Below are 115,343 nucleotides of genomic sequence, written 5' to 3' on the forward strand. Positions count from 1 at the left end.
ACCGTCGAGGACGGCGTGGGGCGGGTCGAGCTGGCCGTCGACGTGGAGCGCTCCCGGGCCGGGGCGCCGCTCACCGTCGAGGCGAGCGTCGGCGGCGTGCGCGCCCGCGCGCGGATCGACGGGACGCGGGGCACCGTACGGCTCGAAGTGCCGGACGTACGGCTGTGGTGGCCCCGGGGGTACGGTGAACAGCCGCTGTACGAGGTGGAGTTGACGCTGCTGCGGGGTGCGGACGCGCTGGACGTGTGGCGGCGCCGGACCGGGTTCCGGACGGTGGAGCTGGACACCTCGGCCGACGCGCACGGGACCGGCTTCACCCTGGCCGTCAACGGCGAGCGGCTGTTCGCGCGGGGCGTCAACTGGATCCCCGACGACGTCTTCCCCTCCCGGATCACCCGGGACCGCTACCGGCGGCGGCTGGAACAGGCGGCCGGCGCCGGCGTGGACCTGGTCCGCGTGTGGGGCGGCGGGATCTACGAGAGCGAGGACTTCTACGACGCCTGCGACGAGCTGGGGCTGCTGGTCTGGCAGGACTTCCCCTTCGCCTGCGCGGCCTACCCCGAGGAGCAGCCGCTGCGCGGTGAGGTGGAGGCGGAGGCCCGGGAGAACGTCGTACGGCTGATGCCGCACCCCTCGCTGGTGCTGTGGAACGGCAACAACGAGAACCTGTGGGGGTTCCGGGACTGGGAGTGGGAGCCGTCGCTGGCCGGGGACTCCTGGGGCGAAGGCTACTACCTGGGCGTCCTGCCGCGCGTGGTCGCCGAGCTGGACCCGACCCGGCCGTACACGGCGGGCAGCCCCTGGTCCGGGTCCTGGCGGCACCACCCGAACGACCCGGCGCACGGCACGCACCACTCCTGGGAGGTGTGGAACCGCGCCGACTACGCCGACTACCGGCTCGACGTGCCCCGTTTCGTGGCCGAGTTCGGCTGGCAGGCGCCACCCGCGTACGCCACACTGCGCCGCGCGCTGCCCGGGGAGAATTTCGCGCCGGACTCCCCCGGTGTGCTGCACCACCAGAAGGCCGACGACGGCAACGGCAAGCTGGAGCGCGGGCTGGCCCGCCACTTCGCCCTGCCCGAGGGCGACTTCGACCGCTGGCACTATCTGACGCAGCTCAACCAGGCGCGGGCGGTCGCCGCCGGGATCGAGCACTGGCGCTCGCACTGGCCGGTGTGCGCGGGCACCGTGGTGTGGCAGCTCAACGACTGCTGGCCGGTGACCTCGTGGGCCGCGATCGACGGGGACGGGCGGGAGAAGCCGCTCTACCACGAGCTGCGGCGGCTGTACGCGGACCGGCTGCTGACCGTGCGCGCCGACGGGGACGGCCTGCTGGTGGCGGCGGTCAACCAGGCGGCCGAGGACTGGCACGGCACGCTGCGGCTGCGCCGGATGTCCGTCGGGGGCACGGTGATCGGGGAGGCGGCGCCGGTCCTGGCCGCCCGGGGCCGGGCGGTGGCCGGGATCGGGGTCCCGGCGGAGCTGGTGCCCACCGGCCCCGGGGAGTTCCTGGTCGCCGACGCGGAGGGACTGCGGGCACTGCACTTCCCCGCGCCGGACCGCGAAGTGCCTTACCCTCGGCCCGAGTTCGAGGTCGCGCTCGTCCCGGACGGGATCACGGTGACGGCCCGCACGCTGGTCCGGGACCTGCTGCTCCAGGCCGACCGGCTGGACCCGGACGCGCGGGCGGACCGGGGGCTGGTGACGCTGCTGCCCGGGGAAGAGGTGACCATCGGGGTGCGGGGCTGGAAGACTCCCGACCCGGACACCGCCCGTTCCGCCCTGTACTGCGTGGAGCCCACTCGATGACGGCAACGCCGACCCCCCGCGTCACCATCAAGGACGTCGCCGCGCGCGCCGGCGTGTCCAAGGGGGCCGTGTCCCTCGCCTTCAACCGCAAGCCCGGACTGTCGGAGGCGACCCGGGACCGGATCTTCCGGGCGGCGCGGGAGCTGGGCTGGGCCCCGAGCTCGACCGCGCGGACCCTGGCCGGGTCGCGGGTGGACGTGGTGGGGCTGGCCGTGTGCCGGCCCGCCCGGCTGCTCGGCCTGGAGCCCTTCTACATGGAGTTCATCTCCGGGGTGGAGAGCGTCCTGGTCGAGCGGTCCTGCTCGCTGCTGCTGCGGCTGGTGCGCAGCCCGGAGGAGGAGGTCGGGCTGATGGAGTCGTGGTGGCGGGGGCGGCAGATCGGCGGGTCGATCCTGGTGGACTTCCGCGCCGACGACCCGCGTCCGGCGGTGGCCGGGCGGCTCGGGCTGCCGGTGGTGGCCGTCGGGCACCCGGCGCTGACGGGCGGGCTGACGTCCGTGTGGACGGACGACGCCACGGCCGTGACGGAGGCGGTGCGCTATCTGGCGGCGCTGGGGCACCGGCGGATCGCCCGGGTGGGCGGCGCGGCGGCGCTCGGGCACACCTCGATCCGTACGACCGCGTTCGACGCGGCGGTGCGGGCGCTGGAGCGGCCCGCGCGGGCGTGGCAGGTGGCGACGGACTTCTCCGGGGACGCGGGCGCGCGGGCCACGCGCTCGCTGCTGACGGCCGCGCCGGGCGAGCGGCCGACGGCGATCGTGTACGACAACGACATCATGGCGGTGGCGGGGCTGTCGGTGGCGGCGGAGATGGGGCTGCGGGTGCCGGACGACGTGTCGCTGCTGGCGTGGGACGACTCGCAGCTGTGCCGGCTGACGCATCCGACGCTGTCGGCGATGAGCCACGATGTGCACGGGTTCGGGGCGGAGGTGGCGCGGACGCTGTTCGGGGTGATCACCGGCGAGGGGCCGGGGTCGCACCCCGTACCGACCCCGGTCCTGACCCCGCGGGGGTCCACGGCTCCGCCGTGATCTCCCCTTCCGCCCCTCCGGACCCCGCTCCGCTCGAACGCCGGAGGGGCCGAGGCACCGAGCCGGCCCCGCACGGCCGGACGTGTGATGTTCGCCGCTAAGGGCGACGGGACTGGGCAGTGACGTTACCCGCAAGTAGCATGACCCGTAAGCAAGCGCTCAGCATCCCGCACCTGGAGGAGAGCCATCGTGCCTCGTACCGTCAGGGACGTCGTCTTCGTCGACGGCGTCCGTACCCCGTTCGGCAAGGCGGGCCCGAAGGGCATCTACCACGAGACCCGCGCCGACGACCTCGTCGTGAAGGCGATCCGGGAGCTGCTGCGCCGCAACCCCGGGCTCGACCCGAAGAAGATCGACGAGGTCGCCGTCGCCGCGACCACGCAGATCGGCGACCAGGGCCTGACCATCGGCCGCACGGCCGGCATCCTCGCGGGCCTGCCCACCTCGGTCCCGGGCTACTCCATCGACCGCATGTGCGCCGGCGCGCTGACCGCCGTCACCACGGTCGCCGGCTCCGTCGCCTTCGGCGCGTACGACGTCGCCATCGCGGGCGGTGTCGAGCACATGGGCCGCCACCCGATGGGCGAGGGCGTCGACCCCAACCCGCGGTTCGTGAGCGAGAAGCTGGTCGACGAGTCCGCCCTGTTCATGGGCATGACGGCGGAGAACCTGCACGACCGCTACCCGCGGATCACCAAGCTGCGCGCGGACGAGTACGCGGTGCGCTCGCAGGAGAAGGCCGCCAAGGCGTACGCCAACGGCAGGATCCAGGCCGACCTGGTGCCGATCTCCGTACGGCGGACCAACCCCGAGAGCGGTGAGACCGGCTGGGGCCTGGTCACCGCCGACGAGCCGATGCGTCCCGGCACCACGCTGGAGAACCTGGCCGGTCTGAAGACGCCGTTCCGTGTGCACGGCCGGGTCACCGCGGGCAACGCGGCCGGTCTGAACGACGGCGCCACCGCCTCCCTCATCGCCTCCGAGGACTTCGCCCGCGAGAACGGCCTGCCGGTCAAGATGCGGCTGGTCTCCTACTCGTTCGCCGGTGTGGAGCCCGAGGTCATGGGCTACGGCCCCATCCCGGCGACGGAGAAGGCGCTCGCCCAGGCCGGCCTGTCCATCTCCGACATCGGCCTGTTCGAGATCAACGAGGCCTTCGCCGTCCAGGTCCTGGCCTTCCTGGACCACTACGGCATCGCCGACGACGACGAGCGCGTCAACCAGTACGGCGGCGCCATCGCCTTCGGCCACCCGCTGGCCTCCTCCGGCGTCCGCCTGATGACGCAGCTGGCCCGCCAGTTCGAGGAACAGCCGCACGTCCGCTACGGCCTGACCACCATGTGCGTCGGCTTCGGCATGGGCGCGACGGTCATCTGGGAGAACCCGCACTTCGAGGGGGACAAGTGAGCACCACCGCTGAGCTGTTGAAGGGCGCGGCCGAGCTGTTCCCGGGCGAGGTCGTCACGCAGGCGCACGTACGCCACTTCGACCTTCCCCTGGGCGGCGGCCGGTTCGCCCTGATCACCCTGGACAACGGTCACGACCACACCAAGCCGACCACCCTCGGCCCCCAGTCGCTGGCCAACATCGACGCGGCGATCGACCAGGTCGAGAAGGAGGCCGCGGACGGCGACATCGTCGGCGTCGGCGTCACCGGCAAGCCGTTCATCTTCGCCGTCGGCGCCGACCTCAAGGGCGTCGAGCTGCTGAAGCGGCACGAGGACGCGCTCGCCATCGGCAAGGGCGGTCACGACGTCTTCAAGCGGCTGGCGCAGCTCGCCGTGCCGACCTTCGCGTACTACAACGGCGCCGCGATGGGCGGCGGCGTCGAGATCGGCCTGCACTGCACCTACCGCACGGTGTCCGCGGCCCTCCCGGCGTTCTCCCTGCCCGAGGTCTTCCTCGGTCTGGTCCCCGGCTGGGGCGGCTGCACCCTGCTGCCGAACCTGATCGGCGCCGAGAAGGCCGTCTCGGTCATCATCGAGAACAGCCTCAACCAGAACAGGCAGCTCAAGGGCGCGCAGGTCCACGAACTCGGCATCGCCGACGCGATCTTCGAGGGCGCGGACTTCCTGGAGCAGTCGCTGATCTGGACGGCGGCCGTCCTCAAGGGCGAGATCGTCGTCGAGCGCCCGGTGATCGACCGCGGCGAGGCCTGGGACCAGGCCGTCGCCAAGGGCCGCTTCGTCGCCGACTCCAAGGTGCACGGCGCCGCCCCGGCCGCCTACCGCGCCCTGGACATCATCGCCGCCGCGAAGAACGGCGACCTCCAGCAGGGCTTCGACGCCGAGGACACCGCGCTCGCCGACCTCATCATGGGCGGCGAACTGCGCGCCGGCATCTACGCGTTCAACCTGGTGCAGAAGCGCGGCAAGCGTCCGGCGGGCGCCCCGGACAAGAGCCTGGCCCGCCCGGTCACCAAGGTCGGTGTGGTCGGCGCCGGTCTGATGGCCTCGCAGCTCGCGCTGCTGTTCCTGCGCCGCCTGGAGGTGCCGGTCGTGCTGACCGACATCGACCAGGAGCGCATCGACAAGGGTGTGGGCTACGTCCACGCCGAGATCGACAAGCTGCTCGGCAAGGGCCGTATCAACCAGGACAAGGCCAACCGCCTCAAGGCGCTGGTCACCGGTGTCCTGGACAAGGCCGAGGGCTTCTCCGACGCCGACTTCGTCATCGAAGCGGTCTTCGAGGAGATGGGCGTCAAGCAGCAGGTGTTCGCGGAGGTCGAGGCGGTCGCCCCGGCGCACGCGGTCCTCGCCACCAACACCTCCTCCCTCTCCGTGTCGGAGATGGCGTCGAAGCTGAAGCACCCCGAGCGGGTCGTCGGCTTCCACTTCTTCAACCCGGTCGCGGTCCTGCCGCTGCTGGAGATCGTCCGCGGCGAGCGGACCGACGACGCCTCGCTGGCCACGGCGTTCGGTGTCGCCAAGAAGCTGAAGAAGACCGCGGTGCTGGTCAAGGACGCCCCGGCGTTCGTCGTGAACCGCATCCTGACCCGCTTCATGGGCGAGATCCAGAACGTCATCGACGAGGGCACCCCGGTCGAGGTCGCCGAGAAGGCGGTCGAGCCGCTCGGCCTGCCGATGTCCCCGCTGGTGCTGCTGGAGCTGGTCGGCCCGGCGATCGGCCTGCACGTCTCGGAGACCCTGAACCGGGCCTTCCCCGAGCGCTTCACCGTCTCCCCGAACCTCAAGGCGGTCGTCGAGGCGGGCAAGCGCGGCTTCTACGTCCACGACTCCGGCAGGCCGGAGCTGGACCCGGAGGTCGCCGCGCTGCTCCGGCAGGGCGACACCGTCCTCACCGAGGAGCAGGTGCGGGCCCGGGTGCTGGACGCGGTGGCCCAGGAGATCGGGCTGATGCTCGACGAGGGCGTCGTCGCCGAGGCCCAGGACATCGACCTGTGCCTGATCACCGGCGCCGGCTGGCCGTTCCACCTGGGCGGCATCACGCCGTACCTGGACCGTGAGGGCGTCTCCGAGCGGGTCAACGGCAAGCGGTTCCTGGAGCCCGGGGTGGCTTCGGTTCCGGCGTGACGGCCGTACGCGACTGAGGAGGGCCTCCGCCTGCGGCGGGGGCCCTCCGCGTCGTCCGGTACGGCTCCAGGGCGCCCCGGGGGCGTGGGACCCTGGCCGTATGAACGACAGTGCCGCCCTGCTCGTGATCGTCGACGCCGCGAACGTCGTCGGGTCGGTGCCCGACGGATGGTGGCGGGACCGGCGGGGCGCCGCGGAACGGCTGCGCGACCACCTGGCCGCGCGGGGCCTGCCCGGCCGCTCCGGCCCGGTGGAGATCGTCCTGGTGGTCGAGGGCGCGGCCCGCGGGGTGGACTCCGTGCTGGGTGTCGAGGTGGCCGCGGCGCCGGGCAGCGGCGACGACCACATGGTCGCCCTGGTGGCGGAGGCGGGCGACCGCCCCGTCCTGGTCGTCACGGCCGACCGCGAACTGCGCCGCAGGGTGACCTCGCTGGGAGCGGAGGTCACCGGCCCGCGCACGGTGCGCCACGCCGGGCCGGCGGGCGGGGCTTCCCCGTCCCCGGCGTCCGACGGGCCGGGAAGCCGACGGCGAGGCGACGGGTAGGGCCGTCGCCGGCCCGGCGTGCCGCCGGCGGAGGCGGTCGGCCGGACGCGGGCGGGGAGGGGCCGGGTCGCGTCAGCCGTGACGTGTCCGACGGCTGCCGGGCATCCGCGGGCCGCGCCGTGGGCCCGGCGCGGGGCGTCGGGCGGTCGGGCGTGGCCGAGGGGAGGCCCCGTGGATCCGGCGGGGCGGGCCACGGGGCCGGGAGGATGTCGGCGCGTCAGCGGGAGGGTGGGACGGGAGCCTTGTCCCGGTCCGGGGACAGGCGGCTGTGGGTGCGGCTGTAGAGGAAGTACACGACGATGCCGATCGCCATCCAGACGCCGAACCGGACCCAGGTTTCGGCGGGCAGGTTCAGCATCAGCCACAGCGAGGCGGCCACCGACACGATCGGCAGCACCGGCACCCAGGGGGTGCGGAACGACCGGTGCAGGTCGGGCCGGGTCCGGCGGAGGATGATCACGCTGATCGCGACGATGACGAAGGCGAACAGCGTGCCGATGTTCACCAGCTCCGCGAGTTCCGTCAGCGGGGTGAAGCCGGCGACGATCGCGATGAGGACGCCGAGCAGCACGGTCGGCCGGTGCGGGGTGCGGAAGCGGGGGTGGACGCGGGAGAAGAAGCGGGGCAGCAGCCCGTCCCGGCTCATCGCGAAGAAGACGCGGGTCTGGCCGAGCAGCAGGATCATGCACACGGTGGTGAGGCCGACGGCCGCGCCGAAGCTGATGAAGCCCGCGAACCAGGGGTGCCCGGTGGCCTTGAACGCGTCCGCGAGCGGCGCGTCCACACTCAGCTCGCTGTAGTGCTGCATTCCGGTGACGACGATCGACACGGCGACGTACAGCGCGGTGCAGATGAACAGCGAACCGAGGATGCCGCGGGGCATGTCGCGCTGCGGGTTCTTGGTCTCCTCGGCGGCCGTGGCGACGATGTCGAAGCCGATGAAGGCGAAGAAGACGACCGAGGCGGCGGTGAAGATGCCCATGACGCCGAAGTTGGCCGGCGCCCAGCCGAAGATCAGCTGGATCAGCGGCGAGTCGAGGCTCTGCCCCGCCTCCACCGGCTTGGCCTCGGGCACGAACGGGTCGTAGTTGCTGCCCTTGATGAAGAACGCGCCCGCGATGATCACCACGAGGACGACGGTCACCTTGATCGCGACGACGACCGAGGTGACCCGCGCGGAGAGCTTCATGCCGAGGACGAGGATGCCGGTGAGGACCAGCACCAGCGCGGCGGAGAGGATGTCGAAGCCGAACCCCTCGGCGCCGTCCCGGGTGCCGAGCGCGGCGGGCAGCTCCCAGCCCGCGTTGTTCAGCAGCGAGTGGATGTAGCCGGACCAGCCGACCGCCACCACCGCCGTCCCGAGCGCGAACTCCAGCACCAGGTCCCAGCCGATGATCCAGGCGGGCAGCTCCCCCAGGGAGGCGTACGAGAAGGTGTACGCGGAGCCCGCCACGGGGACGGTGGAGGCGAACTCGGCGTAACAGAGCGCGGCGAGCGCGCACACGACACCGGCCACCACGAAGGCCAGGGCCACCGCGGGGCCGGCGTTGTTCTTGGCGACCGTACCGGTGAGGACGAAGATGCCGGTGCCGATGATGACACCGACGCCGAAGACGGTCAGGTCCAGCGCCGACAGGGATTTCTTGAGGGCGTGCTCGGGCTCCTCGGTGTCACGGATCGACTGCTCGACCTTCTTCGTCCGGAAGAGGGGGCTTGTCACGGGTACCTCCCACGCTTGTCGTCCTCGACATGATCGAGAGGGGGCGTAGGTCGTATGCCCCGGCGCGGCCCTTTTCACGCGAATGGGCCGCGCGCGCCACTCTTCACAGTGGCACGCGCGGCCCCTCCGGGCGACGTGGGCGCCCGGTCAGTCGCGGGCGGACTCCACCGGGTCGGCCGCCCCGGCGGCGGACCGCTCGGCGGCGCTCGCCCCGCCCTGGCGGAGCCGGGCGTGCGGGAGGCCGTCCAGCTTGGCCACCAGACCGGTGACCTGGCGGGCGATGTCGGGCACGGTCAGCCCGATCTCGGCCAGGACCTCGGCGCGGGAGGCGTGGTCGAGGAAGCGCGGCGGGATGCCGAAGTCGCGCAGCGGCACGTCGACGTCGGCGTCGCGCAGGGCCTGGGCGATCGCGGAGCCGACACCGCCGACCCGGGAGTTGTCCTCCACGGTGACGACGACGCGGTGCTTCGCGGCGAGCGGGGCCATGGCCTCGTCGACGGGCTTGACCCAGCGGGGGTCGACGACGGTGGTGGAGATGCCCTGCCGGTCGAGCAGCGCGGCGATCTCCAGGCACATCGGCGCGAGCGCGCCCACGGAGACCAGCAGCACGTCCGGGGCGTCGGTGCCGGGCTCGCGCAGTACGTCCATGCCGCCGACGCGGCCCACGGCGGGCACGGCGGGGCCGACGGCGCCCTTGGAGAAGCGCACCACGGTCGGGGCGTCGTCGACGGCGACGGCCTCGCGCAGCTGGGCGCGGACCTGGTCGGCGTCGCGCGGGGCGGCCAGCCGCAGCCCGGGGACGACCTGGAGGATCGACATGTCCCACATGCCGTTGTGGGAGGCGCCGTCGGTGCCGGTGATGCCGGCCCGGTCGAGCACGAACGTCACCCCGCACTTGTGCAGGGCCACGTCCATGAGGACCTGGTCGAAGGCGCGGTTGAGGAAGGTGGCGTACACGGCGAAGACGGGGTGCACGCCGGCGTGGGCCAGGCCGGCCGCCGAGACGGCGCCGTGCTGCTCGGCGATGCCGACGTCGTAGACCCGCTCGGGGAAGCGCTTGGCGAACTTGTCGAGGCCGACCGGCTGGAGCATCGCGGCGGTGATGGCGACGACGTCCTCGCGCTCCTCGCCGAGCCTGACCATCTCCTCGCCGAAGACGGAGGTCCAGTCGGCGCCGGAGGAGGCGATCGGCAGGCCCGTGTCGGGGTGGATCTTGCCGACGGCGTGGAAGCGGTCGGCCTCGTCGGCCAGGGCGGGCTGGTAGCCGCGGCCCTTCTCGGTGAGGCAGTGCACGATCACCGGGCCGTTGAAGCGCTTGGCGCGGGCCAGCGCGGACTCCAGGGCCTCGATGTCGTGGCCGTCGATGGGGCCGACGTACTTCAGGCCCAGGTCCTCGAACATGCCCTGCGGGGCGATGAAGTCCTTCAGGCCCTTCTTGGCGCCGTGCAGGGTGTCGTAGAGGGGGCGGCCGACGACCGGGGTGCGCTCCAGGAGGTCCCTGGTGCGGGTCAGGAAGCGCTCGTAGCCGTCGGTGGTGCGCAGGGTCGCCAGGTGGTTGGCGAGGCCACCGATGGTGGGCGAGTAGGAACGCTCGTTGTCGTTGACGACGATGACGAGGGGGCGGTCCTTGGCGTCGGCGATGTTGTTCAGCGCCTCCCAGGCCATGCCGCCGGTGAGCGCGCCGTCACCGATGACCGCGACGACGTGGCTGTCGCGTTTCCTGATCTGGTTGCCCTTGGCGATGCCGTCGGCCCAGCCGAGGACGGTGGAGGCGTGACTGTTCTCGATGACGTCGTGCTCGGACTCGGCCTGCGAGGGGTAGCCGGACAGGCCGCCCTTCATCTTCAGCTTGGAGAAGTCCTGCCGGCCGGTCAGCAGCTTGTGCACGTAGGACTGGTGGCCGGTGTCCCACAGCACCTTGTCCTTCGGGGACTCGAAGACCCGGTGCAGGGCGATGGTGAGCTCCACCACACCGAGGTTGGGGCCGAGGTGGCCGCCGGTCTTGGAGACCGCCTCGACGAGGAAGGTCCGGATCTCCCCGGCCAGCTGGTCGAGCTCCTCCAGGCTGAGCCGGTCCAGATCGCGCGGTCCCCTGATGCGGGTCAGCAGCGGCACCCGTGCCTCCTTGCAGTAGAGCTGATCGAGCTGTTGCCGGGCGTGTCGAGTCTAATGTTCCGCTCCGGTGCACGGACTCCGGGCGGTGCGTCGTGCGTCACCCGTTCGGCAGTACCCACGATCGGCCCGTCCTACGACACGGCTGTTGCCCGGCACCAGGAAGGCACCGGGCAACAGCGACGCACCCGAGGGCGCGGGGAACCGCGCGATCAGCCCCGGCGGACCGGCGGTCGGCCCCCTACGCGCGACCCGCGGTCTTCTGCGTCTTGCGGGTGACCGCGTCGATGACGACGGTCGCCAGCAGCACACCACCGGTGATCATGTACTGCACCGGGGAGGCGATGCCCTCCAGCGCCAGGCCGTAGGTGATCGAGATGATCACCATCACACCGAGCAGCGCGTCCCACGTGCGGCCGCGGCCGCCGAAGAGGGACGTACCGCCGATGACGGCCGCGGCGATGACGTTCATCAGGAACTCACCGGTGCCCGCGCCCTGGTTGGCGGAGGCGATCTTCGAGGCGACGAAGAGGCCGCCGATCGCGGCGAAGGTTCCGGCGATCGCGAAGACCGAGATCCGGACCATCTCGACGTTGATGCCGGCGCGGCGGGACGCCTCGACGCTGCCGCCGAGCGCGAAGACCTTGCGGCCGTACGCGGTGCGGCGCAGCACGAAGTCCGTCAGCACCAGGAACGCCAGGAAGATCACCACGGCCAGCGGCAGGCCCTTGTACTGGTTGAACACGATCGCGACGGCGAACGCCACGATCGCGAGCAGCACGGTGCGCACGATGATCTCGTTGAGCGGCCTGGACGGCACGCCCGCGGCCTCGCGGCGGCGGTTGTCGAAGAAGGCGGCGAGGAAGTACCCCGCGGTGGCGACGAGGGCCAGGCCGTAGGCGGCGGCGACATCGCTGAAGTAGTAGCTCGTCAGCTTGACGACCAGTCCCTCGGAGTCGAGGTTGATGGTGCCGTTGTCGCCGAGGATCTGCAGCATGAAGCCCTGCCAGAACAGCAGGCCGGCCAGGGTCACCGCGAAGGCTGGGACGCCGATGCGGGCGAAGATGAAGCCGTGGAGGGCGCCGGCCACCGTGCCGGTGAGGATCGCCAGCACCAGGGCCAGCACCTCGTTCATCCCGTTCGTGACGTTCATGACCGCGAAGGCGGCGCCCGCGACACCGCTGACCGAGCCGACCGACAGGTCGATCTCGCCGAGCAGCAGGACGAAGACGATACCGACGGCGATCATGCCCGTGCCGACCATGGCGACGGACATGTCGGAGAAGTTGCCGGCGGTGAGGAAGTTGGAGTTCAGGCTGGTGAAGATGGCCCAGATGATCAGCAGGCCGACCACGACGGGAAGGGAGCCGAGGTCACCGGCCTTCATCTTCCGCTTGAACTCGTTCCAGTAGCCCGCGAGGCCCTGCTCGCGCACCAGCAGCCGGGGGTCGACCACGGTCACCGCCGCGGCGGCCGCCTCGGGGTTGCCCACGGCGTGGTCCTCGGCGGGGGTGGAGGTCTTTTCGGTGCTCACTTCTTGATCTCCCCATTGGTGCGCGCCGCACGACGGGTCACGGCGTTGTCCGTGGCGCCCGTGATGGCGGAGATGATCTCTTCCTGCGAGGTCGACTTGACCTCGAAGACGCCGTTGTTGCGCCCGAGGCGCAGGACGGCGACCTTGTCCGCGACGGCCTTCACATCGGCCATGTTGTGGCTGATGAGGATGACCGCGTGGCCGCGCTCGCGCAGCCGCTCGACCAGGTCGAGGACCTGCGCGGTCTGCTCGACGCCGAGGGCGGCGGTGGGCTCGTCCAGGATCACCAGCTTCGGCTCGCCGAGCATGGACCGGGCGATGGCCACGACCTGGCGCTGACCGCCGGAGAGCGAGGCGATCGGGATCCGGACGCTGGGGATGCGGATCGAGAGCGTGTCGAGGAGCTCGCGGGAGCGGCGCTCCATCTCCACCTCGTCCAGGACACCGCGCCTGCGGATCTCCCGGCCCAGGTACAGGTTGCCGACGACATCGATGTTGTCGCACAGCGCGAGGTCCTGGTAGACCGTCGCGATGCCCAGGTTCTGGGCGTCGTGCGGCCTGTTGATCTGGACGGCCCTGCCGTCCCACTCGATGACGCCCTCATCGATGGGGTGCACGCCGGCGATCGTCTTGACCAGCGTGGACTTTCCGGCTCCGTTGTCGCCCACCAGGGCGACCACCTCACCGGCGTGGACCTCAAGCTCTACGTCGGTGAGCGCCTGGACGGCACCGAACCGCTTGGAGACCCCGCGCAACGCCAGCACGGGCGTAGCGGACACGTGAACCATCTCCTTCGCCGCCTGACCCGGCGGGAGGTTGTGCAGAAAGGTTGGGGGGTGTTCCGTCCGGCGCCCCGCGTAGCTTGCGGGGCTGGTGTGTGCGGGGCGCCGGCGGAGCGTGTGGCAGTCCGTCCCGTGCGGGGAGTCCGGGTCACGGACTCCCGCGTGGGTCACGGGAATCGGGGACTGCTTACTTGAGGCCGATCTTGTCGCAGGCGGCCTTGTACTTGCCGGTGCAGATCTCCTGGACGGTGTAGATGCCGTCCTTGATCACGGTGTCGTTGATGTTCTTCTGGGTCAGCGAGACGACCGGGACCAGGACGGAGGGGACACCCTTGGTGGTCGGGCTGTCGACCTTGTCCTTGGCGAGGGAGTCCAGCGACTTGCCCTGGGCCAGCAGCACGGCCATCTCGGCGGCGATGTTCGCCTCCTGCGGGTACGGCTTGTAGACGCTCATGTACTGCTCACCGGTGACGATGCGCTGCACACCCGCGAGCTCGGCGTCCTGGCCGGTGACCGGGATGTCGTCGATGCCGGCGGCCTTCAGGGCGGTGATGATGCCGCCCGCCATGCCGTCGTTGGCGGAGTAGACGCCGACGATCTTGTCCTTGCCGAGGGCGGAGATGGCGCCCTCCATGTTGGCGTTGGCGTTCTCCGGCTTCCACTCCTTGGTGTCGTACTCGCGGCCGACCTTCACCTTGCCGTCGAGGACGGAGTGGGCGCCCTCCTTGAACATGGCGGCGTTCGGGTCGGTGGAGGACCCGTTCATCATGACGATCTGGCCGTCCTTGGCCTTGTCGCCCAGCGCCTCGAGGAGGGCCTCGCCCTGGGTCTTGCCCACGGTCACGTTGTCGAACGAGGTGTAGGCGTCGATCGGGCCCTCGGCCAGGCGGTCGTAGGCGACGACCGGGATGCCGGCGTCCTTGGCCTTCTTCACCGAGCCGGCGATGGCCTTGGAGTCCACCGCGTCCACGATCAGCACGTCGACCTTGTTGGTCACCATCGTGTCGACCTGCTGGTTCTGCAGGCTGGCGTCCTGCTTGGCGTTGGCGTAGACGACCTCGCCCTTGTTGTTCGTGAGCTCCTTGACCTTCTTCTCGATCAAGGGCTTGTCGAACTTCTCGTACCGCGCGGTCTGGTTCTCCGGCAGGAGCAGACCGACCTTGATGTCGTCGCCCTTGGCGGCGGAGTCACCGGAGTCCTTCTTGTCGCCCGACTCCGCGGCGCTGCCGCAAGCGGCGAGCGAGACGGCCATCGCGCCCGCGGCAATGGCAACGGCGGCACGACGCATACGCGTGTTCACTTCTACAAACCTCCCTGACGAGGCCGCGTCGTTGCGGCCGAGGTGGCTGGAAGTCAACTCGGCCACACGTGCGACGTCAAGAAGTAAATCCTTAACGAGATGGCAACGGTGCCATCCGTTCTCTAAGTGAAGGCAGGCCCGGCCGCGGCGAGCGACCCCGTCGCGGTGCCGTCCAGAAGGGTCGAATCGCCCATCTCGCTCAGCGCGAGGGCGAGCGCTCCGAGCACCTCCGCACGACCCCCAAGTGCCCCGGGGAGAACGGACAGTTGACGCGCCGCACTGGGGATCGCATAGCGGCCGACGGACTCCCGGATCGGCCCGAGCACCAGCTCACCGGCCTCGGCGAGATCACCGCCGAGGACCACCCGGCTCGGGTTCAGCAGGTTGCAGAGATTGGCGACTCCACTGCCGATGTGGCGGCCGACGTCGGCGATCACCCGACGGCAGCCCGGGTCCCCGTCCCGCGCGAGCCGCACGACGCCCTCCATCGTCAGATCGGTGCCGTGACTGGGCTGGAGCAGCGGGAGCACGTAGCGCGCGGCCGTGAAGGTCTCCAGGCAGCCACGGTTGCCGCAGCGGCAGACCGGGCCGGATTCATCGAGTGTAATATGTCCGATTTCGCCCGCGGTGCCGCCGGGACCGCGGTAGATCTTCCCGCTGATCACCAGACCCGCGCCGACACCGCTGGCGACCTTGATGTACGCGAGGTCGCGCACGCCCCGGCCGCTGCCCCAGACCATCTCGCCGAGGGCGCCGAGGTTGGCGTCGTTGTCCACGTGCACCGGCACGCCGAGCCGCCCCCGCAGCTCCTCGGCGGGCCTGGTACCGGTCCAGCCGGGCAGGATGGCGGTCGATCCCAGGGTCCCGGACTCCACGTCGATCGGTCCGGGCACGCCGAGCCCCACGCCGGCGATCTTGGCGCGGTCCACACCGGTCGCGTCGATCAGACGGCTGACCAGCTGTTCCGCCCGGTCGAAGCCCTGTGGGGCGGACGCGTCCACGTCCAGCGGCTCGGATTCCTCGGCCAGCACCTGGTGGGCGAGGTTCCCGATCGCCACCCGCAGATGGGTGTGCCCGAAGTCGACCCCGATGACGATGCCGGCGTCCCCGCTCAGCGAGACGCTGCGGGCCCGGCGCCCGCCCGCCGAGGTCGGGGTGACCTCGACGGTTCCGCCGTCCTTCAGTTCCCGGACGATGTTGGAGACGGTGGCCGCGGACAGGCCGGTCGTCCTCGCGATCTCGGCCTGGGTGAGGGAACCGGCAAGACGTACTGCTCGGACCACCCGTTCCAGGTTGGCTCGGTGCAGCGACGACTGCGACCCCGGAGTCTCCACGACGACCTCCTGCGCGCGGGGCCGCTTCGGTGAGACCCCGTTCATGTCCAACTAGTGAACTCTAAGCTGAGCCGTTCGGGTTGCCTCCCGTCAAGAGGTTGAACCGTATCGGGGGGCTCCGGCATGTACGGACACATACACGGACGCCGCTCCCGGTGACGGGAGCGGCGTGTGCACGAGGGGTTCCGAAGCGTTACTTCAGGGTCGCGGAGGTGAGTCCCGCCTGCACCTGGCGCTGGAAGGAGAGGTAGACCACCAGCATGGGCACCATGGCGATGGTCACGCCCGCGAAGAGGACCGGGAGGTCGGAGGCGTACCCCTGCTGCTGCTGGAGCTGGATGAGCCCCTGGGTCAGCACGTAGCGCTCCGGGTCGTCACCGCTCTGCGGCTGCATCAGCACGGTCGGCAGGATGTACTGGTTCCACTGGCCCAGCGTGTTGAAGATCCCGACGCTGAGCAGGCCGGGCTTGGCCATCGGCAGCATCACCTGGAAGAAGGTCCGGGTGTGCGAGGCCCCGTCGAGGACGGCCGCCTCGAAGACCGCCGTGGGCAGGGTCCGGAAGAAGGCGTGCATGAAGAACACCGTGAACGGCATCGAGTAGGCGACGTAGACCAGGACCAGGCCCTGATAGGTGTTCAGCATGTCGAGCCGCTTGACCATGAAGAACAGCGGCACCAGGGCGAGGAACACGGGGAACATCGCGCCCGCGACGAAGAAGTAGTACAGGAACCGGTTGCCCCGGAACTCGTACCGGGCCAGCACGTACGCCGCCATGGAGCCGAGCAGCATGGTCAGCGGCACGGAGAAGACCAGCACGACGACCGTGTTCAGGAAGTAGTCCCCGATGCCCTTGTCCCAGGCGCGGGAGAAGACGTCCAGGTCCCAGTTCTGCGGCCAGCCGAAGGCCGAGCCGCCGATCTGGGCGTCGGTCCGGAAGGAGCTGAGCACCAGCCACAGCAGCGGCAGCACGATCAGCACCGCCCACAGGACGAGGAAGCCGTGCGAGAAGACGTTCAGCACGACGCCTTCGCCGCGCCGGTCGCCGGGGCGTACGGGCCCCTTGCCCACCGGCGGCGGGGGCGGGGTGGAGTCCCCGGTGGGGGCGGTTTCCTTGAGAGGTGCGCTCATCGTCGTTACTCCGCCTCAGAACTCGATGCGCTCGCGACGGGTGGCGCGCAGCATGACCACGGACACGATCAGGGTGAGGAGCAGCATGACGACGCCCATGGCGCAGGCGTAGCCGCTCCTGCCGTACAGCAGGAAGTTCCGCATCATCACGGTGGACATGACCTCGCTGTGGTGGTCGGGGCCGCCGCCGTAGTCCCCGGCGGTCATGGTGGAGACCAGGATGAACATGTCCATCGCCGCGATGCCGAGATAGACCCACGCGGTCTGCACGGAGTCCCACAGCAGCGGCAGGGTGATACGGAAGAAGGACTGGGCGCGGCCGGCGCCGTCGATGAGCGCGGCCTCGTAGATGTCCCGGGGAATGGACTGCATGGCGGCGGAGAACAGCACCAGGTAGAAGCCGACGCCGTGCCAGACGACCACCGCGATCAGCGCCCACAGCACGAAGCCGGGCTCGTTGAGCCATTCGACGGGGCTGCTCTCGTCGACCAGGCCGAGCTTGATGAGGGCGCCGTTGAGCATGCCGCCGCCGTCGCTGCGGTACACCGCGCCGAACAGCACCGCCATGATGGCCAGGGACAGTACCTGGGGGAAGAAGTAGATCACCCGGTAGTACTTGGATCCGGCGACTCCCGAGACGCCTCCGGAGCGTCCGCGTCCGCCCGCGTTCACCATGAAGGCGAAGAACAGGGCGAGCAGAATGGTGATCACCGGGATGAACACCAGGAACAGGATGTTGTGCCAGATGGCCCCCCTGAAGATGTCGTCCCGGAACAGCGCGGTGTAGTTGTCCAGGCCGACGAAATCGAAGGTCTGCGACTGGCCCTTCCAGTCGGTCAGTGAATAACCGAACGTCTGGATGTACGGCCAGATCACGAAGATCAGATAAAGCGCCACGGGAATGAGGAGAAATCCCGCGACGAACCGGTGCTGCCCTTTGCGCATGGCGTCCTGCCCCTGGGTGTGGCCGCTGCGGGCCGGGATTTCTCCCGGCCCGCATTCCGGTCGGTCGAGCGAGCGAGATCAGTCGCGGCGGTTCTGCTTCGACGCCGGGTCCTTGGCCTGCTTGTCGACCGCGGCCTGGGCCCGCTTGAGCCACTCCTTGGGCTGGATGCGCTTGGCCATGAGTTCGTTGGAGGCGTTCTCGATGGCGGTGTTCATCTCGCTGTACCACTCGGTGTAGAGGTAGCGGAAGGTGTTGTTGCCGGCCGCCTTGGATGCCTCGACGGTGGACTGGGTGCCCGGCCGCAGCTGCACGTTCGGGTCGACGCCGTCCTTGAGGATGGTCAGCGAGTTCGCCTCCTTGGCGAACAGGGTCGACCATTCCTTGGAGAGCATCATCCGCATGAACTCCTTGGCCGCGGGGAGGTTCTTGGCCTTGGACGGGATGATGAAGGGCTCACCGGAACCGGCCCGGATCGCCTCGAAGGGCAGCGCGCTGCCGGGCAGCAGCGGCATCGGCAGGAACTTCATGTCGAAGTCCTGCGGTGTCGTCTTGAGCTGCTCGTTCTCCAGCCAGGAGCCGCTGGTGATGAACGCGGCCTTGTACTGGTTCCAGCGGGTCTGCGACTCGTTGTGGGTCAGGCCGTTCGTACCGGGCATCAGATAGCCCTTCTCGACGACCTCGTAGACGGCCTCGATGGCCTCCGTGGCGGCGTCGGAGCCGACGAACGCCCTGGGGTCGAGGTTGTCGATCGCCTTCATGGCGTCGAGACCGCCCTTCTTGGCGATCAGGTCCATGATGGCGACGTTGATGTAGTACGGGTACTTGCCCTGGTGGGCGAGTCCGCCGATGCCCTGGGACTTGGCGTCCTTGCAGATGGCGAGGAAGTCGCCCCAGGTCCGGGGCGCCTCCCAGCCCTTGTCCTTGAAGAGCTTGCCGGAGTACCACAGCCCCCACACCGTGTAGATGTAGTTGAGGGCGACGACCTTGCCCTCCTGCATGCCCGCGTCGAGCGTGCCGGGGATGAGCGTGTCGCGGACCTTCTGGTCCGGGTTGTCGACCGACGGCGCGTCGAGCACCTCGGCGAGGTCGAGCAGCTGGCCGTTCTTCGCCAGTACGTCGATGGGGATCTGCTGGGCGCCGGAGTCGTCGACGATGTCCGGCGGGTTGCCGGCGTTGAAGCGGGGCTGGAGCTTGCCCGTGATCTCCTGGGTGCCGGTGTGGACGGAGGTGACGCCCCACTTCTTCTGGAAGGCGGCTTCCCACGCCTTGGCGTAGTTGTCCCCGTAGCCGCCCTTGAAGATGACGACGTCGAGTTTGCTGCCTTCCTTGACTCCGAACGGGTTGGAGTCGGACGTCCTGCCCTCGTTCTCGCCGGATTCCTCACCCCCGCCCCCGCTGGCGCAGGCGGACAGGAAGCCCATCGTCGGTACGGAAATCAGGCCGAGCGCGGCCGACCGCTTGATCAGATCGCGGCGCCCCACACCCGTGGGGGTGTGGTCACCGGTGCCGGTGTTCTCGGCGGAAGTGGATCCCATGCTCAAGTCCTCGCCTTCTCCAGGACTCAGGCGGTGAACCGGATCCTTCCCGGCACCGCGTTCGGGTCAAGCTGGGTCGTGCAGGAAGTGCGGCTGGTTCGTGGTCGGGTGCTGTGAAGATGCCCCGGAGTGCCGACAGGTATAGTCCACTTCACGCCGACGGAGCAAGATCGAATGCAAGGTTCGGCGCCGGTCTTTTCCGAGTTGAGACCTCGCGGAAATACGGGCCCGTGACACCTTCCGCCCCGGAGAAATCCGTGCCACCGGCCCGAATGCCACATTCAACCCTCTTGACACCATGGGCCACTTGGCCCACTACTGGTTCCTGCGCTGTGTAATTGACAACGTTGTCCGGCGCAGGGAGGGTCCTCACGCATGCAACACAGGGTTCGGCACAGATGGGGGACGGCGGTCGTCGCGACGACCGCCTTCGCTTTGGCCGCGGGCTCCCAGGGCGTCGCGGTCGCCCTGCCCTCGGCACCGGCCAAGGCCGACCGGGAGTTCGCTTCGTCCTTCGAGTCCGGGGAACCCGCCCCGGACTGGCTGAACACCGTCGACACGACCCCGGGCGGCGACAAGCGCGCCTCGGGCGTGGACGGCGGGTACAGCTCCGGCATACCGGGCAATGTCACCGACCACGTCACGGACGTCCGCGCCAGCGCGGAGAACACCGGCGGCGGGGAGGTGAAGGAGAACCTGGTCGACGGTGAGCCCAGCTCCAAGTGGCTGGCCTTCGCGTCCACCGGCTGGGTGGAGTTCGACCTGGACGCACCGGCCGAGGTGGTCCGTTACGCGCTCACCTCCGCCAACGACCACGCCGAGCGCGACCCGCGCGACTGGACCCTCAAGGGCTCCACCGACGGCCAGGAGTGGAAGACCCTGGACACCCGTTCCGGTGAGACCTTCTCGGAGCGGTTCCAGACCAAGCTGTACGACATCGACGCCTCCGCCGTCGCCGCGTACCGGCACTTCCGGCTGGAGATCGCCAAGAACGGCAGCGGCGGCATCATCCAGCTAGCCGACGTCCAGTTCTCCACCGGCGACAGCGAGACACCGATACCGCAGGACATGCTCTCGCTGGTCGACCGCGGCCCCTCCGGGTCGCCGACGGCCAAGGCGGGCGCCGGGTTCACCGGAAAGCGTGCCCTGCGGTACGCCGGCCGGCACACCGCCGAGGGGCGGGCGTACTCGTACAACAAGGTGTTCGACGTCGATGTGGCGGTCGGCCGGAACACCCAGTTGTCGTACCGGATCTTCCCGTCGATGGCGGACGGCGACCTCGACTACGACGCCACCAACGTCTCCGTCGACCTCGCCTTCACCGACGGCACCTATCTGAGCGACCTGCGCGCGAGCGACCAGCACGGCTTCCCGCTCACCCCGCGGGGACAGGGCACCTCGAAGATCCTCTACGTCAACCAGTGGAACAACGTGGTCTCCCGGATCGGCTCGGTGGCGGCCGGCAAGACCGTCGACCGGATCCTGGTGGCGTACGACTCCCCCAAGGGCGAGACGAAGTTCCGCGGTTGGCTGGACGACGTCGCGCTGAAGCAGGTGGCGCCCGAGCGACCCAAGGCGCACCTCTCCGACTACGCGGTGACCACCCGGGGCACCAACTCCAGCGGCGGCTTCTCGCGCGGCAACAACTTCCCCGCGACCGCCGTCCCGCACGGGTTCAACTTCTGGACCCCGGTCACCAACGCCGGCTCGCTGAGCTGGCTGTACGACTACGCGCGCGGCAACAACGCGGACAACCTGCCGACGATCCAGGCGTTCAGCGCGAGCCACGAGCCGAGCCCCTGGATGGGCGACCGGCAGACCTTCCAGGTGATGCCGTCCGTCGCCGCCGGCACCCCCGACCTCGGGCGTGACGCGCGCGAGCTGGCCTTCCGGCACGAGAACGAGACCGCGCGGCCGTACTACTACGGCGTGCGGTTCGAGAACGGCCTCAAGGCCGAGATGGCGCCGACGGACCACGCGGCGATGATGCGCTTCACCTACCCCGGTGACGACGCGAGCGTGCTGTTCGACAACGTCACCGACCAGGCGGGCCTGACCCTCGACAAGGAGAACGGCACCTTCACCGGCTACTCGGACGTCAAGTCCGGGCTGTCCACGGGCGCGACGCGGATGTTCGTCTACGGCGAGTTCGACCAGAAGGTCACCGGGGGCGACGCGAGCGGCGTCAAGGGCCACCTGCGCTTCGACGCGGGCGACGACCGCCGGGTCACGCTGCGCCTGGCCACCTCGCTGATCAGCGTGGACCAGGCGAAGGACAACCTGCGCCAGGAGATACCCGAGGGCCGGGACTTCGAGGCGGTCAAGAAGAGCGCCCAGCGCCAGTGGGACCGGATCCTGGGCAAGGTCGAGGTCGAGGGTGCCACCCCGGACCAGTTGACCACGCTCTACTCCAGCCTCTACCGGCTGTACCTGTACCCGAACGCGGGCCACGAGAAGGTCGACGGGAAGTACAAGTACGCCTCGCCGTTCTCCAAGATGCCGCAGCCGGACACCCCGACCCACACCGGCGCGAAGATCGTCGACGGCAAGGTGTACGTCAACAACGGCTTCTGGGACACCTACCGGACCACCTGGCCGGCGTACTCCTTCCTGACCCCGTCCAAGGCCGGTGAGCTGGTCGACGGGTTCGTGCAGCACTACAAGGACGGCGGCTGGACCTCGCGCTGGTCCTCCCCGGGCTACGCCGACCTGATGACCGGCACCTCCTCGGACGTCGCGTTCGCGGACGCCTACGTCAAGGGCGTCGACTTCGACGCGGAGGCCGCGTACGACGCGGCGGTGAAGAACGCCACCGTCGTGCCGCCGTCGTCCGGTGTGGGCCGCAAGGGCATGGCGACCTCGCCGTTCCTCGGCTACACCAGCACCGACACCCACGAGGGCCTGTCGTGGGCGCTGGAGGGCTACCTCAACGACTACGGCATCGCGAAGATGGGCGAGGCCCTCTACGAGAAGACGGGCGAGAAGCGGTACAAGGAGGAGTCCGCGTACTTCCTGAACCGCGCCCAGGACTACGTCAACATGTTCGACTCCGAGGCCGGCTTCTTCCAGGGCAAGAGCACCAAGGGCGACTGGCGGGTCGAGTCCTCGAAGTACGACCCGCGCGTGTGGGGTCACGACTACACCGAGACCAACGGCTGGGGCTACGCCTTCACCGCCCCGCAGGACAGCCGCGGCCTGGCCAACCTGTACGGCGGCCGGGACGGCCTCGGTGACAAGCTCGACGAGTACCTGTCCACCCCGGAGACGGCCTCCCCCGAGTTCGTCGGCTCCTACGGCGGTGTCATCCACGAGATGACCGAGGCGCGGGACGTCCGGATGGGCATGTACGGCCACTCCAACCAGGTCGCCCACCACGCGCTGTACATGTACGACGCGGCCGGGCAGCCCTGGAAGACGCAGAAGAACGTGCGCGAGGTGCTGTCCCGCCTCTACACCGGCAGCGAGATCGGGCAGGGCTACCACGGCGACGAGGACAACGGCGAGCAGTCGGCCTGGTACCTGTTCTCCTCGCTGGGCTTCTACCCGCTGGTGATGGGCAGCGGCGAGTACGCCATCGGCTCCCCGCTGTTCAAGAAGGTCACCGTGCACCTGGAGAACGGCCGCGAGCTGGTCGTCAAGGCGCCGGAGAACAGCGCGAAGAACGTCTACGTGCAGGGTCTGAAGGTCAACGGCAAGCGCTGGAACTCCACCTCGCTGCCGCACGCGCTGATCGCCAAGGGCGGGGTCCTGGAGTTCGACATGGGCTCGCGTCCGTCGTCGTGGGGCTCCGGCAAGAACGCGGCGCCGGTGTCGATCACGCGGGACGACGAGGTGCCGACGCCCCGCAAGGACGTGCTGAAGGGCGACGGCGCCCTGTTCGACGACACGTCGGCGACCGGCGCCACGGTGTCAACCGTGGAGCTGCCCGTCACCGGGGACACCGAGGCGGTGCAGTACACGCTGACGTCCTCGGACCACACCAAGGCGCCCACGGGCTGGGTGCTTCAGGGGTCGGCGGACGGACAGACCTGGAAGGACCTCGACACCCGGTCCGGCGAGTCGTTCCGCTGGGACCGGCAGACGCGGGCCTTCTCACTGGACCGGCCGGCCGCCTACGGCCACTACCGGCTGGTGCTGACCGGTGAGGCCGCGCTGGCGGAGGTGGAACTGCTGAGCTGACCTGCGCTCACCTGGCGGGCCCGGACCCTGTGTCCGGGCCCGCCTTTTCCATGGCTTCCCGCAGGCCACGGGGACCCATCCGGTCATGGATGCGCCGGAACGGGGCGTGCCCCCGTCCGGCTGGACCACCGCGTACCTCGCGGTCCACCCGGGCGCCGAGGAAGCGGCCCACCGGCCCCTGTCCCCCGTCGAGGGCGTGTCCTTCGCCCGCCGCGCCCACACCCCGGCCCACGTCTCGCGCAGGGGTGGGTGGGCGGCGAGGTGGGGGTCCCGCGGCGGGTTCCGGTCCACCGGCAAATGGGAGCGCTCCCACCTCACCGTGAGGGGAAGGTAGCGCCGGACGGCGCCTTTGTAAACGGCCGGCGCACGAAGCGGGGGTTACGGCGGTCGGCCCGTGCCGTCGATCAGGCGCGCGATGTCCTCGGCGGCCGGGTCTCCTTCGAGGATCCGGACCGCCAGCACCAACGCCTCTTCTCCCTGCGGCACTTGCAGTGCGGCCCGGACGAGGGCCACCACGTCCTCACGCATCCGGGTGCCCCGCAGATCGATCCGGCGGCCCAGTTCCTCCCCGAGCACCGACGCGAACAGCAGCCGCTCCTGCGGGTCCCGCATGCACGACAGCGCGCACATCGCCTCGGTGAGGCGCAGCAGCAGCCACGGGCCCCTCGCGGCGGAGTCCGGCCCCGGGTCGACGAACCGACGGCGGACCGGGGGCCCGTCGTCCGGATCGAGCGTCATCCACACCCGGTGGGCGGTCTTCTCCCCCTCGAAGACCGCGATCGTCATGATCAGGCCGACCGGTCCGTCGTCCTGGTCGAGTCCGGCCCGGACGAGGGCGACCACGTCCTCACGCTGCCGGACGCCCCGCAGGTCGACCGGACGGCCCACCCGGTCCCCCAGTACGGCCGCGAACCGCCGTCTGCTCTCCGCGTCCGCCATGCACGTCAGCCCGGTCATCGCCCGGGTGAGCAGGGCCAGCGGCGCGAGCGCGCTCACGGACCGCCCGGCCACGGGTGCCGGGGCGACCTCGGACGACGGGACCGGATGCGGCACCGGGGCCGGGGCTGCCGCGTCTTCCCGCACCCGGGGTTCCCCGCCTCCCCGCACCAGGGCTCCCCCGCCGCCGTGCGCGGCAGGCCCCCGGCCACCGCGGGCCGATGGCTCTCCCCCTCCCCCGACCGAGGCTCCGCCGCCTCCCTGCACCGCGGGCTCCCCGCTCTCCCGGACCGGAGGCTCCCCGCGTCTCCGGACCGGCGGTCCTCCGCTCTCGCGGCGTACCGGCGGCAGGGGGCGCAGGACCGACCGCGCCACCACCACCCGGTGCTCCAGCTCGGCCCACATCTGCGGGCGCTGCTCGGCCCCGGCGGAGTGCAGTTCCTCGTACACGTAGTCGTACAGCTCGTGCACGTCGATCAAGCCGTCCCGGTTGCCGTCCGCCTCACCGCTGCGCAGGCCCCTGACGACGGCCCCGGTGAACCGCGAGGGTTCCGGGTCCAGGGCGGTGATCCGCTCGCCCTCCCAGGCGTACTCGGTGCGGTTGGTGGCGGTGAGGACCGCGCGGCCGTGTCCGGCCAGTTCGTCGTGGACGTGGACCGTGGTGTCGCCCTTGCTCCCGGCCAGGAAGGCGCCGCTGTAGCAGCAGTCCAGGAGCAGGACGACCGACCGCGCCCGGCAGGCGTTCATCTGCCGCTGCACGAACGGGGCGGGGACGGAGGTGGAGGCGAGCAGCCGCCGGTCGGTGTCGGCGGCGGCGAAGTGCAGTTCGCCCCTGTCGTTCTTGAGGCCGTGGCACGAGAGGTGCAGCAGGAGCAGATCGTCCCGGCGCCGGTCGAGGAAGAAGCGCTCGATGGCCCGGGTCACTTCCCGGTGCCGGCCGTCGACGACCGTGCTCACCTCGAAGTCACCGATCCTCGGGTCCCCGAGCACTTCCGCCAGGGCGTGGGCGTCCCGGGCGGGCGAACGCAGCCGGCTCAGGGCCCGGTCGTCGTAGGTGCCCGTCGCGACGAGCAGGGCGTAGCGGCCCGCGGACACGGTCGTACGTCCCTCAGTGCCCCGGTTCCGGGTCCGGCCGGGGCGTGCCGTCCGCCTCCGGGGGGTGCGCGGCGAGGAAGGCGTCGATCAGCCGCTGCTGGTCGGCGGCGGAGACGGCCTCGAGTTCCAGGCTGTCCTCGCCGAGGGTGAGGGCGACCGTGCGCACCGGGCGGTTCTCGATCCAGGTCCGCACCAGGTCCAGCACCGAGCGCAGCGCGATGGGGGCCAGGGTCACCGCGAGGGCGCCCACGGCGATCGCGTCGACCGGCTTCGCCCCGTCGGGGACGTCGCCGGAGCGGACCGGTTCGACGTCGTCGACGTCCAGTTCGAGCAGCCGCTCGCGCAACTGGAGGGTCAGCTCGTCGAGTTCTTCCTGGTCGCCGTCCGCCTGCCCGGTCAGGACGACCCGCATGCGCTGTGTACCGCGGCTCACCGCCACCCCCGTCGCCTCGTGGTGCCCCAGCGTACAACGGGGACGACGGCGAGGGCCGCACCCCCGTCACCGGGGATGCGGCCCTCAACTGCCGTGCCGTACAGCTTAGTTGCGGATCAGGTTGCGCAGCACGTACTGCATGATGCCGCCGTTGCGGTAGTAGTCCGCCTCGCCGGGGGTGTCGATGCGGACGACCGCGTCGAACTCGACGCCGGTGTCGGTGGTGACCTTCACCGTGCGCGGGGTGGTGCCGTCGTTGAGCTCGGTGACGCCGGAGATGGAGAAGGTCTCCTCACCGGTCAGGCCGAGGGAGGCCGCGGACTGGCCCTCCGGGAACTGCAGCGGCAGGACGCCCATGCCGATGAGGTTGGAGCGGTGGATGCGCTCGTAGGACTCGGCGACGACGGCCTTGACGCCGAGGAGCGCGGTGCCCTTGGCCGCCCAGTCGCGGGACGAGCCGGAGCCGTACTCCTTGCCGGCCAGGACGACCAGCGGGATGCCGGCGGCCTGGTAGTTCTGCGAGGCGTCGTAGATGAAGGAGACCGGGCCGCCGTCCTGCGTGAAGTCACGCGTGTAGCCGCCCTCGGTGCCCGGCGCGATCTGGTTGCGCAGGCGGATGTTGGCGAACGTACCGCGGATCATGACCTCGTGGTTGCCGCGGCGGGAGCCGTAGCTGTTGAAGTCGCGGCGCTCGACGCCGTGCTCCGTGAGGTACTTGCCGGCCGGGGTGTCGGCCTTGATGGCACCGGCCGGGGAGATGTGGTCGGTGGTGACCGAGTCGCCCAGCTTGGCGAGCACGCGGGCGCCGGCGATGTCCTCGACCGGGGCCGGCTCCATGCGCATGCCCTCGAAGTACGGGGGCTTGCGGACGTAGGTGGACTCGCTGTCCCACTCGAAGGTGTTGCCGGTGGGGATGGACAGCGCCTGCCACTGGGCGTCGCCCGCGAAGACGTCGGCGTAGGACTTGGAGAACATGTCCTCGCCGATGGCGTTCGCCACGACGTCGTTGACCTCGGCCTCGGAGGGCCAGATGTCCTTCAGGTAGACCGGGTTGCCGTCGGTGTCGACGCCGAGGGCCTCCTTGGTGATGTCCACCTTCATGGAGCCCGCGATCGCGTAGGCGACGACCAGCGGCGGGGACGCCAGGTAGTTCATCTTGACGTCGGGGTTGATCCGGCCCTCGAAGTTGCGGTTGCCGGAGAGGACCGAGGTGACGGCGAGGTCGTGGTCGTTGACCGCCTTGGAGACCTCCTCCGGCAGCGGGCCGGAGTTGCCGATGCAGGTGGTGCAGCCGTAGCCGACCAGGTTGAAGCCGACCTTGTCGAGGTAGGGGGTCAGGCCCGCCTTCTCGAAGTAGTCGGTGACGACCTTGGAGCCCGGGGCGAGGGTGGTCTTGACCCACGGCTTGCGGGTCAGGCCCTTCTCAACCGCCTTCTTGGCCACCAGGGCGGCGGCGACCATGACGTACGGGTTGGAGGTGTTGGTGCAGGAGGTGATGGCCGCGACCGTCACCGCACCGTGGTCCAGCTCGTAGGTGGTGCCGTCGGGGGCGGTGACCGGGACCGGGTTGCTCGGCACGCCGTTGGAGACGGCCGGGGCGTCAGAGGCCGGGAAGGACTCCTGGCCCGCCTCGTCCACGCTGTCCACGTAGTTGCGGACGTCCTGCTTGAACTGCTCGGCGGCGTTCGCGAGGACGATGCGGTCCTGCGGGCGCTTCGGGCCGGCGATGGACGGCACGACCGTCGACAGGTCGAGCTCCAGCTTCTCGGAGAAGTCCGGCTCGGCCTTCGGGTCCAGCCAGAGGCCCTGCTCCTTGGCGTACGCCTCGACCAGCGCGACCTGCTGGTCGCTGCGGCCGGTCAGGCGCATGTAGTTCAGCGTCTCGTCGTCGATCGGGAAGATCGCGGCGGTGGAGCCGAACTCCGGGGACATGTTGCCGATGGTGGCGCGGTTGGCCAGGGAGGTGGCGGCCACACCCTCGCCGTAGAACTCGACGAACTTGCCGACGACGCCGTGCTTGCGCAGCATCTCGGTGATGGTGAGCACCAGGTCGGTGGCGGTGGTGCCGGGGGTCAGCTCACCGGTCAGCTTGAAGCCGACGACGCGCGGGATGAGCATGGAGACCGGCTGGCCGAGCATGGCGGCCTCGGCCTCGATGCCGCCGACGCCCCAGCCGAGCACGCCGAGGCCGTTGACCATGGTGGTGTGCGAGTCGGTGCCGACCAGGGTGTCGGGGTACGCCTTGCCGTCGCGGACCATGACGACACGGGCCAGGTGCTCGATGTTCACCTGGTGGACGATGCCGGTGCCGGGCGGGACGACCTTGAAGTCGTCGAAGGCGGTCTGGCCCCAGCGCAGGAACTGGTAGCGCTCCTTGTTGCGGCCGTACTCCAGGTCGACGTTCTGCTTGAAGGCGTCGTTGGTGCCGAACTTGTCGGCGATGACGGAGTGGTCGATGACCATCTCGGCCGGGGAGAGCGGGTTGATCTTGTTCGGGTCGCCGCCGAGCTCCTTGACGGCCTCACGCATGGTGGCGAGGTCGACGACACAGGGCACGCCGGTGAAGTCCTGCATGATCACGCGGGCCGGCGTGAACTGGATCTCCTGCGACGGCTGGGCCTGGGAGTCCCAGCCGCCGAGGGCGCGGATGTGGTCGGCGGTGATGTTCGCGCCGTCCTCGGTGCGGAGCAGGTTCTCCAGCAGCACCTTCAGGCTGTAGGGAAGGCGCGCGGAGCCCTCGACCTTGTCCAGCCGGAAGATCTCGTACGACTCGTCGCCCACCTGCAGCGTGCTGCGGGCGTCGAAGCTGTTCGCCGACACGACAGTCTCCTTCATTGATGTGCGCGTACCACCGCATCCTGCCGCCACGCCACCCTGACCGATCCGCTAAGGTAAGGCTAAGTTAGGTCACCCTTACCGGGGTGGCGGCTGCGGTGCGCCTCGGCAGATATCTCGATGTCGAGATAACTCTAGTACACGAGGGCCGAATGGTCATGCCCGGACCCGGCTGTCCGCTGCCGTCCCATCGAGGCGTTCGGCAGCGCACCCCGCCGTTCCGGCTTCCTTGCCGGCGCACCCGGTCGTACGTCACCGCCCGCGATCGGGGCGACGTCACTTCGTCGACTCCAGAATGCGGTCGAGTGTCCGGCACCCCAATCCGCTCATCGTCGGATTGCTCTCGACGTAGTACCAGACAAGCCCCATCGCCTGCTCGAAGGCCCATGCCCTGCCGCGCTCCCACTCCAGATCGTCGCAGGCCAGTGCCCGCCGGAGCACTTCCCTCGGGCCCGGTCGCAACAGGTGCCAGGCGCTGACCAGATCCAACGCGGGGTCGGCCGGGCCGAAGCCGCCGGTGTCGAGTACGCCGCCGAGCCGGTCTCCCGTGACCAGTACGTTGCCGGGAATCAGGTCACCATGGCTCATCACGTCGGCAGTCGTGCGGGGCAACTCCCGGAAGTGGCTCCACACCTGGCGCAGCCGGGGCACGTCGAGCAGCCCCTCGCTCTCCTCGAAGCACTTCGCCATCCAGTCGTCGTGGTGAGCGAGAACGCCGCCACGGTTCTCGCCGCCGAAACGCCGCCCCCGCGTCTCCGCGCCCCGCAGGCCCGCGATGAAGGCCGCGAGGTCCTCGGCGAAAGCGTCCGACCCACTCGGGTCGGCATCGAAGGCGACCGTTCCCGGCAGCCAGGTCTGGACCGACCACGGCATGGGGTACCCCGCTCCCGGCTTCCCCAGGGCGACGGGTTCCGGAACGGGGAACCGGGACACCCGTGCCAGCTCCGCGCTCGCCTCGGCTTCCCGTTCCAGAACCGCCAGCGCCTCCGCGGCGTCAGTCGGACGCAGCGGGAAACGCGCGGAGAGGCCGTCCCCGATGCGGAAGATGGCGTGGACCGTCCCGGTCGACGACAGGAGGCGGATCGCTTCGCCGCTCCACTGAGGGAACTGTTCCTGGACCAAGGCCGCGACGATGTCGGTGGTCACGTCCACTTGGTCATCGTGCATGGTCAATCTCGCGGGCCCTTCCACTGGTCCAGCTCGAAACGACGGAAGCGGTCCCGATCAACCGAGACGACAGCCAGTATTCAGGCGCCAGGTTCCAGATCACCTGAGATTTTTTCGGCCCCCAGGTGTCTCGACCGTGCGATCGTTTGCCATCGAACCCAGTCGCTCGAGGTCAGGGCATCGCAACCGACTGACTTCGCCGTCAAAGGACACCGGTGCGCCACACCCCGCCACGCCCTGCCGTCGCACCACCGCCACCGTCACCACACCGCCGCCGGGTGCCATCAGTGCGCCCGGGCGGGGTAACCGACTGAGACGAAGTCAGTTCCGGACGGGAAGGGACACGGGAATGCCGCTCACGTTTCGCAAGAGCTTCCGGATCCTGCCGGGGGTGCGCCTGAACATCAACAAGCGCTCGTGGTCCATCACCACCGGCGGCAAGAACGGCCCCCGGCACACCCGCAGCAGTACAGGACGTCGTACGACATCAGTGGATTTGCCCGGACCTTTCGGTTGGCGCCGGACTCGCCAGACCCGCCGCACCAGGGGATACTGACGTCACGTCACCCGAATGGACCCCCCGAGAGGTGCCATCTCATATCTGAGATAGCCTCAACCCCATGGCAGACGACTACCTCGTACGCATCGGCAAGCTCATCCGTGACGCCCGGCAGCACCGCGGCTGGACGCAGACCCAGCTCGCCGAGGCGCTCGGTACCAGCCAGAGCGCCGTCAACCGCATCGAGCGCGGCAACCAGAACATCAGCCTTGAGATGATCGCCCGTATCGGCGAGGCCCTGGACAGTGAGATCGTGTCCCTCGGCTACGCGGGCCCCATGCACCTGCGCGTGGTGGGCGGCCGCCGGCTCTCCGGCGCCATCGATGTGAAGACGAGCAAGAACGCGTGCGTGGCACTGCTGTGCGGCTCGCTGCTCAACAAGGGGCGCACGGTGCTGCGCCGCGTCGCCCGCATCGAGGAGGTCTACCGCCTCCTGGAGGTGCTCAACTCCATCGGCGTACGCACCCGCTGGATCAACGACGGCGTCGACCTGGAGATCGTGCCGCCCGCCGAGCTGAACCTGCCGGCCATCGACGCGGAGGCGGCCCGCCGCACCCGCTCCATCATCATGTTCCTCGGCCCGCTGCTGCACCGCCTGGACCGCTTCATGCTGCCCTACGCCGGCGGCTGCGACCTCGGTACGCGCACCGTCGAGCCGCACATGATCGCGCTGCGCCGGTTCGGCCTGGACATCGCCGCGACGGAGGGCCAGTACCACGCGGTGGTCGACCGTTCCGTCGCCCCCGACCGCCCGATCGTGCTGACCGAACGCGGCGACACCGTCACGGAGAACGCGCTGCTCGCCGCCGCCCGGCACGACGGCACCACCGTCATCCGCAACGCCTCCTCCAACTACATGGTCCAGGACCTGTGCTTCTTCCTGGAGGCCCTGGGCGTCAAGGTCGACGGCATCGGCACCACCACGCTCACCGTGCACGGCGTGCCCACCATCGACGTCGACGTGGACTACTCCCCCTCCGAGGACCCGGTCGAGGCGATGAGCCTGGTGGCCGCCGCCGTGGTGACGGAGTCGGAGCTGACGGTCCGCCGGGTCCCCATCGAGTTCCTGGAGATCGAGCTGGCGGTCCTGGAGGAGATGGGCCTCGACCACGACCGCTCCCCCGAGTACTTCGCCGACAACGGCCGTACGCGCCTGGTGGACCTGACCGTCCGGCCCTCCAAGCTGGAGGCGCCGATCGACAAGATCCACCCGATGCCGTTCCCCGGCCTGAACATCGACAACGTCCCGTTCTTCGCGGCGATCGCGGCCGTGGCCCAGGGCAAGACCCTCATCCACGACTGGGTCTACGACAACCGCGCCATCTACCTGACCGACCTCAACCGCCTCGGCGGCCGCCTCCAGTTGCTCGACCCGCACCGCGTGCTGGTCGAGGGCCCGACCCGCTGGCGCGCCGCCGAGATGATGTGCCCGCCGGCCCTGCGCCCGGCGGTGGTCGTCCTGCTGGCGATGATGGCGGCGGAGGGCACGTCGGTGCTGCGCAACGTGTACGTCATCAACCGCGGTTACGAGGACCTGGCGGAGCGGCTGAACTCGATCGGGGCGCAGATCGAGATCTTCCGGGACATCTGAGGGCTCCGGGAGGGGGTGGCGCAAGCGCCCCCTCCCGGCAGGAGGCCGGCCCGACGGGGAGCGGCCGGCGTGCCCCCCCGGCCGTGAGGCGTCTAGCGTGGGCAGGGCAGGTGCCACCGCGGAAAGGGATCCTCCATGCCGGTCGACCGCAAGCCCCTGCACGGTCGTGTCGCCGTCGTGACCGGGGCCGCCCGCGGCCTCGGGGCGGCGATGGCGGAGGTCCTGGTCGAGCGGGGCGCGCGGGTGGCGCTGCTCGGCCGGGAGGAACGCACGCTGGCCCGGGTCAGGGACTCGCTGCCGGAGGGGACTTCCGCCTGCTGGGAGGCGGATGTCACCGACGACCGCGGCATGTTCCGGGTCGGCGCCGAGATCCGTGCCCGGCTCGGGCCTCCCTCAGTGGTCGTCGCCAACGCGGGGGTGGCGGAGGGCGGTCCGTTCACCGAGTCGGATCCCGCCGTCTGGCGCCGCGTGGTCGAGGTGAACCTCATCGGCAGCGCGATCACAGCGCGCACGTTCCTGCCCGACCTGATCGACACACGCGGTTACCTCCTGCAAGTGGCGTCACTCGCGTCCATCGGTGCGGCACCCATGATGAGCGCCTACTGCGCGTCGAAGGCGGGAGTGGAGTCGTTCGCCCACGCGCTGCGGGCCGAGGTCGCCCACCGCCGGGTGGGCGTGGGAATCGCCTACATCAACTGGACGGACACCGACATGGTGCGCGACGCCGACGAGCACGCGGTGTTGCGGAAACTGCGCGGGCACATGCCGGCTCCGGCGCGCAAGGTGTTCCCTGCCGCGTACGTGGCGGGGCGGCTGGTCGCCGCCGTCGAGCGTCGCCGTGCGTCCGTGTACGTTCCCCGTTGGCTGCGCTCGACCCAGCTCGTGCGGGCCGCGATGCCGCCCGTCGTCACCTGGCTGTCACGGCGTGAACTGCCACGGCTCGCGGCAGCGGAGCCGTTCTCGGCGACGGGACTGCTCGGCGCCGGCGGCCGGGCCGACCAGGCGGCGGACCGCGGTGGTCCGCCGGTCTGAGTGTCCGACCACGCGCCGGCCGCCCGGCCACCACCGAGCGTGAGCCGTGCATCCGTCGTGGCCACCAGGCGTGAAGTATCCGGTGACGAGGTCCGGGGCCGGCCCCGAAGCCGGCCGGTGACCGCCCAGCGCGTCCCGGGCATCCGTACTCCGGTGGGCCGACCGGCGCGTAGGCCCGTACCGCGCGTACGCCCGTACCGCCGGTCCTGGAGGCCGGGCGGCCGGCGGTCCTGCGGGACAGCGGGATGGCGCAATGGCGGGTGCCCGGGGCGATCGGGTCGCGGGCGGCTGCGGCCGCACCCGTGCCGTCCCGCGGTGATCCGGCCGAACCCGGCGGAGCCGGGTGGTTCCCGGTGCCGGCCGGCCGCCTCGCCACGACGGGCGCGGTGACGCCGTGGGCCCCATGATCGGCGGTGGGACAGCGTGCGGAGGAGCGAGCCGGAGAGGCAGGGCCGTGGCGACGAGTGGAGAGCGGGGCGCGGAGCGCCTGTGCGTCGGTGACCCACTGGACCTCTGGCGCGTCAGGAGGATCGAGCCGCTACGGCTGCCGCGGCTGCGGGCCGAGACGCGGCAGCCTGGACCGGCCCGGCCGGAGGGGTACGTCGAGACGGACGCGGGAGGCCGTACCCGCTACCGGCAGCGGGTCCTGTCCCCTCCGCGGGGCCTGCCGGGCCACGCCTACTGGTGGGCCGTCCCCCCTTGCACGCCGTCGTCTCCGGCGGCCCGGCCCGCAACATCACCCGGGCGGCCGCCAAGGGCATGGCCGCCCGCGGGAATGAGCGGCGCCCTCGACGCGTCCGGCGTCGGCGTCGGCGACGGAGCGTGGAGCGCTGGGCACCCGTTCACGTACCACCGCGTACCACTGCGACAGGAGTGACACCATGACCGTCGCGGTCGTCCTGTTCACGTCGGACCTGCGTCTGCACGACCATCCTCCACTGCGCGCCGCGCTCCGAGCGGCGGACGAGGTGGTTCCGCTGTTCGTGCTGGATCCCGGCATCCACGCGGCAGGCTTCGACGCACCCAACCGGAAGGCCTTCCTCGCCGACTGCCTGAACGACCTCGACGCCTCGCTGCGACGCCGCGGTGGCCGGCTCCTGATCCGGAACGGGCCGGTCGTCCGTGAGGTCCGCTCCGTCACCGCCGAGTACCGGGCCACGGAGGTGCACATCGCCGCGGGCGTCACCGCGTACGCCCACCACCGTGAGGAGCGGCTGCGCGCGGGACTCGGCGGCAGTGGTGTGGCACTGCGCGTGCACGACGCGGTGATCACCGCTGTGGCTCCGGGGGCGGTGACCCCCTCCGGCTCCGACCACTTCGCCGTGTTCACCCCGTACTTCCGCCGCTGGTCGCAGGAGTCGCTGAGGAAGCCCCTCGCCGCGCCGCGAACCGTGCGGGTCCCCGACGGGATGCGCGGCGAGCCGCTGCCGGACCGGGCGAAGGTGGCCGGCGCCTCGCCCGGTCTGCCGGCCGGAGGGGAGTCGTCCGGGCGCGACCGGTTCTCGCGTTGGTCGCGATCCGGACTGTCCTGCTACGCGGACCGGCACGACGACCTGGCGGGTGACGCCACGTCCAGGCTGTCGCCGTACCTCCACTTCGGAGCGCTGTCACCGGTGGAGCTGGTCGACCGGGCCCGGGAACACGGCGGGCCGGGCGCGGACGCGTTCGTACGCCAGGTGTGCTGGCGGGACTTCCACCACCAGGTGCTGGCGGCGCGGCCCGAGGCGTCCACGGAGGACTACCGCACCCGCCACGACCGGTGGCGGAAGGAGGACGACGCCGTGGAGGACATCGCCGCGTGGCGGGACGGGCGTACGGGATACCCGGTCGTCGACGCGGCCATGCGCCAGCTGCGTCACGAGGGCTGGATGCACAACCGCGCGCGGCTGCTGGTGGCGAGTTTCCTGACCAAGACGCTGTACGTGGACTGGCGGATCGGCGCCCGGCATTTCCTCGACCTCCTCGTGGACGGCGACATCGTCAACAACCAGCTGAACTGGCAGTGGGTCGCCGGGACCGGCACCGACACCCGTCCCCACCGCGTCCTCAACCCCCTCGTCCAGGCCAAACGCTTCGACCCGGACGGCACCTACGTCCGCCGTTGGGTCGCCGAACTCCGCGACGTGGACGGCGCGAGGGTGCACGAGCCCTGGCGCCTGCCGGCGGACCAACGCGACGCACTCGACTATCCGGAACCGGTCATCGACCTCGCCGACGGGCTCGCGCGCTTCCAGCACGCCCGCGGCCGCGACTGAGGAGACGTCTGTCGTGCACTGGCTCTTCGGCGACCAGCTCGGCCCCCACTTCCTCACCGCGGACGAACACGGGCCCGGGAGCGACACGCCCGTGCTCATGATCGAGGCCCGCTCCGTGTTCCGACGGCGCCGGTTCCACCGGGCCAAGGCCCATCTCGTGCTGTCCGCGATGCGTCACCGCGCGACCGAGCTGGGCGACCGCGTCGCCTACGTGCGGGCCGAGACCTACCGCGACGGCCTCGACCGGGCGGCACGCGGGCGCCCGGTCGGTGTCCACCACCCCACCTCGCACGCGGCGCTCCGCCTGGTGCGGGCCCTCCCGCGGGTGACGGTGGGGCCCGCACGGGGCTTCCTCGTGCCGATGGCCGACTTCGCCGCGTGGGCGGACGGCCACGGCGGGAAGCGGCTGCGGCAGGAGGACTTCTACCACTGGGTCCGTCGCGGGCACGACCTGCTCATGGACGGCGGTCGACCGGCGGGAGACCGGTGGAACCTCGACCACGACAACCGGGAGCCCCCGCCCCGCGACACCGCCTCCCTCGCGATCGGCCGTCCGTACCGGCCGCGCGAGGACGACATCGACGAAGAGGTCCGTCACGACCTCGACCGCTGGGAACGCGACGGGGACGTCTCCTTCGTCGGACGGGACGGGCCCCGCCTGTTCCCCGCGACCCGGGCGGAGGCGCGGCGAGCCCTGCGCCGCTTCGTCGAGCACCGGCTCGCCACGTTCGGACCGTACGAGGACGCGATGCTGGCCGCCGACCCGGTCATGAGCCACAGCCTGCTCTCCTCCTCGCTCAACCTCGGTCTGCTCGATCCCGCCGAATGCGTCGAGGAGGCGGAGAGGGCGTGGCGCGCGGGGCGGGCACCCCTCAACAGCGTGGAGGGTTTCGTGCGGCAGATCGCCGGCTGGCGCGAGTACGTCTGGCAGCTGTACTGGTACTTCGGAGAGGATTACCGGCGCTCCAACGAGCTGCGGCACACCGCACCCCTGCCCGACTGGTGGAACGACCTGGACGCGGATGCCGTCCGGGCCAACTGCCTGCGCACGGTCCTGGCCCAGGTGCGCGACACGGGATGGACGCATCACATCCCCCGGCTGATGATCCTCGGCAGCCACGCCCTCCAGCGGGGCTGGGACCCCGCAGCCGTCACGGACTGGTTCCACCGCTGCTTCGTGGACGGCTACGACTGGGTCATGCTCCCCAACGTCCTCGGCATGTCCCAGTACGCCGACGGCGGACGCATGACGACCAAGCCCTACACCTCGGGCGGCGCCTACATCAACCGCATGAGCGACCTGTGCGGCCCCTGCGCCTACCGGCCGGGCGACCGGACCGGGGAGCGCGCGTGCCCGTACACCGCAGGCTACTGGGCCTTCCTCGACCGGCACCGGGAGCGGCTGGCCGGCAACCAGCGCACCGCCCGTCCGGTGCGGCAACTCGACCGGCTCACCGACCTCGCGGACGTCCGCGAACAGGAACGCAAGCGGGGCGACACACCGCCGTAGTCACACCCAGGTCGGCCACTGAGGTGACGTACGTCCGGTGAGCGGCGGGCCCGTGCCGGTGCCGGAGCGTGGCGCGCGAGCGCCCGCCGACCGGCGAGGCGGTCGTGGCCACCGGTCCGGCGGACCACGTCCTCCGGCCTCTCGGGCGCCTGGACCGCGTACCGGCGGACGGCACCGCGTCACGAGGACACCGACGGCTCCGGAGCGGTGACCGCCTCGGCACGTCCTGACGGACGCGCGAGACCGGCCACCGACTGCCCCGCCCGGCCGGGGGCTCGACCTCGGCGTACTGCTCGCCCGCGGTCTCCCCCTCTTGTTGCGGCCGACGACCTGAAGCGTCGGCACGATCACCTCCGTCCAGCCGGCGACCAGTCCGTGGTCGGCGAGCACGGCGAGCAGCAGCTCTTCCGACGCGGCGGCGTCCCAGTGCACGGCGCACGGACGGTTCCCCTCGCGGTCCTGCCGTACGCGTGCGGACCGCGGGGGGAGCCACCTCCGGACGCCGAGCCGCCTCGCCGGTGGTCTCTGCCCGCCGCCGCGCGGCCGCTGTCGCCGACTCGGTCCTCATCGCTTTCCCTCCGCGTGCTCACGCCTCCGAGGTACGACGCACAAACGACGCATGTTGTCTGCGTCGTTTGTGCGTCCAACACTGAAGGCACGCGCACGGCGGCGACCCGAGCCGCACCGGCGGACTCGCCGTGCGGGGACGGACGGCCGTCCGTCCCCGCACGGCGCACGGCGCACGGCGCACGGCAGGAGGAACGGCCATGAACACACACCCGCGTCCGACCACCGCCCTCGTCCCGCCCGTGGAGGAGACGCGGTACGAGGAGGAACTGGCCCGCGGCCTCGTCGCCGCGGACGAGGCCGCGTTCGCGGCCATCTACCGGCGCTGGGGCTCATTGGTGCACACCATGGCCACCCGGTCCCTCGGCGACACGGATGAGGCCGAGGACGTCACCCAGCAGGTGTTCATCGGCGCCTGGCGCGGGCGGCACGGCTTCCGGCCCGAGCGGGGCGCGCTCGGCGCCTGGCTGGTCGGCATCACGCGACGCAAGATCGTCGACGCGCTGGCGGCCAGGGGGCGGCGGCTGGCGCTGGCCGAATCGGCCGCGCGGGACGCCGCGCCCGCCCGGCTCGTCCGGCCGGCACCGGACGGGGTGCTCGACCGCGTGCTGCTCGTCGAGGCCCTGTCCCGATTGCCGCGCGCTCAGCGCGAGGTGCTGTGCATGGCCTTCTTCGAGGACCTGACGCAGGTCCAGATAGCGGAACGCACCGGAGTGCCGCTGGGCACGGTCAAGAGCCACACCCGTCGGGGCCTGCATCGGCTGCGTGCGTGCGTCGACCAGGGCGACGCACACGGCATCGACGAGTGACCGCGTCGAAGAAGTGCCGCCCCGGCGCATCCACGTCGCCGCCCACCCGCGAAACACGCGTGAGACTCCGCGGCAGGCGGAGACTCCTCACGAAGGGATGATCCCCATGACTTCCCGGACCACCATCGCCGTCGCCGCTTCCGCCGGGGCCTGCGCCCTGGCCCTCGGCCTGACCGCACCCGCCATGGCGGCCCCCGCACAGGCGCGGGACAAAGCCATGGTGTCCGTCTTCCACGGCATCCCCGGAATGACGGTCGACGTCTACGCCAACGGCGACGAACTGCTCAGCGACTTCGAGCCCGGCACGGTGACCGACCCGCAGTCCCTCGACGCGGGAACCTACGACATCCAGATCTTCGAAGCGGGCCGGGGCCCCGAGGGCACACCCGCCCTGGAGAAGCGGGTGAAGGTACCCGAAGGCGGCAACGCCACGGTCGCCGCCCACCTCTCCGCCGACGGCGAACCCCGGCTGGCGACGTTCACCGACGATGTCTCGACGGTGGACACCGGCCAGGCCCGCCTGACCGTCCGCCATGTCGCGGCCGCACCCGCCGTGGACGTCCGCGCCGGCGGTCAGCCCGTCTTCACCGACCTGACGAACCCCGACGAGGACACCGCGGCCGTCGACGCGGGGACCGTGAACGCGGACGTCGTCCTCGCCGGCACGGACACCGTGGCCATCGGACCGGCCGAACTCGACCTCAAGGAGGGCACGAGCAACGTCGTCTACGCCTGGGGCAGCGCCGAGGACAAGAATCTGGCCCTGGCCACCCAGGCGTTCAGCGGCATGGAGACGACGCCCAACGCGGTGCACGCCGGCGGCAGCGGTGCCGCCGTCACACCGAACTCCCCCGACCAGTGGCTCGCGTGGGCCGCAGCGGCCGGAGCGATCACGCTGACGGGCGCCATGGTGGCCCGCCAGGTCGCCGGCCGGCGTGGCTGACGCCACACGGGCGCTGACCGGGCTGACGATGGTGGCTGCCGCTCTGGCAGCCGCCCTCGCCGTTTCGGGGGAGCCGTCGGAGCAGGCACCCGCACCTCCCGGCTTCGGGACCGCGCCCGCGCGGCAGCAGCCGGCGACGGCCCGGTCGCCCAGCGGTGCGCAGTCACCGACCGACACCGCCGCCCTCGCGCCGCCCGAGCGTGTTCAGGTCCGCGACGTGGGTCTCGACGCGCGTGTACGACCGGTCGGCGTGACCGAACAGGGAGCCATGACCGTCCCCGAGGATCCCTCCGTGGCCGGGTGGTACCGCTACGGCCCGGCGCCTGGCAGCCCCGAAGGGTCGGCCGTACTCGTCGGACACGTGGACGGCGAGACGGGCGCCCTCGGTGAGTTCGCCGCACTCTACGACGTGAGGCGCGGCGATCGCGTCGAGGTCCGGCGAGCGGAGGCCGCGCCGGTCGTCTACCGCGTCGTCTCGCGCGCCACCGCGCCCAAGGACGAGCTGCCGCCTGCGGTGTTCCGCCGAACGGGCGACCCGGTCCTCACGCTGATCACTTGTGCGCCGCCGTTCGAACCCGCGCGCGGAGGCTACCTGGCCAACCTCGTCGTCACGGCGGAGCCGGTGCGCGAGTGACGGCGTCGCCTCACGCGCGACGGGCTCGTGCACACCGGGACGAGGAAGCCCGAGACACGGGAGAGCGCAGTGAGCCACGTGGAGTCGTCTCACCTGATGGAACTGGCACTCGGTCACGCGCAGGGCGACGAGGACGCCGACGCCCTGCGGCACATCGTGTGGTGTCCGCGCTGTCGCCGTGAACTGGCGCAGATGACCCGTGTGGTGGCTGCCGCGCGCGGTGCGCGGGTGGCGGACCTGCCGGCGGCGCCGCCCGAGCGTGTGTGGCGGCGCGTCGCGCGGGACGTTCTGCGGGAGGCCGACATCCCGCATCCCGGAAGGCACCCGTCCCACCGGTCTCCCGCTCGGGGTACCTCCGTGGTACGGGGCGTGCGGCCGGCCGGCGCCGGTGCGCGCGGGGGGCTCCTCGCACTCGCTCTGGCGGCCGGCGCCCTGCTTGTCCGTCGGCTGCGGGGCAGGGCCGGTCGCGGGCCTGACCGGCGGCGCCGGCCTGCGTGGTGGCGCCGCGCGTGCTGAGCCTGCCGCCGCTGGACGGATCCGGCTCAGTCGTCACCGTCCATTTCCGTGGCCCGGGTGAAGGTGCGACCTCCGCGAGAGGGTGGGGTGACCGCCCCTGTCCCGCCCGCGCCACACCCCCGGGGACGGCTGGACGGGGGTCAGCCACGGGTGCGGGGCGGGGCTCTCGGCGGCCGAGTGGGTGCCGTCGGGGAAGGGGCTGGTCACCCTGGACTCATGTCACATGTTGATCATGTGTCCGGCCAGGCCGTGCACCGCTTCCTTGACCGCTTCGCCCAGGGTCGGGTGGGCGTGGATGTTGCGGGCGACCTCGTGGACGGTGAGGTCCCACTGCTGGGCCAGGGTCAGCTCGGGCAGCAGCTCGGTGACCTCGGGGCCGATGAGGTGGGCGCCGAGGATCTCGCCGTACCGCTTGTCGCTGATCACCTTGACGAAGCCGCCGGGCTCGGCCAGGCCGTGCGCCTTGCCGTTGGCCGTGAACGGGAACTTGGCCACGTCGATGTCGTGGCCCGCCTGACGGGCCTGCTCCTCGGTGTGGCCGAAGCTGGCGATCTGCGGCTGGCAGTAGGTGGCGCGGGGCACCATCCGGAAGTCGATCTCCATCGTCTCGGCACCGGCGATGGTCTCGGCGGCGACGATGCCCATGGCCTCGGCGGCGTGCGCGAGCATCAGCTTGGCCGTCACGTCGCCGATGGCGTAGAGGTGCGGGACGCTGGTGCGGCCCCGCCCGTCGACGTCGATCGCGCCGCGCTCGGTGAGCCGTACGCCGGTGGTCTCCAGGCCGTACCCGGTGACGCGCGGGGTGAAGCCGACGGCCTGCATGACCCTGGCCGCCTCCAGCGTCCGCCGGGTGCCGTCCTGGGTGACGGTCACCCGCACGGGGGCCGCCGGATCGGTGTCGTCGATGGCTTCCACCCGGGTGGAGGTGAGCACCTCGATGCCGAGCTTGCGGTAGTTCTTGGCGAGTTCCTTGGAGACGTCGGCGTCCTCCAGGGGGACGATCCGGTCGGCGAACTCGACGAGGGTCACCTTGACGCCGTAGTTGTGCAGTACGTAGGCGAATTCGACGCCGATGGCGCCGGCGCCCGCGATGACGATGCTCTCCGGCAGTTCCTCGGCGAGGATCTGCTCCTCGTACGTGACGACGCGGTCGCTCAGCTCGGTACCGGGCAGCAGCCGGGTGGTGGCACCGGTGGCGATCACGCAGTGGTCGAAGGTGATCGTCTCGGTGCCGCCGTCACCGAGGGCGACGTGCAGGGTGTGCGCGTCGGTAAAGGTGCCCCGCCCGTCGTACTCGGTGATGCCGTTCTTGCGCATCAGGTAGTGGACGCCGGAGACGCGCCCGTCGGCGACCTTGCGGCTGCGCTTGTACGCGGCGCCGTAGTCGAAGGTGACGGCGCCCTCGGCCCGGATGCCGAACGTGCTCGCCTGGGTCGTGACGATGTGCGCCAGTTCCGCGTTGCGCAGCAGCGCCTTGGACGGGATGCAGCCCACGTTGAGGCAGACACCGCCCCAGTACTTCTCCTCCACCACCGCGACGCTCAGACCCAGTTGGGCACAGCGGACCGCAGTCGTGTAACCGCCCGGGCCGGCCCCCAGGACGACGACGGCAAAGTGCTTGCTCATGGCCCTCTCTCTCCTCTTCGGCGTTCCCCGCCGATTGTTCACCGCCCGCCGGAGCCACCCCACCATTACTCACAGGGTGTGACGGTCCTTACACCGGGACGGCGTCCCTGCCCTCGGCCGGGGATCCTCTCGAATCGGGAACCGCTCGTGCACCACGATGACCACCGGTGGGCCGGCCCGGAGGCGCCTTTCGACGACGGGGCCCGGTCGTACAGCTCGGCGCGGACCGCGATGAGTAGGCACGCGGTTGCCCCTCCGCTGCGGAGTCACCGCTTCGTCACACGGGGAACGTCACGCCGGTGAGTTCCTCGGAGACGGTCCACAGGCGCCGCTGAGCGGCCTGGTCGTGGGAGTCGGCGCTGGAACTGACCTGCTTCGGGTAGCCCCGGATCTCACCCCGGTTGCCGGGGCCGTAGTACTGGCCGCCGCGGACCGCCGGATCGGTGGCGGCGCGCAGGGTGGGCAGGGCGCCCATCTCGGCCTTCTGGGTGAGCAGCGGCGCGAGCCAGGTGACGGGTACGCGCAGCGCGGCGGGCGTGTTGCGGGCGAGTTCGGTGTTGGACACGCCGGGATGGGCGGCCACCGCGGCCGTGGTGCCGTGTGCTTCGAGCCGGCGCTGCAGTTCGTACGTGAACATCAGGTTGGCGAGTTTGGACTGGCCGTAGGCGGCGACGCGGCTGTACGAGCGCTCCCACTGGAGGTCGTCGAAGTGGAGGGCGGCCCGGATGCGGTGACCGGTGCTGCTGACCGTCACGACGCGGGAGCCGGGGACGGGCAGGAGCCGGTCCAGGAGCAGGCCGGTGAGGGCGAAGTGGCCGAGGTGATTGGTGCCGAACTGCAGCTCGAAGCCGTCGGCGGTGGTCTGCTTCGGGGTGTACATCACGCCCGCGTTGTTGATCAGGAGGTCGATGCGCGGGTGGGCGGCGCGCAGGTCGTCCGCCGCGGACCGGACCGAGTCCAGGGAGGTCAGGTCGAGGGCCTGGACCGTGACGTCGCCGGTGATGCGGGCGGCCGCCTGCTTGCCCTTCTCGATGTCGCGGACGGCCAGGACCACCGCCGCCCCGCGCGCCGCGAGCATCCGGGCGGTCTCGAAGCCCAGTCCGGTGTTGGCGCCGGTCACGATCGCCACCCGGCCGTGCTGATCGGGGATGTGCCGCTCGGTCCAGTTCTCACTCATGATGTTGTCCCGCCCCTTAAAGAACCATCGGTCTGTTACGAGCCCAACGTAAAAGACCGGCGGTCTAATGTCAACAGACCGTCGGTCTTTAAGTTAGGGTGAGGGCGTGACATTTCAGCGGGCGAGAAACGAGGAGCAACGGGAGATCCGCCGCCGGGCGATCCTGGACACGGCGGCGGCGATGCTCGACGAGATGCCCGTGGCCGAGGTGAGCCTCAACGAGCTCAGCCGGCGGGTGGGCCTGGCCAAGTCGAACGTCCTGCGGTACTTCGAGTCGCGCGAGGCCGTGCTGCTCGAACTGCTGGACGCCTTCCTGGAGAGCTGGCTCACCGAGCTGGCGGACGAACTGGCCGCGGGCGTCGAGGCGCAGGCGGCGCCGGACGTGCGGGCGGGGCAGCTGGCCGAGGTCCTCAGCCGGTCACTGGCGGAGCGGGTGGTGCTCTGCGACCTCTTCGGCGCGCAGGGCGGCGTCCTCGAACACAACGTCTCCGTCGAGGTGGCCAAGCGGCACAAGCGGTCCTCGCACGCCCGGCTCGCGACCATGACCGAGCTGGTGCGCCGCCACGTGCCCGAACTCGGCGACGGCGCCCAGATGTTCTGCCTGATGGGCCTCGTCTCGGCGGGCGCCCTGTCGGCGTACGTCCCGCCGCCGCCCAGCCTCCTCGCCGCCTACGAGGAGGAGCCCGCCCTCGGCGTGCTCCACCTGGAGCTGCGCGACGCCCTGCGGATCTCCCTCACCTCGACGCTCCTGGGCGTGCTGCCGCGCACCTGACGTGCTCCCCGAACCGCGCGGCCCCCGACTTCCCCGCGGGGCGGGCCCGGCCGTTCATTGGATCAGGTCGGTGTGCGGATGCTCGGGGGAGGCCGGGCAGACGTAGAGCTGCATGTTGTCCGTGCTGCCCACTTCGACCCTCGTCGGCTGCGTGGGGAAGTGTCCGGCGCGGCGACCGGAGGCGTGGGCGTCGGCCCGGTCCTCGTACGGCGCCCAGCCGCGCGTACCACTGTCCCATTCGAAGGAGGCGATGGTCAGCAGGGGGACCATCCGGGCGTCACAGACAGCGCAGTACCGGCGGTACGGGTCGGTGCGGCCCCACGGGGGCCAGCCGCCGACCTTCCAGCCGGGAGCATCGGCCAGATTGCCGTCGTAGAACTCCGCAGGACAGTCCGCGTACGAGCCGTCCACGTCCGCACCGGCCGCCTGCCATCTGCTCCAGTCCCCCACCGCCTGCCTCAACGCCGGGTCCAGGTCGAGGCTGTTGGGATACTCGGTGATCGCCTCCGGTGCCAGCAGACACGCCTGAGGCACATAGCCGGGGTAGTTGGCCTCGTACGGTTCCGGTGGCGTGGCGAGGACATCGACGACCGAGGCGGCGGACCGCCAGAACACCGCGGTCGAGGGCTTCCAGTCCGGCTCGTGGTCGTAGGGACACCAGAGGACCTGGAGCAGATCGGCCTCTCCCGGCGGTCGCAACAGGGGTACGTCGCGCACGTACAGCTGAGCCACGGGCAACAGGGGGACCGGGCACTCCGCGGGCCGGGGAGGACCGGCGTCCATGCGCTCCGCGAGCCTCGCGACAGCCTGTTCCATGGCCGCCTCCTCCTCGGGCCCGAACGAGGGAGCATGGGGGTCCTTCCGCGACCGGGCCATCCTGCGCCTGTCGAGCCGCACTTCCGCCGGCGACTGGCGAAATCCGCTGTCACCATGCAGGTGCGCGTCCTCGCAGTGCGGCCACGGCTCCCCGGCCGGCCACAGCAACGGCCCTCCGACCGAGCTGTCCCCGACCGAGGGCGCCCCGGGACGGGGGTGCAGCCGGATCGCGGGACGCGCCAGCGGAGCCAGCTCGGGGAAGACCGCGGTCACCTCGACGGGCCGCGGCGGAGTCGTACGGACGAGAACCATGCCGGTGATCCTGTCACCAGCCACTGACATTCCCCCGCCTCGATCGGCGTCACCGCTCAACCGGCCGCGACGCCCGCCCACCGCACCCCGGCCGATCAGAGGCGATGCGGGAAACGCCGTCCGTGTCTCCGTGCAACCTTTCGCCCCCTTGGTCGGTCTCTTCAGCGACCACCCTGGTCGCATGCACGAGGAGACCGTCATTTCCGCCATACGCAAAACCCTCACCGCCACCGCCGTCGTCACCGCGGTCCTGGCAGGCTCCGCCGCCTGCGGCACCGTGGAGAACCTGTCCGCCGGACAGAAGCTCGACCGGGCCTTCGAACAGCTCGGGAAGGAGAAGTCGCTCTCCTTCGAACTGGACCTGGACACCGACGCCGCGTCGCTGAAGGCGATGGACGACTCGGCGGAGTCCGACGACAAGATGACCGACGAGGTCGCCGAGCTGCTCAGCAGCGCCCGGATCTCCTTCTCCGTACAGTCGAAGAAGCCGCTCGAGAAGTCGGGCGAGGACGACTTCAGCGCCATGGCGATGAAGTTCAGCGGCCCCGACGGCGATCTGGTCGAGTACCGGGTGATCGGCGACTACACCTACGTCCGCGCCGACGCGGAGGCGATCGGGCAGATGATGGGCGCCCCGCTGCCGCCGGCCGAGGAACTGCCCGAGAGCGCCGAGGCGTTCAAGAAGTTCCTGGACGGCGAGTGGCTCAAGGTCTCGACGAAGGAGCTGGAGGAGACCGGCGGCGGCATGGCGGGGGCGCCCGGGGGCGAGGAGCCCGCCGCGGAGCCCACGCTCGACGCCAAGACGCAGAAGAAGATCACCAAGGCGCTGCGGCAGGTCATCGCCCAGGAGGTCGACTTCAAGACCTCCGGCGGTTCCGACGGCACCGAGCACATCGAGGCCACGGCGCCCTTCCGCACCCTGCTGACCGAGCTGTTCGACGAGCTCCGGCCGCTGTCGGACGAACTGCCCGCCGGAGCCGAGATGCCGACGGCCAAGGACTTCAAGGACGCCCCGAACGAGAAGGTCACGGCCGACTTCACGCTGAAGAACGGTGACCTGACCGAGGTGTCCGTGGACCTGGCCAAGCTCGCGGAGAACGCGAAGGTCAAGAAGTTCGCGCTGGTGCTGCGCATGGGCAAGGGCGAGAAGGTCACGGCTCCGGCCGGTGCGAACGAGGTGCGGATCGACGAGCTCATGGAGGGCTTCCTCGGCGGCGCCCCGGACGAGGCGTTCCTGGACGACGCCCCCGTGGACGTGGCTCCCCTGGAGGATCCGCAGGTCTGACGCCGGCGGGGACGCTCCCCCGGCCATCCCGCACCCGACCGCGCGCCGTCATCCCTGAGGAGGAGGCGGCGCGCCCGTCTGGTGCGAGCGCACCAGGGGAAGTGCCGGTAGGCGCACGACGCCGTGCGGGACAGCGCCCGCGAGTCTGGGAAGGCAACCGAGATCGAATGCGGAGACCCCAGACACGTGGCTACCTTCCTGTATCGCATCGGCCGTGGCGCCTTCCGGCGCCGCTGGCTCGTCGTACTGCTGTGGGCGGTGATCCTCGGCGCCGCCGGGGCCGGCGCGGCCAAGGCGCCCGCCGCCGGTGACGACGGCACCTCCTTCATGCCCGGCATCGAGGCGCAGAAGGCCTTCGACCTGATCGGCGAGCGGTTCCCGGGGCCGGACGCCGACGGCGCCGACGCGCGGGTCGTGTTCATCGCCCCCGGCGGGGAGAAGGTGACGGCCGCCGAGCACCGCGCCGCCATCGAGGAGTTCGTCGCGGAGGCCGGCGCGGGACCCCGGGTGGCCGGCACGGTGGACCCGTTCGCGGCGCGCGCGGTGAGCGAGGACGCCTCCACGGCGTACGCCACCGTCACCTTCGAGGTCGCGGCCGGTGACCTCACCGACGCCGACCGGGACGCCCTGGAGCGGGCCGTCGACGAGGTCCGGGACACGGGCCTCACGGTCGAGGTGGGCGGCAGCGCGCTCTCCTCGCAGCCGGCCGCCGGAGGCGCGGCCGAGGCCATCGGCATCGGGCTGGCCGCCGTCGTCCTGCTGATCACGTTCGGCTCGCTCGCGGCGGCCGGGCTGCCGCTGCTCACCGCCGTGATCGGGGTCGGGATCAGCATGGGGGCGATCCTCGCCCTCGGCAGCACCCTCGGCCTGTCCATGACCACCGGCACGCTCGCCTCGATGCTCGGTCTCGCGGTCGGCATCGACTACGCCCTGTTCGTGGTGTCCCGCTACCGGGAGGAGCGGGCGAACGGGCACGCGCCGCGGGAGGCGGCGGGACTCGCGGCCGGGACGGCCGGTTCCGCCGTGGTCTTCGCCGGTCTCACGGTCGTCATCGCGCTGGCCGGGCTGTCGGTGGTGGGCGTACCGATGCTGACGAAGATGGGCCTGTGCGCGGCGGGCGCGGTCGTGGTCGGCGTCCTGGTGGCGCTGACGCTGGTGCCCGCCCTGCTCGGGATGTGGCCGGACGCCGTCCTGTCCCGCACGGCGCGCGGGCGCGGCGCGGCCGCCGCCCGGCGCACCTCCGCCGCCGGCAACGGCGGCACCCGCTGGGCCCGGTTCGTGCTGCGCCGCCCCGTCGCGGTGCTGCTGGCCTGTGTCGCCGGGCTGGGCGTGCTCGCCCTGCCCGCCGCCGACCTGGAGATGGGCATGCCGGGTGCCGAGGCCAAACCGGTCTCGACGACGGAGCGCCGCGCCTACGACGCGCTCGCCGACGGCTTCGGCCCGGGCTTCAACGGTCCGCTGACGATCGTCGCCGACGTCCGGGACGCGGCCGATCCGCGGGCGGCCGCGACGGCCATCGCCGAGGGGATCCGGGGCACGGACGGTGTCGTGTCCGTCTCCCCGCCGCGGTTCAACGAGGCCGGTGACACCGCGCTGTTCTCGGCGGTCCCGGCCACCGCGCCGAACGACGGGACGACCGAGCGGCTCGTGCGGACCATCCGGGCGGAGCGTCCCGGTGTGGAGAGCGGGACGGGCGCGACCTTCGAGGTCACCGGCAGCACGGCGATGAACATCGACGTCGCCCAGGCCCTCCAGGACGCCCTGGTGCCCTACCTGGCCGTCGTCGTGCTGTTCTCGCTCGTGCTGCTGATGGTGGTCTTCCGGTCGGTGCTGGTGCCGGTCAAGGCCGCCCTCGGGTTCCTGCTGTCGGTGCTGGCGTCGCTCGGTGCGGTCGTGGCGGTGTTCCAGTGGGGCTGGGGCGCCGGGCTGCTGGGCGTCGAGCAGACCGGGCCCGTCATGAGCCTGATGCCGGTCTTCCTGGTGGGCATCGTCTTCGGCCTGGCCATGGACTACGAGGTCTTCCTGGTCTCCCGCATGCGGGAGGCGTACGTGCACGGCGAACGGCCGGCGCAGGCGGTCGTGAGCGGCTTCCGGCACAGCGCCCGGGTGGTCGCCGCCGCCGCGGTGATCATGATCGCGGTGTTCTCCGGGTTCGTGGGCTCCGGCGAGTCCATGATCAAGACCATCGGTTTCGGGCTCGCCGTCGCCGTGCTGTTCGACGCGTTCGTCGTCCGCATGGCCCTGGTGCCGGCCGTCCTCGCTCTGCTCGGGGACAGGGCGTGGTGGCTGCCCCGCCGGCTCGACGCGCTCCTGCCCCGCGTCGACATCGAGGGTGCCGGGCTCACCATGCGGCCCGTGCCGGGGGCGGCGGACGGCGACCGGCACGCGGGGGAACCGGCCGGGGAGCCGGCCCGTACCTGATCCGATGCTGTTCCGTACGTGATCCGTACGTGATCGGAACTGATCCGCTGCTGTTCCCGGCGGGCCGCGGAACCGTGTCCCCCGGTTCCGCGGCCCCCGTCTGTCACGATGTCCTTCCGCGCCCGACCCGGAGAACGCACGATGAGCACACCCTGGCAGCGACGGGTGACGAGCCGTCCCCTGGTCACCGAGGCCCTCGTCCTCGTACTGCTGTCCGCGCTCGCCCTCTTCGGCGTCCTGCTGTCCTTTTGGGTGATGCCGGGACCGCCCCCGCTGTGGCCCGGCATCGCCCTCGCGGTCCTGGCCTGCGCGGTGCTGCCCCGGCGCCACGGCCACCCCCTCGCCGTGCTGGCGGTGACCACGCTGTGCATGACGGGCGTGGCCGCGCTGGGGCACCTGGTGACGGCCATGACCATGAGCCCCCTGATGGCCGCGCAGTTCTCCGTCAGCCTGCGCACCGAGCGCCGGGCGGCCTGGTACAGCGCGCTGGTGGTCACCGCGGTCCTGGTCGTCTCCGGCCTGTTCCACAGCGAGCTGCGCCACCAGTGGCTCCTCGGCCTGGTCAATCCGGCGGCATGGGTGCCGCTGTCCGCGGCCCTCGGCGGCTATGTGCGGGTGCGCCGGGCGTACGCCGCCGCCAGGACCGAGCACCTGGCCCGCGAGCGCGAGGAGGAGGCCCGCCACCGCGTCGTCCAGGAACGGATGCGCATCGCCCGCGAACTGCACGACGTCGTCGCCCACCACCTGGCCCTGGCCAACGCCCAGGCGGGCACCGCCGCCCACCTCGCGCGGACCGATCCCGACCGGGCGTACGAGATCCTGGGCCAGCTGTCGGGGACGACCTCGGCGGCGCTGCGGGAACTCAAGGCCACCGTCGGCCTGTTGCGCCAGGACACCGACCTCGACGACGAGCTGGCGCCCGCGCCCGGCCTGGCGCGGCTGCCCGATCTGGTGGCCGCCTGCGCGGCGGCCCGGCTGGAGGTCACGGTCACCGAGGAGGGGCGGCCGCGGCCGCTGGCCCCGGGACTCGACCTGACGGCGTACCGGATCGTCCAGGAGGCGCTGACCAACGTCACCAAGCACGCGGCCACCTCCACGGCGCGGGTCCGGCTCGCCTACACCCCGCGCTTCCTCACCCTGACGGTCACCGACGACGCCCCCGCCCCTCCCGCGCCCCGGCCCGGCCCCGGCCCGGCTCCCGGCCACGGCTTCGGGCTCCTCGGGATGCGCGAGCGCGCCCTGGCCGCGGGCGGCACCTTCCACGCGGGGCCCCGGCCCGAGGGCGGCTTCGAGGTCGCCTGCACCCTGCCCCTGCACGGCCACGACGAAAGCACCGCCCCATGACCATCCGTGTCCTGCTCGCCGACGACCAGGCCCTGCTGCGCGCCACCTTCCGCATCCTCATCGACTCCGACCCCGGCCTGACCGTCGTAGCGGAGGCCGCCGACGGGCGGGAGGCGACCGAGCTGGCCCTCGCCCACACGCCCGACGTGGTCCTCATGGACATCCGGATGCCCGGCACCGACGGTCTGGCCGCCACCGCCGCCATCTGCTCCCGGCCGGAGCTGGCGGGCACCCGGGTCCTGATCCTCACCACCTTCGAGAACGATCAGAACGTCGCCAAGGCGCTGCGGGCCGGAGCGAGCGGCTTCCTCGGCAAGGACGTGGGCCCCGACGTCCTCCTGGCCGGCATCCGGACCGTGGCCGCCGGTGACTCCCTGCTCTCCCCCACGGCGACCCGGACCCTCATCACCCGCTTCCTGGCCGCCCCCGACGACGACACCCCGCTCGCCCCGCCCGAACGCCTGGCCGGCCTCACCGAACGCGAACGCGAGGTCATGGCGCTGGCCGCGCACGGCAGGTCCAACGCGGAGATCGCCGACCACCTGGTGCTCAGTCCGCTGACCGTGCGCAGCCACATCCAGCGCGCCATGACCAAGCTCCACGCCCGCGACCGGGCCCAGCTCGTCGTGATCGCCTATCAGAGCGGCCTGGTCCGGCCGCGCGCACAGGGCGGCGGCTGACCGCACCGGACCGTCCCGGACCCTTCGCAACACCGGTGCCCGGGGCGCCAGTTGACGCAAAGCCCGATCAACACCTCTTCACCTCTTCTACACTTCGGGGCGCGCGCGGTATACAAGGCGCACATGCGGCGATTTCGGGGGGGGTGAGGCGTTGTCCGGTGAGGAACCCGGTGCCCGGCGGGACCCCCGCGCGCCCAGGGTGGACCAGCGTGTCGAGACGGGTGACAACGGCTTCGTCGTCCAGGGCCGCGACATCGACGGCCGGACCTTCCACACCGTCAACACCACCATCCGCGCGGGAGGATGGGCGGCCTTCCTGGGGCTGCTCGTCGCCGCCGTCGGCGCGGTGTTCCTGTACGTCCACTTCGTCGACGACGCGGAGGCCGGCTCCGGTCCCCGGTCCTCTCTCGCGTCGGACGGCACGGCGAGCGGCGTTCCCCGGGCGGAGGGCCAGGACGACGCGGGCACCCGGTCCCCTCCCGGCGGGGCGGCCGCCGAGCCTTCCGAGCAGTGGCGGGGCACCCTGGTGCTCGACCTGTACGGCAAGGAGCTGGACGCCGATCCGCCGGCCGGCGACAGCTCGTTCCTGGGCACGAGCGACATCACCATCGGCAACCTCGGCAGCACGCAGGTGATGGCGGGGGGCGGGGTCGCGGTGGCGCAGTGGGAAGTGGCCGGGAGGACACCGGGTCACGCGGAGTGCGCCGAGGCGGCGGCCACCGCCGGATCGATCGCGGCGCCGGCCCGGCGGGGCGCCGTGCTGTGCGTGCGCACCGACGAGGGGCGCATCGCCCGGCTGGTGGTGACGGGGTTCGCGGAAGGGTTCTCACCCGCCGTGAAGTTGGACGCCGTCGTCTGGGAGCTGTCCGAGGAGGCGGCCTCCGACGGGACCCTTCCCGACACGACGTGACACCCGCGGCATCACCCGCACCGACACACGGAGGCGAACGTGGATCCACTGGTACTGGCCGCCGGAACCGCCCTGGTGGGCGCGATGGCGACCGATGCGTGGCAGCAGGCGCGCACCTCGGCGGTCGAGTTGTGGCGGCGAGTGCACCCCGAGCGGGTCCCGGCCATCGAGGCGGAGCTGGCCGAGGTGCGCGAGGAGGTGCTGACGGCGCGCGAGGCCGACGACGCCGACGCCGAGACCGGGCTCGCCCAGGACTGGCAGCGCAAGCTCCAGCGGCTGGTCCGCGACCATCCTGAGCTGGCGCGGGAGCTGCGGCGCGTGCTGGACCAGGAGCTGGCTCCGCTGCTGCCGCGGCCGGGCGGTCCGGCCGCCCCCGGCACGGTGACGATGACGGCGACGGCCGGGGACAACTCCACCGTCATTCAGGGGCGCGACATCACGCTGCGGTGACCGTGTCCCAGTGGACCGTGCGGTCGCACCAGCGGTCGAGCAGGGTCTGGTCGTGGCCCACGGCCAGCAGTCCCGCGCCCGTCGCCGCGCGGTAGTCCTCGACGACCGCGACCAGCGCGGCCGTGGTGGAGGCGTCCAGCATGGCGGTCATCTCGTCGCAGATCAGCCAGCGGGGGCGCAGCACCAGCGCGCGGGCGAGGCAGGCGCGCTGGAGCTGGCCGTCGCTGACCTCGTGGGGGCGGCGGGTGAGCAGGTCGGGGGTCAGGCCGACGGCGTCGGCGAGTTCGGTCACGCGCCCCGGGACGGCCTCGCGCCGGCCGGTCGCGCGCAGGGGTTCGGCGATCAGGTCGGTGAGGCGCAGCCGGGGGTCGGCGGAGAGGCGGGGCTGCTGGAACACGACGCCGAAGGCGGTGCGCTGTGCGCGCGGGGCGCGGTGGCGCCAGCGGCGGACCGGGGCGCCGTCGACGAGGAGGGTTCCGGAGTCGGGGCGGTGCAGGAGGGCGGCGACCCTGGCCAGGGTGGACTTGCCGCAGCCGCTGGGGCCGAGCAGGCCGACGGCCTCGCCGGGGGCGACGGTGAGGGAGGCGTCGCGGACGGCGGGGGCGCGCCGGTCGTAGCCGGCGGTGATGGCGCGCAGTTCAAGCACGGATGTCCTCCGGGGTGGCGGCCGGGACCGGGTGGTGGCAGGCGACCGACCCGGTGAAGGGCGGAAGCGCCGTGCACGCCCCGGTGGCCCGTTCGCAGCGGGGGGCGAAGGCGCAGCCGTCGGGGAGGTCGCCGAGTGCGGGGGGCAGTCCCGGAATGGGGGTGAAGGCCCGGTCGGGGAGGGCCTCCAGCAGGCCCCGGCTATAGGGGTGGCGGGGGCCCGGGGCGCCGAAGAAGGCGTCGGCGTCGGCGAGTTCGACGATCCGGCCGGCGTACATGACGGCCACGCGGTCGGCGACGCGGGCGGCCGCCGCCAGGTCGTGGGTGATCATCAGCAGCGCCCGGTCGCCGTCGGTGTCGACGTGGCGGCGCAGTTCGTCGACGGTGCGGTCCACCAGGTCGCGGTCGAGTCCCGTGGTGGGTTCGTCGGCGAGCAGCAGGGGTGCCCCGCCGACCAGGGCGAGGGCGGTGGCGGCGCGCTGGGCGAGGCCGCCGGAGAGTTCGTGCGGGTAGCGGTCGAGGTGGTCCGGCGGGAACGCGGCACGGGCGGCGGCCCGTTCGGCGGCCTCGCGCAGGGCCGCACGGCCCCGTACGCCCCTCAGTTCGGCGACCGTCTCCTCCAGTTGGGAGCGGATGGTGCGGACGGGGGTGAGGTGGGCGGCGGGGCTCTGCGGGACGAGGCCGATCCTGCGGCCCCGCACGGTGCGGGCGAGGGTGCGTTCGCCGGCGGTGAGCAGGTCGAGGTCGTCGAGCCGGGCGCTGCCCGCGGTCTGGGCGTTGGCGGGGAGCAGGCCGAGCAGGGCGGAGGCGAGGACGGACTTGCCGCAGCCGCTCTCGCCGATCAGGGCGAGGCACTCGCCGGGGCGCACGTCGAAGCGGGCGTCGGTGACGGCGGCGATCCGGCGCCCGCCGGGCAGCAGGAAGCGCACCGACAGGCCGCGCACCGACAGGACGGGGGGTCGCTCGGTCACAGCATGAGCTCCGATCGGCGGCGGGGGCTGATCCGCTCCCGCCAGACACCGGCGAGTCCGGCGACGGCGAGGGTGGGGACGATCAGGAAGAGGCCGGGGAAGAGGGTGGGCCACCACTGTCCGGCGAGCAGGGAGCCGCGGGCGCCCTGGATGAGGGTGCCGAGGCTGGCGGTGTGGGCGGGCAGGCCCAGGCCGAGGAAGGACAGCGCCGACTCGTGCCACATGGCGTGCGGCACCATGAGGACGGCGGCGAGCCCGGCCTGCGGCAGTACGGCGGGCAGCAGGTGCCGTACGGTCACCCGCCACCGGGAGGCGCCGCCTGAGACGGCCGCGTCGAGGTGGGGGCGGGAGCGCAGCGAGAGGACCTCGGCGCGGACGATGCGGGCGGTGGACAGCCAGTGGGTGAGCGCCACGGAGATCACCACCGGCCAGACGCCGGGGCGGAACATGGCCACGATGAAGACGCCGAGCAGCAGGTGCGGGACGGAGGAGAGGGTGTCGACGAGGCGCATGACCGCGCGGTCGGCCCAGCCGCCGAGCGCCCCGGCGGTGGCGCCGACGGCGGTGCCGATCACGGTGGCGGTGAGCGCGGCGACCACGCCGACCAGCAGGGAGACCCGCAGGCCGTAGACGCAGCGCAGCAGCAGGTCGCGGCCTACGTCGTCGGTGCCGAAGGGGTGGTCCCAGCTGGGCGGCAGGAGTTTGGCGGCCAGGTCCACGCTCTGCTGGTCGAGTTGGACCAGGGGCGGTACGAGCAGGACCGCGAGGACCGTCACGGCGACGAGGGTGGCGGAGACGCGCAGCCGGAGGGTGTGCGTGGAGCGGCGGGCGGTGCCGTGCGAGCGCCAGGCGGTGTGCTTGGTGTCGGCGGTGGTGTCAGCCATGGGAGTCACATCTCATTCAGCTTCACCCTCGGGTCGATCAGTCCGTAGAGCAGGTCGGCGAGCAGGTTTCCGGCGAGGACGGCGGCGGTGGCGAGGGTGGTCAGCGCGGCCAGCAGCGGGAAGTCGACGGCGGTGGCCGCCTCCACGGTGGCCGCGGCGATGCCCGGCCAGCTGAACACGGTCTCCACCAGCAGGGCGCCGGTGATGAGTTCGGGGACGCGGGAGCCGATCAGGGTGAGGACGGGCAGCAGTCCGCTGCGCAGGGCGTGGCCGAGCAGGACGGTGCGTTCGGCCAGGCCGCGGGCCCTGGCCCCGCGCACCGGGTCCTCGGCGAGGGCGTCGCCGACGCCCTGGCGGACGTACAGGATGAACCAGGGCAGTTGGGAGACGGCGAGGACGCCGGCGGGCAGGACGAGGTGGCTCACCACCTGGCCGGCGGTGACGTGGTCGCTGCCGGTGTCGGTGAGGCCGCCGGCCGGCAGGACGTCCAGGTTCAGGGCGAACAGCCAGATGGCGAGCAGGGCGATCCAGAAGACCGGGGCCGCCTCCAGGGAGTACGCGAGGGAGGTGACCGTGCGGTCGAGGAGCGAGCCGGGGCGGCGGGCGGCGAGCACGCCGAGCAGGGTGCCGAGCAGGACCGCCGCGGCGAACGCGACGGCGCACAGCAGCGTGGACCACACCAGGCGTTCGCCGATGACCTCGGCGACCGGCTGGCGCATGACGGTGGACCGGCCGAAGTCGCCGCCGAGCGCGGAGGTGAGCCAGTCCCACCAGCGGACGGCGAACGGCCGGTCCACGCCGAGGTTGTCGCGCAGCCGGTCCAGGGTCTCCTGGTCGGCGCCGAGCGCGGCGGTGCCGGCGTAGGCCTTGACGGGGTCGAAGGGGGAGGCGGCGGCCACGGCGAACACGCCGAAGGTGACGACGAGGAGGACGGGCACGGCGAACAGGGCCCGCCGTGCCGTCAGTCGTGCCATCGCCGCCCAGGGCAGGGGTGTCATGCGCGGGGCTGCCAGTCCTCGGCGTTCCACCAGGGGCCGCTGGCGAAGCCGTGCTCGTGCGGTTCGGTCTGGGTGGTCAGGCCCTCCCAGCGGTCGGCGAGGACGTAGAGGTGGTCGATGTGGGTGAGGACGGTGTAGCCGGGGTTCTTCACCAGTTCGCGCTGGAGCGTGTCGTAGGCGGCCTCGCGGGCCTTGGCGTCCTGGGCGCGGCGGCCGGTGTCGAGGGCCCGGTCGACGGCCGGGTTGTCGTAGCGGGCCATGTTGTTGAAGCCGTCGCCGGCGAGGGAGGAGTGCAGCAGGGTGTAGAGGCCGAAGTCGGGGTCGCCGGTGCTGCCGAAGCCGGCGAGCACGGCGTCGTGCTTCATCCGGGGTTCGATGACCTCCCAGGTGGCGCTCTCCACGCGGACGTCGATGCCGGCCTCCTTGGCGTCGGAGGCGTAGGCGAGGGCGTGGTCCTGGCGGACCTTGTCGCCGGAGGGGTAGTAGAGGGTGAACCGGGCGGGGCGGTTGGCCTTGGCGCGGACGCCGTCCTTGCCGGGCTTCCAGCCCGCCGCGTCGAGGATCCTGCCGGCCTCGGCGAGGTCCCGGGGGCGTTCGATGCCGTCGGCGAACCAGGGGTCGTCGACGGGCAGCGGTCCGTAGGCGGGGCGGCCGGCGCCGTCGAGGATCTTGTCGACCATGGCCTCGCGGTCCACTGCGAGGTCGAGGGCGCGGCGGATCGCGGTGTCGCCGGTGACCGGGTCGCCGGTGGGCAGGGTGACGGCGCGGAAGTCGTAGGAGGTCGCCCGGTAGGTCTTCTTGTCGTCGTCGCCCTTGAAGGTGGCGGCGAGGTTGGGCGGGAGGGTCGCTCCGTCGAGGTCGCCGGAGCGCAGCCGGGTGGCGCGGACGTCGTCGTCGGCGATGATCGCCATGGTGAGCTTTTTCACCTTCGGCGCGCCGCCCCAGTAGTCCGGATTGGCCTTGAAGGTGAGCTTTTCGCCCTTGCTCCAGCCGGTGAGGACGTACGGTCCGGTGCCGACCGGCTTCGTGTTGAAGGAGCCGGTGTTGGGGTCCTGTCCGCCGGCGACGTGCTCGGGGACGATGGGCAGGACCGTGCGGGCGGCGAAGGCCGCGTAGGGGTGGTCGAGGGTGAAGACGACCTTGCCGTCGCCCTCCGCCCGGACCTCGTCGATGACGTCCAGTTCGCTCCGGGCGGTGTTGTTCGTCCGGTCGTCCAGCACGGTGCGGTAGGTGAAGACCACGTCGTCGGCGGTGAGCGGTTCGCCGTCGCTGAACCTCACGCCCTCGCGCAGGGTGTACGTGTAGGTGCGGCCGCCGTCGGTGACCTCGGGGAGCGCCTTCGCCAGCGCGGGCTTCAGTTCCATGGCGGCGTCGCGGGCGAGGAGGCCGTCGAAGATCTTGGAGTTGCCGTCCTTGCCGTAGCCGAGCAGGGGGCTGAGGGTGTCCGGTTCGGACGGGACCCCGATCACGACGGATGCGGCGGACGCGCCGCCGTCCTCGCCGCCGCCGCCCGGCGCCGAGCAGGCGGCGACGGCGCCGGCCATGGCCATCGCCGCGGCGGCACCCCGTATTCGTCGGGTCGTCATCGGTCCTCACATCCCTGATGCCTGAAAATCGTTGTTGCATATTAAGTGCAGCAAGGCTCTACCCAGGACGGCGGCCCCTCAGTCCACGGCCTCGACGGACGGCGCCGCCCGTGTCAAGTGCGCAGGTGTGCGCCGGGGTGCGAGCCGTCGGGCGCTGTCCGCGCGCCCCCGTGGCCGCTTGTCACCGGACCGGAACCGGCACTACTGTCGCCACGCCTTGGTGACGGGAAATCGGTGCGATACCGGTGCGGCCCTCGCCACTGTGATCGGGAAGTCCGGCTCCAGTCCTCACGGACGGCCACTGGGTCCTTCGGGACCCGGGAAGGCGGAGCACGGGCGGTGGTACCCGTCAGCCAGGAGACCGGCCAAGGCGCGTCAACCATCCACGAGGTGCTGGAGAGGGTCTGCTGAGCCATGCACATAGCCGAGGGTTTTCTGCCGCCGGCGCACGCGGTCGCCTGGGGCGCCGCGTCGGCGCCGTTCGTCGTCCACGGAGCCCGGTCACTCGTCCGTGACATCAGGGAACGGCCCGAGAGCACCCTGCTGCTGGGCGCGTCGGGAGCGTTCACGTTCGTGCTGTCCGCGCTGAAGCTGCCGTCCGTCACCGGCAGTTGCTCCCACCCCACCGGCACGGGGCTCGGCGCGATCCTGTTCCGGCCGCCGGCCATGGCGGTGCTGGGCACCATCACCCTGCTGTTCCAGGCGCTGCTGCTCGCCCACGGCGGGCTGACCACGCTGGGCGCCAACGTCTTCTCGATGGCGGTCGCCGGTCCCTGGGCCGGGTACGGCGTCTACCGGCTGCTGCGCCGGTACGGCGTGCCGCTGATGCCGGCGGTGTTCTCCGGCGCGTTCGTCGCCGACCTGGCGACCTACTGCGTGACCAGTGTGCAGCTGGCGCTCGCCTTCCCCGACCCGGGCAGTGGATTCCTGGGCGCGCTCGGCAAGTTCGGCTCCATCTTCGCCGTCACCCAGATCCCGCTCGCGGTGAGCGAGGGCCTGCTGACCGTGCTGGTGATGCGCATGCTGGTGCAGTCGAGCAAGGGGGAGCTGACCCGGCTCGGGGTGCTGGTGACCTCGGCGGCCGGACGGACGACGGCCGACTCGACGGGGGCGGTGACCCGATGAGCCGCAACGCCAGGATCAACACCCTGCTGCTGGTGCTCGTGGCCGCGCTCGCGGTGCTGCCGCTCGCGCTCGGACTGGGCGACCACAAGGAGGAGCCGTTCGCGGGCGCGGACGCCGAGGCGGAGACGGCGATCACCGAGATCGACCCGGACTACGAGCCGTGGTTCTCGCCCCTGTACGAACCGCCGTCCGGGGAGATCGAGTCGGCGCTGTTCGCCCTCCAGGCGGCGATCGGCGCGGGCGTCCTCGCGTACTACTTCGGGGTGCGGCGCGGACGGCGGCAGGGCGAGGCGCGGGCACGCGCGCGGAGGGAGGAAGGACCGGGGCCCGACGCCGGGGCCGGTGAGGCCGGGGCCGGGGCCGGTGAGGCCGGGGCCGGGGCCGGCGGGGGCGTGGGCGGCGGGGCCGCGTCCCGGCGGGGGGACTGAGCCCCCCGTGCTGCCGATCGACGCGGCGGCCCACAGCAGCCGCTGGCGCCACCGTCATCCCGTGGACAAGGCCGTGCTGGGACTCGGGCTCACCCTGCTCGCGATCTCGCTGCCGCCCTGGCCGGGCGCGGCCCTGGTGCTGGTCACCGCGCTCGCGGTGCTGCTCGGCCCGGCGGGCGTGCCGGGCCGGCGGCTGTGGCGCGCCTACCGGGTGCCGCTGGGCTTCTGCCTGACCGGGGCGCTCCCGCTGCTGGTGCGGGTGGGCGGGCCGGACGGGTTCGTGTCCTGGGCCGCGGACGGGCCGCCGCGCGCCGGGGAGCTGCTGCTGCGCACGTCGGCGGCCTCCCTCGGCGTCCTGCTGTTCGCGTTCACCACCCCCATGTCCGACCTGCTGCCCCGCCTGGTCCGCGCCGGGGTGCCCGCGCCGCTCGTCGACGTGGCGCTGGTGACGTACCGGATGAGTTTCCTACTGCTCGACTCGGTGCGCCGGATCCGGCAGGCGCAGGCGGCCCGGCTCGGGCACACCACCCGGGCGGCGGCCTGGCGGTCCCTCGGCGGGCTCGGCGCGACCGCGTTCGTCCGGTCCTTCGACCGGGCGGCACGGTTGCAGAACGGGCTCGCCGGGCGCGGCTACGACGGCACCCTGCGCGTGCTGGTGCCCGAGGCCCGTGTCTCCGTCCGGTTCGCGGCGCTGAGCGTGGCGCTGCTGGCGGCGCTGGCCGCCCTGACCCTCGTACTGGAAAGGCCGTTGTCGTGAGCGAGTCCGTCCTGGTGGCCCTGCGGGGCGCGTCCTTCGCGTACGAGGACGGCCCTGCCGTGCTCAGCGGCCTGGACTTCGAGGTGCGCGAGGGGCGTGCGCTGGCCCTGCTCGGGCGCAACGGCAGCGGGAAGACGACGCTGATGCGGCTGCTGAGCGGTGGACTGCGGCCGAGCGGAGGCGAGTTGACCGTCGAGGGGCGGGCGGTGCGCTACGACCGCAGAGGGCTGACGGCGCTGCGCACCACCGTACAACTGGTGGTGCAGGACCCCGACGACCAGTTGTTCGCCGCGTCGGTCGGCCAGGACGTGTCGTTCGGACCGCTGAACCTCGGCCTGCCCGACGCGGAGGTACGCGCCCGGGTGGCGGAGTCGCTCGCCGCCCTGGACATCACCGCCCTCGCCGACCGTCCCACGCATCTGCTGTCCTACGGGCAGCGCAAGCGGACGGCGATCGCGGGCGCGGTCGCCATGCGGCCCCGCGTGCTGATCCTGGACGAGCCGACGGCGGGCCTGGACCCCGACGGCCAGGAACGCCTGCTCACCACCCTCGACGGGCTGCGGGCGGACGGCACGACGGTTGTCATGGCGACGCACGACGTGGACCTGGCCCTGCGCTGGGCCGACGACGCGGCCCTGCTCACCCCGTCGGGCGTGCACACCGGGCCGGCGACCGAGACGCTGGCCCGCACGGACCTGCTCGCGGCTGCGGGGTTGCGGCTGCCGTGGGGCGTCGCGGCGGCCCGACTGCTGCGTGCGTACGGGCTGTTGACGGACACCGGGGCGGGTCCCCGCACGGCGGAGGAGCTGGTGGCCGCGCTGGCGGGCGAATGAGCACGCCGGTGAGCCGGTGCCGGCCGTGTCCGGACCGCCCTCGGCGCGCCCGTTCCCGCGCGCGTGCCCGGAACGTGGGCATCCCCTGGCGAGGACTCCGCGACCTGCAAGTCCGCTTCCCGCAGGTCCGCTTCCGTGCGGAGCGGCGGACACCCGAGTGGAAGGCCGCGGCCGAGGAAGTGCCCCGGTCGGGGGCGTCGCTCACGCAGGGGAGTGCGGCCCGGCAGGGGTGCGTCCGACGAGGGGCCGGACGCACCCCTCGGCCGTCGGCGGGCAGGACGCGTCTTCGCCGCTGCGCCGCCGGTGCCCGCGACGCGGCTGGACGTGGTGGGGGTGGCCGTGCCCGGATGCCTGGCGGCCTCGTCGAGCGGACCCGGCCGGGCGTTGAACGGCGGGCTCAGGACTCGACGAACTTGTCCGCCAGGCCCTGTTCCAGGTAGTCGTCCGGCAGGTCCTGGACGACCAGCTCGGCTTCGGTGCGTTCGGTGTGCAGCCGCCAGTAGGCGTCGGCGATCGTCTGAGGTTGGGAGTCGTGGCCGCCTTGGCCGATGAAGGCGGCGATCGCCACGTGCGCGGCGTAGACGCCGGTACCGGAGAGCGCGGCATGCAGATTGAGGATCCAGTTGCGCATGCCGCCGGTGGCGATCTGAACGTTCGCCACGTGGGGGGCGATGATCGGCCCCGAACCCGCGCCACTGGTGACCAGGACCGTCCCCGTGCCGCGCTCCAGCATGCCGGGCAGGACGTGCTGCACCGCCGCGACACCGCCGAGCAGGTAGAGGTCCAGCTGGGCCAGAACCGAGTCGACGGTGACCTTCGTGGCCTCGACGAGCGGCGCCCGGCGCAGGTCGGCCGGGGTCGGCGCGGGCGAGTACTCGAGTACGTCGATCGGCCCCAGCCGCTCCTCGGCGGCGGTCAGCGCCGCGTGCAGAGCGGGACGATCGGTGACGTCGGCGGGAAACACCTCGACCCGGGCGCCCGTATCGGACAGATCGTCGGCCACCGCCCGGAGCGTCGTGCGGTTGCGGGCGATCAGCGCCACGTCGAACCCCTCGGCGGCGAACCGCCGGCCGATCGCCCGGCCCAGCTGCGGGCCCGCGCCGACAATCGCGATCGTGCTCAATTCGCCACCTCGTTACCATTGTTCCGGTTCACATCGGAACCGTAGGAAGGGCTTGGGCGCGGGGGCTAGGACCGGCGCGACAACCTGAACGGAAGTTTCGCGACAACGATGAACGGCACTTTCTCGGTGAGCCTGAGCGGTGCGAACGCCTTCGGCGACTTCGCACGCGAGTGGCGGACCCGGATGGGCGACACCTTCGCGCTGCCGTCCTTCAGCCGGACGACCGTCGCCGGCTTCGCCGCGCGGTCCCGTGGGTTCCGGGTGCGGGACCTGATGTTCAACCGCTTCGAGAACGCGGCCGCCCTCAGGACGGCGGGCCTGCGGGTCGGGACCGACGATCACGTACGTCTGTGGATCGTCCACCGGGGCACCTGGCGGTTCGGAGAACCGGGAGGAATCGAGCACACGGCACCGGCCGGCCGCTTGCTGGTGCAGACGGGGAAGCTTTCCCACTTCTCCGCGGCGCCACGCACCACCGCCCAGGTGCTCGTGCTGCCCGCCGCCGAGATTCGGCGCGGACGGGGCATGCCGGCAACCGGCCCGGCCGACACCGCCGAAGTGCGGCTGCTGACCGCGCACGCCACCATGGTGAGCCGGATGCTGGGCGGTCTCGGGCCGGCCGGGGTCGACGCCGCCCGCGACACCCTGGCCGAATTGGCTCGGGCCGCCGTCGGGGGTGGCCTCGACGACGTGGAGCCCCTGCTGTCGCCGGCGCTGGCCCAGGCCGCTCGGGACCTGGCCGACGGGCGGCTCACCGACCCCGCCCTCTCCCCCGCGGCTCTCGCGCGGAAACTGAACGTCTCCACGCGCACCCTTCAACGGGCCTTCGCCCGTGAAGGGCAGTCGCTGAGCGCCTACATCCGGGATCGCCGCCTCGATGAGGCGCGCCGCGCGCTCATCACACCGCACCGACGCATGACCATTTCGGACATAGCCGCCCGCTGGCAGTTCGCCGACAGCGGCCACTTCGCCCGCGCCTTCCGCAAGCGCTACGGCCGGACACCCACCGACTACGCCGCGACCGCCACTCCGGAGACGGACGTCGCATAGCCGCGTGAGGCGCCGGCGTACCCGCTCACGCGTCGCGCGCGGTCCCGGACGCCGCCTCGCAGGGCAGAGGACATCTCCCTCTCCCGCGACCGGTGGGCCCGGTGCGGGTCGAATTCAGGGGGTTTCAGGGACCCGCCCCCTCGATCCGACGGCCCGTCGGGTCGGCGGGGTCCGCCATCGGCCGACGCGGGTCCGCCGCCCGGGTGATGGCGGACTCGACGGCGGCGATGCGGTCACCGAGGAGGGCCAGGGCGGCCACCGCGCGGGTCAGGGCGTCCTCGTCGGGGCCGCCCGGGGTGAGCGTGCGGACGTGGGCGGCCTTCACCTCGTCCCAGCGGGCGGCCTGCGCGGCGGTGAGCGTGCCGCGCAGTTCCGCGAGCTTCAGCAGGTTCGCCTCGGCACCGCTGGTGAGGGTCTGGGCCTCGGCCGTGTAGTGGTCGTCGACGACGGCCGCCAGCTCGTCGTCGTTCATGACGGGCTGGATCCGCTGGGCGATCCTGTTCATGGTGCGGTAGGAGCCCTGGAGCCGGAACGGCGGTTCGGTGCGGGTGTTCTCGGACCGGGCGGCGGAGGCGATGTAGGCCGCGTTGACGGCGAGGACCGTGCGGCGGGCGGTGAGCAGGTGGCGCAACACCGCCAGGACGCGGTCCAGTTCGGTGGGGGCGTAGGGGTGGGTGAGGCGGTCGGCGCGGGCGGTGGGGTCGTTCTCGGCGAGGCGGACCAGCAGGTCCAGGTCGTCGCGGTGGCGGCCGGCGAGCGGGGCGAGCACCGGGTTGGCGGTGAGGGCGTTCTCCACGAAGCTGAGCGCGAAGACGTCCTCCTTGCCGGTGAGGACGTCGCCGAGGTTCCACACGTCGGCGCGGTTGGCCAGCATGTCGGGCACCCGGAAGACCTCGCCGGACTCGGTGTAGGGGTTGCCGGCCATGCAGACGGCGAACCGCTTGCCGCGCAGGTCGTAGGTGCGCGGCTCGCCCCGCCACACGCCCTCCACGCGGCGGGTGGCGTCGCACAGCGGGATGAACTTCTGCAGCAGTTCGGGCGAGGTGTGCTGGATGTCGTCGAGGTACAGGAGGGTGTTGCTGCCGGCGGCCAACGCGAAGTTGATCTTCTCGATCTCCTGGCGTGCGGTGGCGTTCGGCGCCTCGGCGGGGTCGAGCGAGGTGACCGCCCGCCCGAGCGCCGGGCCGCTGATCCGCACCAGGACCAGGCCGAGCCGGTGGGCCACGTACTCCATGAGGGTCGTCTTGCCGTAGCCGGGCGGGGAGATCAGCAGCAGCAGGCCGCCGGCGGCGGTGCTGCCGGACTCCCCCGTGGTGCCGAGCTGTTTGGCGAGGCCGTCCCCGACCAGGGGCAGGTAGACCTCGTCGACCAGCCGGTTGCGGACGAACGACGCCATCACGCGCGGCCGGTGGTCGTCCAGGCGCAGCCGGGTGCGCTCGGCGGTCAGCAGGGCGGTGCGGCGGCGCTGGTGGGCGCGGAAGGCGGGGACGTCGCGCTCCCTGAACTCCTCGGTGCGGTCCAGGAACTCGTCCAGGCGGAGGGTGAGGCGGCGGCTGGTGATCCGGGGGTGACTGCCGAGCAGCCCCTCCGCCGTGGCGGTCAGGGGTGCGTCCGACGCGTGGCGGGGCACCCGCGGGCAGAGTTCGGCGGCGACGGCCTCGGCGAGGTCACCGGCGTCCGCCGGGTCGCCGGTGGCGGCGGTGTACGCGGTCAGCCACGCCTCGACCAGCTGGCGGCGGGTGGTGAGGTCGCCGAGGGCGGGCAGGTCGTCGTCGTAGGCGTCGGTGGCGACGGTGCGGCGGAACTTGTCGAGCAGGGTGCGGACCCGGGTGCTGATCACGAACCCCTCGGGGCCGGTGGTCAGTTCGTCGAAGAGGTACGCGGCACAGGCCTCCGGGCGGGCGGTGGCGCCCTCGTCCCAGGCGCGCACGGCCCGGGCGATCTCCGTGCGGAGGGCGTCCAGCGCGGGCGGCGGGCCGAAGGCGTCACGGACCCGGGCCAGGGAGCGGGCCCGGCGGGTGAGGTCCGCGCGCTCCTCCGCCGTGGTGCCGTGCGCCCAGTACAGCAGGGCGTGGGCGCGGGCGGCCGCCGCGTGGCGCAGCGGTCCCGCGCCGTCGTACAGGGGCAGTACGGCGGTGAGGATGACGGTGGCGTCGTGGTCGTGGACGCCTCGCTCGTACCCCTCGTCGTACGCCTCCTCGGCGGCCCGGCGGACGAGCGCCGCGAGGTCGTCGGCGGCGGCCAGGGCGTCGGGGCCGGGCTCGTGCAGCAGGCGGGCGGCGAGGTGTTCGGCGCGGTAGACCCCGGGCAACTCGGACGGCAGGTGCCGGTGCCACAGGGGGCGGTCGGCGAGGAGGGCGGGGTCGGTGACGGGGGCGCGGTAGTCGGTGCCGGTGAGGGCGAGCGCGAGGCCGTCGCCGTGCGGGACGACGGTGAGGTCGAAGGGCTGGGTGGTGACGGCGAACCGGTGGGCGCCCAGGCGCAGGGCGCGTCCGTCGTCCGCGTAGAGGTCGTCCCGGTCGCGCAGGGCGCGGTCGGCCTCCTGCCGGGCGGAGCGCAGCCGCCCGTCGAGTTCCTCGGCGCGTACCCGGTCGCCCAGCTCGCGCAGTTCCTCGGCGGTGCGGCGGACCTTGGCGACCAGCGGGTCGGAGGCGAAGTAGGTGCTCACCGCGTCGGCGTCGGCGAGTGCGGCGGAGCGCCGGGCGATCGTCTCCAGGACGCGGTCGGCGGCGGAGGCGAGCTGCCCGGCGCGGCGGGCGCGGGCGTCGGTGAGGGACTGCTTGCGGGTGGCGAACGCCTCGTAAATCTCCGTGCGTTGGCCGGCGAGCCGGTCGAGCACCTCGTCGGACTCGGCGAACCGGGACTCCAGGGCCTCCAGCTGGGCCAGGACGCGGCTGAGGTGGTCGTCGCAGGCCTCGGGGTCGTCGGCCGCCGCGAGGGCGCCGGTGACGGTCTGGCCGAGCAGGGCGAGTTCGGCGGCGAACCCGGCGCGCGCCTCCCGGTCGAGGAGGCCGCGGCGGCGGGTGTCGAGGACGGCGCGGGCCCGGTTGACGCCGCCCAGGGCCTCGGCGACGCGCTCCAGGACGGTGGTGCGGACGGTGGCGTCGGCGATGTCGAGCCCGCCGACCACCTCGGTCACCGTGCGCAGGCCGTCGGCGAGTTCGTCCAGCCGGGCGGCGACCGGGCCGGCCCCGGCGGTGGTGGTGATCGCCCCGGCCTCGGCGACGAGCCGTTCGACGTCCGCGTGGTGGGCGGCGAAGGCGTCCTCGCGGGCCAGGAAGGCGACGGCGCGCTGCCCGAAGGAGGCGAGGTCGGAGTCGGTCTCGGCGGCCAGCGCGTCGATGCGGGCGCGGTCGGCGTACCGCAGGTCCCTCAGGGTCAGCAGATGGCCCTGGGCCTGGCGCAGTTCGGTCAGTCCGGTGACCCAGGCGGCGGCCTCACGGGGCTGCTCGCCGCGCAGTCGGCGCACCACCGACGCGATCCGGTCCGCGGTCTCGTCGAGCGCGCGGGCGGCCCGGCCGGTGAGGTCGCGTACGGTCTCGAACTCGGCCAGCACCTGCTCGGCGGTGTCCCGCATCCGCGTCAAGGGGGTGCGCAGGTCGCCGAGTTCGTCCTCCCCCAGCCAGTGGTGGGTGTCCAGGGCGCGGACGCAGGCGGCCGTCAGGGTCCGGTACCTCTCGGCCGTGGGGGTGGTCTCGGCGGCGGAGCGGGCCAGGGACAGGCAGTCGGAGATGCCGCGCACCAGGTCGGCGTTGCCGATCCGGGCGAGGCGGCCCTCGCCGGCCGGGACGGCGGCGGCGTGGGCGTCGGAGGCGTAGGGCGAGTCCCAGAGCTGGAGCGGGTGGACGCGGGCGGGGTCGTCGCCGTCGGGGCGCAGCAGGGCGAGCAGCCCGTCGTCGAAGAGGGCCCAGCCGTGGCAGGCCATCGGGGCGGCGGCCGCCTCACGGATCTGGTTGTACGACAGCAGCAGTCCGCGTCCGCGCCCGGGAGCGTGGAAGGCGTACAGCACGTCCTCGCCGTGCGGTGAGCGCACCTCGCGGGCGAACTCCATGCCGGTGGTGTCGAGTTCGTACGTCTTGTGGCTGCCGTTGGCCAGGCAGTAGCCGCCGGGGAACACGATGCCCTGGTCCTCGGGGAGCCGGCGGGCGCCCTGGCCGACGGCGTCGAGGCGGACGACGGTCCGGGTGAGGGTGTTGAAGACGAGGTGGCGGTGGGCGGTCTCCTTGTAGGGGAGGATCCGCAGCAGGATCAGGGGGCCGACGCGGGCGTGCGCGATCTCGGCGTCGGCGAGGGACTGCAAAGGTTCGTCGACCGGTTCGGTGTGGATGCCGTCGGGGGTGCCGGTGTCGTCGTCGGCCTTGACGGTGAGGGTGCCGCCGAGGGTGTCGACGAAGACCTCGCCCCGGACGGAGACGTGCGGGTGACGGCCGAGGACGTGGTCCTCGCGGGTGGTGGCCGTCCAGTGGATGTCGTCGGGCGGGGTGATCGCGTGGTCGCGGTCGCCGCGCGCGTCCAGGAAGGCGGTGCGGCCGTCCTCGGTCACCGACCAGCGCAGGACGCGGATGTCGCCGGCCTTCTCGCCGGTCTGGAAGACGGCCAGCAGTCTGCCCTCGACGCGGCGCAGCCGCAGCAGGCGTGCCTGGCGGTAGTAGCGGTGCAGGGCGGCGAACTCCCGCAGGAAGGCGGGGTCGTCGAGCAGTCCGGGCACGGCGTCGTCGGGCAGCCGGTTCAGGTCGCGGTCGTGCGCGGCGAGGACGTCACCGACCGCGGTGTCGCCGTCGGGGCGGGGCCGGGTCTCGTAGCCGAAGAGGAGCACGCCGCCCACGGCGACGATGTCGCGGGGTACGGCGGTGCGGCCGGTGCGCAGCCGCTCGGTGCCGGTCAGGCGCAGCGCGGGGGCGCCGAACTGCTGCGCCCGCAGCCCGTTCAACGCCTGGGCGCGGCGGGCGAGTTCGGCGGCCTGGGCGGAGAGGCGGTCGCGCAGCACCTGGTAGGCGCCGGCGTCGACCGTCTCCTCGGCGGCGGGGGTCCGGTGCGGGGCCGGGGCGGCGGGCTCGTGGGTACCGGTGGTCATGACTGCCTCTCGGGAAGGGTACGGCCGGGAGCCGCCGTCCCCTGTGCGGCGGCTCCCGGCCGTGGGTGGTCAGGCCCTGGCGGCGCCGTTCGGCGCGGCCGGCGGTGTGTCGGTGAGGCCCGGCTCCCCCGCCTGCTCGATCAGTTGCCGGAGCCGGCCGGCGTGCTCGCCGCCCTCCGTCATCAGCCGCGTCAGCAGCGCGGACACGGTGAGGTTCTGCACGTCGGCCGTGGAGACGGAGCCCAGCACGCGGCTCAGGTCCTCGGTGAAGTTCGCCGAGCCGTCCAGCCAGGGGCCGGCGAGGGCCTGCGCGGTCTCGGAGCTGCGGACGAAGCCGTCGACGCCCTTGCCGAGCGCGATCGAGGACACCAGCCGGTCGAAGAAGACCGACTCCCCGCCGACGATGTTGATGTCCGCGTTCTCCAGTCCGGTGGCGAGGACCGTGGCCTGCGCCTCGGCGACCTGCCGCTGCACCTCCAGTCCGGCGAGCCGGACGTCCTTCTCCGCCTCCAGCCGCAGCCGGTACTCCTCGTGGCCGCGGGACGCCTCGTCGAGGGCGGCCATGGCCGCCGCCTTCTCGGTGAGGCCGGCCGCCTCCGCGCGGAGCTTGCCGCTGATGGCCTCCGCGTCGGCGAGGGCCTTGGCCCGGGCTCCCTCGGCCTCCGCGCGCAGCCGGGCCTCGGTGGCCCCGGCCTCGGCACGGCCCGTCTTCTCGGCGACCTCGGCCTCCTTGTCGCGGACCTGCGCGGCGGCCAGTCCTTCGGCCGCGGCCTCCGCCTGGACTCCCTCGGCCAGCCGCAGCTTGGCCCGCGCGTCCAGGTCGGCGGTCTTCAACCGGGCCTCGGCGAGGGTGAGTTCCTCGGCGGCGCGGTGGGCGGCGGCCTGCTCGGCGGCCTCGGCCGCCTTGATGTCCTTGACCAGCCTCTCCTGCGCCTCGGCCTCCGCGGCGATGACGACGGCCTGCCGCTGCCGCTCGGCCTCCTCGACCGCCCGCAGCCTGAGGATCGACTCCTCCTGCTCGGCGACCGTGCGGTCCACCGCGACCCGCTCGCGGACCACCTCGGCGATCTCCCGCTTCTCCGCCTCGACCTCCTTCTCGGCGGCGATCCGCGTCAGCTGGGTCTCCCGTTCCCGGGCGATGACCTCCAGCAGGCGGTCCTTCTCGATGCGCTCGCTCTCCACGGCGATGACCCGCTCGCGGTTCTTGGCGGCGACGGCGACCTCGCGGGCCTGGTTCTCGCGCTGCACGCCGAGCTGTTCCTCGGTGCGCAGGAAGGCGCTCTGCGCGCGCAGCCGCTCCTCCTCCACCACCCGGGCGGTCTCGGCCTCCTCGCGGGCCCGTACGGTCTCGATCTCCCGGCGCTGCTTGATCTCGGCGTCGGCCTGCCGGCGTTCCAGTTCCAGGATGGCCTCGCGGGCGTCGACGTTCTGCCGGGTGATCTCCTTCTCCTCGCCGCGCTGGGCCTCGTTGGTGCGGACGTGCTCCACGGCCGTCAGTTCGGTGATCTTGCGGATGCCCTGGGCGTCGAGGACGTTGCCGGGGTCGAGCTGGGTGAGGGGCGTCTGCTCCAGGTAGTCGATGGCGGCGTCCTCGAGGTGGTAGCCGTTGAGGTCGACGCCGATGACCTCGATGATCCGGTACCGCAGTTCCTCGCGCTTGGTGTACAGGTCGGTGAAGTCCAGTTGCTTGCCGACGGTCTTCAGCGCCTCGGAGAACTTCGCGTGGAACAGTTCCTGGAGGGTGTTGCGGTCGCTGGCGCGCGCGGTGCCGACGGCCTGGGCGACCTTGATGACGTCGTCCACGGTCTTGTTGACCTTGACGAAGAACGTGATGCGGATGTCCGCGCGGATGTTGTCGCGGCAGATCAGGCCTTCCTTGCCGGCCCGGGTGATCTCGATGGTCTTCACCGAGATGTCCATGACCTCGGCCTTGTGGAGCACCGGCAGGACGACCGACCCGGTGAACGTCACGTCGACCCTGCGGGTCTTGGAGACGATCAGGGCCTTGCCCTGCTCCACCTTGCGGAACAGTCTGGAGACGACGAGCAGGCCGATGAGCAGCAGGAGCAGGGCGACGCCGACGAGTACGGCGATGCCCACGGTGGCGGCATCCATGGGACACGTCCTTCTGGGCTGGAATGTGGGCAGAAGTCGGGTGGAGAGGCGCCTCGTCGACGAGGCGGGTGGACGTCCGGTGGAGGAGGAGACGGCTCAGCCGGTGCCGCGGTTCTGCGGCAGGCGCGGACGGATGCCGTCCGCCGGCCGGGGCACCGCGCGTGACGCACCGTCACGGTCCGCGTGGGGTTCGCGCGTCGGCCGTGACGGGCCGGGTTCGTCCGGGAAGAGGCGGTGCAGCCGTCGTACGAGGCGGCGGGTGAGCCGCCAGGCGGCGAGCAGCGCGCCGCACGCGGCGGCCGGGCGCAGCAGTCCCTCGGCGGGCCCGTCCGGGAGGGTCGTGTCCAGCAGGACGCCCGTGCCGGTGGCCAGGAGCCAGGCGAGGAGCGTCAGCAGCGAGAACGCGACCGCGATCGGTACGCCGCCCATCCCGAGGGGGCGGAGGTCCGCGTCGGAGTCGAAGCTGCGGGCGGTGGTGGCCCCGACGGCCACCAGCAGCCAGAAGCAGATCACGACGACGAGGGCGGCGGTGAACAGGAGGGTGGGCGCACCCGTGGCGGACTCCACGACCCTGTGCATCGGAACCCCCTCCCCCGTTCTCCGCTCACGTCGGCGGGCAGCACGGCTCCCCTCCGGTTCCGGCGCCGGCACCTGCCGGTGCCCGGCACCGGAACCTTCCGCGGTGCTCCCCGCGGACCATGGTGCCCGGCGGACCCGCGTTCGCGCATTGCCGGATCCCGGCAGTTTTCCCTAGGGTCTGGGTGCCGGTGGGACACCATGCCGGTGTGAGGAACGCGTCAGGACTTGGGGGGACCACGTGACAGAACGCGAGATTCCGGAGGAGTATCTGAGCGGCTATGCCCACATCCTGACCGAGGTGGCGGCCACGGGCCGACGCCTCACCCGGGACGAGATCGCCTCCCGCCGGGCCCTGGGGGAACGGGCCGCGGAGGCGGGTTTCGGACTGCGCTCCCTGGTCGGCGCGCATCTGTCCGCCGCCCGGGAGGCATGGCCCCGGGGCGCGGACTCGGCCGACGGCGCGCTCGCCGCCGTACAGCAGGTCGTCGACGCGTTCGCCGCCGGGTACGAGCGCGCGCAGCGGCTGGCGGTGCGTCAGGAGGAGGCGTCCCGGCGGGAGTTCATCGACGACCTGCTCTACGGCCGCAGCGACCTGGGGCGGCTCGCCGAACGCGCCGAGCGCTTCGGCCTGCGGCTGTCCCACGCGCACGCCGTCGCCGTCGCCCGGGGTCCCGCCGCCTACGACGAGGGCGACCCGGTGCCGCGGCAGGTGGAGCGGGCCCTGCTCTCCCGGTTCGACGAGCGCAGCATCCTGCTCACCACCAAGGACGGGCGGCTGCTGTGCATCGCGCCGGGACACCAGGGCGAGGTGCTCACCCACTTCGCCAAACAGGCGTACGCCGCCACCAACGGCGGCCAGGTCGCCATCGGCCGCGCGCAGTCCGGGGCCGGGGGTGTCGTGCAGTCCTACGAGGAGGCGCTGAACACCCTGGAGATAGCCGAGCGGCTGGGGCTCGACGACCCGGTGCTGCGCGCCGCCGACCTGCTGGTCTACCCCGTACTGGCCCGCGACCGCCAGGCCATGACCGACCTGGTCCACAACACCCTGGGGCCGCTGACCGCGGCCCGGGGCGGCGCCCGGCCGCTCCTCGACACGCTCACCGCCTACTTCGACGCCGGCTGTGTCGCCGCGGAGGCGGCCCGGCGGCTCTCCCTGAGCGTGCGCGCGCTGACGTACCGCCTGGAGCGCATCCACAAGCTCACCGGCGCCGACCCGTCGGACCCGGCCCACCGCTACATGCTCCAGACGGCGGTCATCGGGGCCCGGCTGCTGGACTGGCCGGCCGGCGGGCGGTGATCCGCCGGCCGGTGCCGGTCAGCCCTCGGCCAGGGTGATGTCCTGGTGGCGGACGGCGTGCGGGACGGGCAGCAGGATCAGGCCGCTGGGGCGCAGCTCCAGGAGGGTTGCCTCGACGTGCGCCCCGCCCGCCTTCAGCGCGCCGGCGGGCACCTTCCCGGTGTTCTCCCAGCGGTGTTCCTTGCCGTCGCACACCGCGCGGGTGCCGCCGATGGCGTAGCGGATGGAGGACGAGGCCTGGTTCACCGAGGAGGCGACGTAGACCTCTCCGGTGTCGACGGTGCAGCGGTAGGTGCCGGAGAGGGTGACGGTGTCGCCGGCGATCCGCCCCTCGGCGTCCACGGTCATGGAGGCCGTGGGGGCGAGGGGGGCGGCGGGCGCCGCCACCGAGGGGGCCGCCGCGGCGGCGCCGAGCAGCAGTGCCGCACCGGCCACGGCGCCGAGCAGGGGACGTACGGGCATGGGGGAACCTCCCGAAATGAGCGGAATGGAGCTTTCCACCAGTACCCGGCGCACGGGCCCGCGGCCACTCGGCGTCACCCTTCGGTGGCGACCGCGTCCGGGGCGGTGCGGTCAGGGCAGCACGGCGAAGCCGTCGAGTTCCACCAGGGCCCGCTCGTCCCAGAGGCGGACCACCTCGACGACCGCCATCGCCGGGTAGTCGCGGCCCGCCGACTCCCGCCAGATCCGGCCGAGTTCGCGGGCGTGGCCGCGGTACGCGGCGACGTCGGTGGCGTACACGGTGACGCGGGCCAGGTCGGCCGGGGTGCCGCCGGCGGCGCGCAGGGCGGCGAGGAGGTTGGCGAGGGCGCGCGCGAACTGCTCGGGGAGGGTGTCGCCGACCACCTCGCCCCCGGCGTCGAGGGCGGTCTGGCCGGCCAGGAACACCAGCCGGGAGCCGGTCGCCACCACGGCGTGCGAGAAGCCGGCCGGCGGGGACAGGTGCGGCGGGTTGACGCGCTCGGCGGTCACCGGTCCTCCAGGTTCTTGTACAGCTCCTTGGCGATGATGCCCCGTTGCACCTCGCTCGCGCCCTCGTAGATCCGGGGCGCGCGGACCTCGCGGTAGAGGTGTTCGAGCGGGTGCCCGCGCCGCAGCGCGCGTGCGCCGTGCAGTTGCACGGCCCGGTCGACGACGTACTGCGCGGTCTCGGTGGCCAGCAGCTTCGCCATCGCGGCGCGCCGGGGCACCCCGTCGGCGCCCGTGTCGTACGCCGTGGCCGCCGCGTACACCATCAGCCGGGCCGACTCGGTGCGCAGGGCCATCTCGGCGACCTGGTGGGCGACGGACTGGAGGTCCTTCAGGGTGCCGCCGAACGCGTCGCGCCGCGCGGTGTGGGCGAGGGTGGCGTCCAGGGCGGCCTGGGCCATGCCGACGGCGAAGGCGCCGACGCTGGGGCGGAACAGGTTGAGGGTGTCCATGGCGACCCGGAAACCGGCGTCCACCGTGCCGAGGACGTCGTCGGCGGTCACCGGTACGGCGTCGAAGGCGAGGGTGCCGATGGGGTGCGGGGAGAGCATGTCGAGGGCGGAGCCGGTGAGTCCGGGGCGGTCGGCGGGGACCAGGAAGGCGGTGACGCCGCGGGCGCCGGCGCCGGGGGTGGTGCGGGCGAAGACGGTGTAGAAGTCGGCCTCCGGGGCGTTGGAGATCCAGCACTTCTCGCCGGTGAGCCGCCAGCCGGAGGGGCCGTCGGGGTGGGCGGCGAGCGCGAGCGCCGCCGCGTCGGAGCCGGCGCCGGGCTCGCTCAGCGCGAACGCCGCGACCGCGCCGCCGTCACTCACCCGGGGGAGCCAGCGGGCCCGCTGGGCGGCGGTGCCGTGGGTGTGCACGGGGTGGGCGCCCAGGCCCTGGAGGGCGAGGGCGGTCTCCGCCTCGGTGCAGACGCGGGCGAGGGACTCCCGCATCAGGCACAGGTCGAGGGCGCCGGAAGTGAACAGGCGGGACAGCAGGCCGAGGGCGCCGAGTTCGGCGACCAGGGCCCGGTTGACCCGCCCCGGCTCACCCTTCCCGGCGAGTGGGCGGAGCCGGTCGGCCGCCAGCGCGCGCAGCTCCGCGCACCAGGCGAGCTGCGCCGGTTCGAGCGAGAATGCGGTCATCGCCGGTCCTTCCCTCGCCGCTGGGCCACTCCCGAGGTTATCGCGGACCGTTGACTGCCGTCACCAACGCGATACGCTCCTGATGCGAGCCCACCACGCCAAGGGGGCGGATCGTCATGAATCCACGGGCCACCGCGCACGTCGACACCTTCGCCCGCGACCATCTCCCGCCGCCCGACGAGTGGCCCGACCTCCGCTTCGACCTGCCGGAGCTGCGCTACCCCGAGCGGCTGAACTGCGCGGCCGAACTGCTGCACGGCCCGCCCGGCGACCGCCCCGCCTTCCACACGCCCGACGGCACCACCTGGACGTACGGCGAGCTGCGCGCCCGGGTGGACCGGCTGGCGCACGTCCTCACCGGCAACCTCGGCGTGGTCCCGGGCAACCGGGTGCTGCTGCGCGGCCCCACCACGCCCTGGCTGGCGGCGTGCTGGCTGGCGGTGCTGAAGGCGGGCGCCGTCGCCGTCACCGTGCTGGCCCAGCAGCGCCCGCACGAACTGGGCACCATCTGCGCGATCGCGCGGGTCCGGCACGCGCTGTGCGACGTCCGGTCGCTGGACGACCTCGCCAGGGCCGGGATCCCGGACCTGCGGATCGCCACGTACGGCGGCGACTCCCCCGACGACCTGCTGCACCGCCCCGCGCCCGGCACACCGTACGCGCCCGTGCCCACCGCGGCCGACGACGTGGCGCTGATCGCCTTCACCTCCGGCACCACCGGACGTCCCAAGGGCTGCATGCACTTCCACCGGGACGTGCTGGCGATCGCGGACACCTTCTCCCGGCACGTGCTGCGGCCGGTCGCGGACGACGTGTTCGCGGGCAGCCCCCCGCTGGGCTTCACCTTCGGCCTCGGCGGTCTGGTGGTGTTCCCCCTGCGCGCCGGGGCCAGCGCGCTGCTGCTGGAGCAGGCGCACCCCGAGCAGTTGCTGTCCGCGATCGCCGCGCACCGGGTGTCGGTGCTGTTCACCGCGCCCACCGCCTACCGGGCGATGCTCGGCGCCCTCGACGGGCACGACGTCTCCTCGCTGCGCCGCTGCGTCTCGGCGGGCGAGAACCTGCCGGCCGCCACCTGGCGGGCCTGGCACGACCGCACCGGACTGCGCGTCATCAACGGCATCGGCGCCACCGAACTGCTGCACATCTTCGTCTCCGCCGCCGACGAGCGGATCCGGCCCGGCACCACCGGCGTCCCCGTGCCCGGCTGGCAGGCGCGCGTCCAGGACGCCGACGGCACGCCCGTGCCGGACGGGGAGCCGGGACTGCTCGCGGTGCGCGGCCCGGTCGGCTGCCGCTACCTGGCCGACGCGCGCCAGCGGGAGTACGTGCGCGGCGGCTGGAACATCACCGGCGACACCTATGTCCGCGACCCCGACGGCTACTTCCGGTACGTGGCCCGCGCCGACGACATGATCATCTCGGCCGGGTACAACATCGCCGGCCCCGAGGTGGAGGACGCCCTGCTGCGCCACCCGGACGTCGTGGAGGCGGCGGTGGTGGGCCGGCCCGACGAGGCGCGCGGCCAGGTCGTGGTGGCGTACACGGTGCTGAAGGAGGGCGCCGGGCGGGACGCCGAGGCGCTGCGTGCCTTCGTGAAGGCCGAACTCGCGCCCTACAAGTGCCCGCGCGAGATCGTCTTCATGGACGCGCTGCCCCGCACGGCCACCGGCAAGCTCCAGCGGTTCCTGCTGCGCGCCCCCGCGGGAACGGGAGATGACCAGGGATGACGCCGGGCGACCGCACGCGTCCGCACGACCTAAGATGATCAACGTGTCCGACCAGCAAGCCCAGCACGCCCCGAGATCACTCATCGTCACGCTCTACGGCGCGTACGGCCGCTTCGTGCCGGGCCCGGTGCCCGTCGCCGAGCTGATCCGGCTGCTGGCCGCGGTCGGGGTGGACGCACCGTCCGTCCGCTCCTCGGTCTCCCGCCTCAAGCGGCGCGGGCTGCTCGTCCCGGCGCGCACCGCGCGGGGCGCCGCGGGGTACGACCTCTCGCCCGAGGCACGCCAGTTGCTGGACGACGGCGACCGCCGCGTCTACGCCACCGCGCCGCCCGCGGACGAGGGATGGGTGCTCGCCGTGTTCTCCGTGCCGGAGTCCGAGCGGCAAAAGCGGCACGTCCTGCGCTCCCGGCTGTCCGGCCTCGGCTTCGGCACGGCGGCCCCCGGCGTGTGGATCGCCCCCGCCCGGCTGTACGAGGAGACGCGGCACACCCTGGAGCGCCTGCGCCTGGACACGTACGTGGACTTCTTCCGCGGTGAGCACCTCGGCTTCGCGCCCACCGCCGAGGCGGTGGCCCGCTGGTGGGACCTGGCCGGGATCGCCGATCAGCACGAGGCGTTCCTCGACCGGCACGCGCGGGTGCTGCACGCCTGGGAGCGGCGCGCGGACACCCCGCCCGAGGAGGCCTACCGCGACTACCTCCTCGCCCTGGACTCCTGGCGCCACCTCCCCTACGCCGACCCCGGACTGCCCGCCGCCCTGCTCCCCGCCGACTGGCCGGGCGCCCGCTCGGCGAGCGTGTTCCGCGCCCTGCACGAGCGGCTGCGGGACGCGGGCGCGGCGTTCGTGACCGGGTGACCGTCTCGCCTCACACCCCGGTGACCGTTCCCCCTCGCGCCCCGGTGACATTCTTCCCGGTCGCCCGGGTGGGCGGTCGCGGTCAGTCGCCCAGTGCGAGGCGGGGCCGGGGGGCGTCCGTGCGGCCGGTGCGCGGGCGCCGGCTGCCCGCCCGGTAGGGGGCCGGCCAGACGACGCCCGGGCCCTCGTAGCCCTGTTCGGCCGCCGCGTGCAGCGTCCAGTGCGGGTCGTACAGGTGCGGGCGGGCCAGTGCGCACAGGTCCGTACGCCCGGCCAGGATCAGCGAGTTGACGTCGTCCCAGGAGGAGATCGCGCCGACCGCGATCACCGGGACGCCCGCCTCGTGCCGCACCCGGTCGGCGAACGGGGTCTGGTACGAGCGGCCGTACTCCGGTTTCTCGTGGGCCACGACCTGCCCGGTCGACACGTCGATCGCGTCCGCGCCGTGCGCGGCGAAGGCGCGGGCGACGGCGACCGCGTCGTCGGCGGTGATGCCGCCCTCCGCCCAGTCGGTGGCGGAGATGCGGACGGTCATCGGCCGGTCCCCGGGCCAGACCTCGCGCACCGCGTCGAAGACCTCCAGCGGGAAACGCAGCCGCTTCTCCGGCGAACCGCCGTAGGCGTCGGTGCGGTGGTTGGTCAGCGGGGAGAGGAAACCGGAGAGCAGGTAGCCGTGGGCGCAGTGCAGTTCGAGCAGGTCGAACCCGGCCCGCGCGGCCCGCACCGCGGCGTCGGCGAACTGCTCCCTGAGATCGGTGAGCTGCGCCCGGGACAGTGCGCGGGGGACCTGGCTGCCCGGCTTGTACGGCAGCGGGGAGGCGGCGACCAGGGGCCAGTTGCCGTCGTCGAGGGGTTCGTCCATGCCCTCCCACATCGGCTTGGTCGAGCCCTTGCGTCCGCTGTGGCCGAGCTGCACGCCGATCACGGTGCCGGGGGCCCGCGTGTGCACGAAGTCGGTGATCCGCCGCCACGCCTCGGCCTGCCGGCCGGTGTAGAGGCCCGCGCAGCCCGGCGTGATGCGGCCCTCCGGACCGACGCACACCATCTCGGTCATCACCAGGCCGGCGCCGCCCAGCGCGCGGGCGCCGAGGTGGACGAGGTGGAAGTCGCCGGGGACGCCGTCGACCGCCGAGTACATGTCCATGGGGGACACGACGACCCGGTTGCGCAGGGTCAGACCGCGCAGCCGGAACGGGGTGAACATCGGGGGCGTACCGGGCGGGCAGCCGAACTCGCGCTCCACCGCCTCGGTGAAGCGGGGGTCGCGCAGCCGCAGGTTGTCATGGGTGACGCGGCGGCTGCGGGTGAGCAGGTTGAAGGCGAACTGGCGGGGCGGCCGGCCGAGATACAGGTCCAGGTTCTCGAACCACTCCAGGCTGGCCCGTGCGGCACGCTGGGTGGAGGCGACGACGGGCCGGCGCTCCGCCTCGTAGGCGGTCAACGCAGCCTCCAACCCGCTGTGTTCGCGCAGGCAGGCGGCCAGTGCCAGCGCGTCCTCGACGGCGAGCTTGGTGCCGGAGCCGATGGAGAAGTGGGCGGTGTGGGCGGCGTCGCCGAGGAGCACGACGTTGCCGTGCGACCAGCGTTCGTTGACCACCGTGCGGAAGGTGGTCCAGGCCGAGTTGTTGGACTTCAACGGGCGTCCGCCGAGCGCCTCGGCGAAGATCTTGGCGCAGCGCTCGACCGACTCGTTCTCCGGCGTCTCGTCGAACCCGGCGGCACGCCACACCTCCTCGCGCATCTCGACGATCACGGTGGAGGCACCGTGGTCCTGCGGCCCGGAGGGCCTCGCTGCGGGGTGGTGGCCGGGCGACGGGCGGGAGTACGGGTAGCCGTGCAGCTGCATCACGCCGTGCTCGGTCTCGGCGATCTCGAAGCGGAAGGCGTCGAAGGCGAAGTCGGCGGCCAGCCAGATGTAGCGGCAGCGGTGCTCGGTGATCCGCGGCCGGAACACGTCCGCGAACGCCGCGCGCGTGGTGCTGTGCACCCCGTCGGCGGCCACCACCAGGTCGTACGTCCGTGCCAGCCGGGCCGGATCGGGGGCCTCGGCCCGGAAGCGCAGCTCCACTCCGAGCGAGCGGCAGCGCTCGTGCAGGATCTGCAGCAGCCGGCGCCGGCCGAGGGCGGCGAAGCCGTGACCGCCGGAGGTGTGGCGCACGCCCCGGTGCACGATGTCGATGTCGTCCCAGCGCACGAAGTGCCGCTGGAGCGCGGCGTGGACGACGGGGTCGGCGTGCTCGATGCCGCCGAGGGTCTCGTCCGAGAGGACGACACCGAAGCCGAAGGTGTCGTCGGGGGTGTTGCGTTCCCAGAGGGTGATCTCCCGGTCGGGGCCGAGGCGTTTGAGCAGCGCGGCGGCGTAGAGCCCGCCGGGTCCGCCGCCGACGACCGCGATGCGGTGGGGGTGGCCCGCCGCACCGCGCGACACGGGGGCGGCGGCGGCCGCGGTCGCCTTCGTCGGTGCCATCCGGCTACCTCCCCCGCCACTTCGGGGGGCGCTTCTCGGTGAAGGCCGCGTGGAACTCGGCGTAGTCCTCGCCGTTCATCAGCAGCGCCTGGGTCGAGGCGTCCAGTTCCACCGCCGCCGCGAGCGGCATGTCCAGCTCCGCCGTGAGCAGCGCCTTGGTCTGGGCGTACGCCAGGGCCGGGCCGTCGGCCAGCCGGCGGGCCAGCGCCCGGGCGGCCTCGTCGGCGTGGCCCTCGTCCGTCAGCCGGCTGATCAGGCCGATCCGCTCGGCCTCCGGGGCGCGCACCGGTTCGCCGAGCATCAGCAGCCGCGTCGCGTGGCCCAAACCGACGACCCTGGGCAGCAGATAGGCGGCCCCCATGTCGCCGCCGGACAGGCCGACCCGGGTGAAGAGGAAGACGAAGCGGGCGCCGGGGTCGGCCACCCGGAAGTCGGCGGCGAGGGCCAGGACGGCGCCGGCGCCGGCCGCCACCCCGTGCACCGCGGCGATCACCGGGAACGGGCACTCCCGTACGGCCCGCACCACCTGCCCGGTCATCCGGTTGAAGTCGAGCAGCTGGGCGGTGTCCAGGGAGAGGGTGGCGCCGATGATCTCGTCGACGTCGCCGCCGGAGCAGAAGCCGCGCCCCTCGCCGGCCAGCACCAGGGCGCGTACGGCCCGCTCCCGGGACAGCTCGGCGAGCAGGTCGCGCAGGTCGGCGTAGGCGCCGAAGGTGAGCGCGTTGAGCTTGTCGGGGCGGGCGAGGGTGACGGTGGCGACGCCGTCGGTGAGATCGACGCGCAGATGCTCCCAGCGGCCGGTGCGGGCGGCGGATCCGGTGAAGGGACTCATGCGGGCGGCCTCCTCGGACGGGCACGGCGCGGCTCACTGGGCTCCGCCCCTCGAAGTTATCACCCATCGATGACTGTCGTCACGGTCGCGCGATAGGCTCTTCGGGTGCATCCCCGTACGGCGGTTCCCGGCTGCGGCACGCCGTCACATCCGTCACATCCGTCACGCTTCGTCGACACGCAGGTAACGGTGGGGCCGCGGGCGGGAGGCGGGGCGAGGGGCCGGGTATGCCGCCCGTTGCCGGGGCACGACGTCCCGGACGGCGCCCGGCCGGGGCCGCCGGTGCCGCCCCCGCGAAGGGGCGCGCCGGGCGCGCCGTACCCTTGACGGTTGAAAGCAGGAGCACCCGCTCCATGAACGGACCCGCTGTGCACGAACCTCCCGCCGCCTCCACCTCCTGGCGCGTCGCGCTGCCGCACACCACCGCGGCCGTGCCCGTGGCCCGTGCACTGGTCCGCACGGCACTGGCCGAGCGGGAGCACTCCGCCGACAGCGACACCGCGGAGCTGCTGACGGCCGAGCTGGTGGCCAACGCCGTGGAGCACACCTCGGGCGGCGCGCCGATAGAGCTGGTGGTGCGGCTGCTGCCGGCCGGTTTCCACGTCGAGGTGCACGACACCGACCCGGCACCGCCCGGCGACCTCACCCGTCCGGTCCTCGAGGCTCCGGACCCCTGGCAGGAGCACGGGCGCGGACTGCTGCTGATCCGCGCGCTGAGCTCGTCCTGCGGCCACCGTCCCACCGAGTCGGGCAAGGCCGTGTGGTTCCGGCTGCCGGGCCAGCGGCGGCGCCCGGCCTGACCGCCCCCGGTCAGGCGAGGGTCGCGACCAGCACCGCCTTGATGGTGTGCATGCGATTCTCCGCCTCGTCGAAGACGACCGAGTGCTCCGACTCGAACACCTCGTCGGTCACCTCCAGGGAGGTGAGGCCGTGGCTGTCGAAGATGTCCCGGCCGACCTGGGTGCCGAGGTCGTGGAAGGCGGGCAGGCAGTGCAGGAACCGGACGTCCGGGTTGCCGGTGGCGCGCAGGACGTCCATGGTCACCGCGTACGGCGCGAGGGCCGTGATCCGCTCGTCCCACACCTCCTTGGGCTCCCCCATGGACACCCAGACGTCCGTGGCGACGAAGTCGGCGCCCGCGACCCCCTCGGTGACGTCCTCGGTGAGCGTGACGCGGGCCCCGCTGACGGCGGCGAGCTCCCGGGCGCGGTCGACGACCTCCTGGGCGGGCCAGTACGACTTCGGGGCGACGACGCGGACGTCCATGCCCAGCAGGGCCGCGGTCACCAGGTAGGAGTTGCCCATGTTGAAGCGGGCGTCACCGAGGTAGGCGAAGGCGGTGTCCGTGAGCGGCCTGGTGCCGTGCTCGGTCATGGTGAGCACGTCGGCGAGCATCTGGGTGGGGTGCCAGTCGTCGGTGAGCCCGTTGAAGACCGGCACCCCGGCGTACGCCGCGAGTTCCTCCACCTTGGCCTGGCTGTCGCCCCGGTACTCGATGCCGTCGTACATCCGGCCCAGCACCCGGGCGGTGTCCTTGACCGACTCCTTGTGCCCCATCTGCGAGCCGGACGGGTCCAGGTACGTCGTGGAGGCGCCCTGGTCGGCGGCCGCGACCTCGAACGCGCAGCGGGTGCGCGTCGAGGTCTTCTCGAAGATCAGCGCGATGTTCCTGCCCCGCAGGTACTGGACCTCGGCCCCGGCGCGCTTGGCGGCCTTCAGCTCGGCGGCCAGCTCCACCAGGCCGAGGAACTCCTGCGCGGTGAAGTCCAGCTCCTTGAGGAAGTGGCGGCCGGCGAGGGCGGTCGGGACAGTCGCCATGGGGCGCTCCAGGGATGGGGGACACGAACCCTTGGAAGTCTATACGATGAATTGTATTTCTATACGGGGTCCCGCTGGACGGGACAGCTCATGCAGCGCGGCCCTCCCCTGCCCCGCCCCAGCTCGCTGCCCGGGATCTCTATGACCTCGATGCCCTGCTTGCGCAGATGCGTGTTGGTGGTGGCGTTCCGCTCGTAGGCGACGACGACGCCCGGCTCCACGGCCAGCACGTTGCAGCCGTCGTCCCACTGCTCGCGCTCGGCCGCGTGCACGTCCTGGGTGGCGGTCAGCACCCGGATCTCGCTGAGTCCGAGGGCGGCGGCGATCGCGCGGTGCATGTGTTCCGGCGGATGGTCGGTGACCTTCAGCTCCTTGTCCCCCGCGCCCGGCTCGATGGTGTACGAGCGGAGCATGCCGAGGCCCGCGTACTGGGTGAAGGTGTCGCCGTCGACCATCGTCATCACGGTGTCCAGGTGCATGAACGCGCGTCTCTTCGGCATGTCGAGGGCCACGATGGTCTCGGCGGACCCGGCCGCGAACAGCTTGTGCGCGAGCATCTCCACGGCCTGCGGGGTGGTCCGCTCGCTCATCCCGATCAGCACCGCCCCGTTGCCGATGACCAGGACGTCCCCGCCCTCGATCGTGGACGGGTAGTCGGCCTGCCCCTCGGACCAGACGTGGAAGGACTCCGCGCGGAAGAGGGGGTGGTGCCGGTAGATCGCCTCGAAGTGCACGGTCTCGCGCTGCCGGGCCGGCCAGCGCATCGCGTTGATGGAGACACCGTCGTAGATCCAGGCGGAGGTGTCGCGGGTGAAGAGGTGGTTGGGCAGCGGGCCGAGGAGGAAGTCGTCGAGCTCCATCGCGTGGAAGCGCACGGAGGTCGGCTCCGGGTGGGCGTCCAGGAACTCCCGCTTGGTCATCCCGCCGACCAGCACCTCGGCCAGCTCGGACGCCGGGAGCGTCTCGAACGCGGCCCGCAGGTGGTCGGTGGCGAGCGGGCCGTACTCCTTCTCGTCGAAGACGCGGTCCAGGACGAGGCCGCGGGCCGCCGGGATCTCCAGCGTCTCGGCGAGCAGGTCACCGAAGAGGTGCACGGTGACGCCCCGGTCGCGCAGGACGTCGGCGAACCCGTCGTGCTCGGCGCGCGCCCGGCGCACCCAGAGCACGTCGTCGAAGAGCAGGGCGTCCTTGTTGCTGGGGGTGAGCCTTTTGAGCTCGAGATCGGGCCGGTGCAGGATCACCCGGCGGAGCCGTCCGGCCTCGGAGTCGACGTGGTAGGTCATGCCTCCATCCTGACCATCCGGGCGCCCGTTCACCCCTGTCCGCCGGGTACGGAAATCCGCTTCCGTCAGCCGCGGGGTCCCGGCCGGACCGGCTCGGGCCGCGCCAGGTCGGGCCGGGCGAGCGCGGGTCGGGCCGGCCCGGGGCGGGCCAGCTCGGGTCGGGCCAGCAGCCGCCGTGCCCCGGGGCCCCGGTCCAGCGCGGCGCGGGCGACGATCCACCCGGCGAGCAGGTGCGGGTCACCGGGCTCCCGGCGCAGCCCCTCGTCGTACCCGGCCAGCGCGGCGGCGGCGTCACCGGCGGCGAGGTGTTCGTCGGGGGTGGCGGGGTCGGTGGGCGGGAGGGCGAAGGCGTGGGTGCGGTGGTCGGGCCAGGGAGCCCGGTCCGTGCGCAGCCGGAGGGGGGCCGACAGGGGCGGGGGGACGGGCTCGCCCCCGGGTGGCACGGAGTGCCCGTCCGGTTCGTGGTGGGCGGGCGGGGCCACGTTGCGCAGGCGCCACTCGGTGCGGTGGAGGGCGGCGGCGGTACGGGCACGGGCCGCGGCGGCCGGGTCCACGGGTTCGCGCAGCCAGCCGTCCAGCGTCCGGGCCAGCCCGCCGACCAGGCCGTGCCCGTCCGCCGTGAGACGTCCGCTGGTGAGGAGGGTGCGCACCACGAGCCGGCTCTGCGTCCGGCGCAGGGCGAAGTGGTAGGCCGCCGTCCCGCGATGTTCCGGGTCGGACAGCCGGTCCCGCCAGAACCCGGCGACACCGGTGAAGGCGTAGGCGCCGTGCAGCAGACCGGTCAGGTGGCGCGGGTCGGGGCGCCAGGGGGCGTAGTGGCGCTCCGCGCGGTCGTCGTCGAGGAGCGGGAAGAGGTGGAGCAGCGCGGCGAGCTTGCTGTGCTGGAACTCGTGGACCAGCGCCTCCGCCAGCGCGAGCGGCGAGGAGGGGCGGGCGATGACCATCGCGCCGTAGGAGTCGCCGCTGGAGGCCGAGACCCGCACGTCGGGGGGTGGCGGGGGCAGCAGGCCTGTGCGTTCCCACGGGACGACGGACCGGATCACGGCGGGGTCGAGCCGCCCGGGCCCGGCTCCGGGCCGGCGAGCGAGGATCGCGGTGGCCTCGTCGAACAGCCGCTGCCAGGCCGCCGCCTCGTCGTCGTCCAGCCGGGCGGGCGGGATGGGGTCGTCGAGGTCGCGGTAGGGGTCCAGGTCGTCCAGGGGGATGGCCGCGGAGCCGGCCGTGAGGGTGCGGAGGGGGAGCCAGCCGGTGCCGGCGGGCGGTTCCTCACCCACCGGGACGGACGCGGGGCGGCAGGTCAGGGACGCCGGCCCGCCCGCCCGCCCCGGCCCCGTCAGGGTCAGTTCGCCGGCCCGGGTGCGCGCGGTGCCCTCCGTCAGCCCGGCCGCCGCGTCCGGAAGCCGGGCCAGTCCCAGACCGGGCAGGGGCAGCGTCCCGTCGTGCAACGGAACGCGCAGAACCGTTTCGGTTCCGGCGTGCAGCGACGCGGCGACCGCGAGGGTGTTCAACCGTCCCGCCTCCGACCACAGTTCCGGCCCGGTCGCGGTCCCGTGCAGACGGCGCAGCAGGTGCGCGATCCAGGCACCGGTCGTCGGGGCGAGCAGCAGCCGCTCGACCGGCCCCGGCGCCCGCCCGGCGGCCTCCTTGAACACTCGCCAGGCCTCGGCGGCGGGGGTCAGCGGGGTGGGCACGTCGCCGAGCCGGTTCAGCAGGGTGCGCAGCAGCAGCAGGCGGCGGGCGCGCTCCCCCTGTTCGAGGAAGGCGACGGCCTGTGCGGAGCCACCGCCGGCGGCCAGTTCCGCGAAGAGGGGTTCGGGCATGCGGAACGGGGCAGTGCGCGGCGCATTCATCACCGGGGACCTCCGGTCGGTGGGCGGGCGGGGGAACCCGGTGGGGCGCGCTCCCCCTGCTCCGGGGCCGCTACTCGGCGCGGGCGTTGGGTATTTCGCCGCCGCCCCGGATGCTGCCGCGGGACCGCAGGACCTCCGCGAGAAGACGATGGCCGGATCGGAGGGGCCCCAGGCCGTCCACGGCGGTCAGGGGAAGCGCCGCGAGATCCGCCAGGTCCGACTCCCGGACAGGAGTCCCCGCATCGAGGGTCGGCTCCCGGGCGGCGGCTTCGGCGTTGCGGTGAGCGGGCGGCTGATGCAAGGTGCGTCCCCCTTCTCGCACGGTGGCACGCGATGCCCCGTGTCCTTGAATCCATCATGGCCATTGAGTGCCGCATCGAAAACCGTACGATCACGCCACCCGATCATCATTCACCGCGCGCATGGGGTACGGGAGCCGTGCATCAGTCCGAATGCCCTGCCCGTCAGGCCGCGCGCCCGGTGCCGGTGTCCGCACGCAGGACGCCCGAGGACGGCACCGCCGCGCACCGGGCCGGTGCCGCACGCGACCGGTGGACACGCCCGTGGCGTCCGTGCCGAACTCCCTGTCACGGGACGGGCTGCTGGGGCGTGACGGCCTGGCGCGAGACCGGCGCCGGGCGGCCGGCACAGGCCCGGCCGCCTGCGGGTCCGCCCGCGGCACGGCACGGCGGGACGAGGGACGAACGGCGCTTGCCCACCGGCCCGCGGGCCAAAGAACACCAGTGCCCCGGCGCACACGGGCCCGCGCCGCCGGACCCCCGGGTTACTGCAGAGTACGGCCCGCTCCCCTGAGGGCCGCGAGACATGTCCGTACGGCCGGAAACAGTCCCTCCGGATCGGCGGGCCGGCCGCGCGACCCACGCGGCGCCGTTCTTGAGGGCGCGCCGACGGCGCACGGCAGCACGGACGTCGGCCGGAGGCACTCCCGTCCCACAGCCGGACGGGACCGCCACCAGTGTGCTTCCCGTGACTCGGGAGAAGCATGCCCGAGACACCCGATGCGCCGTCAGATGCCCTTTATCCTGGGAGAGTTGGCTTCGTGCAAGCGTGCGAAGACGCATCGGCGGCCACCTGGCCGACCGCACACCGACCACAGGGGGACGCATGAGCCCTGACGCGCTGATCGCGCACTTCGTGGGCGCCTCGGCCCTGATCCTGGTGGCCGCGCACGCGGCCGGCTGGGCGGCCCGGAAGCTGGGCCAGCCGTACATCGTCGGCCAGCTGACGGCGGGGATAGCGCTCGGTCCCTCCCTGCTCGGCCATACGGCACCCGGCGTGTACGAGGCGTTGTTCCCCGAAGAGATCGGTACGGCCCTGACCGGGTTCGCGCAGTTCTCCCTGGTGGTGTTCCTGTTCGCGGTCGGCTACGAGCTGGACCTGAAGCTGCTGGGCGACCGCGCGCGCACGGCGGTGACGGTGGCACTGGCCTCGTTCCTGGTGCCGATGGCGGTGGGCAGCGGGGCCGCGCTGCTCTTCTGGGACCGGCTGCGGGCCCTCGGCATGCCGCGGGACCCGTCCGTGCCGATGGTCGTGTTCGCCGGGATCGCCCTGTCGGTCACGGCGGTCCCCGTCCTGACGGCCATAGTGCGCGAGAACGGTCTGGCCCGTACGGTGCCCGGCGTGGTCGCGGTCTCGGCGGCGGGCCTGCTCGACGTGGTCTGCTGGACGGTGCTCGCGGGCGCGCTGATGGAGAACGGCGGCGACCACGCGCTCGGCTGGCCCTGGCGGGCGGTGATCGCGGCCGGGTTCGTCGCCGTGATACTCCTGGCGGCCCGGCCCCTGCTGCGCCTGCTGCTGCGGCGCACGCACATGGAGGCCTCGCTGCGGATGGCGCTGCTCATCGGCTTCGCCCTCGGGTCGGCCTGGGTGACGCACTCCCTGGGGCTGCACGTCATCTTCGGCGCGCTGCTGGCGGGTGTGGTCGCCCCCCGTGAGCCGGACGGCACCCTCGATCCCGATCTGCTGCGGCCCCTGCACGACGTCAGCTCGCTGCTGCTCCCGTTCTTCTTCGTGATCTCGGGCCAGGCCGTGGCGCTGAACGGCATGGGGGCCACGGGATGGGTGGCCGTACTGGTGGTGACGGCGCTGGCCGCGGTGACGAAGATCGGCAGCGGTCACGCGGCCGCCCGCCTGGGCGGTCTCGACCGGCACGACGCGCGCACCGTGGGCATCCTGATGAGCGCCCGCGGCCTCACCGAACTGATCGCCCTCAACGCGGGCCTGCAGGCGGGGCTGCTGAGCGAACGGCTCTACAGCGTCCTGGTGTTCATGGCCCTGGCCACCACGCTCTTGACCCAGCCGCTGCTGTTGCTGACCCGCCGTCTGGCCGAACGGGAGTCCGGCCGTCCGGACGACGCGGCCGGACCTCCGGCCCCGGCCCCCGGGCAGGACGGCACCCGCACCGCCCCGGTGGCGGACCTGGGCTGAGGAGCCCCGTCCGGGTCCGGTTTCACCCGGCCCGGACGCTTCCCGTCGTCGCGCCGCTCAGAGGGGCATGGGCGCGAGGTCGCATTCGATACGGCGGCGCTGGCCGGCCGCGACCAGCCAGGGGTGCCCGGCCCGGACCACGCGGGTGAAGCCCTCCTCCGCCTTGCGCTGCAGCGCGTCCGCCTCCCCGCCCCGGCCAAGACCCCGCAGGTCGAGGGCGAGATTCGCGGTGCAGGAGAGGGTCAGCGGGTGCTCCGCCCCGGCCACCGCGGTGAGCGCGGCCAGGTTGGCCTCGTCGATCTCCTGTGCCCGGTCGAAGTCCAGCCGGGCGTAGGCGGTGCTGGCCCGGCCGATGTCGACGGTCAGCGTCATCACGTGGTCGGGTCCCACCGTGGCCACCAGTCTGCGGAAGGCGTCGTCCTCCAGCTCACCGGCGCTGTCCAGGGCGCCGTGCATCCGCAGGGTGGCCGCGAGATTCGCCTTGGTCAGCAGCGTGTACGCGTGGTCGTCGCCGAGCAGCGACGCATAGTGCAGCGCCGTCTCCTCGCCGAGCCGGCGGGCCTCCTCGTACTTTCCGTCCAGCCGCCGGTCGACGGCGAGATTGGTCGCCGTGGCGAGCGAGTCGGCATGGACCGGACCGTAACGGGCCACGAAGTGGTCCAAGGTCTCCTCGGCGAGCTTCAGCGCCTCGTCGAGCGCCCCGTCCCGGCGGCGGCAAACCGCGAGGTTGCGGGCCACGCGCAGGGTGAGCGGGTGCTGCTCGCCCATCTCCTCCCGGGCCCTGCGGTAGACGTCCTCCTGGAAGTCCCGGGCCCTCGGGTAGTCGCCGTTCTCCCGCATGTCGATGGCGAGGGCGTTGAGGGTGTTCAGGGTGAGGTAGCTGCCGGGGCCGAACAACAGCTCGCGCTGCCGGGCGTTCTCCTGGTCCAGGACCAGCGCCTCGTCGAACCGCCCGCACAGCCGCAGGTCGACACCCCAGCTGTGGGTCGCCGCCAGGGTGATCTCGTCATCGGTGCCGAACATGGTGCGGGCCAGCTCGGTCGCCTCCCGGCCGAGTTCCCGGGCCTCCGCGAACCTGCCCTGGTAGCGGCGGGCGTCGGCCATCGCGCTGAGCGAGTCGATGAGGTCCTCGGGGTCCGCCTGGATGCGCCGGGAGGCCTCCAGCGCCTTCTCGCTGAGCGGGATGGCCTCCCCGATCTGCCCGATCTGACGCAGGGCGAAGGCGAAGGTCTTCGTGATGCGGATGACGTTGATGTCGTCCTCGCCGGACGCCGCCAGCCAGGCGTTGTACGCCTGCCGGGCGAGGTCCGCGGCGCCTTCGTGGTCGCCCCAGGAGTAGAGGAACAGCACCGTGTTGGAGACGAGTTCCCGCACATAGGTGTCGGAGCTGGTGACCGCCTGCGAGGTGAGGATGTGCGGCAGCAGCGCCTGGTACGAACGCCACTCCTGCGACGAGGCGTAGTGGCCCGGCTTGGCGGCGGACAGCAACTGGTGGGCGGCGTCCCTCATGTGGGCGCGCTGTTCCGGGTCGAGCTTGGCCAGGAGCACCGTCTGCAGCAGGCGGTGCATCTGGAGTGTGTCGGTCCGGGGGTCGGTCTTGACCAGGGAGAACTGGTTGAGGTCGCGTACGGCCCGGTTGAGTTTGATCGACTCCCGCAGCAGGGGGTCCACCTCGGGCGTGATGTTGACGCCCCGGCCGCCGCGCAGCATGGACCGCGGAATGGGCTCGGGGGCCATGCTGGCGCAGATGTCGAGGAGCTGGCGGGCGCCGGGGTTCTTCTCCTTGATCCGCTCCAGCGAGATGTCCCAGGCGGCGGCCACGGAGACGGGGTAGTCGGGGGCGGGGTCCAGTTCGAGGATCTCGGGGCTGCGCTGGGCGAGCAGGTCGAGGTACTCGTCGACGAGCATGCCGGTGACCGCGCGCCAGGCACCGGCCTGCTCCACGGCGAGGGGCAGGTCACCGAGCGCGTCGGCGAGGCGGCCCGCCTCGTCCTCGGAGAGGTCGGGCGAGCGCTTCTGCAGCAGCTCGACGGACTCCTCGCGCTCGAACACGTTCACCGGGAGCGGGGTCGCCACCCGTTCCCACGCCCGGTTGCGGGAGGTGATGATGACCTTGCCCGGCCCGCTGCTCGGGAAGTACTGGCGGACGGTTTCGATGTCCTCGGCGTTGTCGAAGACGAGCAGCCACCTGTCGAACGGCTCACCGCGGCGCAGCGCGTCCAGGGCGGCCGGCACCGCCGTGTTGGCGGTCTCCTGCCCCGTCTGGGCGACGCCGAGGCGGGCCGCCAGGCGGGCCAGCGCGGCCAGGATGAGGCTCTCCCGCTCGGCCGGGATCCAGCAGATCACGTTGTACTGGTGCTGGTGGGTGTAGATGTACTCCAGGGCCAGCTGGGACTTGCCGACGCCGCCGAGACCGTGCAGGGCGTGCGGCAGCACGGCCGCCGTGTCCTGGGCGTCGAGCTGCTCCTCCACGGCCCTCAACAACGCCTGACGGCCGACGAACGAGTGGTTCCTGAGCGGAACGTCCACCATGAGGGCCGGCGTTGCGGTCGTGGTGCTCTGCATGAGCGGCTCAGCCTCCGGGGCTTCGTGTGGGGTCTCGGTCACCAGGCTCGGCACGGTGTCTCCAGACGCGACGCGAACGCCCGGTGCTGGATGCCTCCCGTCCTGATCGTCGGGGGACTCGTCGCCGTCCGGGTGTTTCATGCTTCCGGATGGCTCCTGCGGCGCCCGTTCGGACGAGTCGGGAAGGAGCCTGGACAAGTCGGGTTCGATGCGGTTCGCCCGTTCGGAGTAGGGCCCCGAGAGCGCCCGCATCACGGCGAGTTCGCTGCGCACCCAGCCGCGCTCGGCCGGGTCGGGCAGCAGGGTGCCGACCGGGTCGCGCAGGGCGGCGCGCAGCGCCACGCCCCGCTCGCCGGCCGCCGGCAGGTCGCCCACCACGCTGACGGTGCGCGCGAGTTGGGACCGGGTGGTGGTGGCGAGCAGCGCCTCGCGCACGCCGTCGGCGAACTCGGGGCGGCCCCCGCCCTCGCTGTCCCAGTCGATCAGTCCGCCCATGAGGATCTCGGCGAGGTGGTCGGGGCCGGTCTCCGGCATGACCCGGCGCCGCAGTTGTTCGACGAGGTCGAACTCGAACGGGATGGCGGCCAGCTGGGTGGCGAGGCGGCGTGCCGCGGGGGTGGCGAGGGTGAAGAAGCGGCGTACGGCGGCGGCAGCGGCGCGCGGGAGGCGCGGGGCGCGCAGACCGGGGGCGGGCGCGCCCTTGGTGAGGGTGCCGGCGAGGACGACGGGCAGGGAGCGGCGTACTCCGCGCTCGCCGGTGACCAGGTCGGCCCAGGCGGCGACGGAGCCGGGTTTGAGGGAGAGCACCGGAACGGGCAGGGAGTCGTCGGCCGCCTCCGGCAGCGGGCGCAGGGGGTCGGGGCCGCCCGGTGGCGCCCAGTGCCCGAGGCAGTCGTTGGGCAGGCCGAAGCCGCCGGCCTCCAGGACCGCCGGGTGGGGGTAGAGCGAGGTGCGGTGGCGCAGGTGGGGCGGGAGCAGGTGGACCAAGGCGGTGGGGCCGGAGCGGGCGAGCCGGCTCAGCAGGGTGTCGGCGGCGGAGGCGGCCCAGCCGTGGGCGAGGCCGTCGGTGACGGCGAGGAAGACGCGGCCGCCGCGGCCGTCGAGGAGTTCGGCCGGGTCCGCGACGGCGCCGCCGCTGGTCCAGCGCAGGGTCGCGGTGCCCGTGCGGGGGAGGGTGACCCGCAGGGTGCGGACACTGCGGAAGGCGCCGCTGTGTTCGGCCGCCTCGGCGAGGCCGGCCACCGTCTCCTGCCAGATCCGCATGGTGGGCGCGTCGTCGGCGAGCAGCACCAGGTCGAACGCGGAGGTGCGGGCGGGACGCAGGAACGGCATCCACATGCCGTCGGCGACCCCCTGCTCGGCGGTGGTCTCCTCGTCGAGCTCCAGGGTGTCGCGGGAGGGCACCCGCCGGGCGAGCTGGTGCAGGGCGCGGGCGAGCAGGGCGGTGCGGCGTCCGGGTCCGTGCTGCGGCAGGTTGGCGTCGGGCAGCAGGGGGTGTCCGACGTGGAGGGTGCCCGCTCCCTCGGAGTGCGGTAAGAGCCCGCCGTCCGCGGGGACCGGAACGCCGCCCGGAAGCCCGGAGGCGGAGGCGGAGGGCCCGGTGGGGGGCGGTGCGCCGGGCCGGTCGAGGGGGAGCCGCGCGAAGGGTCCGGGAAGGGCGGGGTGGGTCGTGAGATCGGCCGGATCCGCATCCACGGAGGGCGGTTCGGGGTCCGGTCCGTCCTCGGTGGGGGGCGCCGCGGCGGCTGTCCCGGCACCCGCGGACGGGCGGGCGAGGCCCGGGGGCGGCTCCGCTTCCGGTCCGGCGCCGGGAGGAGCGCCGTGACGGTCCCAGTACGCGGCCAGCCACACCGCGTCCGCCAGCTCCTGCCAGCGCGGCGGATCCGGTGACCCGCCGTCCGCACCGGGGAACGGCTGGTCAGGGGCCGGCCGGAGCGGGGCAGCGATGACGGAGCCTCCGACCTCACTCGCGTACTCGACGGACTCGGAGAACGCCGAAGGAGGCGACGACCCCGGCAGAGGTCCGCCGTCGCCCGATCCGGATGCGCGCTCCCTGGGAAAGCCGTTGTCCATTCAGCGGCCCTTCGCGAGGTCGCGGAGGAGCATTTCCACGAGCGTACGCCCGTTCCCGCCGACCTGGAAACCACCCATGGTAGTGATCTGGACAGCGTTGAGTAACTGGTCCAGGGAGTGCGTGCCGCCGGCCTGGACGCGCTGGAGGAAGAGGTCCACCAGGTCCTCGGTGCCCCGCGGGCGCTCACCGAGGTGCCGCTTCACCATGGCGAGCAGCTGTTCGCGGGTGGGGATGCGGAGTTCGAGGGGCAAACAGCGCCTGCGGAACGCGGCCGGGAACTCCCGTTCGCCGTTGCTGGTGATCACCACGACGGGGAACTCCCGGCACTCGACCCGCCCCTGCCGCAGTACGGCACGGACGCCGGGGTCGCTGGTGTGGACGCTCGCGGTGTCGGCGGCGTCACGGACCAGCTCCGGGACGTCATAGCTTCCGTTCTCCAGGACGTGCAACAGGTCGTTCGGCAGGTCGATGTCGCTCTTGTCGAGCTCGTCGACAAGAAGCACACGGGGACGATCGTAGGGCAGCAGGGCGGTTCCGAGTGGCCCGAGCGTGAGGAAATCGCCGAGCAGGGGCGGAACTTGACGATCACTTGGGGCGGTTCCGGGGTCCGCCGCCGCCTCGGCGCCCTGTGCCGCCGCGTCCCGCAGGCCCGCCTGCCAGGCGGCGATGGCCTGGGCGCGTCCCATCGCGTCATGGGTGTAGAGGCCGTCGCGCAGGGTGGTGCGGCTGACGATGTTCCACTCCAGGACCCGGCCGAGCCCCAGTTCCCGCGCGATCACATAGGCCAGGGAGGACTTGCCGATGCCGGGCGGTCCGCTGATCAGCAGCGGCCGGCGCAACACCAGCGCGGCGTTGACGATGGCGATCTCGTCGGAGCCGAGCTGCGGGGTGACCTCGCCGGGGCCCAGCCGGCGCAGCGTGGCCCGCTGGTCGTCGGGCGGCGCGGGCTGGAGGGGCGTGCCGCCGAAACGGCGCCACGGCGGGGGCTCGGGGAGTTCCACGGCGGCGGCGGGCGCCTGTCCGGTGGCGTGAAAGATCCACCAGTCGGCCGGGGCCGCCTGCTCCTCCTGAGCGGTCATGCCGATGCCTCCTCGCCGGCGAGATCGCCGTCCTCGGTGTGAATGTCCACGAGCCGCGTCGGATCGTCCCAGAAAAAGGCGATGTGGCGCCCCAGCAGATCGGGGCTCTGGTCCGGATCGACGGCTTTCCTGCGGAGCCGGTGGATGGCCATGGGGATCTGCGCGGCGATCGGTACGGAGGCGAACACCGCGGTGACGACCTCGCGCCGCTCCTCGACGAAGGCGCCCCTGCGGTCCCATATGGCCAGGGCGATGCCCTCCGCGATGGCGGCCTTCAGCGCCTCCATCGCGGGCGTGTCGGCGGGGGCGTCGAGCACCACGGCGGTGCGTCCGGACTCCCCCGCGAGCGCGGTCTGCCAGGCGTCGAGCCGCTGGGCGTCCGCGCCGGTCCAGCCGTGCACCGTGACGCCCTGCTGCCGCAGGCTGCGCCAGCGTTCCCGCCACTGGCGGCGGACCAGCACGTCGTCGGTGCGCATCCGCTCCAGACTCCGCAGGTGCACCCCGTACTTGAGGCCGAGCGGCAGCGGCCTGCCGTGGCCGGTGGTGAACCGCAGCCCCGCCACGTCGTGGTTGAGCAGGTCGTACGGGAGGACGAACTCGACGTAGGTCGGCTGTTCGCGTCCGGTGGGGTCGGGGTCGGCCGGCGCGGACCAGAGCCGCGCGCCCTGCTGGAGGGCCTGTTCGACGGCGGGACCGAGGCCGTCCAGGGTCGTGGTGGTGGGTTCACCGGGCTGGGGGTCCCAGTGGCCGGGGACCGTGTTGAGCCAGGGGCGTACGACGATCTCGCCGGTGCCGTCGCGGGCGGGTTCCACGGCGACGATCAGACAGCACGGGATGTCCGGGTCGCTCGCCGACTTCAGGCGGGCGGCGCGGCGCCCGGCCACCGCCGCCGTCAGTCCCGAGCGCTGCGCCCAGCCGTCGGTCCACTTCAGCAGGGACCCGCGGTGACCGGGCGATGCGGCGAGGGAGGCGGCCACGTCGACCAGGAGCACCGCGGGCGGTAATCCGTCCGGCTGCGCGTTCCACTCCAGGATGTGGGCGAAGAGCTGTTCGGGGGAGAGCCCGACGGGCAGGAAGAGGCCGTTGAGCTCCTCGGCGAGCCGGTCGCGCAGCCGGGTGGCGGACACCTCGCCCTTGGCCTCGGCCAGCAGGGCGTGGGCGGTGCCGGTGTCATGGCCGGAGAGCGGCCCGGGGAGGGACGGGGCGGGGGCGAGCAGCCGGCCCAGCTCCTCGGCCGCCGCGGGCCCTTCGAAGACCTCGACGACCGTGACCAGGACGCGCTCCCCCTGCGCCACGCTCAGCGCGGCGCGCACCATGGCCACCACGTCCTCGCGCAGCCGTATGCCGCGCACGTCGACCGTGCGGGCCAGCTGCTCGCCGAGCACGGTCGCGAACTGGACGCGCCCCTGGGCGTCCTCCATGCAGCTCAGCTCGCACAGGGCGGCGGTGAGCCGGGACAGCATTTCGAGACCGTGCGCGCGCGGCCCCCCGCTCCCGGGGCCGCCGAAACCCTCGCCCTTCTCCACCGACCGTTCCCCCATGAGTCGGTTCGCCTGCCTGACCGACCTGCGAAGCTAGCACGGCGACTGACGGTTAGCCAGGGACGTGTGGGGCGGTGACAAGCGATGTCCGGCCGAGTCCTCCTCACGGGTCGAACTCGGCCGGAATCGTTCGGTGCCGGCCCGTCACAGCCGTGGGTCCACCGGCTCCGACTCCAGCGCCAGTACGCCGAACACCGCCTCGTGGACCCGCCACAGCGGCTCGCCCTCGGCCAGCCGGTCCAGTGCCTCCAGGCCGAGCGCGTACTCGCGGACGGCGAGGGAGCGCTTGTGGTTGAGGAAGCGGTTGCGCAGCCGGGCCAGGTTCTCCGGGCGGGTGTACTCGGGGCCGTAGATGATCCGCAGGTACTCGCGGCCGCGGCACTTGATGCCGGGCTGCACCAGGTGGCCCTGCGCGGAGCGCACCAGGGCGCCGAGCGGTTTGACGACCATGCCCTCGCCGCCGCGGCCGGTCATCTCCAGCCACCAGTCGACGCCGGCGCGCACCGACTCGGGGTCGGCGGTGTCGACGTAGAGACGGCGGGTGGTGCGCAGCAGTCCGGTGGTGTCGTGCTCGACGAGCCGGTCGAGCAGGGAGAGCTGCTCGTCGTGCGGCAGGGCGGCGAGGCTGCGGCCCTGCACGGCGAGGAGCTGGAACGGGGCCAGGCCCACGCCGTCCAGGCCGTCGGTGGTCCAGCAGTAGCGGCGGTAGGCCGCGGTGAACGCCGAGGCGGCACCGGCCCGTTCGCGCTGGCGCTCCAGCAGGTCGCCCACCTCGACGCCGCGGGCCGCCGCGCCCTCCAGGGCGGCCAGGGCGCCCGGGAGGACCGCGCCGGCGGCGGCACCGACGGCGGCGTACTGGGAGCGCAGCAGTCCGCCGGCCTTCAGCGACCACGGCATCAGCTCGGCGTCCAGCAGCAGCCAGTCCGTGGCCAGTTCGTCCCAGAGGCCGGCCCCGGTGGCGGCCGCGCGGAGCCGGCCGAGGATCTCCTCGGTGACGGCGGCGTCGTCGAAGAACGGGCGGCCGGTGCGGGTGTAGAGGGAGCCGGTCGGGCCGTCGGCCCCGAAGCGCCGGGCGGCCACTTCGGCGTCACGGCAGACCAGGGCGACCGCGCGGGAGCCCATGTGCTTCTCCTCGCACACGACCCGGTCGACGCCGTCCTGCGCGTACTGGGCGAAGGCCTCGACCGGGTGCTCCAGGTAGCCGTCGAGGTGCGAGGTGGCGGTGGGCGCCATGGTCGGCGGGAGGTACGGCAGCAGCCGCGGGTCGATCGCGAAACGGCTCATCACCTCCAGGGCCGCCGCCGCGTTCTCCTCACGGACGGCCACCCGTCCGGCGTGCCGTGTCTCGACCACCCGGCGGCCGTGCACGTCGGCGAGGTCCAGCGGGCGCCCCTCGTGACCGCCGGGGGCGTCGGTGCGCAGCGGCCGGGTCGGCTCGTACCAGACCCGCTCGGCCGGTACGTCGGTCAGTTCGCGCTCCGGCCAGCGCAGCGCGGTGAGCTTGCCGCCGAAGACGGCACCGGTGTCCAGGCAGACGGTGTTGTTGAGCCAGGTCGCCTCCGGGACGGGCGTGTGGCCGTAGACGACGGCCGCCCGGCCGCGGTAGTCCTCGGCCCACGGGTAGCGCACGGGCAGGCCGAACTCGTCGGTCTCGCCGGTGGTGTCGCCGTAGAGGGCATGACTGCGGACCCGGCCGGAGGTGCGGCCGTGGTACTTCTCCGGCAGTCCGGCGTGGCAGACCACGAGCTTTCCGCCGTCGAGGACGTAGTGGCTGATCAGACCGTCGACGAACTCCCGTACCTCGGCGCGGAACTCCTCGCTCTCGCCGTCCATCTGCGCGACGGTCTCGGCGAGTCCGTGGGTGTGCTGGACCGTGCGGCCCCTGAGGTACCGGCCGAACTTGTTCTCGTGGTTGCCGGACACGCACAGCGCGTTGCCCGACTTGACCATGGCCATGACGCGGCGCAGCACGCCGGGGCTGTCCGGGCCGCGGTCGACCAGGTCGCCGACGAAGACGGCGGTGCGGCCCTCGGGGTGCACGCCGTCTTCGTAGCCCAGCTTGCCGAGCAGCGACTCCAGTTCGGCGGAGCAGCCGTGGACGTCGCCGATGATGTCGAAGGGGCCGGTGAGGTGTCGGAGGTCGTTGAACCGCTTCTCGGTGACGACGGTGGCGTGCTCGATCTCCTCGACGCCGCGCAGCACGTGCACCTTGCGGAAGCCCTCGCGCTCCAGGTGGCGCAGGGAGCGGCGGAGTTCGCGGGTGTGGCGCCGGATGACCCGGCGGGGCATGTCGGCGCGGTCGGTGCGGGCGGCGTTGCGCTCGGCGCACACCTCCTCGGGCACGTCGAGCACGATGGCTATGGGCAGGACGTCGTGCTGCCTGGCCAGGTCGATCAGCTGGCGGCGGGCGTCCTGCTGGACGCTGGTGGCGTCGACGACGGTGCGGCGGCCGGCGGCGAGGCGCTTGCCGGCGATGTAGTGCAGCACGTCGAAGGCGTCGCGGCTCGCGCTCTGGTCGTTCTCGTCGTCGGCGACCAGGCCGCGGCAGAAGTCCGAGGAGAGGACCTCGGTGGGCGTGAAGTGGCGGCGGGCGAAGGTGGACTTGCCCGAGCCGGAGGCGCCGACGAGGACCACGAGGGACAGGTCGGTGACGGGCAGGGTGCGGCCCCGCGGCTGCTGCGCGGGCGCGGTGGCGGTGGTCATGCGGCTTTCGCCTCCTTCACGGTGGTGGTGGTGAACACGGCCATCTGGGTGGGCGGTCCGACCTCGGGGTCGTCCGGGCCCACCGGCTGGAACTCCACGGTGTAGCCGTGCCGTTCGCCGACCCGGCGGGCCCAGGCGCGGAACTCCTCGCGGGTCCACTCGAAGCGGTGGTCGCCGTGCCGGACGTGGCCGGCCGGCAGGCTCTCCCAGCGCACGTTGTACTCGACGTTGGGGGTGGTCACGAGGACCGTGCGGGGGCGGGCCGCGGCGAACACCGCGTGCTCCAGGGCGGGCAGCCGGGGCAGGTCGAGGTGTTCGATCACCTCGCTGAGCACGGCGGCGTCGTACCCCTTGAGCCGCATGTCGGAGTACGCCAGCGAGCCCTGGAGGAGCCGCACGCGCGCCGCCTGCCGCTCCCCCATGCGGTCCAGCTTCAGCCGCCGGGAGGCGATGGTGAGCGCCCGCATCGACACGTCGACGCCGACGATCTCGGTGAAGGCGGGGTCCTTGAGCAGGTGCTGCACCAGTTGTCCCTGGCCGCAGCCGAGGTCGAGCACCCGGGCGGCGCCGTGGGCGCGGAGCGCGGCGGTGATCGCGTCCCGTCGCTGTACGGCGAGCGGGGCGGGCTTCTCCTCGGTCTCCGTCTCCGCCTCGACGGCGTTGTCGATGTCCGCGACGTCGCTGTCGTCCGCCTCGGCCAGCCGGACCAGCTCCAGCGCCTCCCTCGCCTGCCGGGTCAGCGACCAGCGTCGGGAGAGGTAGCGGTGGGTGATCAGGTCCTGCTCCGGGTGTCCGGGCAGCCACCCCTCACCGGCGCGCAGCAGCTTGTCGACCTCGTCGGGGGCGACCCAGTAGTGCTTGGCGTCGTCGAGGACGGGGAGCAGGACGTAGAGGTGGCGCAGGGCCTGGGCGACGGTGAGCGTGTCCGCGGCCAGGACCAGGCGTACGTACCGGGAGTCGCCCCACTGGGGGAACTCGGTGTCGAGCGGCACCGGTTCGGCGGTGACGGTCCAGCCGAGCGGCTCGAAGAGCCGGTGGACGAGTCCGGGGCCGCCGCGGGCGGGCAGCGCGGGCACCTCGACGCGCAGGGGGCGCGGCTGCCCGGGGAGTTCCGGGCGGGCGTGGCACTGGCCGCGCACGGCGCTGGAGAAGACACCGCCGATCGCGACGGCGAGCAGGGAGGAGGCGGCGTAGGGGCGGTCGTTGACGTACTGGGCGAGTGCCGCGTCGGGGGCGCCGCCGCGGCCCTTGCCCTTGCCGCGCCGGACCAGTGCCACCGCGTCCACCTCCAGCAGCAGCGCCGCCGTGCAGCGCTCGGCGTCCGCCTCGGGGTAGAGGACGTGGGCCGTGCCGTAGGAGATGGAGAACGCCTGCGCCTTCTCGGGATGCTTGTGCAGCAGGAAACCGAGGTCGGTCGCCGGGCGCTCGGCGGAGCCGGTGGTACTGATCGTCAGGAACACGGTGGTTACACCTCGAAACACCTTCTGAACTGCGGGTACGCACCGGGACTCCGGCGCGTCAGGCCAACGTACAGGGAAGCGGCCGCACGGTTTTGCGAATTTTCGGGCGGTCGTGCGGCGAACGGGACCGCCCCGGTGGGGGACGGTCCCGCTCGAGGTGCGCCGGGGGTCTTACGGCAGCTGGGACTGGACCTGGGAGGAGATCAGTTCCAGGTGGTCGAGGTCGGACAGGTCCAGGACCTGGAGGTAGATGCGGCTGGAGCCGGTCTCCGCGTAGCGGCCGATCTTGTCGACGACCTCGGCGGGCGAGCCCGCCAGGCCGTTGGCCCTGAGCTCCTCGGCCTCGCGGCCGATCGCGGCGGCGCGGCGGGCGACCTCCTGGTCGTCCTTGCCGACGCAGACGACGAGGGCGTTGGAGTAGACGAGGTCGCCGGGGTCGCGGCCGGCTTCCTGGGCGGCGGCGCGGACCCGGCCGAACTGCCGCGCGGTGTCCTCGACGGAGGCGAAGGGCATGTTGAACTCGTCGGCGAACCGCGCGGCGAGGCGCGGGGTGCGACGCGCGCCGTGGCCGCCGATGAGGACCGGCACCTTGGGCTGGACCGGCTTGGGGAGCGCGGGCGACCTGGTGAGGTCGTAGTGGGTGCCGTGGTGGTCGAAGGTCTTGCCGGGCTCGGTGGCCCACAGTCCGGTGACGATCTCCAGCTGTTCCTCGAGGCGGGCGAACTTCTCCTTCGGGAAGGGGATGCCGTACGCCGTGTGCTCCTCCTCGAACCAGCCGGCGCCCAGGCCGAGTTCGACGCGGCCGCCGGACATCTGGTCGACCTGGGCGACCTGGATGGCGAGGACGCCGGGGAGGCGGAAGGTGCCGGCGGTCATCAGGGTGCCGAGCCGGATGCGCCGGGTCTCGCGGGCGAGGCCGGCGAGGGTGATCCAGGCGTCGGTGGGGCCGGGCAGGCCGTCCGCGGAGCCCATGGCGAGGTAGTGGTCGGAGCGGAAGAAGGCGTCGAAGCCGAGGTCCTCGGTGGCCTTGGCGACGGTGAGCAAGGTGTCGTAGGTGGCCCCCTGCTGGGGCTCGGTGAAGATGCGAAGATCCATGACTCCATCCTGCACGCTCCGCGGGGGCCCGGTCGGGCCGGGCGGCGTGCCCGGGGCCACGGTCGGGTGAAATCCGGCGGTGACCGGCGGTGGGGTGCGAGCGGGCCAGTGACCCGTTCCGGCGGTGATCGTTGGCTCGGGCGGAGCCGGAGTGCCCGGCGCCCGCGCCGGCGTGTGCGCCGGGGTGTCATCGTGTCGGCCCCCCGGGGGCCACGGGCCGAGGAGGCCGTCATGTCCGAAGAGAGCGTGCCGCAGCGGGGCGGGGCGGCGGAAGTGCCGCCGAAGGGGCTGTTGCAGCAGATGGAGGAGCTGATGGCGGCGCTGAACGCGGACCTGTCGGCGCTGGACGCGGATCTGCAGGCGGCGGGGCCGGGGCGGGACGGTGGTGCCGGGGCCGTCGGCGCGGGGGACGAGCGCGAGGGCCGCTGAGGCCGGGTGACCGGTCGGGAGCGGGCGGCCGGTGCTCAACCGGCCTCCCGCTCCGGTAAGCCCTGGTCGCGGTCGGCCAGTTTGCGGAGCATCTCCAGGACGCGGTCGCGGGACTCGTCGGCCGCGTCGATGGCCTCCATGCACTGCCAGTACGTCGACTCCTCGTCCACGGCGCTGGCGATGGCGACCAGGGCGATGCCGACCTCGCCGAGCAGGCCGCCGAGGTACATCAGGGACTGGCGGGCCTCGCCCAGCTCGGTGAGCTGGGCCGCCCGCAGCTCCCCCGGGCCGAGCGGCGGGGTGTCCAGGACGCCGCAGCCGCGGCCCGCCAGCTCGGTCAGCCCCAGAGCCTCGCCGCGCAGTTCGGGTGGGCCGACGACCGCGAGGCGGCTGCCGATCGCCTGTGCCAGGGCCTGGGCCTGCCACACCTCGGTCAGCATCTCCGGCACCGCGCCGCTCGCGGCCAGGGCCCGCCTGCTCGTCACGATGAGCCGCACGGCGTCCATGCGCTGCCCCCGTCCGTCCGACGCGCTGCCCACGCGTCCGCATCCGTTGAACTCCTGTGTCCACTACCCAGAGTGAGGGCCCGTGAGACAAAAAGCCAGAGGAAGACGGAAAATTGCGGACAACAATTCGAGTACGGTTCATGTGTTGGACACGGAGCGTGATAACGGAGTCATCAGCTCCCCAGTCGGCGGGCGGCTCCTCACCCGGTGGGCGGCTCCTCACCGGCGGGTGGCTCCGCGGCCGGGAACCGGCGTTCGTTGCGGTCGATCTTGGCGGCCAGGGCGGTCAGCGGATCGATGCCGAGGACCTCGCACAGCTGGAGGAGGTAGGCGAGGACGTCGGCCACCTCGTCGGTGACGCGGTGCGCGGTGTCCGGGTCGTCCATGACCCGGGCGGACTCCTCGGGCGTCGCCCACTGGAAGATCTCCAGGAGTTCGGAGGCCTCCACGCTGAGCGCGGCGGCGAGGTTCTTCGGGGTGTGGTACGGCTGCCAGTTCCGCGCGGCGGCGAAGTCGGCCAGCCGGAGCTGGAGTTCGGCGAGGCCGGGGCGCTCGGGCGGGGGCGGGGCGTCGTGCGGATCAGTCACGGTTCAGGTGTACCACCGTCACCCCGGGCACCCGCGCGGCCCAGGAGGCGTCGCTCACCGCGCCGGTCAGGCGGAGGTGCCCGCGCTCGCACATGCGGGCCGCCAGGTGCAGCAGGTGGGTGCGCTGTGCCGGGTCCAGGGCGCGGTCCAGGCCGTCGGCGAGCACGGTGAGGGTGCGCAGCGCGGCCGGAACCTCGCCGGGCGCGTCCAGTTCCAGCACGCCGGGGCCGGTGAGCAGCACCAGGGCGAGGGCGGTGTACCGCAGTTCGCCGTCGCCGAGGCGGCGCAGCTCGGTGCGGGTGCCGTCGCCCCGGTCGAGCAGGGCGCGGACCAGTCCGGCGCCGCACGGTTCGGCGAGCAGGTCGGCCACCGGACCGGCGCATCCGGCGCGCACCGCGTCGACGAGGAGGGCGTGCCGGCGTCCGCACTCGGCGCGGGTGCGCCCCAGCACGTCGGCGAGGTTGTCGCAGCCGCCGAGCAGCCGGCCGGAGCCGGCCGGGACGGGTGCGCGCATCCGCTCGGGGCGGGGGTCGCAGGGGAAGACGGAGCGCAGGGCGACCACCATCTGTTCGGCGGCGGCGAGCACCCTGCGCTGTCCCGGGGTCTTTCCGGCGACGCGCAGCGGCAGCAGGGCGGTGCCGAGCCGGTCGTCGGGCAGCGGGGCGCGGGTGACCGGGGTGGCCCCGGCCGTGTGCCAGGCGGCCTGCACGGTGCGCCGGCCGGGGTCGCGCAGGGCCGTGCGCAGCAGGACCAGCCCGTCGGCCGTCAGCCGCTCCCCCACGATCCGCAGCTCGGGTTCGGCCTGCACGGCGACCTCCAGCCGCACCGGCCCCTCGGGACCGTCGGCCGTGCAGCCGATGCGGAAGCCGCGGCGGCGCTGGGCGTCGACGCGGGCCCGCTCCGGCACACAGGCCCCGGGTTCGGGGAACGCCTCCGCCAGTTCGGCCCCGCCGCCGAGCCGGGCGAGTGCCTCGTACGCCCGCAGCGCGGTGGTCTTGCCGCTGCCGCTGGGTCCGGTGAGCAGGGTGAGGGCCCCCAGCCGCAGCCGGGCGCCGCGGTGCCCGGCGAACGCGGACAACAGCAGCTCGGTCACCCGCGGCAGTCCGGGGCGCCCGTCCGCGGCCGGCGGCGCGGGGTGCGGGGCGGTGTCCTGGCGGGGCGGGGAGGCAGGGGTCATGTGCGGGACGGTAAGGGGTCGGCGCGGGGCGAACCGTTCCGCTCGGTGGGCCTTCCCACGATCGGGCGACGCGGGCCCCGCCCCTCACACGCCCGGGACCCCGACGCCCTTCATCAGCCCGGTGACCTCCGTACCGGCCGGGGTCAGGAGGAAGACGTTGCGGTCGACCCGGTGCATGCCGCTGGCCAGGCCGAAGACGACGCCGGTGCTGAAGTCCAGGACCCGTTTGGCGACCTCGGTCTCCGCGTTGGTCAGGTCGAGCAGCACGGGTATGCCGGACATCAGTGTCTCGGCGACGTCGCGGGCGTCCGCGAACACGTTGACGCGCAGGACGACGAAGCGGCGCCGCGATTCCGTCTCGGCCTCGGGCAGGGCGCGGTGGCCCACCGCGGACGGCCAGGCGTCGCGGCCCCGCAGCGGAACGACCTGGGCGAGCCCCTCCCACTGTTCGTCGGTGACATCGTGGCTGTTCACCGGCATGCTCCGTCCCCTGTCGCACTGACTGTCTGCATCAGGCAATTCTTACTCATGGTCACCCGTTCGGCCCAATAACGACACGCTCCGCCATCGCAGGGTGCCCTTGCCGTGACGCTTGACACGGGGGGCCGGCCGAGCATGCGGAGGAAGGCTACGGGGGCTCACCGGTGCCGACGGCAGGGGGCCTCGATCCCGTCGGGCGGGGGCGGAGGCGCCGCCCGGGCCGCGGGAGGGGGCCGGCGTGGTGGACGGCCGGTGTCGGGACACGCGTTCGCCGCACCGTCGGGGGAGGAAGGATTCTCCCCTGGCGGTGCGGCGGACGCGGGCCGGCCGGGTGGTGCGGGGTCAGCCCGCGACGACCGCCTCCGCGGCGGCCGTGCCGCAGACCCGGGCCGCGCCGTGGGTGGCGATGTGCAGGGCGCCGCGCGGGGCGGACTGGGGGACGCCCATCTCCACGACCACGGTGTCCCGGTCGGCGGCGAGCAGGGTGTCCAGGGCCGCGCCCATCCACGGGTGCCGGTGCTCGTCGCGGACCACGGCGACGACGCGCCGGCCGGCCGCCGCCCTCAGCGCCTCGTCACCGGCGTCGGGGCCGGTGAAGCAGCCGGTGGAGGTGCCCGGCAGCAGCCGCTCCAGCTCGGCGCCGACGCCCCACGGGGTCTCGTCGCCCACGGCGATGTTCGCCTCCGGGTTGAACGTCGCCACGTACACCGGTCCGGTGACCGGGGCGGCCGTCCCGGCGCGGGTGACGGTGACCGCGCGGCGGGCCGCGGTGAGGCCGACCTCCGGCTCGGGCTCCACCGCCGCGGCCGGGGAGCGCCGGACACCGGCGGTCCACGCGGCCAGGGCGCGCACCCGGGCGGCGGCGTCGGCCAGCCGCTCCTCCGGCAGTTCACCGGAGCGGACGGCGCCCACCAGAGCGTCCCGCAGACTCTGCACCGTGCCCTCGTCGCACAGCCCGCCGCCCACGCAGATCGCGTCGGCGCCCGCCGCGATGGCGAGGACGACGCCGTGGGCGAGGCCGTAGGTGCCGGAGATGGCGCGCATCTCCATGCCGTCGGTGACGATCAGGCCGTCGTAGCCGAGTTCGCCGCGCAGCAGGTCGGTGAGGATGCGGGGGGAGAGCGTGGCCGGGCGGTCCGGGTCGAGGACCGGCACCCGGATGTGGGCGCTCATCACGGCACGGGTGCCGGCCGCGATCGCCGCACGGAACGGCTGGAGTTCGCGCTCGTTCAGCGTGGTGGCGTCGAGGTCGATGTGCGGGATCGCGTGGTGGGAGTCGACGCTGGTGTCGCCGTGGCCGGGGAAGTGCTTGGTGCAGGCGGCCACGCCGGTGGACTGCAGTCCCTCGACGTAGGCGGCGGTGTGCCGGGCCACCAGGGAGGTGTCGCCGCCGAAGGAGCGCACGCCGATCACCGGGTTGTCGGGGTTGGCGTTGACGTCGGCCGACGGCGCCCAGTTGAAGTTGACGCCGCACTCGGCGAGCCGGCGGCCCAGTTCGCGGGCGACGCGCCGGGTGAGGTCGGTGTCGTCGACGGCGCCGAGCGCGTGGTTGCCGGGGAAGGAGGAACCGGTGCGGACCTCCAGCCGGGTGACGTCGCCGCTCTCCTCGTCGATGGCCACCAGCAGGTCGTCCCGCTCGGCCCGCAACTGGGCGGTGAGAGCGGTCACTTGTTCGGCGGTGGTGACGTTGCGGCCGAAGAGGGCGACGGAGGCGAGGCCCTCGCCGAGCCGGCGGCGCACCCAGTCGGGCGCGGTGGTGCCGGCGAAGCCCGGTTGCAGTACGGCGAGCGCGTCCCGGGTGAGGGTGTCGGTGCCGGTGGTGAATGTCGTCATCGAAGCGTCATCCCTTCACGGCGCCGTCGGTGAGGCCGCTGACGGCCTTGCGCTGCAGGAAGATGAAGAGGATCAGGATGGGCAGCGCGAACAGGGAGGAGGCGGCCATCGTGGCTCCCCAGTCGTCGCCGAACGCGGTGCGGAACTGCGACAGCCACAGCGGGAGCGTCTGGTGCTCGATGCCCTTGTTGAGGATGAGGACCAGGGGGAACTCGTTCCAGGCGGTGATGAAGCCGAAGAGCGAGGTGGCCATCAGGCCGGGCGCCAGCAGCGGGAAGATCACCTTGACGAAGGCCTGGGTGCGGGTGCAGCCGTCGACCATCGCCGACTCCTCCAGCTCCTTGGGCACGGCGGCCACGTAGCCGCGCAGGGTGAGGAGGGTGAGGGGCAGCACCATCATCATGTAGAAGGCGGTCAGCGGGACCAGGCTGTCGAGCATGTCGCTGTCGCGCACCAGCATGTAGATGGCGATGACCATGACCTCCCAGGGCGCCATCTGCGCCAGCATGAAGGTCACGATGAAGCCCCGGCGCCCCTTGAAGCGCATCCGGGCCAGGGCGAACGACGCGAGCAGGGCGATGACCAGTGACAGCAGCACCGCGACGACGGTGACGGTGACGGAGTTGCGCACCAGCGTCCAGAAGTGGTCCGCGTGCACGGCCTTGTCGAAGTGGGCGAGGGTGACGTCCGTCGGGAACCACACGGGGTCCTCGGAGATGATGTCGCCCTGCGGTTTGAAGGCCGTGGCGAACATCCAGTACACCGGGAAGGCGAACACCGCGAAGAGCAGGACCGCGGTCGCGTTGGGCCAGATACGGCCGAAGGGTGAGCGCTTCACAGCTCGTCCTCCTCTTGCTTGATCACCGCGCGCAGGTAGTACGAGGTGATGACGATCAGCACCAGGATGGTCAGGAACGAGATGGCCGCGCCCATGCCGAAGTGCTGGTTGCCCACGCCCTCGACGAAGGCGTAGATCGGCAGGGTCTCGGTGAGCCGGTCCGGGCCGCCCTCATTGATGGCGAAGATCTGCGGGAACGCCTTGAACACCCAGATGACCTCGAGGAAGGTCGTGGCGTACAGGAAGGGCCGCAGGAAGGGGAAGGTGACCGAGGTGAAGCTCGTCCAGGCGCCGGCGCCGTCCAGGGAGGCGGCCTCGTACAGCTCCTTGGGGACGGTGGTGGTGGCGGCGTAGAGGTTGATCGCCACGAAGGGGACGGACTGCCAGACGATCAGCAGGGTGACCACGGAGAACGTGGAGAACTGGGTGCCGAGCCAGTTGTAGTCCGCCATGGAGTGCCAGCCGGCCTTGTCCAGCAGCCAGTTGACGACGCCGAAGCGCTGGGCGAACAGCCACTGGTAGACGGTGGTGGCGGCGATGACGGGCATGGCCCAGGCGAGGACCAGGCCCAGCATGAGCAGCAGCCGCATCCGCCGGCCGAGCCGGGCGAGCAGCAGGCCGATGAGGGTGCCCAGCAGCATGATGAGCACCACGTTGGCCGCGGTGAACCAGACGGTGCGCTGGACGACCGACCAGAACTCGGAACTGCCCAGGGCCTCCTGGTAGTTCTCGACGCCGTTCCATTCGGTCAGGTGCTGGATGAGCTGCCGCGCGTTGAGGTTCTGGAACGACAGCATGCCGTTCTTCACCAGGGGCCAGCCGAGCAGGATCAGCGTGGCGAGGAGTGCGGGCAGCAGGAGCAGATAGGGGGCGGCGGCGGCGCGCCGGCCGCTGGAGGCCGTGGTTCCGCGGGTGGTCCCCCGCGGGCCCGAAGGGGCCTCGGCCTTGCGGACAGCGGGCTCCCCGGCCGTGTCCTTGCCTTGGGTCTGCACTGGCATGACTTGCCGTCTCTTCCGTGGCCGTACGAGCAACACAGCTGGGGCCGGGGGCGCCGTCGGGCGCCCCCGGCACGCGTCGTCAGTTCTCCTGCGCGAGGCGCTCGTTGATCTCGGACTCGACGTCCTTGGCCGCGTCGGCCGGGGACTTGCCCTTCAGTACGGCGGTCATGTACGCCTTGATCGGGTTGGGGGTGTTCTCCACCGCGGCCCACTGCGGGATCAGCGGGGTGGTGCCGCCCACCGCTGCGGCCGGGGCGGCGGCCTCGGCGACCGCGTTGCCCGCCAGGTTGCCCTCCAGCGACTTCTTGTTCGGGATGACGCCGTTGGCCTTGGCGAGGGCGCCCTCGAACTCGTCGGACAGGACGACCTTCAGGAACTCCTTGGCCAGTTCCTGCTTCTCGCTGCCCGCGGCGACGGCCAGGTTGGAACCGCCGAGGAAGACGCCCTCCGGCTTGTCGGCGCTCTCACCGGGGATGGTGAAGTAGCCGAGGTCCTTCTCGATGGCCTTGTTGGCCGCGACGGCGGTCGCCGCCTCCCAGCCCATGCCGATGAACGCGCCGGTCTTGCCCTTGGCGAAGACCTCGGCCTGCTGCGGGGTGGCCTCGTCCTTGTCCTTGGGGGCGGTGGAGAAGGAGGCGTACTTCTCGTAGATCTCCATCGCCGCGGTGACCTTGGGGTCGGCGAGGTTGGAGACGTACGTGTCGCCGTCCTTCTTCACCAGGTCGGCGCCCTGGCCGATGATCAGGCCGTCGAAGAAGTACCAGTTCTGGCCGGGCATGTAGATCGGCTCGGCGTCGGTCTTCTTGTCGATGGTCTCGAGGGCGGTGAAGAACTCGTCACGCGTCTTGGGCGTGTCCTTGATGCCGGCCTCGGCCCAGATCTTCTTGTTGTAGATGACGACGCGGTTGGCGAAGTACCAGGGGGCGGCGTACTGCTTGTCCTCGAAGATGGAGGACTGGTTGACCGAGTCGGTCCACTCGGCGCCGATCTCCTTCTTCAGGTCCTCCAGTTCGGCGAGTCCGCCGGTGGCCGCGTAGGCGGGGGTCTGGGTGTTGCCGATCTCGATGACGTCCGGCGGGTTGCTCTCGGAGAGGGCGGTGGTGACCTTCTGCTGGATGCCGTCCCACTTCTGGGTCTCGAACTTGACCTTGGCGCCGGTCTTCTTCTCGAAGGCGGCCTGGACGTCCTTGCTCCAGTCGGCGGGCGCGGAGCCGTCCATCGTCCAGACGACGAGGGTCTGCCCCTTGTAGCTGTCCGGCCCCGCGCTCTTGCCGCTGTCACCGCCGTCGTCGCCGCACGCAGCGACGGAGAACAACATGCCCGCGACCCCGATCGCGGCTATCAGCTTGCGCTTCACGCGCCACCCCTCCTCAGGAATGCCTTGCACACCCACGCCCTCGGCGGTGACCCTCACAACGGCGCAACAGCTCGGCGGGCTGGGACCCGGCTTCCTCTAAATGGTTTAGACCAGCAAGGGGAGCTTGGCCTAGACCTATGGCTCTGTCAAGGGCCGTACAAACACGGGCCGATAACGCCTCCGACCCCCCTGAAGGACCCGTAGAACTCCGCACAAACGGGGACGGGTCGAGGGTTGGACTAGACCAAAAAGAGGACTCACCGTTATAACAGGATCGCCGAGCGTGCGGCGCCGATCACGGCCGCCCGCCGACGTGCACCGCGGCCGGCGCCTGCCGTCCGCGCGCCGGACACCGCAGCCGGAAGGCAGGTCATGAGCACGGACGTCAGCAGCGCCCAGGCGGACACGGGGGCGCCGGGCCGCGCCGGTCGCGTCCCGAAGTACTACCGCATCAAACAGCGGTTACTGCAGATGACCGACGAGCGCACACCGGGCTCACCCATGCCGGCCGAGCGCCTGCTCGCCGTCGAGTTCCGCACCTCCCGCACCACCATCCGCAAGGCGTTGCAGGAGCTGGTGGGTGAGGGCCGGCTCGACCGGATCCAGGGCAAGGGCACGTTCGTCGCCCGGCCGAAGGTCTACCGGACGCTCCAGCTGACCTCGTACACCGAGGACATGCGGGCCCAGGGGCTCAACCCCGCCTCACAGGTGCTCGACATCGGCTACGTCCCCGCCGGCGAGGACCTGGCGGCCCTGCTCGACATGGAGCCGGGGGACCGGGTCCTGCGCATCGAACGGCTGCGGCTGGCGGGCGGCGAGCCGATGGCGATCGAGGCGACGCACCTGTCCGCCCGGCGCTTCCCGGCGCTGCGCCGCAACCTGAGCCGCTACACCTCGCTCTACACCACCCTCGCCGAGGTGTACGGCGTACGGCCGGCCGAGGCGGACGAGACGATCGAGACCTCCCCCGCGACCCCGCGGGAGGCCGGGCTGCTCGGCACGGACGTGGGCCTGCCGATGCTGCTGCTGTCCCGCCACTCACGGGACGAGGAGGGCCGGCCGGTGGAATGGGTCCGCTCGGTGTACCGCGGCTCGCGCTACAAGTTCACGGCCACCCTGCGCCGGCCGCGGCCCTGACGGAGCGTCACCCGAGGTGGACGGTCGGCCAGGATTGGCCTAGACCTTTGAGCGTCGCGGGAGGTATACACGGGGGGACCATCCGGCTCCCATCCCAAGGACCCACACCCCATGGCCATCCCGCAGCGCACCATCGTTCTCGGCACGTTGGGCTTCGGTACGAGCGTCGACCAGGAGACGTCGTTCCGGATCCTGGACCGGTTCACCGAACTGGGCGGCACCGCTCTCGACACGGCCAACAACTACGCCTTCTGGGCCGACGGCGCCAACGGCGACGAGAGCGAACTCGTCCTCGGCGCCTGGCTCGCCGACCGCGGCGCGCGCGACAGCGTGTCGATCGGCACCAAGGTGGGCGCCCGGCCCTCCGTCCCCGGCGGCGGCCTGGAGTCCGCCGAGGGACTGTCGGAGAAGGTGATCCGGGCGGCGCTGGAGGACAGCCTGCGCCGGCTGCGCACCGACCGCGTGGAGGTGTACTGGAGCCACATCGAGGACCGCTCCGTCCCCCTCGACGAGACCGTGCACGCCCTCGCCGACCTCGTCGACAGCGGCAAGGCCGGTGAGCTGGGGGTGAGCAACCACGCGGTCTGGCGCGTCGAGCGGGCCCGTGCCCTCGCGGGCGACCGGCCCCGCTACACCCACCTGCAGTACCGGTACTCCTACCTGCAGCCCCGCCTCGACCTGCCGCTGCCGTCGTCGGCGCACGTCCACGTCACCTCCGAGCTGCTCGACTACGCGCGCAGCGAGCCGGATCTGCGTCTGTGGGCGTACAGCCCGCTGCTGTCGGGCGGTTACACCCGCGCCGACGTGGAGATCCCGGCCGCCTACGACCACCCGGGCACCGAGCCCCGGCTGACCGCGTTGCGCGAGGTCGCCGACGAGGTGGGCGCGACGGTGAACCAGGTGGTGCTCGCCTGGCTGCTGGACCACGATCCGCGGATCCTGCCGATCGTCGGGGTCAGCCGGGTCGCCCAGGTCGAGGAGGCGATGGGGGCGCTCGACGTCGTACTGGACCCCGGGCAGCGCGAGCGCCTCGACCGAGCGGGCCGCTGACGACGGCGCGGCGCGGGGACGGCGGCCCCCGCGGGGGCGGCCGGAGGGTGGGTGGTGGCGGGGCGCGGTTCCCGTGTCCCGGCACCGCCCGGTCTCAGCGGGCGAGCGACACCACCAGCCGTTGCGCCTTGTGGTCGGAGAGCCCGCGCGGGTCCACGAAGTCGTAGCGGTGCACGCGCAGCGCGTCGTCGGTGAACGCCCAGTCGAGCCGCCACAGTTCCAGCCCCTCGCTGTTCCAGGTGAGGGGGAGGACGGTCGCGGAGGCGGGCAGGGCGTCGTGGAGGGTGTCACGCAGCGGGTCCAGGTCGCGCATGGCCGGGGTGGTGTTGAAGTCCCCCGCGACGAACACCGGGTGGGGGTTGTCCGTCACGTCCCGCAGCAGGGCCGCGTAGTGCGCCCGGCGCTCGGCGTCCCGTGTCCGGATCTCGTCGTAGAAACCTCCACTCAGGACGCCTCGCTCGATGTCGAGCTGGACGGGCACGTGGACGTTGTAGAACGAGACCACCCGGCCCCGCACCGACACGTCCGTGCGCAGCACCTTGCCCCGCTCGAACGTCTCCCGCCAGGGCGTGCCCGGGCGTATGTCCCGGCCCGGTCCGACCGGGGGGCGGGCGACGACGGGGAACCGTGACAGGGTCACCTGCTCCCCCAGCACCGCCACGTGGTATCCGGGGAACTCCGCGCGCACGCGGTCCAGTTCGTCGATCGGGGCGGGCCGGCCGTCGACCCATGCCAGGTACTCCTGCAGCAGGTAGACGTCGGCCCGCTCGGCCTTGAGGTAGCGGTAGAACGCCTCGGGATCGTCCGCGGTGTCCCAGTACTTGGTGTTCCACGCGACCACGGTGAGCGCGTCCGCGGGCGCGGGTCCGGGCCGCCCGCCCGGCGTCAGGGCCGCCCAGTTCACCCCGGCGCGGGTGAGTCCCGACAGCAGCAACAGCACCAGCACGGCCACCAGCGGCCGGCGCACCCGGCGGGGTCCGGCGCGCAGGCCGAACGCCAGCAGCACCAGCGGTACGGCGACGAAGCAGAGCGGCGGCACCAGGTCGGGAACCAGCCACAGCCACCAGCGGCCGCCGAGCGCGAGGTTGAGCAGCGAGTACAGCGCCCACGACGCGGTGAGGCAGATCAGCACCGCGGAGCCGACGCCCCGCCGGCGCCCGGGGCGCGGCGGGGCCGGAGCGGGGGGCGGAAGGGTTTCGGAGGTGGCCGTCATACGTCCTCGGGCGGGCGGTCGTACGGGTCTCGGGCGAACACGCGGCCGAACAGTAGCAGCGCCCGGCGCCCTCCCCGGGGCGCCCGCAGGCCGGCGCGACGGCCGCCGGGGGACGATACAGAACCGATAACGGTCCGATACGCAGCGCGACCGACACTACCCGCATGCCGCCTTCCGTATCGGTCGTCATCCCAGCTCACAACGCCTCCCGGACCCTCGCCGCCTGCCTGGAGTCCGTCTACGCCCAGACCCGTGCGGTCCACGAGGTGATCGTGGTGGACGACGGCAGCACCGACCGGACGGGCGAGATCGCCCGGGGCTTCCCGTGCACGGTGATCCGGCTGGAGCCCAACCGCGGTGTCTCGGCGGCCCGCAACACCGGCATCGCGGCCGCCACGGGCGACATCCTGTTCTTCCTCGACTCCGACGAGGCGCTCACCCCCGGCTCGGTCGCGGCCGCCGTGGAGATCCTGGCCGCGGACCCGGACTGCGGGTGCGTACACGGCGTGATCGCGCCGGACCCGCTGTTCGACGACGGCCCGGTGGAGCGGTACAAGGTGCTGCACGCCCACTGGTGGCGGGCCCGCGGCGTGGGCGAGGTGGAGACCGCGTTCTTCGCCCAGGCCGCCGTGCCCCGGCGGGTGTTCGAGGTGGTGGGCGGGTTCGACGAGCGGCTGCGCGACTCGGAGGACCTGGAGTTCAGCGACCGGCTCGCCCCGCGCTTCCGCATCGTGCTGACCGACCGGATCGTGGCCCGGCACGACGAGGAGCACGAGCTGGGCGCCCTGCTCGCCGAGACGTTCCGCCGCGCCCTGCTGCTGGTGCCCGCGCTGCGGTCGGCGCGGCGCGGCGGACGCCGCAACCTCACGGCCAACAGCCCCGCCTCGGTCGCCGCGGCGGCCCTGTTCCTCCTCACGCTGCCGCTCGCCCCCTGGTTCCCCCCGGCCCCCGTGGCGGGGCTGGCCGCGTTCTGCGCCGCCAACCTGGGACTGCTGCGGTTCGCCGCACGACACCGGGGCGCCGGGTTCGTGCCGTTCTTCACCGCCGTCCATCTGGCCACCCACGCCGCCCTGTTGAGCGGCGCCGCGCTCGGCGCCCTGCGCGCGCCGGCCGGCCGGACGGCCGCCGGCGGGAACGCCGCCGTGCGCCGGGAGCCGAGCCGGTGAAGCGCCGGCTGCGCGCGCTGCTCACCCCGGCCGTCGTGCTGACGGCGCTGGTCTTCGTCGGCCTCGCACTGCGCGAGGACGGCCCGCGGGCGGCCCGCGCGCTGGCCCGGCCGGAGGCCGTGCCGCTGCTGGCCGCGGCGGTGGCCGCCAACGTCGCGGGGCTGGTGCTCGCCGTGCACGCCTGGCGGGTGCTCATCCCCGGCGAGCACGCCGTGCGGGGCCTGTACGCGGCGAAGATCTACTTCCTGGGCCAGCTCAGCAAGTACATCCCCGGACGCGTCTGGGGCGTGCTCACCCATGTCGCGCACGGCCGCGCCGTCGGGGTGCCCGGAGCGCAGATGACCTCCGCGTACGTCCTGAGCCTGGCCCTGACGCTGCTCACCGGGGCGGGGGTCGCCCTGCTCGCGGCGCCCGCCGCGATGCCCGGCACCTGGCCGTGGCTGCTCCTGCCGGCCCTGGGGCTCGCCGCCTGTGTGGTGCGGCCCGCGCTGGCGACCCGGCCGGTGACGGCGCTGGCCAGGAGGCTGCGCCGGCCGGTGCGGGTGCCCGACGACGCGACGGTCCGGCGGGCCATGCTGCTGGCCGTCGCCTCCTGGCTGGTCTCCGGCGCCCACCTGTGGTTCGTGGTCCTCGCGCTGGACGCGCCGGTGTGGCGTAGCGCGGGCCCGGCGGTCGGCGCCTTCGCCCTGGCCACGGTGGTCAGCAGCCTGGCGCTGATCGTGCCGGACGGGTGGGGGGTGCGGGAGCTGACCATCACCGCCGCGCTCGCCGTCGTCCTGCCCGGCGGCGCCGCGGTGACCGCCGCCCTCGCCAGCCGGCTCGTCTGTGTCGTGGCCGAACTGGGCAGTTCGGCCGTCGTCCTCGCCTGGGCCCGGTTCCGGGGCGCCCCCGGACCACCCGTGAGTCCGCGGCCCGCAACGGCGCGGCCCGTGAGCCCGCAGTCCGTGACTTCGATGGGAGAAACCCGTGTACACCCTTGACGACGCCGAACGGCTCGCGGTCGGCGAGGTGCACGACCTCTACCGACGGCATGTGAACAAGAGCCAGGTCTCCCTGATGACCTCGTTCGGTTTCGGCCGCGAACTGGTCGACCACGCCGAGGGCGCCTATCTGACGCTCAAGGACGGGCGCCGCGTCCTCGACATGACCGGCGGGGTCGGCGTCCTCAACCACGGCCACAACCACCCGCGCGTCCTCGCCGTCCGGGAACGGTTCGCCCGTGACCGGCGGATGGAGGTCCACAAGACGTACTTCTCGCCCTACCTGGCGGCGCTCGGCCACAACCTGGCGGAGGTGCTGCCCGGCGACCTCTCCATGTCGTTCCTGCCCAACTCGGGCGCCGAGGCGGTGGAGGGAGCGGTCAAGCTCGCCTACAAGTACCACGCCGGCACCCGGCAGACGGTGCTGCGCGCGGACTGCGCCTTCCACGGCAAGCTGCTCGGCTCGGGCGGGCTGACCGGCCAGAGCCAGTTCCCCTTCCCGACCATCCCCGGCGTCGACACCTTCCGGTACGGCGACCTGGACTCGGTGCGCGAGGCGATCGGACGGCACCCCGGGGACGTGTACGCGATCCTCGTCGAGCCGTTCAGCGCCTCCACCATCCAGTGGTGCTCGGAGCACTTCCTGCGCGGACTGCGCGAGTTGTGCACCCGGCACGACATCGTGCTGGTCTTCGACGAGATCTACACCGGGTGGGGCAAGACGGGCAGCATGTTCTACTTCATGCGGTACCCGGGGCTCCTGCCGGACGTGGTCACCACCTCCAAGTCGTTCGGCGGCGGCAAGTCCTCGATCTCCGCCTACGTCGCCCGGGAACCGGTCTTCCGCAAGGCGTACGACAATCTGGGCGACTCGCTGCTCAACTCCACCTCCACGACGTACTACGGGTTCGGCGAGGAGTGCGCCACCGCCCTGGAGGCGGTCAACATCGCGGTGGAGGACGACTATCCGGCGCGCGCCCGCGCGCTGGAGGCCGTGCTGGAACCGGGACTGGCCCGGCTCGCCAAGGAACACCCCGACGCGATCGGCAGGGTGGCGGGCGCCGGTGCGCTGTGGGGCGTCTTCATCGACGGCGGTCCCCGGGTGCTCGATTTGGTGGCGAAACTGGCGCCCGGCGGCATGGCCAGGGACCCGCAGTTCAAGACCAAGCTGGTGACCTGCGCGGTGATCAGCGCCCTCTACGAGGACCACGACATCTTCGCCTACTACACCCTCAACGGGCGCAACCCGCTGATCCTCGGGCCCTCGCTGGTCACCGAGCCCGACGAGGCGGAGCGCACGGTGGACGCCCTGGGCGCGGTGCTGGAGCAGGGCCTCGGCCGTCTCGTGGCGCGTTTCGTCAAGCAGAAGGTGAGCTCGCAGTGGTGATCACCATCACCGGCGCGGCCGGCATGCTCGGCGGCCGGCTGGCCGAGCGCCTGCTCGCCGACGGCTGGGAGGTGCGCGGTGTCGACCTGCGCCCCGGCCCGGGAGTGGAGTTCGTCGGGGACATCCGGGACCGTGAGCTGATGCGCCGTGCCCTGGCGGGCGCCGACGTCCTCGTGCACGCCGCCGCGGCCCTGCCCAGCTATCCGGACGAGCAGATACGGTCCATCATCGTCGGCGGCACCAAGAACGTGTTCGCGGCCGCACGGGCGGCGGGCACGCCCCGGGTGGTGCACGTCTCCTCCACCGCGGTGTACGGGCTGCCGCGCGTGGTCCCCACGACCGAGGAGTATCCGCGCGAGCCCGTGGACACCTACAGCCGGGCCAAGGCCGCGGCCGAGGAGGTCGCGGAGCGGTACCGCGGGGACGGCATGTGCGTGCCGATCCTGCGGCCCAAGACCTTCGTCGGCCCGGGCCGCATGGGGCTGTTCTCGATGCTCTTCGAGTGGGCGGAGGAGGGGCGCAACTTCCCGGTCCTGGGCAGGGGCGACGTACGCATCCAGATGTTCGCGATCGACGACCTGATCGACGCGGTCGTCACCGTGCTCACCGCCGGGGAGGACGTCGCCAACGACACCTACAACCTGGCCGCCGCCGAGTTCGGCACCCTCCGCGAGGACTTCCAG

General features: G+C 72.6%; 86 protein-coding genes, 1 pseudogene and 1 riboswitch (2 of these 88 cut by a window edge). Of the genes and pseudogenes, 39 read left to right on the forward strand and 48 right to left on the reverse strand.

What is annotated here, in order from left to right; genetic code table 11:
* The 5 genes from FHX78_RS06940 to FHX78_RS06960 all read left to right on the forward strand — a co-directional run.
* Nucleotides 1–1,809, forward strand: partial view of a glycoside hydrolase family 2 protein gene (locus tag FHX78_RS06940; RefSeq protein ID WP_145866586.1) — the 3' portion only. Its footprint begins 573 nt before the window's first position; only the last 1,809 of its 2,382 coding nucleotides appear in the window; the start codon falls outside the window, past its left edge; it ends in the stop codon at nucleotides 1,807–1,809.
* The gene (locus FHX78_RS06945) at nucleotides 1,806–2,840 is read left to right on the forward strand and encodes a LacI family DNA-binding transcriptional regulator (RefSeq protein WP_145866587.1); all 1,035 of its coding nucleotides are present in this window, start codon (nucleotides 1,806–1,808) and stop codon (nucleotides 2,838–2,840) included. Before FHX78_RS06940 ends, FHX78_RS06945 begins: the two co-directional genes overlap by 4 nt.
* A gap of 189 nt (nucleotides 2,841–3,029) precedes the next feature.
* The gene (locus FHX78_RS06950) at nucleotides 3,030–4,247 is read left to right on the forward strand and encodes a thiolase family protein (protein ID WP_145866588.1); all 1,218 of its coding nucleotides are present in this window, start codon (nucleotides 3,030–3,032) and stop codon (nucleotides 4,245–4,247) included.
* Nucleotides 4,244–6,373, forward strand: coding sequence for a 3-hydroxyacyl-CoA dehydrogenase NAD-binding domain-containing protein (locus FHX78_RS06955; RefSeq protein ID WP_145866589.1), 2,130 nt, complete (start codon nucleotides 4,244–4,246; stop codon nucleotides 6,371–6,373). The genes FHX78_RS06950 and FHX78_RS06955 overlap by 4 nt, the downstream gene beginning before the upstream one ends.
* Before the next feature lie 100 nt (nucleotides 6,374–6,473).
* On the forward strand, nucleotides 6,474–6,917 hold the full coding sequence (locus tag FHX78_RS06960; protein WP_229923955.1) for a PIN domain-containing protein: 444 nt from the start codon (nucleotides 6,474–6,476) through the stop codon (nucleotides 6,915–6,917).
* A gap of 217 nt (nucleotides 6,918–7,134) precedes the next feature.
* Here FHX78_RS06960 and FHX78_RS06965 read toward each other — a convergent pair whose 3' ends face one another.
* The 9 genes from FHX78_RS06965 to ngcE form a co-directional block, all read right to left on the reverse strand.
* Nucleotides 7,135–8,637 (reverse strand): amino acid permease, encoded by a 1,503-nt coding sequence (locus tag FHX78_RS06965; protein WP_145866590.1) that lies wholly within the window; start codon nucleotides 8,635–8,637, stop codon nucleotides 7,135–7,137.
* Between the two features lie 147 nt (nucleotides 8,638–8,784).
* Nucleotides 8,785–10,752 (reverse strand): 1-deoxy-D-xylulose-5-phosphate synthase, encoded by a 1,968-nt coding sequence (gene dxs, locus FHX78_RS06970; protein WP_145866591.1) that lies wholly within the window; start codon nucleotides 10,750–10,752, stop codon nucleotides 8,785–8,787.
* A gap of 238 nt (nucleotides 10,753–10,990) precedes the next feature.
* The gene (locus FHX78_RS06975) at nucleotides 10,991–12,283 is read right to left on the reverse strand and encodes a sugar ABC transporter permease (protein WP_145866592.1); all 1,293 of its coding nucleotides are present in this window, start codon (nucleotides 12,281–12,283) and stop codon (nucleotides 10,991–10,993) included.
* A complete protein-coding gene (locus FHX78_RS06980; protein ID WP_145866593.1) occupies nucleotides 12,280–13,071 on the reverse strand; it encodes an ATP-binding cassette domain-containing protein in 792 nt (263 codons plus the stop codon). The genes FHX78_RS06975 and FHX78_RS06980 overlap by 4 nt, the downstream gene beginning before the upstream one ends.
* Nucleotides 13,072–13,252: 181 nt before the next feature.
* Entirely contained in the window at nucleotides 13,253–14,353 is a 1,101-nt protein-coding gene (locus FHX78_RS06985) for an ABC transporter substrate-binding protein (protein WP_167531951.1), read from the reverse strand.
* Nucleotides 14,354–14,487: 134 nt separating this feature from the next.
* Entirely contained in the window at nucleotides 14,488–15,699 is a 1,212-nt protein-coding gene (locus tag FHX78_RS06990) for an ROK family transcriptional regulator (RefSeq protein ID WP_145871733.1), read from the reverse strand.
* A 193-nt stretch (nucleotides 15,700–15,892) separates the two neighbouring features.
* Complete coding sequence (locus FHX78_RS06995; RefSeq protein ID WP_145866595.1) at nucleotides 15,893–16,828, reverse strand: carbohydrate ABC transporter permease; 936 nt, start codon at nucleotides 16,826–16,828, stop codon at nucleotides 15,893–15,895.
* A gap of 15 nt (nucleotides 16,829–16,843) precedes the next feature.
* Nucleotides 16,844–17,773 (reverse strand): carbohydrate ABC transporter permease, encoded by a 930-nt coding sequence (locus FHX78_RS07000; protein WP_145866596.1) that lies wholly within the window; start codon nucleotides 17,771–17,773, stop codon nucleotides 16,844–16,846.
* Nucleotides 17,774–17,851: 78 nt separating this feature from the next.
* Nucleotides 17,852–19,309 carry an N-acetylglucosamine/diacetylchitobiose ABC transporter substrate-binding protein gene (ngcE, locus tag FHX78_RS07005; RefSeq protein WP_145866597.1) on the reverse strand — a complete coding sequence of 486 codons (1,458 nt, stop codon included), beginning with the start codon at nucleotides 19,307–19,309 and terminating at the stop codon, nucleotides 17,852–17,854.
* A 375-nt stretch (nucleotides 19,310–19,684) separates the two neighbouring features.
* Here ngcE and FHX78_RS07010 point away from each other — a divergent pair, with 375 nt between their 5' ends.
* A complete protein-coding gene (locus FHX78_RS07010) occupies nucleotides 19,685–23,488 on the forward strand; it encodes a GH92 family glycosyl hydrolase (RefSeq protein ID WP_145866598.1) in 3,804 nt (1,267 codons plus the stop codon).
* A 378-nt stretch (nucleotides 23,489–23,866) separates the two neighbouring features.
* Here the strand turns inward: FHX78_RS07010 and FHX78_RS37905 are convergent, their stop codons facing one another.
* From FHX78_RS37905 to FHX78_RS07035, 4 genes are all read right to left on the reverse strand, one after another.
* Nucleotides 23,867–25,519 carry a caspase, EACC1-associated type gene (locus FHX78_RS37905; RefSeq protein ID WP_145866599.1) on the reverse strand — a complete coding sequence of 551 codons (1,653 nt, stop codon included), beginning with the start codon at nucleotides 25,517–25,519 and terminating at the stop codon, nucleotides 23,867–23,869.
* Between the two features lie 13 nt (nucleotides 25,520–25,532).
* The gene (locus FHX78_RS07025; RefSeq protein ID WP_229923956.1) at nucleotides 25,533–25,952 is read right to left on the reverse strand and encodes a hypothetical protein; all 420 of its coding nucleotides are present in this window, start codon (nucleotides 25,950–25,952) and stop codon (nucleotides 25,533–25,535) included.
* Nucleotides 25,953–26,057: 105 nt separating this feature from the next.
* Nucleotides 26,058–28,772 carry an aconitate hydratase AcnA gene (gene acnA, locus FHX78_RS07030; protein ID WP_145866600.1) on the reverse strand — a complete coding sequence of 905 codons (2,715 nt, stop codon included), beginning with the start codon at nucleotides 28,770–28,772 and terminating at the stop codon, nucleotides 26,058–26,060.
* A gap of 291 nt (nucleotides 28,773–29,063) precedes the next feature.
* On the reverse strand, nucleotides 29,064–29,954 hold the full coding sequence (locus FHX78_RS07035; RefSeq protein WP_145871736.1) for an aminoglycoside phosphotransferase family protein: 891 nt from the start codon (nucleotides 29,952–29,954) through the stop codon (nucleotides 29,064–29,066).
* A gap of 349 nt (nucleotides 29,955–30,303) precedes the next feature.
* Here FHX78_RS07035 and FHX78_RS07040 point away from each other — a divergent pair, with 349 nt between their 5' ends.
* The 9 genes and pseudogenes from FHX78_RS07040 to FHX78_RS07085 all read left to right on the forward strand — a co-directional run bounded on the left by FHX78_RS07040 (nucleotide 30,304) and on the right by FHX78_RS07085 (nucleotide 39,854).
* Nucleotides 30,304–30,510: a DUF4236 domain-containing protein gene (locus FHX78_RS07040; protein WP_145866601.1), complete on the forward strand. Its 207-nt coding sequence runs from the start codon at nucleotides 30,304–30,306 to the stop codon at nucleotides 30,508–30,510.
* Nucleotides 30,511–30,574: 64 nt separating this feature from the next.
* The gene (locus FHX78_RS07045; RefSeq protein ID WP_145866602.1) at nucleotides 30,575–32,104 is read left to right on the forward strand and encodes a helix-turn-helix domain-containing protein; all 1,530 of its coding nucleotides are present in this window, start codon (nucleotides 30,575–30,577) and stop codon (nucleotides 32,102–32,104) included.
* A gap of 135 nt (nucleotides 32,105–32,239) precedes the next feature.
* Nucleotides 32,240–33,136, forward strand: a complete 897-nt coding sequence (locus FHX78_RS07050) for an SDR family oxidoreductase (RefSeq protein ID WP_145866603.1) — start codon at nucleotides 32,240–32,242, stop codon at nucleotides 33,134–33,136.
* Between the two features lie 466 nt (nucleotides 33,137–33,602).
* A pseudogene (locus tag FHX78_RS07055) lies at nucleotides 33,603–34,021 on the forward strand (DUF2867 domain-containing protein); the annotation flags it as partial.
* Nucleotides 34,018–35,391, forward strand: a complete 1,374-nt coding sequence (locus tag FHX78_RS07060) for a cryptochrome/photolyase family protein (RefSeq protein WP_145866604.1) — start codon at nucleotides 34,018–34,020, stop codon at nucleotides 35,389–35,391. The pseudogene FHX78_RS07055 and the gene FHX78_RS07060, both read left to right, overlap by 4 nt.
* A gap of 13 nt (nucleotides 35,392–35,404) precedes the next feature.
* Nucleotides 35,405–36,901 carry a cryptochrome/photolyase family protein gene (locus tag FHX78_RS07065; RefSeq protein WP_145866605.1) on the forward strand — a complete coding sequence of 499 codons (1,497 nt, stop codon included), beginning with the start codon at nucleotides 35,405–35,407 and terminating at the stop codon, nucleotides 36,899–36,901.
* Between the two features lie 767 nt (nucleotides 36,902–37,668).
* Nucleotides 37,669–38,277, forward strand: coding sequence for a sigma-70 family RNA polymerase sigma factor (locus FHX78_RS07075; protein ID WP_145866606.1), 609 nt, complete (start codon nucleotides 37,669–37,671; stop codon nucleotides 38,275–38,277).
* Nucleotides 38,278–38,383: 106 nt separating this feature from the next.
* Nucleotides 38,384–39,220 carry a DUF4397 domain-containing protein gene (locus tag FHX78_RS07080; RefSeq protein WP_145866607.1) on the forward strand — a complete coding sequence of 279 codons (837 nt, stop codon included), beginning with the start codon at nucleotides 38,384–38,386 and terminating at the stop codon, nucleotides 39,218–39,220.
* Nucleotides 39,213–39,854 carry a class F sortase gene (locus FHX78_RS07085; RefSeq protein ID WP_229923957.1) on the forward strand — a complete coding sequence of 214 codons (642 nt, stop codon included), beginning with the start codon at nucleotides 39,213–39,215 and terminating at the stop codon, nucleotides 39,852–39,854. Before FHX78_RS07080 ends, FHX78_RS07085 begins: the two co-directional genes overlap by 8 nt.
* A gap of 735 nt (nucleotides 39,855–40,589) precedes the next feature.
* Here the strand turns inward: FHX78_RS07085 and lpdA are convergent.
* A complete protein-coding gene (gene lpdA, locus FHX78_RS07095; protein WP_145866609.1) occupies nucleotides 40,590–41,996 on the reverse strand; it encodes a dihydrolipoyl dehydrogenase in 1,407 nt (468 codons plus the stop codon).
* Nucleotides 41,997–42,273: 277 nt separating this feature from the next.
* Nucleotides 42,274–43,173: an SDR family NAD(P)-dependent oxidoreductase gene (locus FHX78_RS07100; RefSeq protein WP_145866610.1), complete on the reverse strand. Its 900-nt coding sequence runs from the start codon at nucleotides 43,171–43,173 to the stop codon at nucleotides 42,274–42,276.
* A gap of 106 nt (nucleotides 43,174–43,279) precedes the next feature.
* On the opposite strand from FHX78_RS07100, the gene FHX78_RS07105 reads away from it, so the two are divergent.
* The gene (locus tag FHX78_RS07105) at nucleotides 43,280–43,945 is read left to right on the forward strand and encodes a TetR/AcrR family transcriptional regulator (RefSeq protein WP_145866611.1); all 666 of its coding nucleotides are present in this window, start codon (nucleotides 43,280–43,282) and stop codon (nucleotides 43,943–43,945) included.
* 54 nt (nucleotides 43,946–43,999) lie between these two features.
* On the opposite strand, the gene FHX78_RS07110 is transcribed toward FHX78_RS07105, so the two are convergent.
* The gene (locus FHX78_RS07110) at nucleotides 44,000–45,073 is read right to left on the reverse strand and encodes a hypothetical protein (protein ID WP_145866612.1); all 1,074 of its coding nucleotides are present in this window, start codon (nucleotides 45,071–45,073) and stop codon (nucleotides 44,000–44,002) included.
* 181 nt (nucleotides 45,074–45,254) lie between these two features.
* Here FHX78_RS07110 and FHX78_RS07115 point away from each other — a divergent pair, with 181 nt between their 5' ends.
* The 6 genes from FHX78_RS07115 to FHX78_RS07140 all read left to right on the forward strand — a co-directional run bounded on the left by FHX78_RS07115 (nucleotide 45,255) and on the right by FHX78_RS07140 (nucleotide 52,163).
* Nucleotides 45,255–46,358, forward strand: coding sequence for a hypothetical protein (locus FHX78_RS07115; protein ID WP_145866613.1), 1,104 nt, complete (start codon nucleotides 45,255–45,257; stop codon nucleotides 46,356–46,358).
* Between the two features lie 186 nt (nucleotides 46,359–46,544).
* Nucleotides 46,545–48,779, forward strand: a complete 2,235-nt coding sequence (locus tag FHX78_RS07120; protein ID WP_145866614.1) for an MMPL family transporter — start codon at nucleotides 46,545–46,547, stop codon at nucleotides 48,777–48,779.
* Nucleotides 48,780–48,920: 141 nt separating this feature from the next.
* Entirely contained in the window at nucleotides 48,921–50,123 is a 1,203-nt protein-coding gene (locus FHX78_RS07125; protein ID WP_145866615.1) for a sensor histidine kinase, read from the forward strand.
* Nucleotides 50,120–50,803 carry a response regulator gene (locus tag FHX78_RS07130; RefSeq protein WP_145866616.1) on the forward strand — a complete coding sequence of 228 codons (684 nt, stop codon included), beginning with the start codon at nucleotides 50,120–50,122 and terminating at the stop codon, nucleotides 50,801–50,803. The genes FHX78_RS07125 and FHX78_RS07130 overlap by 4 nt, the downstream gene beginning before the upstream one ends.
* A gap of 151 nt (nucleotides 50,804–50,954) precedes the next feature.
* Nucleotides 50,955–51,713, forward strand: a complete 759-nt coding sequence (locus tag FHX78_RS07135; RefSeq protein ID WP_145866617.1) for a hypothetical protein — start codon at nucleotides 50,955–50,957, stop codon at nucleotides 51,711–51,713.
* A gap of 39 nt (nucleotides 51,714–51,752) precedes the next feature.
* Nucleotides 51,753–52,163 carry a transketolase gene (locus tag FHX78_RS07140; protein WP_229923958.1) on the forward strand — a complete coding sequence of 137 codons (411 nt, stop codon included), beginning with the start codon at nucleotides 51,753–51,755 and terminating at the stop codon, nucleotides 52,161–52,163.
* On the opposite strand, the gene FHX78_RS07145 is transcribed toward FHX78_RS07140, so the two are convergent.
* Genes FHX78_RS07145 through FHX78_RS07165 form a run of 5 tightly spaced genes read right to left on the reverse strand, consistent with a single transcriptional unit; the run spans nucleotide 52,150 to nucleotide 57,247 of the window.
* Entirely contained in the window at nucleotides 52,150–52,809 is a 660-nt protein-coding gene (locus tag FHX78_RS07145) for an ABC transporter ATP-binding protein (protein ID WP_145866618.1), read from the reverse strand. The two genes, FHX78_RS07140 and FHX78_RS07145, sit on opposite strands and share 14 nt — an antisense overlap.
* Nucleotides 52,802–53,779 (reverse strand): ABC transporter ATP-binding protein, encoded by a 978-nt coding sequence (locus tag FHX78_RS07150; protein WP_145866619.1) that lies wholly within the window; start codon nucleotides 53,777–53,779, stop codon nucleotides 52,802–52,804. Before FHX78_RS07150 ends, FHX78_RS07145 begins: the two co-directional genes overlap by 8 nt.
* Nucleotides 53,776–54,663, reverse strand: a complete 888-nt coding sequence (locus tag FHX78_RS07155; protein ID WP_145866620.1) for an ABC transporter permease — start codon at nucleotides 54,661–54,663, stop codon at nucleotides 53,776–53,778. Before FHX78_RS07155 ends, FHX78_RS07150 begins: the two co-directional genes overlap by 4 nt.
* A gap of 5 nt (nucleotides 54,664–54,668) precedes the next feature.
* Entirely contained in the window at nucleotides 54,669–55,637 is a 969-nt protein-coding gene (locus FHX78_RS07160; RefSeq protein ID WP_145871742.1) for an ABC transporter permease, read from the reverse strand.
* Nucleotides 55,638–55,657: 20 nt separating this feature from the next.
* Nucleotides 55,658–57,247, reverse strand: coding sequence for an ABC transporter substrate-binding protein (locus FHX78_RS07165; protein ID WP_145866621.1), 1,590 nt, complete (start codon nucleotides 57,245–57,247; stop codon nucleotides 55,658–55,660).
* Nucleotides 57,248–57,448: 201 nt separating this feature from the next.
* A riboswitch (cobalamin riboswitch) is annotated at nucleotides 57,449–57,631 on the forward strand.
* A 30-nt stretch (nucleotides 57,632–57,661) separates the two neighbouring features.
* Here FHX78_RS07165 and FHX78_RS07170 point away from each other — a divergent pair.
* From FHX78_RS07170 to FHX78_RS07185, 4 genes are read left to right on the forward strand one after another with little or no spacing between them, the layout of a single operon-like run.
* On the forward strand, nucleotides 57,662–58,372 hold the full coding sequence (locus tag FHX78_RS07170) for an energy-coupling factor ABC transporter permease (RefSeq protein ID WP_145866622.1): 711 nt from the start codon (nucleotides 57,662–57,664) through the stop codon (nucleotides 58,370–58,372).
* Nucleotides 58,369–58,800 (forward strand): energy-coupling factor ABC transporter substrate-binding protein, encoded by a 432-nt coding sequence (locus FHX78_RS07175; RefSeq protein WP_145866623.1) that lies wholly within the window; start codon nucleotides 58,369–58,371, stop codon nucleotides 58,798–58,800. Before FHX78_RS07170 ends, FHX78_RS07175 begins: the two co-directional genes overlap by 4 nt.
* A gap of 7 nt (nucleotides 58,801–58,807) precedes the next feature.
* On the forward strand, nucleotides 58,808–59,557 hold the full coding sequence (gene cbiQ / locus FHX78_RS07180; protein ID WP_145866624.1) for a cobalt ECF transporter T component CbiQ: 750 nt from the start codon (nucleotides 58,808–58,810) through the stop codon (nucleotides 59,555–59,557).
* Nucleotides 59,554–60,390: an energy-coupling factor ABC transporter ATP-binding protein gene (locus tag FHX78_RS07185; RefSeq protein WP_145866625.1), complete on the forward strand. Its 837-nt coding sequence runs from the start codon at nucleotides 59,554–59,556 to the stop codon at nucleotides 60,388–60,390. The genes cbiQ and FHX78_RS07185 overlap by 4 nt, the downstream gene beginning before the upstream one ends.
* 397 nt (nucleotides 60,391–60,787) lie before the next feature.
* On the opposite strand, the gene FHX78_RS07190 is transcribed toward FHX78_RS07185, so the two are convergent.
* A complete protein-coding gene (locus tag FHX78_RS07190; RefSeq protein WP_145866626.1) occupies nucleotides 60,788–61,513 on the reverse strand; it encodes an SDR family NAD(P)-dependent oxidoreductase in 726 nt (241 codons plus the stop codon).
* A gap of 108 nt (nucleotides 61,514–61,621) precedes the next feature.
* Here FHX78_RS07190 and FHX78_RS07195 point away from each other — a divergent pair, with 108 nt between their 5' ends.
* Entirely contained in the window at nucleotides 61,622–62,563 is a 942-nt protein-coding gene (locus FHX78_RS07195; protein ID WP_145866627.1) for a helix-turn-helix domain-containing protein, read from the forward strand.
* A 124-nt stretch (nucleotides 62,564–62,687) separates the two neighbouring features.
* Here the strand turns inward: FHX78_RS07195 and FHX78_RS07200 are convergent, their stop codons facing one another.
* The 3 genes from FHX78_RS07200 to FHX78_RS07210 form a co-directional block, all read right to left on the reverse strand.
* Complete coding sequence (locus FHX78_RS07200; protein WP_145866628.1) at nucleotides 62,688–67,637, reverse strand: DNA repair ATPase; 4,950 nt, start codon at nucleotides 67,635–67,637, stop codon at nucleotides 62,688–62,690.
* A gap of 69 nt (nucleotides 67,638–67,706) precedes the next feature.
* On the reverse strand, nucleotides 67,707–69,752 hold the full coding sequence (locus FHX78_RS07205) for a flotillin family protein (RefSeq protein WP_145866629.1): 2,046 nt from the start codon (nucleotides 69,750–69,752) through the stop codon (nucleotides 67,707–67,709).
* A gap of 96 nt (nucleotides 69,753–69,848) precedes the next feature.
* Nucleotides 69,849–70,331: a hypothetical protein gene (locus FHX78_RS07210; protein ID WP_145866630.1), complete on the reverse strand. Its 483-nt coding sequence runs from the start codon at nucleotides 70,329–70,331 to the stop codon at nucleotides 69,849–69,851.
* A 238-nt stretch (nucleotides 70,332–70,569) separates the two neighbouring features.
* Here FHX78_RS07210 and FHX78_RS07215 point away from each other — a divergent pair, with 238 nt between their 5' ends.
* A complete protein-coding gene (locus FHX78_RS07215) occupies nucleotides 70,570–71,628 on the forward strand; it encodes a PucR family transcriptional regulator (protein WP_145866631.1) in 1,059 nt (352 codons plus the stop codon).
* A gap of 18 nt (nucleotides 71,629–71,646) precedes the next feature.
* Here the strand turns inward: FHX78_RS07215 and FHX78_RS07220 are convergent, their stop codons facing one another.
* The 3 genes from FHX78_RS07220 to FHX78_RS07230 form a co-directional block, all read right to left on the reverse strand.
* Entirely contained in the window at nucleotides 71,647–72,090 is a 444-nt protein-coding gene (locus FHX78_RS07220) for a DUF6299 family protein (protein ID WP_145866632.1), read from the reverse strand.
* A 111-nt stretch (nucleotides 72,091–72,201) separates the two neighbouring features.
* Entirely contained in the window at nucleotides 72,202–72,600 is a 399-nt protein-coding gene (locus FHX78_RS07225; RefSeq protein ID WP_145866633.1) for a RidA family protein, read from the reverse strand.
* Nucleotides 72,597–73,724: an acyl-CoA dehydrogenase family protein gene (locus FHX78_RS07230; RefSeq protein WP_145866634.1), complete on the reverse strand. Its 1,128-nt coding sequence runs from the start codon at nucleotides 73,722–73,724 to the stop codon at nucleotides 72,597–72,599. Before FHX78_RS07230 ends, FHX78_RS07225 begins: the two co-directional genes overlap by 4 nt.
* A 116-nt stretch (nucleotides 73,725–73,840) precedes the next feature.
* Between FHX78_RS07230 and FHX78_RS07235 the strand changes: the two genes are divergently transcribed.
* Nucleotides 73,841–75,451 (forward strand): AMP-binding protein, encoded by a 1,611-nt coding sequence (locus FHX78_RS07235; RefSeq protein WP_145866635.1) that lies wholly within the window; start codon nucleotides 73,841–73,843, stop codon nucleotides 75,449–75,451.
* A 34-nt stretch (nucleotides 75,452–75,485) separates the two neighbouring features.
* Nucleotides 75,486–76,307: a PaaX family transcriptional regulator gene (locus FHX78_RS07240; RefSeq protein WP_145866636.1), complete on the forward strand. Its 822-nt coding sequence runs from the start codon at nucleotides 75,486–75,488 to the stop codon at nucleotides 76,305–76,307.
* Nucleotides 76,308–76,389: 82 nt separating this feature from the next.
* On the opposite strand, the gene FHX78_RS07245 is transcribed toward FHX78_RS07240, so the two are convergent.
* Nucleotides 76,390–78,774 (reverse strand): bifunctional salicylyl-CoA 5-hydroxylase/oxidoreductase, encoded by a 2,385-nt coding sequence (locus FHX78_RS07245; protein ID WP_229923960.1) that lies wholly within the window; start codon nucleotides 78,772–78,774, stop codon nucleotides 76,390–76,392.
* 4 nt (nucleotides 78,775–78,778) lie between these two features.
* Nucleotides 78,779–79,606 (reverse strand): enoyl-CoA hydratase family protein, encoded by an 828-nt coding sequence (locus tag FHX78_RS07250; protein ID WP_145866637.1) that lies wholly within the window; start codon nucleotides 79,604–79,606, stop codon nucleotides 78,779–78,781.
* A gap of 353 nt (nucleotides 79,607–79,959) precedes the next feature.
* On the opposite strand from FHX78_RS07250, the gene FHX78_RS07255 reads away from it, so the two are divergent.
* Nucleotides 79,960–80,406 (forward strand): ATP-binding protein, encoded by a 447-nt coding sequence (locus FHX78_RS07255; RefSeq protein ID WP_145866638.1) that lies wholly within the window; start codon nucleotides 79,960–79,962, stop codon nucleotides 80,404–80,406.
* A gap of 10 nt (nucleotides 80,407–80,416) precedes the next feature.
* Here the strand turns inward: FHX78_RS07255 and argF are convergent, their stop codons facing one another.
* From argF to FHX78_RS07270, 3 genes are all read right to left on the reverse strand, one after another.
* The gene (gene argF, locus FHX78_RS07260; protein ID WP_145866639.1) at nucleotides 80,417–81,424 is read right to left on the reverse strand and encodes an ornithine carbamoyltransferase; all 1,008 of its coding nucleotides are present in this window, start codon (nucleotides 81,422–81,424) and stop codon (nucleotides 80,417–80,419) included.
* A 59-nt stretch (nucleotides 81,425–81,483) separates the two neighbouring features.
* Nucleotides 81,484–82,707 (reverse strand): arginine deiminase, encoded by a 1,224-nt coding sequence (locus FHX78_RS07265; RefSeq protein WP_167531709.1) that lies wholly within the window; start codon nucleotides 82,705–82,707, stop codon nucleotides 81,484–81,486.
* Nucleotides 82,708–82,772: 65 nt separating this feature from the next.
* On the reverse strand, nucleotides 82,773–84,527 hold the full coding sequence (locus FHX78_RS07270; protein ID WP_229923961.1) for an HEXXH motif domain-containing protein: 1,755 nt from the start codon (nucleotides 84,525–84,527) through the stop codon (nucleotides 82,773–82,775).
* A 1,155-nt stretch (nucleotides 84,528–85,682) separates the two neighbouring features.
* On the opposite strand from FHX78_RS07270, the gene FHX78_RS07280 reads away from it, so the two are divergent.
* Nucleotides 85,683–87,005: a cation:proton antiporter gene (locus tag FHX78_RS07280; protein ID WP_145866643.1), complete on the forward strand. Its 1,323-nt coding sequence runs from the start codon at nucleotides 85,683–85,685 to the stop codon at nucleotides 87,003–87,005.
* Between the two features lie 57 nt (nucleotides 87,006–87,062).
* Here FHX78_RS07280 and fxsT read toward each other — a convergent pair whose 3' ends face one another.
* The 6 genes from fxsT to FHX78_RS07310 all read right to left on the reverse strand — a co-directional run bounded on the left by fxsT (nucleotide 87,063) and on the right by FHX78_RS07310 (nucleotide 99,522).
* The gene (fxsT, locus tag FHX78_RS07285; RefSeq protein WP_145866644.1) at nucleotides 87,063–91,643 is read right to left on the reverse strand and encodes an FxSxx-COOH system tetratricopeptide repeat protein; all 4,581 of its coding nucleotides are present in this window, start codon (nucleotides 91,641–91,643) and stop codon (nucleotides 87,063–87,065) included.
* Nucleotides 91,644–92,723 carry an AAA family ATPase gene (locus tag FHX78_RS07290; protein ID WP_145866645.1) on the reverse strand — a complete coding sequence of 360 codons (1,080 nt, stop codon included), beginning with the start codon at nucleotides 92,721–92,723 and terminating at the stop codon, nucleotides 91,644–91,646.
* On the reverse strand, nucleotides 92,720–94,186 hold the full coding sequence (locus FHX78_RS07295; protein ID WP_229923962.1) for a VMAP-C domain-containing protein: 1,467 nt from the start codon (nucleotides 94,184–94,186) through the stop codon (nucleotides 92,720–92,722). The genes FHX78_RS07290 and FHX78_RS07295 overlap by 4 nt, the downstream gene beginning before the upstream one ends.
* Nucleotides 94,187–94,408: 222 nt before the next feature.
* A complete protein-coding gene (locus tag FHX78_RS07300; RefSeq protein WP_145866646.1) occupies nucleotides 94,409–96,967 on the reverse strand; it encodes a polynucleotide kinase-phosphatase in 2,559 nt (852 codons plus the stop codon).
* Nucleotides 96,964–98,427, reverse strand: coding sequence for a 3' terminal RNA ribose 2'-O-methyltransferase Hen1 (locus FHX78_RS07305; RefSeq protein WP_145866647.1), 1,464 nt, complete (start codon nucleotides 98,425–98,427; stop codon nucleotides 96,964–96,966). Before FHX78_RS07305 ends, FHX78_RS07300 begins: the two co-directional genes overlap by 4 nt.
* Nucleotides 98,428–98,598: 171 nt before the next feature.
* Nucleotides 98,599–99,522: an LLM class F420-dependent oxidoreductase gene (locus FHX78_RS07310; RefSeq protein WP_145866648.1), complete on the reverse strand. Its 924-nt coding sequence runs from the start codon at nucleotides 99,520–99,522 to the stop codon at nucleotides 98,599–98,601.
* Between the two features lie 231 nt (nucleotides 99,523–99,753).
* Between FHX78_RS07310 and FHX78_RS07315 the strand changes: the two genes are divergently transcribed.
* Nucleotides 99,754–99,951 (forward strand): hypothetical protein, encoded by a 198-nt coding sequence (locus FHX78_RS07315; protein WP_145866649.1) that lies wholly within the window; start codon nucleotides 99,754–99,756, stop codon nucleotides 99,949–99,951.
* Between the two features lie 35 nt (nucleotides 99,952–99,986).
* Here FHX78_RS07315 and FHX78_RS07320 read toward each other — a convergent pair whose 3' ends face one another.
* From FHX78_RS07320 to FHX78_RS07355, 8 genes are all read right to left on the reverse strand, one after another.
* The gene (locus FHX78_RS07320) at nucleotides 99,987–100,457 is read right to left on the reverse strand and encodes a DUF6099 family protein (RefSeq protein ID WP_145871747.1); all 471 of its coding nucleotides are present in this window, start codon (nucleotides 100,455–100,457) and stop codon (nucleotides 99,987–99,989) included.
* A gap of 200 nt (nucleotides 100,458–100,657) precedes the next feature.
* Entirely contained in the window at nucleotides 100,658–101,044 is a 387-nt protein-coding gene (locus FHX78_RS07325; protein WP_145866650.1) for a nucleotide pyrophosphohydrolase, read from the reverse strand.
* The gene (locus FHX78_RS07330) at nucleotides 101,037–102,221 is read right to left on the reverse strand and encodes an ATP-binding protein (RefSeq protein ID WP_229923963.1); all 1,185 of its coding nucleotides are present in this window, start codon (nucleotides 102,219–102,221) and stop codon (nucleotides 101,037–101,039) included. Before FHX78_RS07330 ends, FHX78_RS07325 begins: the two co-directional genes overlap by 8 nt.
* Before the next feature lie 84 nt (nucleotides 102,222–102,305).
* Nucleotides 102,306–102,701, reverse strand: coding sequence for a cell division protein SepF (locus FHX78_RS07335; protein ID WP_145866651.1), 396 nt, complete (start codon nucleotides 102,699–102,701; stop codon nucleotides 102,306–102,308).
* Nucleotides 102,702–103,043: 342 nt separating this feature from the next.
* Complete coding sequence (locus FHX78_RS07340) at nucleotides 103,044–104,534, reverse strand: glycoside hydrolase family 3 protein (protein WP_145866652.1); 1,491 nt, start codon at nucleotides 104,532–104,534, stop codon at nucleotides 103,044–103,046.
* A gap of 7 nt (nucleotides 104,535–104,541) precedes the next feature.
* The gene (locus FHX78_RS07345) at nucleotides 104,542–105,372 is read right to left on the reverse strand and encodes a carbohydrate ABC transporter permease (protein ID WP_145866653.1); all 831 of its coding nucleotides are present in this window, start codon (nucleotides 105,370–105,372) and stop codon (nucleotides 104,542–104,544) included.
* Nucleotides 105,369–106,370 (reverse strand): carbohydrate ABC transporter permease, encoded by a 1,002-nt coding sequence (locus FHX78_RS07350; protein ID WP_167531710.1) that lies wholly within the window; start codon nucleotides 106,368–106,370, stop codon nucleotides 105,369–105,371. The genes FHX78_RS07345 and FHX78_RS07350 overlap by 4 nt, the downstream gene beginning before the upstream one ends.
* 79 nt (nucleotides 106,371–106,449) lie before the next feature.
* A complete protein-coding gene (locus FHX78_RS07355; RefSeq protein ID WP_145866654.1) occupies nucleotides 106,450–107,727 on the reverse strand; it encodes an extracellular solute-binding protein in 1,278 nt (425 codons plus the stop codon).
* 372 nt (nucleotides 107,728–108,099) lie between these two features.
* Between FHX78_RS07355 and FHX78_RS07360 the strand changes: the two genes are divergently transcribed.
* Together FHX78_RS07360 and FHX78_RS07365 are read left to right on the forward strand one after the other, a co-directional pair.
* Nucleotides 108,100–108,864 (forward strand): GntR family transcriptional regulator, encoded by a 765-nt coding sequence (locus FHX78_RS07360; protein WP_145866655.1) that lies wholly within the window; start codon nucleotides 108,100–108,102, stop codon nucleotides 108,862–108,864.
* Between the two features lie 111 nt (nucleotides 108,865–108,975).
* Entirely contained in the window at nucleotides 108,976–109,914 is a 939-nt protein-coding gene (locus FHX78_RS07365; protein WP_145866656.1) for an aldo/keto reductase, read from the forward strand.
* 94 nt (nucleotides 109,915–110,008) lie between these two features.
* Here the strand turns inward: FHX78_RS07365 and FHX78_RS07370 are convergent, their stop codons facing one another.
* The gene (locus FHX78_RS07370; RefSeq protein WP_145866657.1) at nucleotides 110,009–111,127 is read right to left on the reverse strand and encodes an endonuclease/exonuclease/phosphatase family protein; all 1,119 of its coding nucleotides are present in this window, start codon (nucleotides 111,125–111,127) and stop codon (nucleotides 110,009–110,011) included.
* 164 nt (nucleotides 111,128–111,291) lie between these two features.
* On the opposite strand from FHX78_RS07370, the gene FHX78_RS07375 reads away from it, so the two are divergent.
* The 4 genes in view from FHX78_RS07375 to FHX78_RS07390 are tightly spaced (each overlapping or abutting the next) and all read left to right on the forward strand, a layout consistent with a single transcriptional unit that may run on beyond the window.
* Nucleotides 111,292–112,293 (forward strand): glycosyltransferase family 2 protein, encoded by a 1,002-nt coding sequence (locus FHX78_RS07375; RefSeq protein WP_145866658.1) that lies wholly within the window; start codon nucleotides 111,292–111,294, stop codon nucleotides 112,291–112,293.
* Entirely contained in the window at nucleotides 112,290–113,273 is a 984-nt protein-coding gene (locus tag FHX78_RS07380) for a lysylphosphatidylglycerol synthase domain-containing protein (RefSeq protein ID WP_145866659.1), read from the forward strand. Before FHX78_RS07375 ends, FHX78_RS07380 begins: the two co-directional genes overlap by 4 nt.
* On the forward strand, nucleotides 113,260–114,660 hold the full coding sequence (locus FHX78_RS07385) for an aspartate aminotransferase family protein (protein ID WP_208766180.1): 1,401 nt from the start codon (nucleotides 113,260–113,262) through the stop codon (nucleotides 114,658–114,660). The genes FHX78_RS07380 and FHX78_RS07385 overlap by 14 nt, the downstream gene beginning before the upstream one ends.
* Nucleotides 114,654–115,343, forward strand: the 5' portion of a protein-coding gene (locus tag FHX78_RS07390) for an NAD-dependent epimerase/dehydratase family protein (RefSeq protein WP_145866660.1). The gene runs 333 nt beyond the window's last position; the window shows 690 of its 1,023 coding nt (coding positions 1–690); the start codon lies at nucleotides 114,654–114,656; its stop codon lies beyond the right edge, outside the window. Before FHX78_RS07385 ends, FHX78_RS07390 begins: the two co-directional genes overlap by 7 nt.

It is taken from the genome of Streptomyces capillispiralis, assembly GCF_007829875.1.
GTDB classification, from domain to species: Bacteria; Actinomycetota; Actinomycetes; order Streptomycetales; family Streptomycetaceae; genus Streptomyces; species Streptomyces capillispiralis.

What these genes read in the sequence shown, in the direction of transcription:
- FHX78_RS07160 (WP_145871742.1), bottom strand. Translation starts at nt 55,637, where the DNA reads ATGGCACGACTGACGGCACGGCGGGCCCTGTTCGCCGTGCCCGTCCTC.
- FHX78_RS07040 (WP_145866601.1), top strand. Translation starts at nt 30,304, where the DNA reads ATGCCGCTCACGTTTCGCAAGAGCTTCCGGATCCTGCCGGGGGTGCGC.
- FHX78_RS07050 (WP_145866603.1), top strand. Translation starts at nt 32,240, where the DNA reads ATGCCGGTCGACCGCAAGCCCCTGCACGGTCGTGTCGCCGTCGTGACC.
- FHX78_RS07035 (WP_145871736.1), bottom strand. Translation starts at nt 29,954, where the DNA reads ATGCACGATGACCAAGTGGACGTGACCACCGACATCGTCGCGGCCTTG.
- FHX78_RS06945 (WP_145866587.1), top strand. Translation starts at nt 1,806, where the DNA reads ATGACGGCAACGCCGACCCCCCGCGTCACCATCAAGGACGTCGCCGCG.
- FHX78_RS07300 (WP_145866646.1), bottom strand. Translation starts at nt 96,967, where the DNA reads ATGACCACCGCCACCGCGCCCGCGCAGCAGCCGCGGGGCCGCACCCTG.
- FHX78_RS06960 (WP_229923955.1), top strand. Translation starts at nt 6,474, where the DNA reads ATGAACGACAGTGCCGCCCTGCTCGTGATCGTCGACGCCGCGAACGTC.
- FHX78_RS07200 (WP_145866628.1), bottom strand. Translation starts at nt 67,637, where the DNA reads ATGACCACCGGTACCCACGAGCCCGCCGCCCCGGCCCCGCACCGGACC.
- FHX78_RS07315 (WP_145866649.1), top strand. Translation starts at nt 99,754, where the DNA reads ATGTCCGAAGAGAGCGTGCCGCAGCGGGGCGGGGCGGCGGAAGTGCCG.
- ngcE (WP_145866597.1), bottom strand. Translation starts at nt 19,309, where the DNA reads ATGGGATCCACTTCCGCCGAGAACACCGGCACCGGTGACCACACCCCC.
- FHX78_RS07010 (WP_145866598.1), top strand. Translation starts at nt 19,685, where the DNA reads ATGCAACACAGGGTTCGGCACAGATGGGGGACGGCGGTCGTCGCGACG.
- FHX78_RS07155 (WP_145866620.1), bottom strand. Translation starts at nt 54,663, where the DNA reads ATGGCTGACACCACCGCCGACACCAAGCACACCGCCTGGCGCTCGCAC.
- FHX78_RS07075 (WP_145866606.1), top strand. Translation starts at nt 37,669, where the DNA reads ATGAACACACACCCGCGTCCGACCACCGCCCTCGTCCCGCCCGTGGAG.
- FHX78_RS07240 (WP_145866636.1), top strand. Translation starts at nt 75,486, where the DNA reads ATGATCAACGTGTCCGACCAGCAAGCCCAGCACGCCCCGAGATCACTC.
- FHX78_RS06995 (WP_145866595.1), bottom strand. Translation starts at nt 16,828, where the DNA reads ATGAGCGCACCTCTCAAGGAAACCGCCCCCACCGGGGACTCCACCCCG.
- FHX78_RS07125 (WP_145866615.1), top strand. Translation starts at nt 48,921, where the DNA reads ATGAGCACACCCTGGCAGCGACGGGTGACGAGCCGTCCCCTGGTCACC.
- FHX78_RS07335 (WP_145866651.1), bottom strand. Translation starts at nt 102,701, where the DNA reads ATGCCGGTGAACAGCCACGATGTCACCGACGAACAGTGGGAGGGGCTC.
- FHX78_RS07060 (WP_145866604.1), top strand. Translation starts at nt 34,018, where the DNA reads ATGACCGTCGCGGTCGTCCTGTTCACGTCGGACCTGCGTCTGCACGAC.
- FHX78_RS07290 (WP_145866645.1), bottom strand. Translation starts at nt 92,723, where the DNA reads ATGACCGCTCAGGAGGAGCAGGCGGCCCCGGCCGACTGGTGGATCTTT.
- FHX78_RS07195 (WP_145866627.1), top strand. Translation starts at nt 61,622, where the DNA reads ATGAACGGCACTTTCTCGGTGAGCCTGAGCGGTGCGAACGCCTTCGGC.
- FHX78_RS07170 (WP_145866622.1), top strand. Translation starts at nt 57,662, where the DNA reads ATGCACATAGCCGAGGGTTTTCTGCCGCCGGCGCACGCGGTCGCCTGG.
- FHX78_RS07365 (WP_145866656.1), top strand. Translation starts at nt 108,976, where the DNA reads ATGGCCATCCCGCAGCGCACCATCGTTCTCGGCACGTTGGGCTTCGGT.
- FHX78_RS07310 (WP_145866648.1), bottom strand. Translation starts at nt 99,522, where the DNA reads ATGGATCTTCGCATCTTCACCGAGCCCCAGCAGGGGGCCACCTACGAC.
- fxsT (WP_145866644.1), bottom strand. Translation starts at nt 91,643, where the DNA reads ATGGACAACGGCTTTCCCAGGGAGCGCGCATCCGGATCGGGCGACGGC.
- FHX78_RS07000 (WP_145866596.1), bottom strand. Translation starts at nt 17,773, where the DNA reads ATGCGCAAAGGGCAGCACCGGTTCGTCGCGGGATTTCTCCTCATTCCC.
- argF (WP_145866639.1), bottom strand. Translation starts at nt 81,424, where the DNA reads ATGGCGACTGTCCCGACCGCCCTCGCCGGCCGCCACTTCCTCAAGGAG.
- FHX78_RS07220 (WP_145866632.1), bottom strand. Translation starts at nt 72,090, where the DNA reads ATGCCCGTACGTCCCCTGCTCGGCGCCGTGGCCGGTGCGGCACTGCTG.
- FHX78_RS07100 (WP_145866610.1), bottom strand. Translation starts at nt 43,173, where the DNA reads ATGAGTGAGAACTGGACCGAGCGGCACATCCCCGATCAGCACGGCCGG.
- FHX78_RS07205 (WP_145866629.1), bottom strand. Translation starts at nt 69,752, where the DNA reads ATGGATGCCGCCACCGTGGGCATCGCCGTACTCGTCGGCGTCGCCCTG.
- FHX78_RS06980 (WP_145866593.1), bottom strand. Translation starts at nt 13,071, where the DNA reads ATGGTTCACGTGTCCGCTACGCCCGTGCTGGCGTTGCGCGGGGTCTCC.
- FHX78_RS06985 (WP_167531951.1), bottom strand. Translation starts at nt 14,353, where the DNA reads ATGCGTCGTGCCGCCGTTGCCATTGCCGCGGGCGCGATGGCCGTCTCG.
- lpdA (WP_145866609.1), bottom strand. Translation starts at nt 41,996, where the DNA reads ATGAGCAAGCACTTTGCCGTCGTCGTCCTGGGGGCCGGCCCGGGCGGT.
- FHX78_RS07175 (WP_145866623.1), top strand. Translation starts at nt 58,369, where the DNA reads ATGAGCCGCAACGCCAGGATCAACACCCTGCTGCTGGTGCTCGTGGCC.
- FHX78_RS07330 (WP_229923963.1), bottom strand. Translation starts at nt 102,221, where the DNA reads ATGACCCCTGCCTCCCCGCCCCGCCAGGACACCGCCCCGCACCCCGCG.
- FHX78_RS07340 (WP_145866652.1), bottom strand. Translation starts at nt 104,534, where the DNA reads ATGACGACATTCACCACCGGCACCGACACCCTCACCCGGGACGCGCTC.
- FHX78_RS07360 (WP_145866655.1), top strand. Translation starts at nt 108,100, where the DNA reads ATGAGCACGGACGTCAGCAGCGCCCAGGCGGACACGGGGGCGCCGGGC.
- FHX78_RS07210 (WP_145866630.1), bottom strand. Translation starts at nt 70,331, where the DNA reads ATGCACAGGGTCGTGGAGTCCGCCACGGGTGCGCCCACCCTCCTGTTC.
- FHX78_RS07270 (WP_229923961.1), bottom strand. Translation starts at nt 84,527, where the DNA reads ATGCCCGAACCCCTCTTCGCGGAACTGGCCGCCGGCGGTGGCTCCGCA.
- FHX78_RS07080 (WP_145866607.1), top strand. Translation starts at nt 38,384, where the DNA reads ATGACTTCCCGGACCACCATCGCCGTCGCCGCTTCCGCCGGGGCCTGC.
- FHX78_RS07235 (WP_145866635.1), top strand. Translation starts at nt 73,841, where the DNA reads ATGAATCCACGGGCCACCGCGCACGTCGACACCTTCGCCCGCGACCAT.
- FHX78_RS07130 (WP_145866616.1), top strand. Translation starts at nt 50,120, where the DNA reads ATGACCATCCGTGTCCTGCTCGCCGACGACCAGGCCCTGCTGCGCGCC.
- FHX78_RS07370 (WP_145866657.1), bottom strand. Translation starts at nt 111,127, where the DNA reads ATGACGGCCACCTCCGAAACCCTTCCGCCCCCCGCTCCGGCCCCGCCG.
- FHX78_RS07375 (WP_145866658.1), top strand. Translation starts at nt 111,292, where the DNA reads ATGCCGCCTTCCGTATCGGTCGTCATCCCAGCTCACAACGCCTCCCGG.
- FHX78_RS07165 (WP_145866621.1), bottom strand. Translation starts at nt 57,247, where the DNA reads ATGACGACCCGACGAATACGGGGTGCCGCCGCGGCGATGGCCATGGCC.
- FHX78_RS07250 (WP_145866637.1), bottom strand. Translation starts at nt 79,606, where the DNA reads ATGAGTCCCTTCACCGGATCCGCCGCCCGCACCGGCCGCTGGGAGCAT.
- FHX78_RS07255 (WP_145866638.1), top strand. Translation starts at nt 79,960, where the DNA reads ATGAACGGACCCGCTGTGCACGAACCTCCCGCCGCCTCCACCTCCTGG.
- FHX78_RS07280 (WP_145866643.1), top strand. Translation starts at nt 85,683, where the DNA reads ATGAGCCCTGACGCGCTGATCGCGCACTTCGTGGGCGCCTCGGCCCTG.
- FHX78_RS07110 (WP_145866612.1), bottom strand. Translation starts at nt 45,073, where the DNA reads ATGGTTCTCGTCCGTACGACTCCGCCGCGGCCCGTCGAGGTGACCGCG.
- FHX78_RS07295 (WP_229923962.1), bottom strand. Translation starts at nt 94,186, where the DNA reads ATGCTGTCCCGGCTCACCGCCGCCCTGTGCGAGCTGAGCTGCATGGAG.
- FHX78_RS07245 (WP_229923960.1), bottom strand. Translation starts at nt 78,774, where the DNA reads ATGGCACCGACGAAGGCGACCGCGGCCGCCGCCGCCCCCGTGTCGCGC.
- FHX78_RS07045 (WP_145866602.1), top strand. Translation starts at nt 30,575, where the DNA reads ATGGCAGACGACTACCTCGTACGCATCGGCAAGCTCATCCGTGACGCC.
- FHX78_RS07320 (WP_145871747.1), bottom strand. Translation starts at nt 100,457, where the DNA reads ATGGACGCCGTGCGGCTCATCGTGACGAGCAGGCGGGCCCTGGCCGCG.
- FHX78_RS07265 (WP_167531709.1), bottom strand. Translation starts at nt 82,707, where the DNA reads ATGACCTACCACGTCGACTCCGAGGCCGGACGGCTCCGCCGGGTGATC.
- FHX78_RS07115 (WP_145866613.1), top strand. Translation starts at nt 45,255, where the DNA reads ATGCACGAGGAGACCGTCATTTCCGCCATACGCAAAACCCTCACCGCC.
- FHX78_RS07230 (WP_145866634.1), bottom strand. Translation starts at nt 73,724, where the DNA reads ATGACCGCATTCTCGCTCGAACCGGCGCAGCTCGCCTGGTGCGCGGAG.
- FHX78_RS07350 (WP_167531710.1), bottom strand. Translation starts at nt 106,370, where the DNA reads ATGCCAGTGCAGACCCAAGGCAAGGACACGGCCGGGGAGCCCGCTGTC.